This window comes from Thermodesulfobacteriota bacterium (genome assembly GCA_040754335.1).
GTDB lineage: Bacteria > Desulfobacterota_D > UBA1144 > Nemesobacterales > UBA2774 > 2-12-FULL-53-21.
In genome coordinates, this window is the sequence record JBFMCV010000004.1 from 288,357 (window position 1) to 403,699 (window position 115,343).

Consider the following 115,343-nt stretch of genomic DNA (forward strand, 5'->3'; position numbering starts at 1 on the left):
GGCGCCAGTCTCCGCTATCCTGCCGATGACTTCTGTCAGCTTCGGACTAACCTTGGAGTCTATAGTGCTGGCAGCAGACCTGTTCGTAAGGTCTCTGCCGTCTATGTCCTCCAGGGCGGATGTTTCGGGAATCAAATCGGAGATGTAAGGAGTGCAGCATAGAATTACCAGTGTAACCAGTCCTTTTCTCATTAATTTTTTCTCCGGGGGATATATTTGATTTTAATATTATAACCAATCGGCTTCCCTGTATATCGATATATTTGACGTGGACCGATTCCTTAAATTATTCCTGATATTATCGGATTACCTACACCTTATACTGTCGGCCGGACAAAAACCTTCTCTCCTGATGAATCCGGGTTTATCAGTTTCGATCGGCTGAGCCGCCGTTCCGGGCAAAATTATTTGTAGCAAACAGATATAATTGACTATATATATAAATATAGAGGCGCAGATGACATTTTCTTTGGCATATGGAGCGAAGCCTTGGTCTTCGGGAACTTGCAACTATATGATTCTCCTGAAGAGGCCGGGGTACGTAACTACGAGCCCGTCGGAGTCGACCTCGATATCTCTCACGAAATCACCGTCGAGCGACTCGAACCGGTAGAGCCTGCCGGGATCGAGGCAGGTGTATCGCTGGGCGTCCGTCGTAACGATAAGCTCCGGCAGGCGTATATAGACTGTATTAATATCCGCCGTCTGCATTGCTCCGAGTTTCAGCCGCCGTATAGGCAGCGTATTGGTAAAAGGCGTGGTAGAAATGTCTACGTCTATCGCTCCCCTCAACTCAGGCTTATCTCCGGATTTGTCATGCCAGTTGCCGTTCCCGTCGCCCGAAAGCTCAACACCTAGGTCTTCCCCAACTAGATTGACGCTTACATGTGTGACACGCCATTCGGGGTCGCAGATTATTTCATACCGCGCAGCGTACGGATTATCACCGTCTTTCGATATGATTACCGATGCTGCGTTTATATGATCGCGAGTCTCGTTAAGCACGAGGTGCTCGATCGAGTTTCCCGACCAATCGCACCAGTGCGCCGTGGTTTTTTTACTCATGCTCGTTTCGTTAATTGCCCGGGCATAGCTCCTGGCGTTTTAAGGCATCGGGTGATTATTCGATTTCGAGAGGACAATTTTTGTTAATCCTTCTTCATAGTCTCCCATAATCCGATCACGTTGCCTTCGGAGTCGATGAAGTAGGAGTAAAAACCCATATCCGGGACTTCCTGCTTCTGCATTACGGTCTTGCCGCCCGCGGCTTCGATTTTCTTTATGTATTCGTCTATAGAGGCGACATGGATAGTGATGATAGGGGCGGATACGTCCTTAGTACGCTTCGTCATTCCGCCGTTTATGGCGCCCGGCTCCTTGGGCATATACGTTTTCTCGTCAACCTGGACTGTCCTCACGCCCGTGTACGTCATGCCTTCGGCAAACTGAAAATCCTGAAGCTCCCAGCCGAATATGGAGCTGTAGAATTTCTTGGCGCGGTCCAGATCGTCAACCGGTATCTCGAAATGCACTACTTTATCCATAATATTTCACCTCTCTTTATTTAATGCAATTACATCTTTCTAATTATAATGACGTAAGAGGACTTTCAAGTTTTTCTTTGGCGGCAAATTCTTTTAAATTCTCAAAACGATCCAGTTTTCACTTCTCCCGCGCGCTTGTAACTAGCAAAAATAACGCCCTTTGGTGAAACCTTTGAATCAATGAGCGTAAACGCCGTAGGGATAGTACCGTCAGCAAAGAGGCGCTTACCTAACCCAAGCGTGATAGGAAATATTTTTAGCCATAACTCATCCACAAGATCGTTTTTTAAAAGTGTTTGAACTAAGTTACCACTGCCCCAGACTTTGATATCCTGTCTATCTTCTTTTTTTAGTCTCTTAATTTCTTCCACCACCTCTCCCTTTATAAAAACAGAATTTTTCCATTCATGCTTGTCCATTGTATTCGAAACCACATACTTGACGGCATCGTTAATGCCGGGCCATTGGTCCTCATGCTGGGGCCAGTATGATGCGAATATCTCAAATGTTCTTCTGCCAAGAAGCAAATTAAGAGGTTGTTTCATCTGCTCCCTCATGACTTTGCCAGAAAAATCATCAGAGTACGGAACTATCCAGCCGCCGTATGCAAAGCCGCCCGATGTATCTTCCGTAGGGCCTCCGGGCGCCTGTATCACGCCGTCTAGAGTTACAAACTCTGTTACGATTATTTTTCTCATAATGTAAATGTATCAAAATTTTCTTTGGCAGCAAATTCTTTCGATTATTTTTTGAAAGTATTGAACAGGTATGCGAAGAGCGCGACGGCGAGCAGGGCGACGATGTTCCAGATAATCAGGCCGGAGATGAAATAACCGATACCGAAATATTCGGACGGGATAGTGGTTTTCATATGCAGTGCGTACTGCATGAACAAATCCCTAATCGGCGGATAAATCGCCACTCCTGCGTAGCACACGGCATAGACGACGCTCACCCAGGCCGAAGTAACCTTAAGCAGGTGCTTTGTGTTGATCATGTTTAGTCCCCTCCCCATCAACTAACTCGTAATTAGTATAAAATATTTTGGATTGGCAAGATATATCGGCTGGGGGTTCGTTGATAGTCGGATTCCGCGTGTCTCAGGGAATTTGGCAGGGGCGAACATTGCTTATAGCAAAGCAAATCACTCGACGGTGTCTGTTCGAAAATTCTTTTCTTTTTTCAGGTGATCCGTTCTCGAATTCAGGTTTGGCTGTTTGTGCAAAATTTAGACCCTTAGCGAGCCGCGGAATCCCCTGGCGGCATAGTAGGATTCTGCACCGTTGTGATACACGAAGACAGCGCCGTAGCGGCGGTCACAAAAGAGGGCTCCGCCGAGTTTTCTGATATCGGAAGGTGTTTTCACCCAGCTCGACGTCTTCGCATCGAAATTTCCAAGCTGCTGCAACTCCCGATATTGTTCTTCCGTTAAAAGCTCGATGCCCATGGCAGCTGCCATATCAATAGCGTCATTTTCCGGTTTATGTTCTTTCCTCGATTCCAGTGCTTCACGGTCATAACAAAGACTTCTCCGGCCTTTAGGACTTTCCGCTGAACAATCATAAAAAATGTATTCGCCCGTCTTTTTATCATGACCGACAACATCCGGTTCACCGCCGGTCCTTTCCATTTCGTTGAGTGACCACAGTTTTGCAGTATTAGCTTCCAGCCTTGTTTGTACTTTAGCCCATTCAAGACTTTTATGGCGGTTCATGTTTTTCTCAAAACGGGATTTCAACGCTCTGAGCAGCTCTTCACGCTGTTCCGGTGACAACTCTTTTTTATCGCTGTTAATGTTGCTCATGCTTTTATATCGGCTCTGTCATTCCCAAACTGGCGGAGGGGGTGGGATTTGAACCCACGAGAGCCTTACGACTCTACTGGTTTTCGAGACCAGCGCCTTCGTCCACTCGGCCACCCCTCCGGACGATTCAACCTGATAACGTACCAAAACTGTTTAATTAAGCAATATACCGCGAGTTTTACGGTCTGTGAAAGTTCCCCGGATGATGTAGACTTTTCTCCGTGCAGAAGGAGCTCCTTTCGTCCCGCGCGAAAAACCTGATCAGGGTCAGTATCGAGGAAGCCTCGGGGAACGAGGTCTTTTTCGTAGGCTCGTTTACTGAAGGCACCATCATCGACGAGGTGCGCGTGGTGGCACGCGGGAACAACAATTCCGTCCCCGCCGTTATCGATTCAGCCATGCCGGGGGAGGTCGTCATTCACAACCACCCCTCGGGGAACCTCACGCCTTCCGAGCACGATATACGTATGGCCTCCGTATTCGGCAACGACGGCATCGGCTTCTACATCGTGGACAACACAGCTTCGCGCGTGTACGTGGTCGTGGAGCCCTTCGCCGAAAGGGAAGTCGAGCCCCTTGATATGGATAAGATGAGGGAATTCCTCCTTCCCGAAGGCGGCATCGCCCGGCTGATGGGCGACAAGTTCGAGTTGAGGGACGAGCAGCTCGCGATGCTCGGAGCCGTCGCCGGGGCGTTCAACGGGAACGTTATCTCTCTCATAGAAGCCGGCACCGGGACGGGAAAGACGCTTTCATACCTCATACCGGCGGCCGCGTGGTCGATCCAGAACGGCGAGAGGGTCGTTATATCGACCAACACGATAAACCTTCAGGAGCAGCTCATAGATAAAGACATCCCTCTCGTGCACGAGGCGTTCGGCGGTGAATTCAACTATTCTCTCGTCAAGGGCATGGGGAATTATCTCTGCCTCCTGCGGACGGAAACCGTGAACGAAGGGCTCTTCGAGATCGCGGACGAGGACGAGGTGGGCACCATATCGGATATCCTCGAATGGGCGAAGGTCACGGAGGACGGGTCTCTGTCGGATCTCAGCTTCAGCCCTCCCGACGACGTATGGGACAAAGTCTCGGCCGAGAGCGACAGCTGTTTGAGAGCGAGGTGCCCTTATTACTCCCGCTGTTTTTTTTATAAATCCCGGCGGGAGATCGCCTCTTCGCAGCTCCTCGTCGTCAACCATCACCTCCTCTTTTCGGACCTATCCATCAAAGGCGCCTCAGAGAAGAGCGACGCCGGCATACTCCCCCCTTTCAGGAGGATAATCTTCGACGAGGCACACCATATCACGGACGCCGCGACCTCTCACTTCGGGATGAGGGCCACCAAATACGGCATTATCAGGATTCTGAGGAGGATGAAGAGGAGAGGGAAGGGCGGGGAATCGAAGGGTCTCATATACTACAGCGCGTCCCTCGCGGCGAAGCTGATGAAAGCGGTGAGGAAGGGGATAGTGAACGACGTGTTGAGGAGGGTGGAGCAGAACCTCTCTCCGAGGGTGGACGCGGCCGAGGATTATGTCGCCGACGCCTTCGATGCGCTCTATAACTTCTCTATCTTGCTCATGCAGGAGAAGGAGCCCGAAAGCCAGGAGGTTAGCATCAGGATTACGGAATCGGCTTTTTCGCGGGAGGGATGGGAGGATATAGACAGGAAGTTCTCGGTCTTGAGGATAAGGCTCAAGGAGCTACACGAGGAGATAAAGTCATTCACCGATTTCTTGCTCGATTACGAGGGCGAGAACGATTTCGCGAGGCTCATAGTCGAGTTCAGGGGAGTCGCGAACAAGCTCGACTACTATTCGGACGTGATCGCGACATTCCTCAGCCGGGACGACGACGGCTACGTGAGGTGGGTGGAAGGCAGGATGGGACGGGGTACGATCGTGTCGGGACTCGGACTCTCTCCACTCGATATATCGCAGCCGCTGAAAGATAGGCTCTATTCTAGATGCGATACGGTCGTAATGACTTCAGCCACGATGGCGGTTAGAAAGGATTTCGAGTTCCTGAAGTCGGGGCTCGGCCTCATGGACGAAACGAGGGTATCGGAGCTCATTCTGCCGTCGCCTTTCAATTACGGCGAGCAGCTTCTGCTATCGATCCCGACCGATATCCCGGAGCCAGGCACGAAGGAATACTCACGGGCAATCACCCCGCTCATACTGGATGCGGTCAAGGCGTCGCGCGGGAACGCCCTTATCCTCTTCACTTCATATTCCCTTCTCGACAGCGTGTACAGACAGATACATGAAGAGCTGGAATCGTCGGGCCTCCTCACTCTCAAGCAGGGGGCGCTGCCGCGGGCAAGGCTTCTCGACAAGTTCAGGGTCGAGGACGGGTCGGTTCTGTTTGCGACCGACAGCTTCTGGGAAGGCGTGGACGTGCCGGGGAACGCGCTCAGGCTGGTCGTGATCACTAGGCTCCCGTTCAGGGTCCCGACCGAGCCTATAATCGAAGCCCGTGTCGAGCATATGGAGAGCATGGGCATTAATTCGTTCACCGACTACAGCGTCCCCGTGGCGGTGCTCAAATTCAAGCAGGGGTTCGGCAGGCTGATAAGGACTAGGAGCGACAGGGGCGTCGTGCTCGTGCTCGACAGAAGGATAATAAGCAAATTCTACGGCAGGTACTTCCTCGATTCACTTCCCGAATGCGGTCAGTTTATAGCGAGCTCGGAGGAAGTGATAGCGGGGCTCGAGAGGTTTTTTGCGGAATAACCCCTCCAAGGGTGCTCCCTCCGTGCAAACACCCCTCGATCGGTTCCGGCGTTTTGTTTAATGCGGCGGTGCTAGATTTGGGTCGAGGACTTCCCTTCGGGCACGTCGACCGAGCCTGAGCACTTCATCACACCCGGCGCGACGAACACGACAGCGAGACTAATGAATATAAGTGACATACTGAGGGTCCTGGTTATTCTCTTCGACAGCTTCATTTAAAGAATCCTCCTCCTTTTGACTGGTTACGCTCTACTTCGTATCAAATGCATTAGTTGTTGCGCTAATAGTGCCTGCCTTATTTGCTTTTGTTCCTAACTCCCCCTCACACTGGCAGCCGCAGATGAAAAGAAGAGACAGGAGGCACAGCAATTGAAGCGCCCGCTTTTGTTCACTTTTAAGCGTTTTGAAGATATTCATCGGCTCATCCCTCTTAACGTATTTAATTTGCGTCTAAGCGATACCCATTAATACGAAATCTAATCATATCACAGCGGAGAACGGAGGGCAATCGATTTGTTGAGGCATCGGATTCGGAAATGAGAAGAATTCGGGCGTTCGGAATTCAGGACTGAAGAGACTTGACTATCTTCCTCACGAGGAACCGTGGCGTGAATCTCAGGAGGAACGGTATCAGTTTCTGCTTAATCCCGGGGAGCACTATGACGTCCCCCCTCCTAAACCCCTCATATCCCGCTTTGACCACGGGCTCGACGTCCATGAGGCTCATCTTGAATAAAAGCGAGTCGTCGAGCTCCGACTTAGATCCGAATTCCGTCCTCACGGGGCCAGGCGCGAGGCAGGTGATCTTTATATTCGGGTTTTTGATTTCTTCTGAAAGCGCCTCTGTGAACGAAAGCACATAAGCCTTCGTCGCGTAGTAGACGGCGAGGTTGGGCCCGGGCTGGAAACCCGCAAGCGAGCCGACGTTGAGTATTCCGCCGCGCCCCCTTTCGATTATGCCCGGAAGGAAGAGCCTCGTCAGGTGTGTGAGCGCCGTCACGTTGACCATGATCATATCTATCTGCGCTTCCTCGCCGAGGTCGGCGAAGCTTCCGCGTGCGCCGAACCCCGCGTTATTTACGACGACGTCGATCTGCAAGCCTTCTTTCTCAAGCGTATCGAAGATCTCCCTCGGGGCGCTCTTTTCCGAAAGGTCTTTCGGCATTATAAAGACGTCGACGCCGAATTCGGATTTGAGCTCGTCCGCAAGCGCCTGGAGCCTCTCCTCCCTCCGCGCGACGAGCACGAGGTTCGAATCGTCAGCCGCGAAAAGCCTCGCGAGCTCAAGCCCGATCCCCGAAGACGCCCCCGTTATTAGCGCTGTCTCGTTTGCCATGTGTTTGTTTTCTCTCCTTTGCGTTGTAATTATTGTTTTACATCCGGTCTCCCGGAGTGTCAATCGGCACATGGAGCGTATCCGGCCCAGTAACGGTGATTCATTCGATCTTCTTCAGATACCCCGTTCCCAGGTTATTCATCTGGCCCATTATCCAGCGCTGCCGCTCAAGCACATATTTCGACGGTCTTACCGCGGACATGCGTACGGGGTTCGGGAGTATGGCGGCTATGAGGGCCGATTCCTCTATCGTGAGGCTCCCTGCGGATTTCCCGAAATAGATCTCGCCCGCTTTCCCTACGCCGTATACTCCCTTCCCCGTCTCTATGACGTTCAGGTACACCTCCAATATCCTCTTCTTCCCCCATATTTTTTCGATGAGGAACGTGAAGTATGCTTCTGCCCCTTTCCTTGTCCATGACCTCGACGGCCAGAGGAATACGTTCTTCGCCGTCTGCTGGCTTATTGTGCTCGCACCCCTTAACCTGTCTCCGCTCATCTTATCGTCTATCGCGTCTTTAATGGATTCTATATCGAACCCGTCGTGCAAGGGGAACTTCTGGTCCTCTGCTGCAATCACGGCGAGCTTCATATATTTCGATATATTCTTGTAATCGCTCCACTCCTTTTTTATTGTTTTCGCTTCCCCGAAGTACCCGATGACCATGAGAGGCGTGAGAGGGGGGTTGACATACCTGTAGAGCGCAACCAACGCTATGGTTGCGAGAATGATGAAGAGAACCGTTTTTATGATGAATTTAACTATCCAGAGGAGAAATTTTCTCATATATACGGAGTGTTCCGAGCCCCGGCGCGGCTTGCCCGGCTAAACTGTTTTTCGGGGAAACTCTATCGATTAACGTACCTTATAGACTATTCACACGGCAAATCAATTGACTCTTGCCTTCCTCTCATATAACCTTATTAGCCAATATTTATAGATATTTAGGAGGCAAGAGTTAAATGACAATGCCGTCTCAGATACTGCCCGTCAACATCGAAGACGAGATGAAGGAGTCATATCTCAGTTATTCGATGAGCGTGATAATCGGGCGCGCCCTTCCCGACGTGAGGGACGGGCTCAAGCCCGTGCACAGGCGGATACTATACGGGATGGAGGAGGCCGGGAACCAGTGGAACAGGCCCTATAAGAAGTCGGCGAGGATAGTCGGGGACGTGATGGGTAAATACCATCCCCACGGCGACGCCGCTATATACGACGCGCTCGTCAGGATGGCGCAGGACTTCTCCATGAGGTACACGCTCGTAGACGGTCAGGGCAACTTCGGCTCCATAGACGGCGATCCGCCTGCCGCTATGAGGTACACGGAGGTAAGGCTCGACAGGATAGCGGGCGAGATGCTCGCCGACCTCGAAAAAGAGACCGTCGACTTCGTGCCCAACTACGACGGCGGGGAGAAGGAGCCCCTCGTGCTGCCGGCTAAGATTCCTAACCTGCTGCTCAACGGCTCGTCCGGCATAGCCGTAGGCATGTCGACAAATATACCGCCTCACAACCTGAGCGAGCTGATAGACGCGATAGTGGCTCAGGCGGGTAACTCCGACATAACTCTCGACGAGCTCATGAAGCACCTGCCGGGACCGGATTTCCCCACGGGCGGCTTCATCACCGGGAGGGCGCCGATAAGGGAGGCGTACGAGACCGGCAGGGGAATTATAAGGATAAGAGCCAAGGCGAGGATCGAAAAGCAGAAGAAAGGGGATAAGGAAGTAATAATCGTGAGCGAGATACCTTATCAGGTCAATAAGGTAAAGCTCATAGAGCGCATAGCGGAGCTCGTGAAGGACGAGAAGATAAAAGGGATATCCGACATAAGGGACGAGTCCGACAGGGAAGGGATAAGGATAGTCATAGACATTAAGCGGGGCGATAACGCCGAAGTCGTATTGAACCAGCTCTACAAGCACACGCAGATGGACACTTCCTTCGGCATCATCATGCTCGCGCTCGTGAGGAACCAGCCGCGAGTGCTCTCGCTAAAGGAAACCATAAGCCACTTCATCGAGCACAGGAAAGAGGTCGTAACCAGACGCACGCAGTACGAGCTCGGGAAGGCCGAAGAGAGGCTCCATATACTGGAAGGCCTCAAGATAGCGCTCGACCACCTGGACGAGGTCATCGCCCTCATACGCAAGTCGGCGAGCCCCCAGGACGCGAAAGACGGCTTGATGCAGAAGCTGGGCCTCTCCGACCCTCAGGCCCAGGCCATACTCGACATGAGACTCCAGCGACTTACGGCTCTCGAGAGGGACAAGATACTCGAGGAGAGGAAGGAGCTCATAAACACCGTCAAGCGCTTGAAGGAAATACTCGAGCACGAGCACCTTATACTGGGCATAGTGACCGACGAATTAAAAGAGATAAAAGAGAAGTACGGGGACGAGAGGAGGACCGAGATACTCGAGAGCTCCGAGGAAATATCCATCGAAGACCTCATAGCCGACGAGGATATGGTCGTCACGATAACTCACGAAGGGTATGTTAAGACAACGCCTCTCAGCGTCTACAGGAGCCAGAGGAGGGGGGGCAAGGGGAGGACGGGCATAACGACGAAAGAGCTCGATTTCGTCGAGACCCTCTTCATAGCGTCCAAGCACAACTACGTCCTCTTTTTCACGAACCTCGGCAGGTGTTACTGGATAAAGGTCCACGAGATACCCGAAGCGGGCCCGACAGCGAGAGGGAAGGCCCTCGTCAACCTCCTTAGCCTCTCCGAAGGAGAGAAGGTGGCAGCCGTCCTGCCCGTGAGGGAATTCAAGGAAAACCAGTACATCATCATGGCCACGAAGAACGGGGTGGTTAAGAAAACGAAGCTCATGGCCTACTCCAATCCCCGCGCGGGCGGCATCATTGCGCTCAATATAAGAGAGGACGACGAGCTTATAGAAGCCAAGCTTACGAGCGGTCAGGACGAGATACTCCTCACCTCTTATTTCGGCCAGGCTATAAGGTTCGAGGAAGACGACGTGAGGGATATGGGCAGGACGGCCACGGGCGTGATAGGCATAAGGCTCGACGAGGGGGATCAGGTCGTAAGCCTGGAAGTGATCGAGAACAAGGAGGCCCAGGTCCTTACCGTAACCGAAATGGGTTACGGGAAGAGGACTCTCGTCGATGAATACAGGATTACGGGGCGCGGCGGGAAGGGTGTTATCACAATTAAGACCACGGGCAAGAACGGAAGGGTAGTGGGCGCCTTTCAGGTGACTAACGATACGCAGATAATGATAATCACGACACACGGCGGGAAGGTTATCAGGATGAACGCTTCCGAGATAAGCGTGTACGGGAGAGGGACTCAGGGCGTGAGGCTCATCGATCTCGAATCCGACGAAAGGGTAGCCGCAGTGGCGAAGGTAGTGGAAAGGGATTAGTCCGGGTATTTTTCTCTTAGCCGTATCCTCAGTGTTTAGATGATCCGCGAGATTGAAAACATTTTCCTCGATTTTCCCGGCTACGGGTGCTTTGCGTGCGACCCGCGTAATACGCACGGGCTCAGGCTCAGGTTCTTCGCCGACGATGAAAAGGGGGACGTCTTTACGCGCACGACGGCGGAAAAACACCTCCAGGGATTTCCCGGGATACTCCACGGCGGCATACAGTGCGCCCTCGTAGACGAAGTCGCTTTCTGGACCATGTTCGACAAGTACAAAAAGATCGCCCTTACCACAAAAATCGATATGGAGTTCCTGAGGCCCGTAGGGACTGCGTCCGAAATCGAGGTGAGGGGGAAGGTCGCTGAAGAGGACGGGCGTAAAATCGGGGTTGAGGTGATTATCTGCGAGCGGGGGAAGGTTTGCACGAGGAGCAGGGTAGATTATATTATCCCGAAGAGAGAGGTGACGCTCAGGGTTATGGGGAAGGATAGGTTCACCGAAAAATTCACGAAATACCTGGACGACTGACTATGATCAAACTATACGACCATCCGCTTTCCGGGAACTGCTATAAGGTCAGGCTTGCACTCAGCCAGCTCGGCGTCGAATACGAAAGAGAGTACCTAGACATATTTAAAGGCGAGCAGCACGGGGGCGCTTATCAGTCGTTAAACCCGAACAAGAAGATCCCTGTGCTCATAGACGACGGCTTCCACATGTGGGAGTCGAATGCGATACTTTTATATCTGGGGAGGAAGTACTCACCGAACAGGCTCTACCTGGATGACCTCCGGGGGTTCGGCGCCATGGCGCAGTGGCTCTTTTTCGGTAAGACCTCCGTCGATCCGAATCTCGCAGTAGCGAGGTATTTCACGAAGTTCACCAGTCCCGCGGACAGGGACGAGAAACGACTCAGCGAGCTCCGAGCGCAGGGGAACGCGGTGCTCAAGATCATGGACGACCATCTGGAGCGTAACGATTTTCTCGCCGGCAGGTATTCGATGGCTGATATAGCCTGTTATCCGTATATAAGTCTGGCCCACGAGGGAGGGATAGAGCTCGCGCCCTACGCGAGTGTCGTATTATGGTGCGACCGTATAAGGTCTCAGGCCGGATATATTTCAATGGAGGATTGAACGGGTGGAGCGGGAAACGGGATTCGAACCCGCGACCTTCTCCTTGGCAAGGAGACGCTCTAGCCAGCTGAGCTATTCCCGCTTTGTAGAAGAACTAAGATAGCCAGACGGAGGCAAGTTGTCAAGAATCAGGCGGACGCCGGCTCGAATGGAAAAATAATTTTTATCGGGATGAAATGAAACGGTCTGACAGAAAATACATTATCTCCGGCGTTAAAAGGGCAATTATAAAAATCGGAAGCAGCGTCCTCACCGATAAGAAAGGGAGCCTGTCCGAAAGTGTGTTCGATTTTCTAGCCGGGGAGATTGCCAGGATCAGGTCGCGGGGTATCGAGGTCATAATCGTGTCCTCGGGGGCTATCGCGTCCGGAATGAAGAAGCTCCATCTCTCGAGGAAGCCGACCGAGATATCGATGAAGCAGGCGATCGCGGCCTGCGGTCAGAGCGCACTCATATGGAACTACGAGAGGGCGTTCTCGTCCTTCGGGCTCATCGTCGCGCAGATACTCATCACGCACGACGGGCTCGCCGACAGGAGGAGGTTTCTGAACGCGAGGAAAACCCTCACGACCTTGCTGGGAATGGGTATAATCCCGATAGTCAACGAGAACGATACCGTGGCGGTGGAAGAGATAATGCTCGGCGACAACGACAACCTCGCGGCGCTCGTTACGTCGCTCGTCGAAGCCGACCTCCTGATACTGCTTACCGATATCGAGGGGCTCTATAATAAAGACCCCCGAAAGAACCACGATGCAGAGTTCATATCCCTCATCGACAGTATAGGTGAGGAGATAGAATCAGTCGCCGGAGACACCCTCGGGAGCACCACGACGGGAGGGATGATAACGAAGATACAGGCCGCCAGAACGGCTGCCGCGTTCGGGGTGCCGACCATAATCGCGAACGGGAAATCGGAGACGACCCTCGCCGACATTTTCGACGGCCGGGACGTCGGCACCATATTCCTTCCTTCCAAGAAAAGCCTCCGCGGGAGGAAGCACTGGATCGCGTTCACGCTCAAATCGGCAGGCAAGCTCGTGCTCGACGGAGGCGCCGTAAAGGCTATCACCACGCGGGGCAAGAGCCTCCTCCCCTCGGGCATCAAAGACGTGAGGGGAAAGTTCGGCGTAGGTGATTCGGTCACCTGTGTGGATGAGGACGGGGTCGAGGTCGCGAGAGGCTTGACGTCCTACGGCTCCGAGGAGATCCGCCTGATAATGGGGCTCAGCACGAAAGACGTGGAGAGCGCTCTCGGGTATAAATACAGCGACGAAGTAATCCATCGTGACGACCTGGCAGTGATTGAGAAACGCTCTCGGGTTTGAAGTTTTAAAATGGGTTCCGGAAGATTAAAAATAGTATCCATAGCGGTCCTGATATCGCTCTTCCTGGGCGCGTCCGTGCTGCTCGGTCTTTACTACTACATAAACAGTGTTCCGACTGTTTCCGAAGACAGGGTCGTGGATATACCAAAGGGTGAAGGACTGAGGAATATATCGGCGATGCTTGAGGAAGAGGGAATCATCGGGAACGGCGACTTGTTCACGCTCTACGTTATCGGGAAGGGCTGGCAGGACAGGCTCAAAGCCGGTGAGTATGAGTTCAAAAAGGGCAGCACGACTTCTCAAGTCGCCCTCAAGATTGCGGAGGGCGACGTGGTCATACACAAGGTGACGATACCGGAAGGGCTCACTGCGAGGGAGATCGCGGAGCTCCTCGGGAGGAACGGCGTGCTAGACCCGGACGGGTTCCTCGCTGCTGCCGGGGACCGGGAGATCTTGAAAATTCTCCCGGGGCGTCCTATCACCGGGATCGAAGGTTATCTGTTTCCCGACACCTATACATATACCAAAGGCGTTACGCCCGAGGAATTCGTTCGGATGATGGTGAGCCGGTTCAAAAAAGTATATAGCTCGCTCGGCGGTTTGAGGCGGAGGGTGAACCTTACCGACAACGAGGTAATTATACTCGCGTCTATGATCGAGAAGGAGACGGGCTCTCCGTCCGAGAGGCCTGTTATCTCGGCCGTCTTCCATAACCGTCTCAGACTCGGCATGAAACTGGACAGTGACCCTACCGTAATCTACGGGCTCGGGGACGACTTCGACGGGAACCTGACCAAGGCGGACCTCAATACCATGACGCAGTACAATACTTATCTGATAAAGGGGCTGCCGCCCGGACCGATATCGAATCCCGGCAAGGAATCTATTATCGCGGCCCTGAGCCCGGCCCGGGTGGACTATATATATTTCGTCTCCAGGGGCGACGGGACGCACTACTTTTCAGAGAATTACAAGGACCACCAGAGAGCCGTATCCGAATACCAGAAGTAAGAAGGACTAGGCGAATACCTTGCTGAAAGGGTCGACCTGGGACTTGTCTTCCTGCACAGGGGCAACGAGCTTCTTGTCCCTTCTCTCTATCCTGATAGTCCCGTCCTTCCTCCGCGTGGCTATGAACTGAGTCCCGCTCGTCTCTCCCGATATCTTCTGCAGTATCCGGGGATAGTTCTTGGAGCCGATGAAAATCGAGTGTATGCAGACGCCCAGTTTCTTGGCCCTCGACCTTTCGTCTAGCACGTCGCAGTCGCCCGAGGTGGGGATACCGTCCGTGATGAACAGTATGTGCTTGTTCCTGAGCCCCCGCCCCCTGAACTCCGTAAGCGCGTCCTTGAGTGCGTCCTCGTAATTGGTGTTGCCTGAGCATTCCGTCTTGGAAGCGAGGTCCAGCATCCACTGGTAATCCCTCGTGAAGAACTTGGAGTTCCTCTTGTACTTGTACGAGCGGTGGTTGAATTCCACGTATCCGACCCTCATCTTTTTCGATCTCGCGAGCTCGATGACGCCCCTTACGACGGATGAAGACCATTCGCTGTAAACGCCCATCATCGACGTGCTCACGTCCCTCAGGATGGCGATCTCCCCTCCCATCATCTCCTTCTCGCGCTTGTGCACTCTCGGGAGCGTGGGGGTGGTGTACTCCGACCAGAACATGGCCTCGTAAGGGTCGACGTCCTCGATCTCGTCGAAATAGTTCATCCTCTTCCATTTCCTCGGCAGTCCGCCGGGGTGAGGCGCGCGGAGCGCGATGCTCCTCTGGAAATTCCCTTCGAGAACCTTCATTATAACCTTAACGTTATCGGCTGATTCCAGATTCCTTTTGCCGCCTATCCAGTAATCTTCCTCGTCGCCCGGGTCCGGGGACTTGCTCGCGAATACCTTGGTTGTCTTCGGGGGCTGCCTGTCGTCCCTCCTCCTCCCGTCGTCGGAAGCCTGGCCCGTAGGGTCGGAGGGTATGTTCATCTCGTCAGGAGGAGCCATGGAGCTCTCCTTCTGGATGTTTTCCTTGAGTTCTTTCAAAGCCTGGAAGAATGTCTTGCGCGCTTCGGTGAGCTGGTCCTGGGACTCTTTTTTCCCCTGCTCGTCCGGGAATTCCTGCTTTTGCTCTTCGGGTGTATCCTTGTCAAACTCCGTGGACGGCTGTTCCTCTAGCTCGCTCCCCCTGTCCCTGTCTTTTTTTTTTTGGACGTGAGGTCTTCTAAAATCTGGTCGAGCTGCAGGAAAACCTCTTCAGGGATCCTGAAAGCGGTCATGTATTTGAGTGCGTTAAGGTCTTCGAGCGTGCACACTTCCCTTCCGTGCAGGAGCGCATGCGCCCTCATTATCTTTAGAGACTTTACGAAGAAAGTCCTGTCGGATATGAGGGAATTCGTTTCATTGCATCCGTAGTCTTCTATTAATGTCGCCACGAAATTCGCGAGCCCTTCCTGTACTTCGATGGGGATTTCGAGGTTGCCAAGCTTGCTGTAGTATTCGTCGAATACTTCCTTGCTGACCCTGGCCGGCACGCGGTACTCGAGAGGTCTTTGCGTGTAAAGCTTGATTACCTCCCTCGCCTCGTCCCATCTCTTGCCGTAAGAGAGGCCCTGGGCGTTTATCTGGAGGACGAACCTGTCGAGGTTGGCCGGATCAAGGGGCTCGTTGTAATACTCGTCCGCAGTCGGGTTGCTGGTGGCAATCGCCGTCAGGAGTGGTATGTCTTCGTCGAAAAACTTTCTTTCGTTGAGGATTCTAAGAAGCACGTTGAGCGATTCGCCCGGGGCTCTGGATATGTCGTCCAGGAGGCATACCTCTGCTGTCAGAATGCCGCCCTTAACCACCTTCTGTTTTATTACCTCGCCTGTATCCGTGGTTTCTTTGGATATGACCAGGTCGCCTATCAGCTCCGAGAGTCTCGTATCCCTGTGGAGCTGGTAAAAGAAGAACTTCAGCTGCGCGGCCCCGGATATTATCTCGGCAAGCATCGTCTTCGCCGTCCCGGGCGGTCCTTCAACATAGATATGCTCTCTGGCTATGATACCGAGCAGGAGAGATATTTTTACCTCCTCGTGTCCTATAACCAGCTTATCCATTTCTTCTTTCAGAGCTATAAATGGATTCTGTGATGTCATTATAAGGTATTGCCTCCGTAGTAGTCCTTGAGCTATGGATAATTGTACATAAGGGGCTTTTCTTTTGCAATAAACACCCCCGGCGGGTGCTCCCCGGGTTTATTTAATGAAATAAGCCGGTTTCCATTTCCCGTCATTTTCTATAATCCGATAAATATGATAAGTTTGTAAACTCAATTATCCGAACCGGGGATATTTCGATGCAGGAAACCATTACATCATTCCTTTCCGAGCTGAGCGGCATCGTGTGGGGCATTCCCCTTATTGCGCTCCTCCTGGGGACCGGTATCTACCTGACGGTCATTCTCAGGGGGCTACAGTTCCGCGCTTTGATACCTTCCCTATACCTCGCGTTTATAAAGAGACACGAAGAGGGGGAAGGGGATATATCCCATTTCCAGGCCCTCATGACGGCACTCTCCGCGACTGTGGGCGTGGGGAACATAGCGGGCGTGGCGACGGCGATAGCCGTGGGCGGTCCCGGGGCGATGTTCTGGATGTGGGTCACCGGGTTCCTGGGCATGGCCACGAAATACTCCGAGGCCGTCCTGGCCGTCAAATACAGGGAAGTCGACAAGTTCGGCACGATGAGCGGCGGTCCCATGTATTACATCTCGAAGGGTCTCGGGCTCGGATGGCTCGGAATGCTTTTTGCTGTATTCGCGGCGTTAGCCACTTTCGGGATAGGCAACATGGTGCAGTCGAACTCGGTAGCTGACGCCATGCATACTGCGTTCGGCATCTCCCCCTGGATTTCGGGTCTCGTGATGTGTGTAGCGACGGGACTCGTAATCGTAGGCGGGATCAAGAGCATCGCCAAGGCGACGAGCGCGATAGTGCCTTTCATGCTGATATTCTATGTGGTCGGCTCATCGATAATCCTTTATGCGTACAGGGAGAATATTCCCAACGCCTTTTATCTCATTTTTTCCCACGCTTTTTCCCCTTCTGCCGCCGCGGGGGGCTTCTTGGGTGCTACTATAGCTCAGACGATAAGGATAGGGGTCGCGAGGGGTATATTCTCTAACGAATCGGGTTTGGGGAGCTCTCCTATAGCAGCAGCTGCCGCGAAGACACAGAACCCTGTGGGTCAGGCGCTGGTGTCCATGACCCAGACATTTATAGATACCATCATTATTTGCTCGTTTACGGGAGTCGTTATCATTTCGAGCGGGTTCTGGACGAGCGGCGAGACCGGCGCCAGGCTCACGGCACTGGCATTTGAGAGCAGGATACCGGCACAAGCGGGGGCCGCCATACTCGGGATCAGCCTTGCCTTCTTCGCTTATTCCACGCTCCTCGGCTGGTGTTACTACGGCGAGAAGGCCATAGAATATATCTTCAAGGAGAGGGCTGTAAAGCCCTACAGGCTTGTATTTACAATAGCCGTGCTCGTGGGCGCCGTGGTGAAGCTCGAGCTCGTATGGACTTTTGCGGACGTAATGAACGGGCTCATGGCGTTCCCCAATCTCGTCGGACTTTTGGGACTGTCGAGGGTGGTCGTCGACGAGACCAAAAAATATATCGACCTCGAGATTTCCCGCGCAAGGTAAATAACTCGGCCTCGATATCCCCAGCCGGTTCCTGCACGGCGGGAATCAGGTTTTAACCGGCTTCATTTTATTACTAAAAATATTTGGCTACAATATAGCATTCGGGACCATATGAAAGCTTTCCTTTTCGGGCTTTTGATAACTGTAACGCTGGTATTATCCGCGGCATCCGGCGCGCGTGCCGTCGTATGGCGTCCCATAGGGTTCGGCACGATGGGCGATTCCAGGTTCAGGGTTTTCGTGGATACGGAGAGCATAGAGAGCTACGGGGGCAAGGTCAGGTTCTGGCAGGGCCATGTGTTCTATGAGGAACAGCCCCTTCCCTCGGGAGCCTCTTTCGTCAGGGTCTCGATATCGCGCGTAGTCGACTGCGATCAAAGGAGCGACTCGAATCTCGAGGCTATATTCTACGGCCCGTCGGGCGACGTCGTCGACAAATACGGCACGCAGGGCGCGATGCAGTTCAATACCGTGAAGCCGGATACCATAAGCGAAGCGGTTTTGAATTATGTCTGTGACTACGTAAATAAGAAAGGTTAGGAGTGTTGAATGACCAAGAGATCGGGAGTGGTTTACATAGCGCTCTTTTCGGCGCTTATCCTTTTATTTTCCTGCCGCGGCGGGGAGAGCGATAATGACAGCTGGAAATTCGTGGCTACGATAAAAGACGAAAAGGGCGCCGACGTCGATGTGTACCTTGATACCGCCAACATAGAGATTAACGGCGACACGAGGAAATTCTGGATCAAATACGTGGCTACGAAGGAAGTTGACGGGGCGCGGGAAGAATATGTACGTCAGACCGGCTATTGGGAGATCAACTGTTTCGACAGGTCGCTATACAGGCTTGCCGAGGAATATTTCAGTCCGAGCGGCAAACTCCTGGGCAGGACCGAAAAAAGGGTGTGGGAGGAATACAGCTCTTACCAGTCGCTCGGAGCCAAGATGTCAGACATGGCCTGCCGTTACGCTGGGCAGTGACGGTGGGAATATATGTACCGAATCGGCGCACCAGCTCCCACTTGCTGGTGTACATATTCGACTCGTAAAGTACCGCTCAATGCTTCACGTCGCTCGGCAACAGCACCATTTCCCATATCGAGATCATTACTTCCTCTTTTTCCGTGAGCTCGGGCTTCTTTCCCGACATCAGCTCCTTTGCGTACCTGTTGGCAAACTCGTTCAAATCGCTGATGCTGACGTCCATCTCTGCAGGGTTATCGTGGAACATGACTCGGAATCCGGTCTCTGTCTGTGTCGCTGTGAATCCGTTCAATTCTCTGTTCATTTTTTTATCTCCGAAACTTGCTTTAATCAGAATATATTCACGGGTTTATTGTTTTAAAGGGGTCGATTTGGTGGGGGCGGTAAATTCGATAAACGGCGTATTCCCTTTAGCCATGCCGCCCGGATAAGTCTCTATCTGCCCAGATTTATTCTGATTTTCCCGTTGGTTGCGAGGAGGTCGCATTTCCTCTCCTGCCTGAACTCCTTCCATTCGTAGGGTGTGCCGTCCAGGTGAAGAAGCTCGCCCCCGGCTTCGCTCACGAAGAGTATTCCCGAGGCGATGTCCCAGAGCGATATACTCGTCGTCATGTAGATTTCCGACCTCCCCATGCCGACGAAAGCGAGCTCGAGCGCGGCCGAGCCGAGCTTCCTCGTATCTTTTAGCTGAAGATAATATTTCCCCATCAGCTCGAGCGATTTCTTTTTGTTCCTGACTCCTCCCTCGCAGTAGACCCCGTAGGCCTTGCTCACACTGCTCACTCGCGAGACCCTAGCCCTCCTCACTTTTCTTCTCAAGAGGTCATAGTGGTAAGAGCCGTAACCCCTTACGGCGGCGAACCGCTCCATCATCATCGGCGCCTCTATTACCCCGAGAAGCGGCTCCCCTTTTTGCCAGAGGGATATAGAAACGGCGAACATCGGGTTCTGGTCGGCGAAATTGCTCGTGCCGTCGAGGGGGTCTATTATCCAGAGGCAGTCCGATTTCTTATCGACGAACCCCGTCTCCTCCGTGACGTACGAGTGGTCCGGGAAGCGGCTTTCCATCTCTTTCCTTATGATCCTGTCGGCTACTATGTCGTATACGAGCTTAACCTCTTTCACTGTGCCGCGCTCGACCGGGGCCTCTTTCCTGAAGCTCCTGAGGAGCCTCTTTCCCGCTTTTTCCGCAATTGTTACGGCCTCTTTGAAAAATTTCCTTTCCGTCCGGGGTATTTTTCTCTCAAGCGCATTCATCTGTTCATCTCCTCCGCATAGTTCTTTCCGTCTCGGGAATAATGTAGAATTAATAATATCAGATTGGGGAGAAGAAATGGGCGGCACTTATCTGGAAGGAGAAAAGGCGCTCGAGAGGCTGGGAGACCTCACCGAGCTTATCTGCAGGGTTGCGGAAGGCGGCGGTGTTGGTGACGAGGACGAAACGCTCCTTGATGAGCTCCTTCGGGACATGTGCACCGCACTCAGGGAAAGGGACCTCCCGAAAGCGAAGAAGCTCGTGACGAGGATGCTCTCGGAGGTGCTTGGATACGACCAGGTCCGCGCCAGGTTCGTAATGCAGAACCACCTCAATAAAAACGCAGGGTGGGATTGATAAAACGCATACCCCGCCCGCCTGATATAATCTAGTCCCGGCAAATTCCGGAGACTCTCCCTTGCGGGGGTCATATTCGCTTTGCTGCCTGTATTTAATTGGGGGAGTTTACTTGGCCGGGGTCTTGAAATACTTGTCCCTGGCTTCTTTCGGGAGGTGCTTCTTGAGATATTCCGTTACCGCCTCCCTTACGATCTGAGCGGGTCTCATCTGGAGGTGCCATTGAGACTCGTTCAGCATGTCCACGAACTCCTGGGAGGCTTTAACGTATATGGCTTTTTCGAGAGGCTCTTTCCTGGTCTTCTCTTTCTTTCTTGTAACCATATTTTAAATATATAACATAGTCGAGATATAAAATGAATAGACGATTTTCCGTCGGTTTCGAATTATCCTTTTTGCATTGGACGCTGGATAATCCAGGAGTTAAAAATATGTAATGTTCTTCGGATATTATCAGGAGCGAAAAAAAGCATGAAAACCTCTCTGAATTTTTGCGTCCGCAGCCCGGTTTTCATGCTCCCGTCATCGTTACTTTCGATACGCGGATAATTTTTATCATGACACCGACAGGATAGTGTACGGTACGGTACAATTAATCTCTGGAGCAGCGCCCGGCGTTAGGACCGGACGGGGCGTCGAATCCGGCGATATTGCGTCATGACGAATTAAGGGGTCATCAGGAGGGGACACGCGATGAAATGGTCTTGGAAGATAGGCGAGTTCGCGGGCATCGGGATTTATATGCACGCGACTTTTTTTCTCATTATAGCATGGGTCATACTGATCCACTGGAGCGAGGGACACGACCTTGCGACTATATTATCGGGGGTCGTGTTCGTACTGGCGCTTTTCCTGTGTGTGGTGCTCCACGAATTCGGTCACGCCTTGACCGCCCAGAGATACGGTATCAAGACCCGCGATATCACGCTCCTGCCTATAGGAGGGGTCGCCCGTCTCGAGCGTATGCCCGACGTGCCGATGCAGGAGTTCTGGGTGGCCCTCGCGGGACCTGCGGTAACAGCGGTTATCGCGCTGCTGTTATTCTTCTGGCTCCGAATAACGGACAGCTTTGTGCCGGTCGAGCAGATCACTGTCACACAAGGCTCTTTTATAGAGCGACTCATGCTCGTCAACGTATTTCTACTTGTTTTCAACTTGATCCCCGCCTTCCCTATGGACGGCGGCAGGGTGCTCAGGGCGCTCCTCGCGCTCCGCGGCGATTATGTGACCGCTACACAAACGGCGGCGAGCATCGGACAGGCGATCGCCCTTATCTTCGGCTTCATCGGACTCTTTACGAACCCGTTCCTCATCTTCATCGCGCTCTTCGTCTGGATAGGCGCCGCCCAGGAAGCGAGCATGGTGAAGATAAAATCGGCGCTCGGTGGAATTCCCGTTTACAAGGCCATGCTCACCGATTACAAAATAGCCGCCCCCGGGGACAGGCTCAAGTACCTGGTCGATCTTACCATGTCCGGCTCCCAGCAGGATTTTCCCGTCGTCGATAACGGCAGGCTCGTAGGCATAGTGCCTCACGCCGACCTGATCAAGGGACTTGCGGAAAAGGGCGATTCGATTTCGGTTGGAGATATAATGAGGAGCGAATTCGAGGTCGTCGATCCCGGGGAAATGCTCGAGTACGCGTTCGCGCGTCTCCAGGCGGGCGATTTCTACACTATGCCCGTCGTCAAGAACGGAGAGTTGGTCGGTCTCCTGACGATGGACAACGTGGGGGAATTCATGAGGATACAGTCCGCCATGTCGGGCTCGCGCGCGCGGTGATGCCGGACGTGAAACGTTATTGCGGCCTTGCTCTCTCGGCCGTATCATAAATTGGTTATCAAATTCATACCGGTGTCGCAATGGAACATAAGACCGAAACATCCGGAAGCGAAGCGAAGACGACCCGCCGTCTCCACGTGACGGACATAAGCTGCGCGGGCTGCGTCGAAACCGTCGAGAAGACGCTCAGGTCCGTCCCCGGCGTGTCGGACGCGCAGGTAAACTTCGCGGAGAGGACTGCGACCGTAACGGGGAATGTGTCCCCGGACGTCCTGGTTACGGCCGTCGGAAAGGCGGGTTATACGGCCTCGCTTCTCGAAGACGAGGACGCTGAAGCGGAAAAGGAGAACGCCGAGCTCAGGCACTACAGGAAGCTTCTCCGCCAGACGACCGTCTCGGGTGTGATAAGCGTATTAATATTAGCGGTAAGCATGTTTCACCTCCTTCCTTCGCTCGATTCCGCCTCCGGGCGGATCTCGTGGGGTACGGTCTCACTTCTCACGCTTTTCGTCCTCGCATACGGAGGAGGCCGTTTTTTTACCGGCGCTTTGAAATCCTTCAGGAACCATAACGCGAACATGGACACGTTGATCGCCGTCGGCACCGGGGTCGCATGGGTCTATTCGACCTTCGTGGTGCTCTTTCCTGACTCCCTGGCCGAGGTCGCGAGACATCTCTACTTCGAGACTGCGGCGCTTATAATCGCATTCATAGATCTCGGCTCAGCGCTCGAGATGAGAGCGCGCGGCATGACCTCTCAGGCGATAAAGCGTCTCATGGGTCTTCGGCCGAGGACGGCGCGTGTAGTGAGAGGAGGCGAGGAGGTCGATATCCCGATCGGGCTCGTGATACCGGGCGACGTCGTGCGCGTCAGACCCGGTGAGAAGATACCCGTCGACGGAGAGGTCGTGGAGGGCTCGTCCCACGTCGACGAATCGATGCTCACGGGCGAGCCTATCCCGGTAGAAAAGAAGAAGGGGGACACGGTCGTCGGTGGGACTATAAATAAAACAGGGAGCTTCTTGTTCAGAGCCGATCGCGTCGGCAAAGACACCGCACTCGCCCGTATTATCGATATGGTGAGGAAGGCTCAGAATGCGAAGCCCGAGATAGGGAGGCTTGCCGACAAGGTCTCCGGCATCTTCGTCCCGACTGTGCTTATCATAGCCGTCGTTACGATGCTCGTGTGGTTTAACTTCGGCCCGTCCCCGCACATCACATATATTCTCGTAACGACTATGGCCGTGCTGATTATCGCGTGCCCCTGCGCATTGGGTCTCGCGACGCCGATATCGGTGATGGTCGGCGTTGGCAAGGCGGCCGAATACGGAGTTCTCATAAGGAAAGGGGACGCGCTCCAGCAGGCGGGGCAGCTCACAACGATCGTGCTCGACAAGACGGGGACTATAACCGAAGGCAAGCCCGTTGTGACGTCGGTCGAGCCCGTCCCCGGCGCTTTGAGCGGTGACGAGTTATTGGCGCTCGCGGCGGGGGTGGAGAGCGGCTCGGAGCATCCTCTCGCTCAAGCGGTCGTCGAAGCGGCCAGAGCGAAAAACATGGAGCTGAAAACGGTCGAATCGTTCGAGGCGGTGTCGGGACACGGCGTGAGGGCCGTTTATGACGGAAACACCGTTCTCGTGGGCAATAGGAAGCTCATGGACGAAAACGGGATCGATACAGGCCCGATGATCGAAGCCTGGGAACGTTTATCGAAGAAAGGGCAGACAGTCGTGTTTACGGCTCTCAACGGGACTCCGGCAGGGTTGTTAGGAATCTCCGACCCTGTTAAACCCGATTCGAAGGAGGCCGTTGCAAGGCTCCGCGGGCAGGGGATCAAGGTGATTATGCTTACGGGAGACAACAGTCTCACCGCAAGGTCCGTGGCCGAGCAGGTAGGGGTGGACGATTTCATCGCCGAGGTGCTTCCGGAGGATAAGGCCAGGGAAATTTCGCGGCTTCGGGAAAAGGGCGAGAAGGTTGGCATGGTGGGGGACGGCATCAACGATGCGCCCGCTCTGGCAGGTGCGGATGTCGGCTTCGCTATTGGGACCGGGACCGACGTCGCGATTGAGAGCGCCGATATAACTCTCATGAGGGGGTCGCTCCACGGAGTGGCGGACGCGGTGTCCATATCGAAGGCGACTGTAAGGAACATCAAGGAGAACCTGTTCGGGGCTTTTGCATACAATACACTGGCTATCCCGGTTGCGGCCGGGATACTGTTCCCGTTTACGGGTCTCCTCCTCAACCCGGTGATAGCGGGCGCCGCAATGGCGCTCTCTTCGGTTACTGTCGTGACGAACGCGAACAGGCTAAGGTGGTATAGACCGTGAGGACTGCGAAGAAATGAATATAATCGTCAACGTACTCGGACTCATTCTGGCCGCGTTCATCGTGTGGTGGTTCTGGATTTCAAAAAGGGGGACCGAGACGCGCGCCGGAGGGGATACGATCGGTATTGTCGTCGACGGCGGAGTATACACCCCAGCGGTTATCCGCGTGGCTGCGTGGAGACCCGTTACGCTCCGTTTTCTTCGGAAGGACTCGAGCCCGTGCGCGGAAAAGGTGATTTTCAGCGGCCTCGATCTAAGCGCCGACCTGCCGGTCGGGAAACCCTACGACCTGAGCTTTGTCCCAGAGAAGGCCGGTGAATACGATTTCACTTGCCAGATGGCGATGTACCGCGGCAGGCTTATTGTCGAAGAGAACACGAAACCCTGAAAGATACGGGCTTTTTCCAAGAACCGCTCCGTCCTGAAAAATACCTGACGCTCTTCTCATGCCCGGCCTTAACGCCAATCCGCAACGCGTATGTCAGGAAGCGCTGATTCTTGTATCATTGCCAAAAAAGAGAGCTCCCCGTGATACGGCACGGGACCTACTGGGAAATCTTGTTGACCTTGCTGGCTTGAAGTCCCTTGGGGCTTTCGACTACTTCGAACTCCACTTCATCACCTTCTGCCAGGGTTCTGAAGCCAGATCCTTCGATGGCACTGTAATGAACGAATACGTCTTTACCGTTGTCCTGCTCGATGAATCCGAAACCTTTGGACTCGTTGAACCATTTGACCTTACCTTTCAAAATAAATTCCTCCAAAAATAAGATTCATGCAAGAGTACATACTTTTATTTTTTAGTCAACAGGATTCGAATTATTTTTATTCCCGGCGAGGCCCATTTGACTTTAAAAAGTAATCTATGATAGCCTAAATCCGGCCGGCTGAACAAGACGGCGAATTGAAGAAACCGAGGAGGTAAAAGTAAATGGCTAAGGAAAGACCGAACGTGGTCAAGATGAAAGGCAACCCTGTGACTCTTCTGGGCAACGAGGTAAAGGTCGGGGACAAAGCGCCCGATTTCACGGCCCTTGCGGGTCTCGGGGCGCCTGTCGGGCTCGGCGACCTCAGGGACAAGGTAAAAGTGTTCAACGTCGTCGTTTCCGTTGATACACCTGTCTGCGACGTTCAGACGAAGAGGTTCAACAAAGAAGCGGCCGGCCTCGGGGACGATGTAGAGATCGTGACGTTGAGCATGGACCTCCCTTTCGCGCTAAAGCGTTACTGCGCGGCCGAGGGTATAGACAAGGTTAAGACATTGTCCGATTATCAGAATGCGTCTTTCGGGGAAGCCTACGGTGTGCTCATAAAGGAAAACAGGCTGCTCGCGAGGTCGATCTTCGTAGTGGACAAGGACGACAAGGTAAGGCATGCTGAGATCGTCGGAGAAATAACACAGGAGCCCGACTACGAAGCTGCGCTCAAAGCCGTAAGAGAATCTATTTGAATATCTACGTCGTAACATCGTAAACGCGAGGCCCTGGCCCCGCGCGGACACGGGAAGCCCGCGTATGGTCTGGGCGGGCAGGCTTGTCTTCCCGCTCTCGCGCCTTTAAAATCCCTGCCCCAATATGTATCCTTATAGGTGTAAGGCAATATCGTTATGGAGGCTCACCGATGGGGCTCGGTAAAATGATCTCGGGTCTTTTTAAAAAAGACAACGGGGAAGAATCTCAGGCGGGTATAAACCGCCACGATGAAAGTAGATCCGAAGGCATAGCCGACACAGTCGAGAATCCTGCGCACGCTGAAACCACCGGCCTTCACGTAGAGGCCGCGCATGACCACGCACCCCGCCCTCAGGCGGATGGAGGTGCGGAAAGAACTCCTTCACCGGATACCACTGTGGAGGTCACGGAGAATAAGATCCTCGAAGTCCTGAGCAACGTCTACGACCCCGAGATACCGATCGATATAGTGAATCTCGGGCTGATATACGGCATAGATATAGAAGGCGGGAACGTGCGCATAAGCATGACTATGACGGCCCCCGGATGTCCCGCTTCGACACAGATAGCAGGCGAGTCGAAGATTCTGGTCGAGGAGATACCCGGAGTGGAAAGCGTGGAGATAGAGCTCGTCTGGGACCCGCCCTGGGACCCGAGCAAGATGAGCGAGGAAGCTCAGCAGAGCCTGGGTATTTTCTAATCGTGATATCCGCCATCTTAATACATCCTGCAAGCGTGAATTGAACATATGCCCTCCCTTCCGAATGGAGTTTTCATAACTGGCACCGATACGGGCGTAGGCAAAACCGTAATCACTGCTGCTTTGGCATGGATATTGGTCCAAGCGGGCAAGCGTGTTGCTGTAATGAAACCCGTGCAGACGGGCACCGGGCTTCCGGGGATGACCGACATCGAGTTCGTGGAGAGCGTGCTTGACGCAAAGTTCGATCCGGATGATACTTGCATATACCGGTTTCGGGAGCCGCTCTCGCCGCTTGCCGCATCGAGGATCTCCGGGATAAAAATAGATACGGGAAAGATTAAACAGGTTTTTGAAAAGCTCCGCTCGGCGCACGACATCGTTATCGTCGAAGGGGCGGGGGGCCTCCTCGTACCCATAACGGAGGATTATCTGATGGCCGACCTCGCCCGAGACTTCGGAATCCCTCTCCTCATCGTCACGCGTCCCGATCTCGGCACGCTTAACCATACTGCACTCACGGTAGAGGCGGCGAGGCGCAGAGGAATCGATATTCTGGGGGTCGTCATTAACCGTTTCCCTCCTTCTCCCGGACCGGCCGAACGCACGAACCCCGGCTTCATTACCCTCATGACCGGAGTGCCGGTGATCGGGGTGTTTCCGTCCGACCCTTCCCTCTCCGTAGAGGAAGGCAGAGCGGGCGGGATTCTCGAGCTCGCAGTGTCCGCTTTTGCACCTTCCTTGGGCGGGACATTTGACCTCGAAGATTTTATCACGCGGCTCGTTTAGACCGTACTTTTTCTCCCCGAAAAATAGGAATATTGCGGGATCGCCTGTCTGCATATCTGTCCGCAGGGATTCGCATTTTAATGCTGCATTAAGGGAACTTGACAGATTTCCTCGGTATGATATACATACTAGGCGTTTTTTGAGTACTTTGTTTTAACTTTCCAAATGGACACACTCCAGAGCTAAGGTAAATAGGATGAGAAAACGGATTACATTGCTTTCAGTGCCTGTTCTGACACTGGTTATATTCCTGGGCTTGTATTTTTTCGATAACGCTGAAAGCAGCAGTAAAGGGCCCGTTCAGCCGGTCAGGTTCAGCCATAAAATCCACGCCGGCGCCGAAAACGATCAGATACCTTGTCAGTACTGCCACAGCTTTGTTGACGTATCCCCTAATCCCGGAATACCATCGGTTCAAAAATGCATGGGCTGCCATACCCATATAGCCGGCCGCGACGTCGAGTACGACTTCGACGGCACCACGATCAATATCCAGCAGGAGATAGCAAAGGTCAGGGAGTACTGGGCGAAGAAGGAACCCATACCCTGGAACAAGGTCAACACGATGCCCAATTACGTCCACTTCAACCATAAAAGGCATATAAAGCGCGGCTTCGAATGCGCCGCCTGCCACGGGGACGTTGCGAACATGAACCAGATTTATCAGGTAACCAGGCTCAACATGGGTTTCTGTATACAGTGTCATACGCAGAACGCCAGGGACCACGAGGAGCTCACTCACCTGAAAGACTGTCTCACGTGTCATTATTAATTGGAGGAGGAAATGTCTCAAGATAAAAAGGGCGGAATCAAGAGAAGGGATTTTCTGAAGATCATCGGAGTTGCCGGGGGAACGGCTGCCGTAACTGGCGCATGTTCCAACCCGGCCGAGCAGATCATCCCTTACGTCATACCGCCCGAAGGGATAATCCCCGGAGTCCCCAACTGGTATGCAAGCACATGCCGCGAGTGTCCGGCGGGGTGCGGCATAATCGTGAAGAACCGTGAGGGGAGGGCGATAAAGGTCGAGGGGAATCCGAAGAATCCGATAAACATGGGCGGGAGCTGCGCCGAGGGACAGGCCATGCTCCAGGGTCTTTACAACCCCGACCGCACGAGGTCTCCTCTCGTCAGGAACGACCTCGGGAGACTCGAGCCTCTTGGGTGGGACGAAGCCCAGAAGACTCTTGCCGAAAAGATAGAGGAAGTCAGAAAGAAGGGCGGCAGCGGAAGGATAGTATTCCTCTCCGATCATAACGAAGGTACGCTGGGGAACCTGATCGACGACTGGATGTCGGCGGTGGGAGGAAAACACCTCACGTACGAAGTTTACTCATACGAGCCGCTCAAAGAAGCGAACCGTATCGTGTTCGGAATTGATAAAATACCAACATATAATATCGATAAAACTAAGTACCTCCTCTCGTTCGGGGCTGATTTCCTGGAGACATGGCTGTCGCCGACCCTCTACTCGAGGCAGTTCAGCGAGATGCACGCTTATAAGGATAAATCCATGGGGAAGTTCGTCCACGTGGACCCGAGAGCGGGGCTTACAGGAGTGAACGCCGACGAATGGGTCTCGATAAAACCGGGCACTGAAGCGGTACTTGCGCTCGGCATAGCGAACGTCATAGTGAGCGAAGGCATGTCCGCAAACGGCGGAGGCGGTTTCGCCGGACTGCTCGGCGCATATTCGCCCGAGAAAGTTTCTTCGGTCACGGATGTCCCGGTCGATACTATCAAGGAGTTAGCGAAGGAATTCTCGTCCATGCAGCCGAGCCTCGCTATCGGCGGGGGAATCGCCAATACATCGACAAATGCAACCGAAACTCTGGTTGCGATAAATATCCTGAATTATGTCGCCGGCAACGTCGGCCAGACGATCGATTTCGGCAATACTCTCACTCTCTCAAAAGCGAGCTCTTTCAAGGAGATATCGTCCCTCGTCGAATCGATGTCAAACGGGGAGGTCGACGTCTTATTTATATATAATGTAAACCCCGTCTTCACGCTTCCGAAGGCTCTCGGTTTCGAGGACGCCCTCGGCAAGGTGCCTTACACGGTGAGCTTCTCGAGCTTCATGGACGAGACGACCGAGAAGGCTGATCTCATACTCCCCGATAACACGACGATCGAATCCTGGGGGGACTTCATCCCCGACGGCAGGGTCCACGGGCTAATTCAGCCGGTGATGAACCCTGTCTTCAACACGAAGAGCACCGGGGACGTGATACTCGCCGTAACCGCGCAGCTCGAAGGGTTGAAAGGCAGGTATACGCAGGTTTCATATTACGATTATCTCAGGGATTCATGGAAGCAGGTCTGGACGGGCGTCACGGGAGGCGGGGATTTCGAAGCCTTCTGGAACACTGCGCTCGAGAACGGCGGCATATACAGGGAAACGACGCCCGTGCAGGTATCCGCGCCGGGGAATGTTTCCGGCATAACTTTCTCAGAGCCCGAGTTCAAGGGCGACGGCGATTTTTACTTCATTGCTTACCCCTCCTACAAGTACTACGACGGCAGGGGTGCCAACAAGCCCTGGCTCCAGGAGCTGCCTGACGCCGTCACCACCGGGGTCTGGGATTCGTGGGTCGAGATGCACCCGGATACGGCCAAAAAACTCGGGGTCAAGCTCGGAGACTTCGTCAGGATAGAATCGCCTGACGGGACGATAGAGACACAGGCTTATGTTTATGAAGGTATAAGACCGGATACGCTCGCCGTTATGATCGGGCAGGGACATACGAGCTACGGCAGATACGCGAAAGACAGGGGCGTGAATCCGATTTCTATCCTGCCTGTTTCCACGGACAAAATTACAGGAGGCTTCGCGTGGCTTACTACGAAGGTAAAGGCCTCGGGTACGGGCAGGAGCGCACAGTTCGTACAGACTCAGTACACGACAACCCAGCATGACAGGGACGTTGCGCAGATGGTAACGCTCACCGAGCTCGAGCACGGCCTCCATCACGAGGCGCACGAGGAGCCCGATTTCTATCCGCCCGTGGAATATGCGAGATACCAGTGGGGCATGTCCATAGACCTCCAGAAGTGCACTGGGTGCGGCGCCTGTATCACCGCCTGCTACGCGGAGAACAATATACCGTTCGTCGGCAAGGAGCTCGTGGCGAAAAGACGCGATATGGCATGGCTAAGGATCGACAGGTTCTTCGAAAAATCGGACAACAAATCCGGGTTCGAGATAAGGTTCCTCCCGATGCTCTGCCAGCAGTGCAATAACGCTCCGTGCGAGCCCGTATGCCCGGTATTCGCGACTTACCATAACCCCGAAGGGTTAAACGGAATGATATATAACAGGTGCGTGGGGACGAGGTACTGCTCCAACAACTGCACCTACAGTGTGAGGAAATTCAACTGGTTCACCTACAAGCTCCCCGAGCCTCTCAACTGGCAATTCAACCCTGACGTCACAGTCAGGGACAAGGGCGTCATGGAGAAATGTACTTTCTGCATCCAGAGGATCAATTACGCAAAGGACCAGGCAAAGGACAAGGGAAGGGACGTGCTCGACGGAGAGTTCCAGGTCGCTTGCCAGCAGTCATGCGCATCGGGCGCGATTGAATTCGGGAACCTGAAAGACCCGGAGTCCAGGGTGTCGAAGCTTTCACACGATGAAAGGGGGTACAGGGTGCTCGATCAGCTCAACACGAAGCCGAATATTACGTATCTAAAAAAAGTGAAATGGGATAAGGCGTAATGAGTGAACATAATTCATTAACTTATGCGAAAGTCAACGAAGATGTAATACGGATGCTCGATAAGCCGACCGTCAAATGGCTTGCGCTTTTCCTGCCGGTTCTAGGGGTTGTAGGCTTCGGGCTTTTCTGCTTCATCTATCAGGTGTATACGGGTCTTGGGGTCGCGGGATACAGACACCCCGTGTTCTGGGGCGTTTACATTACGGACTTCGTTTTCTGGGTCGGTATCGCCCACTCCGGGACATTGATCTCGGCGATACTATATCTCTTCAGGGCGAGCTTCAGGGTGTCCATATACAGGATAGCGGAGGCGATGACGGTTTTCGCAGTTCTGACCGCCGGGCTCTTTCCCATCATACATCTGGGGCGTCCGTGGTTCTTCTACTGGCTCTTCCCTTACCCGAACCAGCGGGAATTATGGGTGAATTTCAAATCCCCGCTCCTGTGGGACGTGTTCGCCGTCAGCACATACCTTACGGTAAGCTCCGTATTCTTCTTTGTCGGAATGATCCCCGACATAGCCGCGATAAGGGACAAGGTAAAAGAGGTTCCCCGCAAGATCGCATACACGATCCTCTCGCTCGGGTGGAAGGGGTCCAACTGGGAATGGCTCCATTATTCGAGAGCCTATCTCTATTTCGCCGCGTTCGCCACGCCACTGGTCCTCTCGGTGCACAGCGTCGTATCCTGGGACTTCGCCATGGCCGACCTGCCCGGGTGGCACACTACGATCTTCGCCCCCTATTTCGTGGCCGGAGCTATATTCTCGGGGCTCGGCATGGTCATAACGCTCACGATTCCGATAAGAAAGATCTTCGCGCTCGAGGATTACATAACGCTCGACAATTACGACGGCATGGCGAAGATGATAATACTGACCTCGCTGATCGTGGGGTATGCGTACGGCACGGAGTTCTTCATGGCCTGGTACAGCGGAAGCCCTGCAGAGTGGGGACAGTTCTATTACAGGGCCACGGGCGATTATGCGCTCTTTTACTGGATAATGGTCGTTTGCAACGTGCTGATACCGATCCCGCTATGGTTCAAGAGCGTGAGGAGAAATATAAAGGCTCTGTTCATTATATCGATCTTCATAAACATAGGCATGTGGTTTGAAAGGTTCAATATCATAGTGATCTCGCTCTCCCAGGGTTTCGAGCCGGGCGCGTGGGGAATATATAAAGTCTCCTGGGTCGAAATGGGTATTACGGCGGGCAGCTTCGCCTGGTTCTTCATGTTCTTCCTCCTTTTTATAAAGACGCTGCCGGCTATTTCTATCGCGGAGTTAAAGGAAATTTTGCCTGTACCGAAAAAGGAGGCAAAACACCATGGATAAGCAGGGTGTACTGGGGATATTCTCTTACGTCGATCTCACGGTCAAGGCAGTAAAAAAACTAAAAGACGAGGGGTTCAGGAACCTCCGCGTTTTTTCTCCGGTGCCAAATCATGAGATAGAAGACGCAGTCGGGGAGCCCGAAAGCATAGTGCGCTTTTTCACCCTCTTCGGCGCAATGCTGGGCACTGCTTGCGGCGTCGGTTTCACGGTCCTTACATCGTCCGACTGGCCGATCCCCGTAAGCGCGAAGCCGGTCGTATCGATACCTCCATATATAGTGATAATGTTCGAGCTCACGATTCTGATCGGCTCGCTATCGACGCTCCTCGGGCTTCTCATCAATTCCCGTCTCAGACGGAACGCCCCGAGGACCATGTACGATCCGAGATTCACGGACGATAAGTTCGGCGTGATGGTGACGTGCGGCAAGGACAAGATTAAGAAGGTCGAAGAAATACTAAATTCCCAGGGGGCCGAAGAAGTAAAGTTCGACGGCGTTTAATCAGCCGCGGCTTCTCAGGAGGTACTACGGGATTGTCAGTGAAGAATATGAAATATTATGCGGCGTTAATGATCTTATTGAGCTTCGTAGGAGCTACGGGAGCCGGCGCATTTCCGTGGAATTTCGATATGTGGCTTCAGCCCTCGATACAGCCCTATGAAGAGCCGATCGCTTACCCCGAGCTCTCGGTCTCGACTACGGGTCTCAGGCTCGAACCGCTTCCGAGAGAGCGGTACGAGAGCATGACGGTGAATCCCGTGCCCGCAACGGCGGAGTCGCTCAAGCACGGTGAGCAGCTCTTCAATACTTACTGTTTCGTCTGCCACGGCAAAGAGGGCAAGGGGGACGGGCCCGTAATAAAGCGGGGGTTCTATCCGATGAACCTCACGAACCCTGCCGTTATCGCCAGGACCAACGGTTACATATACGCCTACATCAGATACGGCGGGAAGGTCATGATGCCAAGCTACCGCGAGAGCATAACCTCGGAAGGCGCATGGGACGTCGTGAATTATGTAAGGAAGCTGCAGGGAAATCCGAATACAGAACCGGCTAAACCCCAGAACGGGAATACAGCAGAGGAGACCGCTCAGTAATATGGATCAGCATATAAGAGATGAAATACTCGCTAAAAGATCGGGCATACCGACTCTGGGCATATACATATTTCTAGTCATAGCCGTGGTCGGTTTCGGTACGTTCGTATCCCAGATTTTAGGCTCTGATCCCGGGAGCGCGTGGGAGATATTCCTGATCAATTTCCTCTTCTGGACCGGCATAGCTCAGGCGGGCGTTGTGTTTTCGTGCATACTGCGAATCACGAACGCCAGGTGGGCGAGGCCGCTTCTGCGCGTTAGCGAGGGCCTGGGTTCGTTCCTTCCCATATCGCTCATACTCCTCCTCGTCGTTTTCGCCGGCAGGGATTACATCCTCCCGTACGCCACGGAGCATTACCACCACCCGAAGGACGTATGGCTCAATATGACTTTCGTCTTCAGCCGTGACGTCATAGGTTTCATAGTGCTGCTCGTTCTAACCTTGTGCTACCTGTATTATTCCCTGAGACAGGACCTGGGCGGCGTGAGCCAGAAGCTCGACGGGCTTGCCGGCTGGATATCGTCCGGATGGAAGGGCGAGGAAGAGAGGAAAGGCGTCTGGATAAAGATAGGCAAATTCGCCCCGGCTGTGATTATCCTGTACGCGCTTGTGTTCAGCCTGTTCGCCTGGGACTTTATGATGTCGCTCGACCCTCACTGGTTCAGCACCCTTTTCGGCCCGTTCTATTTTATGGGGAGCTTCGTCGCCGCAATCGGGACTACTATAATCTTTTCGATATTACTAAGGAGAAGGCTCGGGCTCGAGGACTATCTGAACGACAAGCAATATCACGACATCGGCAAGCTGCTCCAGGGTTTTTCGCTCTTCTGGGTCTACCTGTTTTTCTCTCAGTTCCTTCCGATATGGTACGCGAACATGCCCGAGGAGACTGCTTTCGTTATCAAGAGGGTGAAGGAAGAGCCTTTCAGGTCGCTATCGTGGGCGGTGCTGACATGCTGCTTCATATTCCCTTTTGTTTCCCTCCTCCCGAGAACGAACAAGGTAGTGAAGCCTATAGTCGTGTTCATCGCGTCTGTTTCGTTGACCGGGTTCTGGCTCGAAAAGTATGTGCTCGTGATACCTTCGCTTTCCAATACAATAAATATAAGCTTAATGCAGATACTCATAACGCTCGGGTTCCTCGGGGCATTCGTTATGACGTTCCTGATCTTTATGAGGGCGTTTCCGTCAATACCGGTGGGTGACCCGTTCTTCGGCGGGAAATCCGGTTCGGGAGGACATTAATGGACGAAAGAAGACTGGATATGATTTGTCAGGTGGCCGTAGCGGCCCTTTGTCTCGGTGTTGCGGGGTTCATATCGCTCATCGCGACCGTGGCCCTCTTCGGTCCCCATATTGCACCCCTGATGAACAAGCTCCCCTGGTGAGCGGGAACGGAGCGGAATCTCCGGAGCGCAAGGGCTTTACGGACACCGGCGCACGTAATCTCATTACACCCACCCGTTTCACGAACAAATCATTTGACAGACCGCATCATCCGGTGCAAAAATCATAAGGAGCAAATCCGAATACAGTCAGGAGGGCATTATGGCTAAAAAACCGCCAGCTTCGGCAAAAAAAGAAAACGGTGCGAAACCCGCGAAAAAGAAAACCGGACTTAAATTCGAATACGTCCTCTATGAAAAGAAAGACAGGATAGCCCGCGTGACCATCAACCGCCCCGAGGTGCGTAACGCCCTTAACTCGGAAGTGCGGGAGGAGCTCGCGATCGCTATAGAGGACGCCTGGCTCGATGACGATATAGGCGTGATCGTTCTCACAGGCGCCGGAGGCAAGGCGTTTTCAGCGGGAGGGGATCTCTCATGGATTGTCGACCCCGAGAAGAAGGTCGACGCTAAATACATGCTCGTCCATTACAGGCTGGCAACCGCAATGCGCAACTGCGGGAAGCCTATCATAGCTCGGGTCGACGGTTACTGCGTCGGGGGCGGGAACGAGCTCAACATGCTCTGCGACCTGACCATAGCCTCCGACACGTCGGTATTCGCTCAGGCAGGCCCCCTCGTGGGCAGCGCGCCTATATGGTACGGGCTCCAGCAGCTCCAGCACTCGGTCGGAGACAAGAAGGCGAGGGAGATCGTATACCTCTGCAACAGGTACACGGCTCAGGAAGCGATGAACATGGGCTGGGTCAATAAAGTCGTGCCCAAGGAAAAGCTCGACGAAGAAGTGGACGCCTGGTGTCAGAGCCTCCTTGAGAAGAGCAGGCAGTCCCTCAGGATCGCGAAGCTGCAGATAAATTTCATATCCGATATGGCGCACCCCCAGATCACCCACGGGCTCGAGCTCGCGAGGTTCTTCCTCAAGGCGCCCGAGATGGTCGAAGGCGCGACCGCGTTCCTGGAGAAGAGGAAGCCCGATTTCTGGGGCGTGGATTGAATATGGATAGAGACGGGTGACGGATGTCCAGAGAGGCTGAAATAAAATTGCTGATAAAGCTCGACGACAAGGGCGTGCCGGAAGAGATGTGCTGGAGCGCGAGCGATTCCGGCATCGACGGCTTCGTGCCGTGTGATTCGCTCATGCTGTCGGTGTGGGACCGGTCCGAGAAGAATACGATGAGCGTAGATCTCTGGACTAACGCTATGCAGGTGGGTGAGATGAACGCCCACTTCTATTACACGCTCATGAAGATGGCCGATACGTACGGGAGAGCGACCGGGAGTCAGGAGCTGTCTGACATGATAAGGAATTTCGCCGGAGAATTCGCCAGGAAAGTCGGAGAATTCGCGGTGAAGTCCGGCTGATATCCGGCTAATTTCTCAGAAAGCCGAAAGGACCTCGCGCGCGAAGAATTTAAGAGTAGCGTGGTTCATGATGTCCGAGAAGAAGATCGTATATTTCGTAATTCCCTTCTTCTCGTTCTCTTCTATCTTCCTTATGCACTGCTCGGGCGTTCCGACTATGCCTAATCTTTCAACGTCCCCGAAAAACCCGTACCTCATCTGGGCCTTTGGGAGCTTTTCCGAGAGCTCGGCCTTGTCCTTCGCGAGGACGCAAACCGTCTGCTGGGATATCCTGATGTCGTCTGGGTTTCTGCCGACCGCTTTGCAGTGGCCTCTGAGCGCTTCCATTTTTCTATCATATGACAGTGAGTGGTTAGCCGGGCAGTTCCACTCGTCCGCGAGCTCGGCCACCACCCTCAGAAGGTGTTTTTCGCCGCCCCCGCCGATCATCACCGGAGGGTGCGGCTTCTGGACGGGCTTCGGGTTACAGTAAGCGTCGCTGATTCTGTAATACTCACCATCGAAGCTGGGTTTCTCTTCCGTCCACATAGCTTTTATGATTCTCACGGCTTCGGACAGCTGCTTTATTCTGGTCACGGTGTCAGGGAAATCGTATCCGTAAGCCCTGTATTCGGGCTCGAACCAGCCGGCGCCTATCGCGAACTCGAGCCTCCCGCCGCTTATCACGTCGAGTGTGGACGCCATCTTGGCGAGGAGAGACGGAGGCCTGAAGGAGTTGCAGAGCACCATCGTGCCGAACCTCACTCTCGAAGTAACGGTCGAGAGCGCCGACATGAGAGTCCACGATTCGAAGATGTCGAGGTCGAGGCCCCCCATGCCGAGTATGTGGTCGTAGAACCAGACGGAGTGGTAGCCGAGCCCGTCGCATAGCTCGGCGGTTTTGCGTATATCGTCGAATCCGATCTTCTGCTGTCGCAGCATCACTCCGAAATCTATTCTGGGCATCCTTGTCTCCTCAAGCGTTTTCTCTCGATGGAAGAATCACTTTAACAGAGCGCCGCCGGGGATTCAAATATTTCGTTTCGCCAATACCCCACGGTTTGACACGGGGTAATAAATGCTATAGTTTTAGTGGCTGAAAATAGAGGAGGATAAAGGGATATGAAAAAAAGTTTCATTAATTTATTCTCGTGCGCTGCATCCGCCCGGTTGCGTCCGGCAGCGGTCGTTTTATTCGCCGTACTACTGGTACCCGCAATGTTTCTGAGCGCGGCATGCAAGCAGGAGGGCTCGAAGCAGGCGGAAGTCGAGAATCAAAAAAGCGAAGCAAAAGGAGGCAATCCAGTGGTTATAATGTCGACATCCAAAGGGGACATCAAAATTGAGCTGTTTAAAGACAAGGCTCCCATAACGGTCGAGAATTTTCTCTCGTACGTGAACGACGGGTTTTATAACGGGACGATATTTCATCGCGTGATACCGAATTTCATGATCCAGGGCGGGGGATTCACTCCCGACTTCAGTCAGAAGCCGACCAAGCCTCCGATAAAGAACGAAGCCAAGAACGGGCTCAAGAACGAAAGGGGCACGCTCGCTATGGCGAGGACTCAGGTCATCGACAGCGCTACGTCGCAGTTCTTTATCAATCTCGTCGACAACAGCTTCCTCGACAACGGGGCCAGGGATTACGGCTACGCGGTGTTCGGCAAGGTGATAGACGGCATGGACGTCGTGGACGAGATTGCTGCGGTAAATACGGGTACTAGGGGCATGTACGGGGACGTCCCTCAGGAAGACGTCGTGATAACATCCGTCAAGGTCGTCGAGCAATAGTCGAGGCGTAATTTACAGGATTTCCCGCTTTTCGGGATCAAGCACTCCCCTGAATGTCCTTCTGTGTATAGGGCATGGGCCGTATTTCCTTATCGCTTCGAGGTGCTCCCTCGTGGGGTAGCCCTTGTGCGACCTGAAATTGTATTCGGGGAATTGCTCGTGGTATCTGTCCATAATCTCGTCCCTTCTGACCTTGGCCACTATCGAAGCAGCGGCGATCGAACAGCACCTGGAGTCTCCCTTGATAACCGTCTCCTGAGGGATGGGGAGTGATGTCTTCTGATTGCCGTCTATCAGCAGGAAGTCGGGCATCCTCTCGAGTTTATTGACCGCTATCTCCATCGCGAGGAGAGAAGCCCTGAGAATATTGATATTGTCGATTTCCTCATGGCTGACTATGCCGACGGCGAAAGCAACGGCGGAAGATACTACTTGCTCGAGTATCGTCACTCTCTGAAAGTGTGTCAGCTTTTTCGAATCGTCGAGGCCGGGGATGCTGAACGCTTCGGGTAGTATTACGGCTGCCGCGACCACAGGGCCCGCGAGAGGCCCTCTCCCCGCTTCGTCGACGCCGGCGGGTGTTTTGCCCTTTGCCCAGATCCTTTTTTCGATTACGAGGTCGGGTGGACTCATCTCCTCCGTCTCCTGACCGCAAGTCCCTTGTGTCTCAATTCGACCGGGATAGCGGACTTTCCGGCTGCTTCCGGACTTTCTCTAGCTCAATATGCCGTAATCCGTGAGCGCGGTCCTCAACTCCTGGTAATTCTTTTCCGACATCTGGCAGAGCGGGAACCTGTATTCATAAGCGATCCGGTCCATCATGCTGAGTGCGGCCTTAACCGGTATCGGGTTCGTTTCGAGAAATAGCGCTTCGTTGAGGGGAAGGAGCCTGTAGTGCATGTCCCTCGCTTTTTCGTATTCCCCTTTTGCGAAGAAGTCGTAGAGGTCGGCCACGTCTCTCGGCGCGACGTTGGCTGTTACGGTGATGAACCCTCTAGCGCCTATCGCCATGAGCGGGAAATTCAGCGCGTCCTCTCCGGAATAGAGCAGGAAGTCCTTTCCGCAGAGATAAAGTATCTTGCTCGCCTGAGCGAGCGAGCCCGAAGCCTCCTTCACGCCGACGATATTCTTACAGTCCCTCGCGAGCCTCTGTATTGTTTCGGGGTTCATATTGACGCCCGAGCGTCCTGGGATGTTGTATAGGATGATCGGGATGCTGACCTGTGACGCTATCTGCTTGAAGTGGAGATAAAGCCCCTCCTGTGTAGGCTTGTTGTAATAAGGCACTACGAGGAGGGCCGCGTCGGCCCCTATCTGCTCGGCGAACCTCGTTAGCCTGATCGCTTCCTTCGTGCTGTTAGAGCCCGTACCGGCGACTACAGGGACGCGTTTCCTGACCGCCTTGACCGTGAGCTCGATCACGTATTCGTGCTCTTCGTGCGAAAGCGTCGGGGATTCGCCCGTCGTGCCGCATGGTACTATACCGTGGGTGCCGCTTTCGATCTGGAATTCGATGAGCTTTTTGAGCGCGTCTTCGTCGATCCTGCCGTTCTTAAAGGGGGTGACGATTGCGACTAGTGAGCCGTGAATCATTAAAAGCCTCCTTCTTGTGGCTGCCTTTCATTATATTGTAGCCGCAGTGTAAATCAAGGAACCTTGTTGACGTTGTGAAAAAGCGTGAACCGTACAGCTAGGCGAGGCATCGGTTCCGCTTAAGGTTTGTGAAGCTTCGCTCCGCATTCGGAGCAAAAATGGCTGCTGCCCGGAATCCTGCCCCCGCACCGGCTGCAATATATATAATCACCGTCGGGCAAATTTTTGAATATATCCATTGCGTTCGCAACCGCCACTTTAACGGTTTCTTCGAGCTTCGCACAGTGGTGGGAGGCCTGCCTCGGGAATTCAATAATGTCTTCGTGCCCCGGAGAGGTGATCGAGATCCTGGGCTCGGTGTTATCGAGCTCATAAAATATCTGCGAGATGCCGGAGAGGGGGATGTCCCTGAACCTCTTGAACACCGACGAATTCCTGGCGATTATTATCCTGTGGCTAGTCAGGATGAACCATGAGTTGAAGAACGTGTTGCTGTCGATGAACCTGGGAGCTTTATATATGGCCCGCCAGTTTAGTAGAGTAACGAGTATGCTCTCTTCTTCCCTGATGTATTTTTCGACGCCTTGTCTTATCCCGTGCGGGAGCTCGGTGTAGTTCCTCGTCTCGAACATGCCTATTATATTTCTCACTGCGTCCATTATCGCCATCAGATATGGTCCCTGATAAGGAGCTCCGCGATCTGAATCGCGTTCAGCGCTGCTCCCTTCCTGAGCTGGTCTCCCACGACCCAGAAGCTGAGCCCCGCGGGAACGGTATAATCTTCTCTTATCCTCCCCACAAGGCATTCGTCCTTGCCTGCCGCATCTATCGGCATCGGGTATTTGAGGTTCTGGGGCTCGTCCACCACCTTGACACCGGGGAATTTACTCAGGGCCTCCCTTGCCTCCCTGGGGGTTATCCTCTTTTCCGTCTCGATGTTGACTGAGACCGAGTGCGCCCTGAACACGGGCACCCTTACCGTCGTCGCGGTTACGGCTATTGTGTCGTCTTCGAGTATCTTGCGGGTCTCGTTATGGAGCTTCATCTCCTCTTTCGTATAGCCGTTCTCGAGGAAGCTGTCGATGTGGGGGAGGAGGTTGAACGCGATCTGGTGGGGGAATGTTCTCGCTTTTATTTCTTTGGAATGCGCCCAGGCGAGCGTCTGACTGCGGAGCTCCTCGATTGCCTGTGCTCCTGCGCCCGAGACAGCCTGGTAGCTCGATGCGACTACTCTCCTGATCCTGCCCAGGTCGTGAAGCGGCTTGAGAGCCATGATAGTGACCGCGGTCGTGCAGTTAGGGTTGGCTATAATGCCCCTTTTCTTATACATGCCGACCGCGTGAGGGTTTATTTCCGGCACTACAAGCGGTATGTCTTCTTCCATCCGGAATGCGGAGCTGTTATCGACGACGACCGCCCCCGCCTCCACAGCGGCAGGCGCGAATTCTCTGCTCCTCGACGCCCCTGCGGAAAAGAGCGCTATGTCTATTCCTCCGAATGAGTTCCCGTCCAGTTTTTTTATTGTTAAGGTGCCGCCGTTATATTCGACCTCTTTCCCCTCGGACCTCTCGGACGCTAGGAGCCTGAGCTCTTTCACGGGAAAGCTCCTTTCCCTGAGTATGCTCATCATCTCTTCTCCGACCGCTCCCGTCGCTCCAACTATCGCGACGTTATAACCGTTACTCTTCATTTCTTCCTCCGGATTTTATCGCGTGCTTCCGGTACTGCTTACCGGCAATATTTTTTTTCGATCTCGCTTACCTTATCGATGTTGTTCTTCTCGTTCTCATCTGGTCCCGTGCTCAGCCAGGCGTCGAGTATTTCACCGGCCACGACCGGGGAAGTCGCCCTAAGACCCATGGCAAGCACGTTGGCGTCGTTCCATTTCCTCGCTCCCTCTGCGGTCCTTGAGTCCTGGCAGAGGGCGGCTCTTATTCCGGGCACCTTGTTTGCCGCTATACTGACCCCTGTTCCCGTCCAGCAGAAGAGTATACCCTGATCGCAGGCCCCTTCACTCACCCTTTCAGATACCTCGCGGGCGACGTCCGTCCACCCAAGATTTTCCCCCTTGAGTGGCCCGTGAAGCTCGACCTCGATTCCCCTTTTCCGAAGCTCCTCTATTACGAAGTCAGTCAGGTATGTGCGCTCGTCGCTTCCGACCGCTATCTTCATACGGTAAACCTCATGCCCCCCTTTCTCTAGTATTCTAAATGTGTTGCACCCGGTCTTCAAGCTCGGCAGGGAGATTAGCGGAATCTCATCCGTCTAAGGCTGGCCTCGTGAGAGTCAGCTCCGGAATTTGATTATCTTGACCTTTTCCATGGTAACGATGCCGTTCTCAATACTCTCCTCGAGATAAGGAAGCAGCAACTTTATTTTCTCTTCGTCGTCCACTATTTCTATTATGATCGGCAGGTCCTCGGACAGCCGGAGTATTTTCGCCGTGTGTATCTTGCTGTTGGCGCCGTATCCCATTATGCCCCTGATCACCGTCGCCCCCGCTATATGGAGCTCCCTTGCCTTGTACACAATATATTCGTAAAGAGCTTTGCCGTCATAGCTGTCGCTCTCGCCTATGAATATCCTTAACAGCAGCTCCTCTTTGAAAATGTTCATCCCGGCCTCCTACCTCACGATATTGAACAGAAATCTCGCCGCGATAAAGCCTAGAAATACCATTCCGAGACCGAGGATGTTGCTCCCGAGAAAGTTCAGCAGCGCGTATCCCAATTCCTTCTCTCTCAGCAGGTTGAAGGTCTCGAGCCCGTACGTCGAGAAGGTCGTATAAGCCCCCAAAATTCCGATGAATAAGAACGACCTCATGTGAGGAGAGAAATAAAGGTTCTCGAACATCTGCCAGAGGAACCCTATGATCAGGCAGCCTGAGAGGTTGACGACGAGGGTCCCCCAGGGGAATACGCCATTCGTGCAGCTATGAACGAAGCCGGATACCGAATACCTGAGAAGGGCTCCGGCTGCGCCTCCTATAGCGATGTATATCAGATTCGTCATTGTCGCCCCCGGATCGGATTATTTCAGGATCGGATGCAGGAAAATCATAACATATAAGGGATTATTTGTACCCTTGTGGAATTTACCCGTCAATTAAAGTAATTTTAATTCGGTGGAGGGCCTCGAAGGTCTGAAGATGTCCTGGAATCCGGAGCTTTATCACAAATTCCAATCCGAGAGATTCGCGCCGTTCGAAGACCTGATGAACCTTATCGTTGTCAGTCACGGTCTCAGGGTTATAGACCTCGGTTGCGGCACAGGCGAGCTCACGCGCATGCTGGCGGACCGGCTTCCCGGAAGCGACGTGCTCGGTATCGATTCCTCTCCCGAGATGCTCGAGCAGGCGAAGTCGAAAGAGAGAGAGGGGTTGAGGTTTGAGCTAAGGTCGATTGAAGAGGTCGGCGGGGAGTGGGAGCTCGTTTTTTCAAACGCGGCGATACAGTGGGTGGAGGACCATGCGGAGCTCGTTCCGTCGCTGTTTAACCTGGTCAGTCCGGGAGGCCAGATCGCGGTGCAGTTACCCTCTAATCACAACCACGAAACCCAGCTGCTCATTCACGAAATAGCGAAGGAGCCCCCCTTCACGGATGCGCTCAAGGGCTGGTCTAGGAAGTCCCCGGTGCTGTCAATTAATTCATACGCGGAGCTTCTTTATAAGTGCGGAGGTATGAACATAGTTGTTTTTGAGAAGGTATTCCCTCACGTAATGAGGGATACGGATGCCGTTGCGGACTGGCTTTCGGGTACAATGCTGAGGCCTTATTTCGAGCGTCTGCCCGGGGAGCTTCGCGGCAAATTCGTGGATAGTTACAGGAAGAGGTTGAGGAGGCTATATCCGTCTGACCCTGTGTTCTATCCGTTCAGACGCATATTCTTTTCGGCGATGAAAACAAATCTGCAGGGATAGTCAAATAAAGAACGGGCCGGCGGATCGAGGAGACACGGATGTCTGAAAAGAGATTCTCAAAAAGAGAGGCGATAGAGTTCGGATGGCGGACGATGAGGGAGAACCTGGGGCTATTCATCGGGTTCCTGGTCGTTTCGGCGCTGGCAAGCCTGTTCCTGAGCGGGTTCGCTGACCTCTTTCAGAAACGCCTGCCGTTCTTATCCCTGGTATTCAACCTCGGGTACATTCTTCTGACGATTGCGATAAATATCGTCGGCATCAAGATCGCGCTCAAGTTCTGCGACAACGACCAAAGGACGCTCGCGGAGGTGATATCGTTTACACCATCCCTATTCTTGAAGTTCACTGCGGGCTATATACTCTACAGTCTCCTGGTCGCAGCGGGCCTGATCTTGCTGATAGTCCCGGGCCTCATTTTTATGGTGAAGTATCAATACGTAATCTATTACATAGCGGACAGGGATGCGGATATAGGAGAGGCCTTTAAAAAAAGCTCGGATATAACCTGGGGGATCAAGTGGGAGCTTTTCGTGTTCCTGATATTATTATCGTTGATCAACATGGCCGGCGTCATATGCTTCTTCGTGGGCTTGCTGGTCACGATACCGGTCACTATGGTCGCTATGGCATACGTTTATAGAAAGTTGTCGGGCTCTTCTGCCGGCGGAACACTGAATCCGTTTCAGGCGCCGCGCCAGGCAGTCTGAGGTAAATTTACAAAGGGTCGGCTCCGAAATTGAGCGTGGTCTACAGGCATACACAGATCGGGTATCTGATGTTTTTAGTTATAGGGACCGGGCTCTACTTGCTGCTGAACTTCTTCTATCTTCACGGGTTCAGTATATTCTTTGTAGTTGTTTTTGTAGCGCTTGCCGTCTGCCTTGTTTTATTTGCCGCATTGACGGTGAAAGTCGACAGCCGGGATGTACATCTCCGTTTCGGTATCGGATTTATACGAAAAAAGTTCCCGGTAAGCGGGATCGAATCAGCCGGTATAGTCAGGAACCCCTGGTATTACGGATGGGGCATAAGGAAGACGCCCGACGGCTGGCTCTATAACGTATCCGGCATGATAGCTGTAGAGCTCCGGATGAAAAGCGGGGAGAGATACAGGATTGGGACAAACGACCCTTCGGGGTTACTTAACGCGATTGAGGCGGTCATTCCGGCTAAAGGAGACTGACTACGGTCTGATTATGAATGACCAGTTCAAACTTAGGATAGAAACTGATATCGAGCTCGAGCTCCTCGCGGACGGCCACGCCGAGGAGCTATTCGCCTTGACGGACAGGAACAGGGAGTATCTCCGCAGATGGCTCCCCTGGCTCGACAGCAACAAATACCTTCAGAACACCGTTGATTTCATAAAGTTCAGCAAAAAGCAGTATGAGGAAAACAGCAGTCTGCAGCTATGTATCATGTACAAGGGCGAACTTGCCGGTGTGATAGGCTTTAACAAGGTCGACTGGCTCAATCACTCTACCGGTATCGGGTACTGGTTATCCGAGGACTGTCAGGGGAAGGGGATAATGACCGCATCGTGCGGGTGTCTTCTCGAATACGCGTTCGGCAACCTGGGGATGAACCGCGCAGAGATAAGGTGCGCGGTCGAGAACAGGCGGAGCAGGGCTATTCCCGAGAGGCTCGGGTTCACTGAGGAGGGGACCATACGGCAAGCGGAGTGGCTCTATGACCATTACGTGGACCACGTCGTTTACGGCCTCCTGAGGGAGGAATGGAAGGGCGGGGTTTGATATATTATTATGCAGCAAGCTGCCTTTGATCACGGGATAAAAAAACCCTCCTAAATCCAGTGAGGAAGTAGGAGGGTTTAAGAGAAGCAAAAGGCAAGATGTAGTTAAGCTATGAAAAAAGCACTATAATCAAACCCGCGAAAATTGTTGAATATAATGCTAAATCTGCGAACCCGTAAGTTTTGTTCATCGCCGCATCCTCTTTAAAAATCATAGTCTATTAACATATAGTCCATCAAGGTTTAATTTGTTATAAATTAAAAGTTTTATTGCTCAGGTTGCCTTAAAACTATTGTATTAATACTTAAGTTAGAACTCGGTCTGAATCTTGCCGGAGTACTGATTTCTATATATTCAGCGTAATGTATGGTTAGGCATCTGTTTTAGGTCCGGGTGTCGGGCCGGTCAGGGCTTTTTCGAAATGATGAGGTGGTTGGCCGCCCTTCCCTCGTCGATCAGCCTGAGGTATGTATCGAAATACTCGATGTGGTAGTCGGTATTCTCCCTGCCCTGTTCCTTTACGATCTCGTCGTAGTGTTTCTTGTACGCGTCGCCCCATTTCTTGTTCTGAACCCTGAAGTCGGATACGTACTCCGTGATCTCCTCGATCTGAAATCCGGCTTCCCGGAGTTTGGCCCGGTAATTAGAGAGGGAGTCGTAGTACTGGGGGATGAGGTAACCGCGCGCCATTTTTCTCGCTACTTCGGGGTCGTCGGGCATGTCGAACGTCCCGCTTAGAAACGCCCATATTCCTCCTTTCTTCAAAACTCTGAGCACTTCCCTGAATAGCCCTGCTTTGTCCTCGAATACGTTCATGACGTTCAAGCTTATTGCTGTGTCGAAGGTGCTGTCGGCAAAGGGGGTTTTCATCGCATCCCCGAGATGGAATTCGGTTTTTCCCTCCAGGCCTGACTGTTTTGCGATCTTCCCGGCCATATTCACCCCGACGTCGGAGATATCCACCCCCGCTATCCTGCACCCCGTTCTGCTCGCTATGTATATGGCGGGGCCGCCGACGCCGCTCCCTACGTCGAGCACGTAGGTATCACTGCCGATGCGGAGTCTCCGTATGAGGTCGTCGAGGTATGAGGGAGTTATGAAGGACTGCTGTCCTATGTCGTTTTCCTTGCCCCATATGGAATCCCTAATGAGCCTGTTGGCCGGGCTGTCTATCTGGTGGAGTATCGAATAGTCGACCCCGATATTTTTCTCGCTCATACACTTATCTCCGTGGATTGCTTCGGCGTTCGCCGTTATGGTGGAAAGCTCTCTTTGTAAATAATATCCGCATCCGGATACGTCTCTAAAGTTATTATTTTAGTAACAGATCATTTCGCGCTCATGCCCCCGTCGACAGAGAGCATCGCGCCCGTAATGAACCTGATCCTGTCGTCGCAGAGATAGAGCACCGCGTGTGCGATCTCCTCCGGCTGTGCGAGGCGGCCTATCGGGTGAACCGAGATATACCGCTTTTCGCCGAGCACCCTGTCCCCCCATTCTTCGAACAGCTTGTCCATCATTGGGGTGTATATCGTCCCGGGGCAGACTGCGTTGACCCTGATGCCCTTATCCGCGTATTCGAGAGCCATGCTTCTCGTGAGCTGGTTCACGGCGCCTTTTGAAGCGCTGTACGCAGCGAACCCCGCAGCCGATGCCTTGAGTCCGAGTATAGACGAGTTATTCACGATCGAACCTCCCCCTTGTCTTATCATGTGGGGGAGCGTGTGCTTGGACATGAGATAAACGCCTTTGACGTTCACGTCGAACGTCTCGTCCCATACGCAGGTATCCGTCTCGTGTGTGTTCGATCTGTAGCAGACCCCTGCGTTATTGAAAAGAATGTCTATGCGGCCGTATTCGCCGATTGTACTTTCTACTGTTTGAATGCACTCGGATTCGTTCGAGACGTCGCTCACCCGGTAGCTTATGCCGGCTCCTGATTTACCTATCTCTTCGGCCGTTTCTATCAGCCTCTCTTCCGTTCTTCCGGTAATGACGACGTTAGCCCCTTCTTTCGCGAACAGGCTGGCCGTCGCCTTCCCGATCCCCGTGCCTCCCCCCGTGATTATGGCCGTCTTGCCTCTCAATTTCTCCATAGAATGTTCTTCTGAATAATGTGGAATGTGATAAGTATGTACGAGTCGGGTGTTTTATCAATATATCGACCATTCCCGCGGATCTCTGTGAATATACAGGGCTCCTCTTTTCCGCTCTCCCGCTATTTAGTTTTTTTTCCGTTGTTTTATAATCTCTTATCTTGATTTAACCGGAAGGGATTTATAATTGGTAGTGTCCCGAATTTAACTAAAAAGAGAGGATGATAAAATGGACAATTCTGGCAATAAGAAGCCCGGTTTCAGAGACCCGAAAAATATAGCGATTGCCCTCCTGGTCTTGATAGTCCTCATAATGGGGCTCATCCTTGCCAAAAACTATTTCCCCGAAACGGGCGCGAAAAAGGTTTTGACCGGAATAGGCGGCGTATCGGTCGTCGAGGTCAAGTTCGATACCCAGGACAACACTTTCGTCGACATCGTATTCAACAAACCCATCGGCAAGAGCGAGGAGGGCGAGATACTGGGACGCGACCCCGCCGTCATAAACCCTCCCGTTAACGGCTCGTGGACATGGAAGACGCCCAACGTGCTGAGCTTTCAGGCGTCCTACAGATTCAACATGGCCACCGATTATACGATCACGCTCAAGCCCGATAATTTTCTAAAGCCCGGGGAGTCGCTCGGCGGGAAGACCGTGTTCGAGATACGTACGGACAAATTCAAGGTCGAGCAGGCTACGGTCGAAGAGGAGCCTGTAGAGGACGAAAAGAACACGGTGACTCTCGTCGGGACGATCGATTTCAATTACACGGTCGATCCGACTGTGGTCGCCCGGAAGATCAGCTTGATGGAACTCCCGGCAGAGAAGGGCGGTGAGGAAAAACCGATACCCGTAAAGCTCATCACCGATTACTGGAATACTACTATCAAGTGGCGTAGCGACCCAGTCGAGAAGATGGCCCGGGAAAGGGAGCTCAGGCTCGTCATCGTGGGTGACCTCACGCCCGCAGAAGGCAACGTCGCGCTAGGCGAGGATTACGTCGAGAAGATAATGCTTGGGTCGAAGGACAAGCTCGCCGTGAGGAGCGTCGAGCCCAAGTCCGAATACCCCAGGTCTTCTTTGGAACTTGGGTTTTCTTCTTCAGTCAGCCCGGAGATAGCGTCCGATTACATATCGGTCGAGCCCAGGGTGAGTTACAGCGTCAAGAGGATTGGGAACGATATAATACTGACAGGCGATTTCGTGCCCGGGAGCAAATACCAGCTCGCGATCGCAAAGGGCCTCCCCGCACTAGACGACGCGGTGCTGAGGGAGGATTACAAAAAAGAGATACAGTTCTCGGACCTCGCCCCCAAGCTCGAGTTCGAGAGCCCGGGGATGTTCCTCGACTCGAAGGGTACGCAGGCAGTGGTCCTGAAATCGATAAACATAGACAGCGTCGAGCTGACCGTCGACCGCGTGTACCTCAACAACATCTTCTTCCTCTTCCAGTCCTACGGATATTCGGTCTGGAGGGACGAATTTTACCAGGGCACCGTAGGGGATTTCATGGGCGGCCGCGTGGCCGAAGAGCTCGAATATAAAATAGCGAACAAGAAGAACCAGGAGGTCTCTACAGTCCTCGATCTCCAAAAATACATACCTCAAGATGAGCCGGGTCTCTATCAGGTGGGCGTGCTGCCGTCTGGGGAATACCAGGGAGTGCAGAAATGGGTGCTGATTACGGACATAGGAATCGTCGCAAAGAAGGGTAAAGACGATTTTCTCGTCTGGACCTCGTCGTTCTCGAACCTCGCGCCTGTAGCGGGCGCCGACGTCAGGGTCATAAGCAGCCAGAACCAGCTCATAGCGCGCGGCGCGACCGACGCGAAGGGCATTTTCAGGGCGTCGGGGCTGACCCGGAAATTCGCCGATAACAAGCCCTATATGGTTACCGTGCAGAAAGGCGGGGACTTCAGCTTCCTCATTCTCGACAACATGCAGATAGACGCCTCGGGGCTCGACGTAGGGGGGGCAGTGCCGTCCGCATTGGGCTATACGGCCTACGTATACGGCGAGAGGGACATATACCGCCCAGGCGAGACCGTAGAGGGTGTCGCGATAGTGAGGGACTCGAACCTCAATACGCCTTCCCCGATGCCTATAGTGCTCAAGCAGAAAGACGCGAGGGGACGCGACGTCAAAACGATAAAGGAAACTTTAAGCGCGGAGGGCCAGGTATCTTTTTCGATACCGATACCTGAGTTCGCCCCGACAGGGAACAATACGATAGAGGTGCTTGCAGGTGACGAGCTCATAGGGCAGTACCTCTTTCAGGTCGAAGAATTCATCCCTGACCGCATAAAGGTCAAGATTGAGACCGGCGAGGACAACGTCCCTCTCGGAAAGGAGCTTGCGTACGACGTAAGGAGCTCATATCTCTTCGGCCCCCCTGCTTCGGGGCTCTCGGTGCAGACGCTCGTAGACCTGGTGGAGAACCCGTTCCTCCCAGAGGGCTACGAAGGATATGTCTTCACCAACCCGGACAGGAAATACGATTCGAAGGAGATTTTCCGGGCGGAAGGATATCTCGACTCAGAGGGCGTCAAGAAATTCACGGTCAAGATTCCCGAAGGGCTCAGGCCCGCATCATCCCTCCAGGCGCAGATATCTGCACGCGTCCAGGAAACCGGCGGCCGCGGGGTGAACTCGCTCAGGCGTGTAAACGTCGACCCCTATCCCTATTATCTCGGGCTTAAGCGGAAGACGCCCGATGAATACGCCGAGCCCGGCAAAGAGGTGGAATTCGAATACTTAGCGCTCGCTCCGAAGGGAGAGGGGACCGAAGAGGTAAAAACAGGAGAGCTCAAGGCCGAGTTTTATAAGGACGTCTGGAATACGGTGTTGAGGAGAACGTCAACCGGCAATTACAACTATGAATCCAAGCGCGATTCCGTGCTGCTTAATTCGATGACCATCGACAGCGGGGCACCCAGAGGGAGCTTCGTTTTCACAGCGCCTGAATTCGGGAGCTACAGGGTCGTTCTGACTGATCCTAAAGGGGGCGCCTCCACCCAAGTGCAGTTCTACGCGAGCGGTTGGGGGTTCTCGCCCTGGGCTGTCGAGAATCCCGCGCGTATAGAGCTCGGTCTCGAGAAGGCCGAATACATGCCCGGCGAGAAGGCCAGGCTTCAGGTGCGCGCGCCGTTCTCGGGAAAACTGCTCGTTACTGTGGAGCGGGAGGGTGTGTACTACGCGGAAACACACACGCTCGACGGCAACACTGCCACGATCGAGGTCCCCGTCAGCGAGAAGTACAGGCCCAACGCATACGTCACAGCCACGCTGGTCAGAGGTGTGAAGGAGCTCGAGCCGGGCTCTGCGGGGAGGGCGTTCGGGGCGATTCCTATAAATGTCGACCGCACCGCGAACAAGATAGACGTCGAAATAACGGCCCCTGAAGAAATCAGGCCGCTCACTCCCCTCGAGATAGGGGTTAAGACACAGCCGGGCGCGGCGGTCACGATCGCCGCGGTGGACGAAGGAATATTACAGCTCATAGACCAGAAGACCGCCGACCCCTTCACGTTCTTTTACAGGAAGCTCGCGCTCGAAGTGAGTTCCTACGACACGTTCTCGCTCCTACTGCCTGACGTGTCTCTGGGGTTGTCGCCCCCGGGCGGCGGTTTCGGCGCGAGGAAGGAGATGCAGTTCCTGAGCACGCAGGGCATAAGGAGGGTCGAGCCCGTCGCCTACTGGTCGGGCGTGCTGACTGCGGACGCGGAAGGTAAGGCGACTTTCAAGTTCGACATGCCCCAGTTCCAGGGAGCTGTCCGTATCATGGCCGTAGCGGTCAGGGGCGGGGAATTCGGATCGTCCGAAAAATTCACTCGCGTGAAATCCCCGATAGTACTCCTCCCGACTCCACCCAGGTTCTTTTCTCTAAACGAAAGCGTCGTCATACCCGTGTCTGTGAGGAACGATACGAAGAAGGACGGCGTATTCAGCATAACTACGACTATGAGCGGACCGGGCTCCGTTGCCCTGATGAAGAGCGGCTCAGATGCCGAGAAACCGGCGAAAAATGCGAAGGAAGCGAAAATAGAGGCCGATATTCCGAACGGAGGAGAGAAGACGGTTTACTTCGTCGTGGATACGGCTGACGAGACGGGCGCGATCGCTCTCAATATAGCCGCGGCCGGCAACGGTGAATCCACGAGCTCGTACATGGATGTCCCTGTGCTCCCCGACCTTCCTCTGAGCAGGGTCGAGAAAATCGGCAGCATAATGAACGCGGACACGGAGCTCGCAATCGACAACGTGGAATCTTACCGTACCGGGACTATCGGAAGGGAGCTGTACATAAGCAAGCTCCCGCTCATACAGTTTTCAGGGAAGCTCGAATACCTGCTCCAGTACCCGTACGGATGCCTCGAGCAGGTCACTTCCCGCGTATTCCCCCTCATATACCTTTCCGACATAGCGAAGGAAATAGACCCCGATCTGTTCAAGAATGCCGACCCGGCGGCGATGGTGCAGGAGGGGATAAGACAGATAGGCACGATGCAGGTGGCGGGAGGGGGCTTCTCATTATGGCCTGGCGGTGTGCAGGCTGAGCCCTGGGTCAGCATATACGCCGCCCATTTCCTTGTCGAGGCGCGTAAGGCGGGATATTTCATCGACGACTCCCTTTATTCAGGCGCGATCGAATATTTGAAGAACGTGGCGAAGGCCAAGCCTGATTACAGCACCGGAGAGCTCGAGAGAGCCGTTTACGCGCTCTATGTGCTGAGCCGCGACGGAAAGCCCGATCTCAGCACGATGGATTTCATAAGGGACCGCCACGTTGGCGAGCTTACGGTAGAATCGAAGGCGCTTTTAGGCGGGGCGTACGCCGCCGCGGGGAATGCAGCCGCGCTCGAGGAGCTCCTCAAGGGCCTTAACGACGTGGAAGAGATCACGAGAGAGACGGGCGGAAATTTCAATTCCACGATCAGGAACAGGGCGATACTGCTTCTCGCGATACTCGACGTAAACCCGGACGACCCGAGGGTACCCGCTCTCGTCGAACGTCTGTCGAGAGACGCTGAGTTAAACGCCTGGTGGACAACCCAGGAGAGCTCTTTCGCCCTCCTCGCTATCGGCCAGTTCGTCAAGAGGCAGATCGAGACCCCGCCTTACACGGGAAAGGTGTACGCCGGCGACGAAGAGATAGCGACTTTCAGCAGCGAAGCGACGTTGAGCCTCACCGCCATTACGGGCGACAAGCCCGTCAGTATAAAGATGGACGACGGGTTCAAGGAAGGGAGCGCGTTCTTTACATTGATTACGAGCGGTATCCCGACGAGAAAAGGGTTTAAGCCTGTCGAGGACGGTCTCCTCGTAGCGAGAGAATTTCTTACAAGAGACGGCGCTCCGCTCGACCCGAATAATATCGTCCAGGGCGACCTGGTTGTAGTCAGGACGAAGATTCAGAGCGCTTCGGGAAAGATAGAGAACCTCGTAATAGAAAACCTCCTGCCCTCCGGGTTCGAGGTGGAAAACCCGAGGCTCAAGACGACAGAGACCCTGTCATGGGCGACCGGGGACAGCGTTGAGCCAGCATACCTCGACATCAGGGACGACCGCATACTGATATTCACCGATCTCCCGGACGCGAAATGGTACAACTACTACGCGCTTCTCCGCGTCGTGAACCCGGGCACTTTCACCGTGCCGCCGGTTCAGGCTGAGGCGATGTATTCGCCCAATATCAGGTACACGGGAAAGCTCGAGAACCCGTTCGTCGTTAAGCTGAGACAGTAATCGTTGCCGGGTTATTTTATGCGGATACCGAGAGGAATGACGATGCTCGCCGGACGATTTAAAAAACTCGCTGTAATATTTTTTTTCGCGTCGTCCGCATTCGTTTTCTCCGCGCTCCTGCTTTTTTTTGCGCTCGATCTCTTGTTCCCGTTCCCTGCGGAATCGCTGAGGCGAGAGCCGACGGCCGTTATCACGGACAAAGACGGAAGACCACTCAGATTCTTTCTTTCACGGGACAAGCGCTGGCGCTTCCCCGTAAAGCTCGCGGACGTTTCCCCCAAGCTCGCCGAGGCCGTGATAGCGTCCGAGGACAGGTGGTTCCGCAGCCATCCCGGCGTGAACCCGTTTGCTCTCTTGAGGGCCTTTTATACGAATCTAAAAGAGGGGAGGGTCGTCTCGGGCGCGTCTACCATTCCTATGCAGATAGCCCGCATGGCCGACCCGAAATCGAGGACTATTTTTTCCAAACTGGAAGAGGCGTTCCGCGCTCTCCAGTTAAAGCGGATGTACAGCGATGACGAGCTGCTCGAGATTTATCTCAACCTGGCTCCCTACGGCGGCAATATAGAGGGAATAGGAGCGGCGTCCTATTTTTACTTCGGGAAAACCCCGCGCGCGCTCACGCCGGGCGAGATAGCACTGCTCACTGCGCTCCCGCGCTCCCCAGCCGCCTACGACCCGGTCAGGAACCCGAAAGATTCGGAGAAGGAAAGGAACAAGGTACTGGGACAGCTTGCGGCGAGAGGGGTCCTCACGTCCGGGGAAGCTTCCGAGGGAGCGAAAGAAGCAGTCCCCAGGGCGAAGAAGCCCCAGCCCTTCGCCGCGCCCCACTTCTCGGAATTCGCCTACAGGGACATTGCGAAAGGCGGGAGCCTCGAGACCACTCTCGACCCGTCGATCCAGAAGGTCGCGGAAGAGGTCGCTAAGCGTCATATAGGGATCCTCAGGAACGGCGGCATAGACAACCTTGCGATAGTCGTGATAGAGAACGATACGAGGAAGCTCAGGGCAATGGTCGGCTCGGCCGATTACTTCGACAAGGACCATTCGGGTCAGGTCAACTTCACGCTGGCGAGACGCTCACCGGGCTCCGCTCTGAAACCGTTTCTTTATGCCATGGCTCTCGATGAGGGAATAGCGGTACCCGATACCTATGTTCTCGACATACCTACCGACTTCTCGGGTTACGTCGCGGAGAATTACGACAGCAAGTACAGGGGGAGGATAACCCTCGAGAACGCTCTGATACTTTCGCTAAACGCCCCTGCGGTCAGGATGCTGTCGCAGATCGGCCTCAAGGATTTTCACGAGCTCCTTTTAAAGGCCGGCCTTTCCACGCTCGACAGGCCGTCCAATAAATACGGGCTCCCGCTAATTCTCGGAGCGGGAGAAGTGAGGCTCATCGACCTCACTAATCTGTACGCGACGCTCGCGGCGGGAGGCGGTCACGAGCCTGTGATCATCACCGAAGACGCAAACCACGAATCTGCTCCGGCAGGACTCTTTTCGCCTGAAGCGTCTTATCTTATTACGGAGATACTGACGGGCCTCAAGCGCCCCGATATGCCTTCCAACTCATGGGCGCTCACCGAGGACGTCCCCGAGGTCGCGTGGAAGACGGGCACCTCCTACGGGCACAGGGACGCGTGGTCGCTCGGGTACTCGGACAAGTACACGATCGGGGTCTGGGTGGGCAATCCGGACGGAAGGGGGCAAAAAGGCATCTCCGGATCGGAGCATGCGGCGCCGATACTGTTCGATGTATTCAGGGGCGTGGAAGGTGACGGCTCGAGGATAAGCAGGCCCGAAGGGCTCAGGCTCGGCACTGTCGAGGTGTGCAGGGAGAGCCACCTTCTCCCGACCCCCTACTGCGGGGAGAGGGACAAGGTCACGTACATAAAAGGCGTGTCACGAATACCCAGGGACAATTACTCAAAAAAGATATTCGTCGATAAGGAGTCCGGGGACCTGCTCCTTGGAGACTGCATAGGTGAGCGACCGCACGAATCGCGTGTTATCACGACCTATCCCCCCGAGCTCGTCGCATGGTGGATGGCAGAAGGCGTGAAGAGGGACGCTTTCCCTCCCCTCAGCCCTTACTGTAACGACGTCTCATCCGAGCGGCCGCCTCAGATTCTGTCGCCCGATAAATCGACCCCTTACCGCGTGCTCGACGGCATGCCCTCCGAGTATCAGAGGGTCGAGCTCATCGCCGGTGTGAGCGAAGAGGTGAGCGCCCTCTACTGGTATCAGGACGGGAAGCTCGTGGCCTCGACTCGCCCTTACAAGAAAACGTTCATACCGCTGACTGCGGGCAGGCACCGCCTCGTCGTGGTGGATTCATCCGGGCGCTCGGACAACATCACGTATAAGGTCGAGAGCCGTGACAGCGTCGAAGTCGTCGAGAGATGAGAATTTCTAATGGCGCAGGAATCGCCGGATTAGAATGTTGAAACGGATTAATGAGATAAGATCTACCGCCTCTCAACAACCATTCTCATCCCGTACTTGGGGCGGATCGTGATAAGCGGGTCCGGCACTACCCTGTGCCCCGGAGCAAGACCCATCTTCCACTTTGACGCTATCGCGGCGATGAGCAGCACTCCTTCCATCCACGCGAAGGGCTCCCCTATGCAGCGCCTCGGCCCGCCTCCGAACGGGAAATAGGCGAATTTGGGAAGGCTTGAATCCTCCTCGGAGCGCCATCTTTCGGGCTCGTACTTAAGCGGATCGGGATAAAATCGCGGGTCGCGGTGGACTACGAACTGGCTCATGTATATGTCCGCCCCTGCGGGCACTGTATATCCTCCCACTTCATAATCGTTTATCGCGCGCCTCGCGACGACCCATGCGGCCGGGTAGAGCCTGAGTGCTTCCTTGAAGACCCCGTGAGTGTAGGGGAGCCTCCCGAGGTCGTCAAAGGACGGCGGCCGTCCGCCGAGAACGGTATCGATCTCTTCGTGGAGCTTCTTCTCGGCTCCGGGGTTTTGAGAGAGGAGATACCAAGTCCAGGTCAGGGAATTGGCCATCGTTTCCTGCCCGGCGAGGAAGAGGGTTATAGCCTCGTCCCTCACCTGCGTGTCGCTCATCCCCTTTTTGTCCCCTTCCTCGTCCCTTGCTTCGAGGAGCATCGAGAGGAGGTCGTCTTTCTGTCCGGCATCTCTCCGCCTTTCTTCTATGAGCCTGTATATCACGCTGTCGAGCCGGCTGACTGCCTGAAGCCCGCGTTTATTCCCCGGGAGCGGCAGGCAGTCGAGGATCTCGGAGAACGGGAAAACGAACCTGGGGAAGAGAGTCACTATGTCTGTGAGCGATCCGACGATCTCGTCCGATTCCGATTCGACGTCAGCGTCGAAGAGCGTCTTGCTCACGACTGCGAGCGTGAGCTTCGTCATCTCCACGTGTATATCGACTATGTCCCCGCTCTTCCAGGAAGCGCCCGCGCGCGAGCCGTAGTCCGCCATGACGTCGCCGTAGGACCTTATCCTCTTGTAGTGGAATACGGGCTGAATGATCCTCCTCTGTCTCAGGTGGACATCACCCTCGCTCGTGAGAAGACCTTCGCCTAAGACGAGCTTCGCGCGGTCGAGCGCCCGGCTTTTCGTGAAATTGCGGTTGTGCGTGACGAGCACGTCCTTTATGTGCTCGGGATTGTTGAGGAGATATAATCTACGCGACCCGAGAGTGAAATAAACGATGTCCCCGTACCGCCTCGATATCTTCGTCAGGAACCCGAGCGGGTCGCTGAAATAACCGGCGAGCGAGCCTATGAAAGGGAGACCTCTCGGCCCCGGAGGGAGCATTGGTCTATTGAGCCGATATTCTTTATTGGCAGTTTCCATTCTTCACTCAAGAATATGGAATCGCGTCCGGGGTGTCAATGAAGCTGCATTTCATCGTCCGGCATGAAAGGAAATCATTCGGAGCCGATTTTCTCAAGTAATCGATTTGCCCTTTCCCTCAGACCGGGATCATCTGTCAATTCCAGGACTTTCTTCATGTCGGCGGCCGCCTCGGCGCGAGCGCCCGACAAATCGTACGCGACCCCGCGATTGTAATAAGCGTCCGTATGTGCCGGGTTCAGGTCGATGGCCTTTGTGAAATCCCTGATTGCGGAATTGAGGCCGCCTTCTCTTGCGTAGCCTATTCCGCGGTTGACATAAGCATCGACGAACTTCGGGTCGATCTCGATAGTTTTAGTATAATCCCTGATTGCGGATCGTATGTCGTTTTTCATCATATAGGTGTTTCCGCGTTGAAAATACAGAGCGGCTGCCCGAGGATTAAATTCAATAGCCTTCGTATAATCGCTTATCGCGAGGTCGTAGAGATTTTTTTTCGAGTAGACCTTCCCGCGGCTGATATACGCATCGGAATCTTTGGGATTCAGCTCGATCGTGCTCGTAAAATCCCGGACAGCGGAATCCAGGTCGCCCTGTAAAGCATACGAGGTGCCCCGGTTGTGATACGCCAGGTAATTCCGGGGGTTGAGTCCGATAGCCGTTGTAAAATCGTTTATCGCCGATACCAAGTCGCCTTTGATAAGGTAGGCGTTCCCGCGATTATAGTAGAAGTGCGATTCTTTGCTATTCAGCTCTATGGCCTTTGTATAATCGTGGATAGCAGCGTCGAGCTTGCCTTTATCGGCATAGCAAATACCCCTGTTTGCATAAGCGGTCGGATTGGACGGGTTTAAGACAATGGATCTCGAATAGTCCTCGATTGCCCGGTCGGGGTCGTTATTCAGGTAGTATGCACTGGCACGATAAAAGTAAAGCGCCGCGGGCTCGACAATGTTTACAGGAACGCTCAGCCCGCTTACAGCATCCGTGAACAGGCTGATAGCGCCTGCATAATCCCCGGCTTCATACCTCGCAAGACCGATGGTAAACAGCACGAGATAAGTCATTTCATTCGAGAGCTGCTCCTGTATCGTGAAATTTCTGAGCTCTGTAACCCCCACCTTGAGGTTCTCCACTTCCTGTTTTAGCTCCAGCATCACCGGTCTTTCCAAAACTTCAAAGTGAGCTATGATCTGTACGTTCTCTTCGTTTACTGTGTACTCGCCCCAGAGCACTATGCTGGCTTTCCTCTTTTTACCGATTTTACGGGCGTAGTCGCTTTCATTCTGATACGTGATTGTTTCGTTTAAGAGTTGAACCTCTACGTCGGAGTATTTTTTCGTGGCCTTTTCCAGCTGGTCTTTGATGTTCCCTGTCACCCGGTATTTTTTCTTGTCGGGTCCGTCGAAGTCGGCGAGCAGGATAATGATTTTGTCAGGCGGCATACTCTGATAGTACCGCCATCCGAAATAACCGGTAAATGCAAGGACCGGCATTGCTATAATGAGGGCGAGGGCCAGATTGCCCACCCACTTGTGATACTTGGCTCTCCTGATGTAGAAAAAGAATGAGCTGAGCCATATTCCGGAGGCGCAAACGATTAACACTATCAGTGTTATAAGCCCTATGTCGCCCCGGATTATTCGGATTGCGCCGTAAAGGAGTCCTCCTATGGCGATGATGTCTGCTATATAGCTTAAAATCTCTCGCTTTGATAGTTTCCCGAGGTTTCCGGGCTCCATAGATCCCTTACTTACTCCGCAGCCGAGGTGCTTAAACCTGTTCTATTTTAATAGTAAGATTATTCATCGGCATACAAACATATATACGAGCGAATATGTGAGAAATTGCCGATCTAGGGTAGATTATATAATAATTTCTTCATATTCTTAAGAGTTCTTAGGCGGTTGCAGAAAGGGAAAATAATTATGGAAGACATAAAGACACTCCGCAGGATTCTTCAGGAAAACAAGACGATCGCAGTCGTGGGGCTCTCCGACAAGTGGCACCGTCCGAGCTACTTCGCCGCGAAGTACCTCCAGGAGCACGGCTACAGGATAATCCCCGTGAACCCCGGTCACAAGGAGATACTCGGAGAGAAATGCTACGCGAGACTCCTCGACATTCCGGAAAAGGTGGACGTCGTCGATATATTCAGGAAATCGGAGGACGTCCCTCCTATCGTCGAGGACGCAATAAAGATAGGGGCGAAGGTCGTATGGATGCAGCTCGGGATAATAAACGAAGGTGCGGCAGCGCACGCACGGGAAGCGGGGCTCGACGTCGTCATGAACAGGTGCATGAAGATAGAGCACGGCAGGCTGTTCGGCGGGATTAATTTTATCGGGGTAAACCGCGGAATAATCTCGTCCAGAAGATCGAAGTCGCTTCCTTAGGCAGGTTTACATTTTAGGACGGGACACGGAAAGTAATCCGGTCTATTTCTTTCCGTCAGGATGATTTTTCGGCGGTGAACATCGGGAGGGGTAAATATGGCTGACAGAAAATTCGGGTTTGAAACACTATGCATACACGCCGGGCAGCTCCCGGACCCTGCAACGGGATCGCGCGCGGTGCCGATATACCAGACTACCGCCTACGTGTTCGACAGCGCCGACCACGCCGCGAGCCTCTTCAATCTCCAGACGTTCGGGAATATATATACACGCATAATGAACCCGACGAACGCTGTGTTCGAGGAGAGGATGGCCGCGCTCGAAGGGGGGAGGGCCGCGGTCGCCGCCGCGTCAGGCATGGCGGCCCAGGCGGTCGCGCTGCTCACGATTCTGAAATCGGGGGACGAGATAGTATCGTCGAGCACGCTCTACGGGGGCACGTACACGCAGTTCGACGTTAATTTCAGGGACCTCGGAATCAACGTGAAATTCGTCAACCCTGATGAGCCCGGGAACTTCAGGAAGGCCATTACGAAGAAAACGAAGGCCCTCTTCGCCGAGACCATAGGCAACCCGTTCGGGAACGTTCTCGATATCGAAGCCGTCTCGAAAATCGCCCGCGATGCCGGGGTGCCGCTCGTCATAGACAACACGTTCGCGACACCTTATCTGTGCAGGCCTATCGAATTCGGGGCCGATATCGTCGTGCATTCGGCGACGAAGTTCATATGCGGCCACGGCACTTCGATGGGCGGCGTGCTGATCGAGTCCGGAAAGTTCCCCTGGGACAACGGGAAGTTTCCCGGAATGACCGAGCCCTCGAAGGCTTATCACGGGGTCAGGTTCTATGAAACATTCGGTGATTTCGGATACACCATGAAGGCGAGGTGCGAGATACTGAGGGCGTACGGCCCGGCGCTCAGCCCCTTTAACGCCTTCTTACTGCTTCAGGGCCTGGAGACTCTGAACCTCAGGATGGAGAGGCACTGCTCGAACGCCCTAGCCGTGGCGGAATTCCTTAAAAACCACCCCGCAGTCACGTGGGTCAATTATCCGGGACTGCCGGACAGCCCGTATTACGGGCTCACCCGGAAATACCTCCCGAAAGGTGCGGGCTCGATATTCACTTTCGGAATAAAGGGCGGGAAGGAGGCTGGGATAAAATTCATTGAGAGTGTTGAGTTCCTGAGCCATCTCGCGAACGTGGGGGACGCGAAGACGCTAGTCATCCATCCGGCTTCGACCACGCACCGGCAGCTTACGGAAGAAGAGCAGACGGAGGCCGGCGTGAACCCGGAAATGGTCAGGATTTCGGTCGGTCTCGAGACGCTCGACGACATCCTGTGGGACATAGACCAGGCGCTCGGGAGCTCGCAGAAAGCGAAGGCCTGATGCGTGGGTCTGTCACAGGGCGGGAGTGTTTCCGAGGCGTTCGCATATGATGAAATTCTCACGGAAAAAGCCATGAAAATCGGGATCGCGCTCGGAGGAGGAGGGGCGAAGGGTTTCGCCCACATAGGGGTCCTGAAGGCGCTCGGCGAGGCAGGGATCGAGTTCGATATAGTTGCTGGTACGAGCATAGGGGCGCTCGTTGGCGCGGTATACGCTTCAGGGAAGCTCCCCGAGCTCGAGCGTGTCTCGAAGCGGTATGGAGTAAAAGACCTGCCCTTTCTCCTCGGCCCCACCTGGCCCCGCAAGGGTATTTTCAGCGGGAATTACATAGAGCGCCTGCTCGGCGACATTGTCCGTGTGGAAAGTATAGAGGATTTAGGGAAGCCCTTCGCCGCCATTGCCGTCGATCTCAATAAAGCCGAGGTCGTTACATTCACGAGCGGGAATCTCTACAGGGCCGTGCACGCCAGTATGTGCATTCCTGGCCTGTTCAAACCCGTGATAGACGGGGAGAGGATACTCGTAGACGGCGGGGTGCTCGAGCCCGTGCCCGTGAGCGCTGTCAGGCGTCTCGGCGCAGGCGTCGTCGTTGCGGTCGATCTGCTTAGCAACCTGTCACCGATAAGCAGGGGTGCCGGGAAAAGGCTTGTATTCTCTGACTATGTCCGCTATCTTGCAGAAAAGTTTTATATGGAGGACCTGATTGAAGTTAAGGGCAGGGAAAGGGAGGCAGCCGTTTCCCTTGTCGATATCATACAGAGGAGTTCCATTGTCGCCCAGAGGAAGCTCACTGAATATAATTTCAGGGACAACCCGCCCGGCATCGTCATAGACCCTCCGCTCTCGGATATCAAGGTCCTCGATTTCCATCGGGGCGAAACAATAATGGAGAGGGGGAGACTGGCGGCGGAAAAGGTCATTCCCGAGCTGAGGAGCCTCCTCACAAAAACCGCTTCCCGATAAGCTCCCTTTCTCCCCTCCTCCATTCCCTGAACAGCAGTATCCAGACGGGTATGAACTCGAGCCAGACGATTACGTCCGTGAATACGTCCAGCTCTCCCCTCGGCTCGAGGTAGTACCTCAGATAATAGAGCGGTAGCAAAAACGTGAGCGCGAGTAGCGAGAGTCTCGGCTGAACGGCTAAAAACGGCAGGAGCCACGTGTAGTACCACGGGAACTCGGTCGGGCTCACCAGGAAAATGAACGCGATTATAAAGAGGCTTTTCTTGAAAAAGCCGCTTCCCGAGGGCTTCCTGTACGACATATAAGCTATCCAAAGGATCGTGATTGAGGCCGCGATCCACCTGGCGAGTGCGTACTTTTGATAGGTCTCGAATCCGAGAGCTCCGAGGGAGACGTCCGAGACGAAAATCAGGATGCGGAATATCGAATCGTTATTCTCCCAGCTCCCCCCGTAGGCGATCAGGCCTGATGACCCGTCGGGCGCGGAAAGGTATAGAGGCAGGAAGAGCACGCACATGATAAGTATCAGCAGGATCAAAGCGCGCAATAATCTTCCGGGGCCCGAGAGAACGGGGCGGAGGACGAGAGGTATCAGGAAGACGGGCCATATCTTTACGCCTATGCCGGCAGCGAGGCTCGCGATAGAACCGAAGTATCTGGTTTTCAGCGCGAGCAGCACTCCTCCGAAGGCAAAAGGTAAAACTAGCGCGTCCAGGTGGCCCGAGTTGTATATCTCCTTCACGAGGAGAGGGTTCCACCAGTAGATCATGGAATAGACAATGGGCAGCCGCAGGACGTTCAATGAATAAAGGACGAGAGCGAGCGTCACGATGTCGAAAACCAGGAGTATCGCTCTCCACGGAAGGAGGCTCCAGGGCTTTATCAAGTACGATAGCGCGAAGAGCGCCTGTGTGACCGGGGGGTAAATGCTTCGTATGTGGGGGTGATTTATGCGCTTGATTATATCGCCCGAGTCTCCGGAAAGTCTCAGCAGTTCTTCGGGGACGTCTTTATTCCGAATAACGTCCTCCGGCGAATATTTATACGGGTTTATCCCGTTCGCCGTCACGGCCCCGTCCCAAAGGTATCTGAAATAATCGTCTTCGAGCATCGGGGTGGAGAAAAACATGACCAGCCTGAAGACGAGGCCCATAAATAACACGAAGCCCAGCATCGCTCCGGCGTTAACCGAATTTATCGTTTTCCCGACGGTGAAGACATATAGACAGCCCGAGAGGATGAGTATCAGGACAAGCAGGAAGACGGGCCTCTCCGGAAGGGGAGTCTCCGGGGAGAAATAATCCGAAATGAACGACAAAATTAGGAAGAGACCGGCAAGTATGAATCCGCACGACGCGATGAGCCTCTCCGTAGTGAAAATACGCTCGCGCTTACTCTCCTGATCCCATCCTAAGAGCGGGTTCATGGTGACGCTCCTGTGTATTAGGCTCCTGCTATCAATATACGCTCTTGCCGCAGTACCCGGTAGGAGTAGTCTGATATTGGAATGCAGGGATCAGCCGGAAGTCATCGAATACGGGCTCAAGCGTGCTCGGCGTGCTCTTCGAGGAACCTCTCCGCGTCGATCGCCGCCATGCACCCGGACCCAGCCGCCGTTATAGCCTGCCTGTATTTGCTGTCCTTTACGTCGCCGGCTGCGAATACCCCCGGGATGCTCGTCTCCGTGCTTCCGTTTTTAGTTATAAGGTACCCGAGCGCGTCCATTTCGAGCACGCCTTTGAATAGCTTCGTGTTCGGGTTGTGACCGATTGCTATGAATACGCCCTGGACGGACCTCTCCGTGACCTCGCCCGTCTTCGTGTCCCTGAGCCTGACCCCTCTTACCCCGCCGTCCTTGTCTCCCAGTATCTCCTCGACTTCAGCGTTCCAGATGAAATCCACCTTTGGGTTCTTTTGCGCCCTGTCCTGAAGTATCTTTGACGCGCGGAGCTGGTCCCTCCTGTGGACTACGCTCACCCTGGAAGCGAATTTCGTAAGGAATGTTGCTTCTTCGAGCGCGCTGTCGCCGCCCCCGACAACGATCAGCTCCTTGTCCTTGAAGAAAAACCCGTCGCAAGTGGCGCAGGTCGAAACGCCGTGTCCCAGGAGCAGTTTTTCCGATTCTATGCCGAGCATCTTGGCCGACGCTCCCGAAGCGATGATGAATGCGTCAGCTTCTATGACGGTATTTCCTGCCGTGATCTTGAATGGCCTCTTCGATAAGTCAACCGAAGTTATGCTGCTCAGCACGCACTTCGCCCCGAACCTCTCGGCCTGTTTCCTCATCGAGTCCATGAGCTCGGGCCCGAGTATACCCTGGGGGAATCCGGGGAAATTTTCCACTTCCGTAGTCAGAGTCAGCTGGCCGCCTGCCTCCATGCCCTCGAACACCACGGGCTCAAGATTTGCCCTGGCCGTGTATAGAGCCGCGGTCAGTCCCGCCGGCCCCGAACCCATGATCACGACCTTGTGTCTCCGTTTCAAATCCTTAATATCGGTCATCTCCGCTCCTGAATTTTATGCTTCTTCCCCGAACCCCGCTTTATACTACATACGGGGAGCGGTTTTTCAAGTTGCTCACGCCCCGCGGAATACCGGTCTATTTTAGATAACCGGGGAGATACAAAAGATTCATCCAGCGTTTGCGCGGGGCCTCCTGCGCTTCTGGTAGAATAATGATGTCGTGCGTTCACTCCGGACTATATAAGGGACCGTATGAGTATCAAGAGACTGCCTTTGCATGATGTGCACGAGTCGCTGGGCGCTTCATTCCGGGAGTCGGGGGAATGGCTCGTCCCCGAGAGCTACGGCGACATGCAGGGCGAGTACGAAGCGGCGGGGAGCCGTGTCGCCATAGCGGATCTGTCCGACCGCGGTAAGCTCCGTCTTTCCGGGAAGGAGCATCTTAAGTTTCTCCAGGGCATGCTCACTAACGACGTGATGGAGCTCGAAGAAAGCAAGGGGATGTACGCTGCGGTTCTGACGGTAAAGGGCAGGATGATTTCCGATATGCGAGTCTATCGTGATAAGGATTCGGTATTGTTGGACCTTGAGCCGGGCCTGAATACAAAAGTCGGAGACCTCCTCAAGAAATACAGGCTCTCCTACAAGGCTGCGATAGACGATCTGACTGAAAGCATGGGGCTTATTTCAGTTTGCGGTCCAAAAGCGCCAGGTCTTCTCGGGCAAATTATCGGAAAGGATAATCTGCCGACGAGCGAATACGATCACGTGAGAGCGTTTGTGGACGGTCACGAGGTGCATGTTGTTAAAACCCGTAGAACCGGCGATGAGGGCTACGATATCTATGCACTCACCGAAGGGCTCGCAGATGTTTGGGGACTCTTGACAGAGGAGGGAAGAGAGCACGGGATAAAGCCCGCAGGGAGGGCCGCGCTCGATGTGCTCAGGATAGAAGCCGGCATCCCTGTTTACGGTATCGACATGGACGAAGAGACGATTCCGATCGAGGCAGGCATCTGGAGCGCGCTCAATTTCGAGAAGGGTTGTTACGTCGGCCAGGAGGTTATTGCGAGGATCAGGTGGAGGGGTCATGTCAACAGGCACCTCGCTGGCTTCATCTCTGCCGGCGCGGCCCTGGAGAGAGGAGCCGATGTGTATTCGGGAGAGAAAAAGATAGGGCTCGTCACGAGCAGCGCCTTCTCGCCTTCTCTCCGGAAGCCCGTGGCTCTAGGGTATATAAGAAGGGAATTTAAAGAGCCCGGCACGAAAGTCGGAATTAAGCTCTCTGACGGGTCTGTCGGGCAGGCCGAGGTTGCCGCCCTTCCGTTCACCGGCGCCGGGGACCCTCAAAAGCCTGAATAATCGCCTTCGCTGAAAATTAACGCCTGTAATCCTTGATTTTATTTCCCTCTCTATTATAGTATCAGTCGGGTGTCTTTTTTCGGGTAAAAGGTAGTTAATAAACAGGGTTGGGTATCTTTTATAAATCACCAATAACATTTTATTAATTTCTGTTCTATAATTTGGGTAGGAGGGTCTCGGAAATGATATTCGATACGGTTCTGGGCTGGTTCTCGAACGACCTCGCAGTCGATTTGGGGACTGCCAACACGCTCGTGTATGTGAGGGGAAAGGGTATTGTCGCGAACGAACCTTCGGTCGTCGCGGTGCAGGAAGATTCGAGAGGCATAAAAAAAATACTCGCAGTCGGCAAAGAAGCCAAAGACATGGTCGGAAGGACGCCGGGCTCTATCAAGGCTATCAGGCCCCTCAAGGATGGCGTAATCGCAGACTTCGACGTAGCTCAGAAAATGCTTGAATATTTCATCAGGAAAACCCATAACAACAGGAAAAGTTTCGTGAGACCCAGGATCATCGTTTCCGTTCCCATCGGCATTACCGAGGTCGAGAAAAGGGCAGTAAGGGAATCGGCTGAGGCCGCCGGGGCAAGAGAGGTCTATCTTATAGAAGAAACGATGTCGGCCGCGATCGGCGCGGGGATGCCCGTGACCGAGCCTACCGGGAACATGGTCGTGGATATCGGCGGGGGGACGACAGGGGTTGCGGTAATTTCACTCGCGGGCATAGTCGTCAGCAAATCGATCAAGGTCGGAGGAGACAAGCTCGACGAGGCAATACTCCAGTACGTGAAACGGAACTACAACATGCTCATCGGCGAAAGGACCGCAGAGGACGTGAAGAAGAAGCTCGGAAAGGTGCTCGGGAACGGCGACATAGGCTCCATGAACGTAAAGGGCAGGGACCTGCGCGCCGGAATACCGCGCACTATAGAGATAACGTCTGAAGAAGTAAAGGAAGCCCTCACCGAGCCCGTCAGCCTTATCATCGAGGCGATAAAACAGACCCTCGAGAGGACCCCTCCCGAGCTTGCCGCCGATATAGTCGACAGCGGAATTATGCTCACCGGCGGAGGCGCTCTCCTCGGGAACCTGGACCAGCTCATCAAGGAAGAAACCGGGCTCCCCGTTACGCGGGCGGAGGACCCGCTCACGTGCGTCGTTTACGGCTCTGGGAAGGCGCTCGAGGAGCTCGACCTGTTGAGAGAGGTCAGCATAGGTTACTCATGAAAATCAGACGCGGTTTCTGTGTACTATAGTTCTTTTGCTGATATGATATAGACATGGGCTTCTTCAAGCGCCGCACCATACTCATCATTGTGGTACTGTTCTTCGTGGCAATACAGCTCTTTTCGCTCGATCTCAGGGAAAGGAACAGCAAGAACCCTGTATCCAAATTTGTCCTTACGCTCACGTATTATCCCCAAAAGCTGGTTTCCGCAGTTACCGATGGAGTCGTAGGCACTTGGCGGGATTATATCCACCTCGTGAACGTTAACGAGGAGAACAAGAGGCTCCGGGAGGAGCTCAACGCCCTCAGGCAGGAAAAGTTCGAGCTGGCCGAGATCAAGGCGCAGAACACGAGGCTCAAAAAACTCCTCGAATTCAAGGACGTGTCGCTCTACCCGGTCGTATCGGCGAACGTGATAGGCGCAAGTCCTTCCATGCTCCGCTCCCAGGTGGTCATAGTCGACAAGGGCGGTGCTGACGGTATAACCGAGGGCATGCCTGTCGCCTCCTACGACGGGATAGTGGGGAGGATACTGCTCGCGGGCGACAAGAGCTCGGAAGTGCTCCTGATCACCGATCCCGTGAGCGCCGTAGACGCTTATATCCACAGGACGAGGGCGAGGGGCATCGTAAAGGGGACGGGGAGCGGATGCGTCATGGAATATATCGAAAACAAGTCCGATGTGAGCGTAGGGGACAAGGTCATTTCATCGGGGAAGGACGGGTTTTTCCCAAAAGGCGTCATAATAGGGACCGTCACCGATATCAGTCCTAACGGGAGCTTCATAAGCGCGGGAATTTCTCCGCACGTCGATCTCAACTCGCTCGAGGAGGTCGTCATAATCCAAAAATCCGTGAACAACGTGGTTTTGAATGAATAAGACCATTACGTTCGTTTCACTTATACTCGTCTCCATCCTCCTCATAACGGTGCAGTCCACCCTCCTGTCGCCGAGGAAGGCCGGTTACTTATTTCCTGACCTCAATCTTATCTTCATAGTCTTTTTGGCCGTTTATTCCGAAATGAGGGGGAGCTTCCTCCTGGCCGCGGGGAACGGGTACATGATGGACGTCCTCTCGGGGAACCTGCCCGGGACATTCACCATCTCCCGCCTGAGCGCCTACATGCTCGTGCGCACGAGCTCAAACCACGTATATCTCAAGAAAGTGATAGTCCAGGGGCTGGTTATATTTTTAACGACCATTTTTACGTGGACTTTTATTCTGACTATAATTAGAATAAAGAGTGACGCGGGCTTTCAGCTTTCTTTCAGCGAGATAATTCTTCAAGGGCTGGTAAATTCGGCAGTTGGCGTGCCGCTTTTCTGGGCGGCTGGCAGGATGCATGCAAGATTTCAGAAATAGACTCGTAATTGCGACCGTCATACTCGGCATCGCGTTTCTGGGTCTCGTCTCGAGGCTCTGGTTCCTACAGGTACTGAAGGCGGATGAGTTCGAGGCTTTTTCCCGGGACAACAGGATAAGAATAGAAAGGGTGCCGGCTTCGAGGGGGAGGATTCTCGACAGGTACGGCCGCGAGCTCGTCGTAAACAGGCCGTCATTCGATGTGTACGTCCTTCCCGAGGACGTCGACGATATGCCTGCGCTAAGTGTCAATTTATCGAGAGTGCTCAACGAAGACCCCGCAAAGATCGTGCAGAAAATAAAACAGGCGTCACGGAGGAATCGTTTCAAACCCGCCCTCGTGGCCCAGGATATCAACCGCGATCAGCTCGCTTACATAGAAGCGCGCAGGAGCTCCCTTCCCGGCCTCACTATAGAGGTGAACAATTTAAGACAGTACCCGCACGGCGTAATGGGCGCATCGTTTCTGGGCTATATAGGGAAGGTGAGCGAGGCCGAGCTGCTGGCGAACCCGGAGCTCAGCAGCAACGGCCTGGTCGGGAAGACTGGAGTCGAGAAGACATGGGAGCAATCGCTCCGCGGCAAGGACGGATTTACACAGAAGGTTACCGACGCGCTCGGAAGAGAGGTCAAATCGAACCTCTTCCAGAAGGACCTTGTGAACAGGCAGAGCGTCCCGGGCAACGACGTCGTTATGTCGGTGGACATAGACCTCCAGAAGGCGGCCGAAGACGCTCTGGGCGAGGAGTTCGGCGCGATCATCGCGGTCAACGTCAGGAACGGAGAGGTGCTCGCCCTTGCGAGCAAGCCATCGTTCGATCCGGCGGATTTCGTGAAGGGTATCGACTCGAAGACGTGGTCGAAGCTGATGAACGATAAGGATTTCCCTCTCGTGAGCCGCGCGACGCAGGGACTATACGCCCCGGGGTCCGTCTTCAAGATGGTTCCGGCCGCGGCTGCGATGAAAGAAGGAGCCATACATCCCGACACGCTCGTGCACTGCCCGGGATACTACAGGCTGGGCTCGCACGTCTACAGGTGCTGGAAGAGGGGAGGGCACGGCTGGATGAACATGCGGGAGGCCATAGTCCAGTCCTGTGACGTTTACTTTTACAAGCTCGCGGACAAGCTCGGGATAGACAGGATTTCAAGATATATGAATTTCTTCGGTTTCGGGTCGCCCACGGGCATCGGGATCGAAGAGCGGGCGGGGGTCGCCCCGAGCAGGGAATGGAAGCTCGAGAAATTCAAGAAGCCCTGGTATAAGGGCGAAACGATAGTATCAGCGATCGGACAGGGCTACGTAAGCGTTACCCCCCTCCAGATTGTTATGATGACTGCAGCCATAGCGAACGGCGGGACTCTGCTGACCCCGAATCTGGTCATAAAAGAAGTGGCTTTCAGCGGAGAAACCAGGCTGAATAACGTACCCCCGAAGGGTGAGCTGCCCGTCGATAAGGTTACGCTCGCTCTTATCCGGGACGCGATGACAGGTGTCGTTAACGGTCCCGGCGGCACAGGCCACGGGGCCAGGCTCGAAAACGTAACCGTCGCCGGGAAAACGGGTACGGCACAGGTAGTATCGCTCGATTCCCAGAGCAGCGACAAAGCGCATAAAGACCATGCCTGGTTCACCTCCTTCGCCCCCGCCGAGACACCCGAGATAGCGGTCACAGTGCTGATCGAGCACGGAGGAAAGGGCGGGGCTGTGGCCGCCCCTATAGCGAAAAAAATAATAGAAACTTATTTCCAACTGAAGAAAGAGAGAAAAGCAAATGATAATGTTTGACAGGAGGCTCCTTCAGAGCTTCGGATGGTCTCTATTCCTGATGACCCTGGCATTCGCGGCGCTTTCCCTGATGAACCTCTACAGCGCGTCCTATCAGACGGGTCTCGGCTATTTCAAAAAGCAGGCGATGTGGGTATGCATCGGTATCTTCGCCATGATAGTCGTCTCATTCCTCAACAATAAGCTGATAAAGCAGTACGCACTTTACATTTACGGCTTTTCACTCCTCCTCCTCCTTTTCGTCCTGGTATTCGGCAAGGAGGTTTCGGGGTCGAGGAGCTGGATTACGATCGGCTCATTCGCCACTATCCAGCCTTCGGAGCTCGCGAAGATACCTATAATCCTCGCCATAGCCAGATTCTATGACAACGATTACGAAGGGGTCCCTTACGGCCTGCTCGACCTCATTAAGCCCGTGCTGCTGACCGCGCTGCCGCTTACTCTCGTAATGCTCCAGCCCGACCTGGGTACCGCGCTTACGATGGTCCTCATTTCGGGAAGCATGATCCTGTTCATGGGTGTCGAAAAAAAACTGATTTTTCTGGTCCTGGCCGTGGTCATCGGATTTTCTTATCCCGCATGGCGTTTTTTTCTGAAACCCTATCAGAAGGACAGGATTAAAACGTTCCTCGAGCCCTCGAAGGACCCCCTCGATTCCGGCTACAACGCTATTCAGTCCCAGATCGCGGTCGGATCGGGCGGGTTCATGGGAAAGGGGTTCATGTCGGGCTCTCAGACGCAGCTCAGGTTCATACCGGCCCAGCAGACGGACTTCGCCTTCTCGGTGCTCGCCGAGGAATGGGGTTTCCTGGGCGGGTTCATGGCGCTCCTTTTATATTTTATGATTATCCTCTGGATTCTCGATACCGCGAGCCGTGCGAAGGACAAGTTTTCGGTGCTCACCTGCTTCGGCATCGCCGCCATGTATTTCTGGCACGTGGTCGTCAATGTAGGCATGGTAATCGGCCTGCTTCCGATAGCGGGCGTTCCGCTCATGCTTTTGAGCTACGGGGGGTCGTCTTCCCTCACCGCGCTCATAGGTATCGGCGTCGTGCTCGGCATAAGGATGAGGAAGTTCCCGATCCAGGGCCCTGCCGTCGAGCTCAGGTAATCTCCTCTCCCTTCAGGTCGCTCATGCTGGGTATACCTCCCAGGCCCTTCGAATGGTGGATAGCGCGGAGTATGGCGCTGCCCGTAAGCTCCGCGGCTATGACTCCGGTCAGGTTCGCGTCCCCTTCCATACTGCCGCACGAGACCGCGATAACGACGTCCCCGTCGGCGATCGTATGCACAGGCGATATGACCCTCGCAAGCCCTGTCTGGGCTATGTTGGCTATCCTTCCGAGCTCGGATTTCGTGAAACGTGCGTTTGTCGCCACGACCGCGAGCGTGGTGTTCTGAGACTTGTCTTCCCTGAACGTGACCCCCTTCTTGAAGAGGTTCACCGTGCCTGCGAATTTGCTTCCGCGCGGTGTCGTCCTCACGCCAGCGATGATTTCCCCGTTCTCGGGCGACACTATGTCTCCGAAAGCGTTGACCACGACTAGGACGGCGACTGTTATCCCGTTTTTGATTTTGTAGCCGGAGGTCCCAATCCCGCCCTTTGTCGCGTGATCGAGCCCGAGCAGCTTCCCGACCGTCGCCCCCGTCCCCGCCCCGATGCTCCCCTCCTCGACCCTTGAGGAATCTGCGTTGAGGCAGGCTTCGTATCCCATGCGGGCGTCTGGCCTTACTTTTCCGTTTCCAATCCCGAGGTCGAATATCACCGCCGTCGGCACGGACGGCACGACCATGCCGTACCCGACACTGAGCCCTTTATTCTTTTCCTCGAGGTATCTCATGACGCCGCTCGATGCGTCGAGCCCGTAAGCGCTACCGCCTGTAAGCAGTATTGCGTGTATCTTGCCGAAGGTATTGTGGGAGAGCAGCGAGTCTATCTGCCTCGTGCTCGTGCCGCCCCCTCTTAAATCTATCGCCCCTGTGGCGGGGTTGTCGAAGAGGATTACCGTGCAGCCGGTCACGGCGCCGTAATCGGAGGCGTGGCCTACCCTTATGCCTTCAATATCAGTAATCGAGATCATGACGATTATTCTAAAATCATTATTTTTTATTTCAAAGTTTGCCTATTTACAGGCCCGCTGCCATTTACTTGACAGGAAATCATAATAGGATAGAATCTTCCACGTTTTAAGGTTATTAGGGTCCGGGAGTATGAAGACCCTTAACCTGTTTTTATTTCGATAAAATATCCTGTGTCCACCCCAAATTATGATAAAATGCACGGTCGATAGAATAAACCGTGTTGTGTGACGGGATATTTATTCGGGCGCGACAGGGAGCAGGGTTGAAAATATGTATAACTCGAAAGCGCTGGTAAAACTATCGGTTCTTTTGTTACTGTTTTCAACAAATCACGTTTTTGCCATAACCGATTCGAGGGATGTAAAGGATATCGGCATCGACGAAAAGACGGGAGCATTGGTTCCCGGTGATATACGGTTCGCCGACGAGAACAACGAGACGGTTGAGTTAAGGGACTTCTTCAATCAGGCGAAGCCGGTTGTGCTTAACCTGGTTTATTTCGGCTGTCCTAGGTTGTGTAATTTTGCGACGGAAGGGCTTCTTCAGGTAATGAACGAGCAGGGTTCGCTCGAGATCGGAAAGGATTATAAAGTCCTGACAGTCAGCTTCGACCCCGAGGACACGTCTGATCTGTCGGGTACTAAGGCCTCGAAATATCGCGGGATGGTGAAGCACGGGGATCCGGGAAAGGAGAATTGGGTGTTTTTGACTTCCGATACGGACAACATACGCAGGCTGACTGAAGCCGTAGGCTTCAGGTATAAGGTAGACGGCGATGAATTCGCCCACGCTTCCGCATTAATAATTCTCACCCCTGAGGGAAAGATTTCAAGGTACCTCCCCGGCATTCAATACGAGTCCAACGATTTCAGGCTGTCCCTCCTCGAAGCTTCAAAGGGAAGGATAGGCTCTTCCGAAATGTTAAACAAGCTTCTTCTCTTCTGCTATGAATTCGATCCGGTGGGCAAGAAATATGCGCTTAAGGCTTTAAATGTCGTCAAAGCCGCCGGGGTCGTAACACTGTTGTCGATTTGCGGGGTGCTCACGTACTTCTGGAGAAAAGAGAGGAAGGAACCCGAATAGGAGAATGGAGGTTTAAAAGAGACACATGACTTGGATTCCCGAGGTAGCATCGAATCTGGCAAGCAAAGTTGACGGGGTGTTGCTCCTGATTACTCTCCTGTCGCTTGTATTCTTCATACTCATCACCATAGTGCTCGTCTATTTCGCTATAAAGTACAGAAGGAAGAGGGAAGACGAGGAAACCCCCTATATCACGGGAAGCGAGCCGCTCGAGATAATCTGGACCGTGATACCCTCCATACTCCTCATCGTGCTGTTCATCTACGGTTTTGTGGTTTTTAAGGACATGAGGACGCCGCCCGAGGACTCGGTCGAAGTGACCGTTCAGGGAAAACAGTGGCTCTGGACGTTTGACTACTACAACGGAAAAAAGACCATCAACGAGCTCTACGTGCAGCAGAACAGGCCCGTCAGGCTCGTTATGGAGGCCCAGGACGTGCTCCACAGCTTCTTCGTCCCGGGGTTCCGCGTAAAGCAGGACCTGGTGCCGGGCAGGTATACCCAGCTCTGGTTTACTCCGACCAAAATAGGGACCTTCGACATTTTCTGCGCCGAGTACTGCGGCACGGGGCATTCGGCTATGCTTGGAAAGGTCGTTGTGCTCAGTCCCGAGGCGTATGAGATATGGGAAAAGGGCGTGAAAGCCGAAGAAGGCGCAGGCGTGGCGTCTCTACCGCCGGCCGAGCTGGGTGAAAAAATTTACAAGGAAAAAGGTTGTAACGCCTGTCACAGCGTTGACGGCTCCACGCTCGTCGGTCCTTCATTCAAGGGCATTTTCGGCCACTCGGTAGAGCTTCAGGACGGCTCGACGGTCGATGTGGACGAGAACTATGTGAAGCAGTCTATATTTGAGCCGCAGGCGCAGGTGGTTAAGGGATTCGCGCCGGTCATGCCTTCGTTTAAAGGCATACTCAGTGACGAGGACGTAACGGCGCTCGTAGCGTATATAAAGACGTTAAAATAGATGTCCGTATTTTAAGGAGGCTAGTTTTATGGCAAACCATACAATTGCCCACGACGTATATGTTCCATTTCTCGAGAAGAAGGGAATATTGTCATGGATTCTTTCCACCGACCATAAACGCATAGGAATAATGTATCTGATATCGATCTCGTTCTTCTTCCTCGTTGCGGGCGTTTTCGCGCTCCTCCTGAGGTACGAGCTCCTGACCCCGACCTCTGATTTCGTACAGCCGCATACCTACAACGTGTTCTTCACGCTCCACGGCTCGATAATGGTTTTCTTCTTCATAGTACCCGGCCTCGCGGCGAGCTTCGGCAATTTCCTGATACCCCTTATGATAGGGGCGCCCGACGTCGCATTCCCCAAGCTGAATCTGGGAAGCTACTGGATCTACCTGCTGGGCACCGTGATCGTGCTCATAGCCCTCGCGAAACCCGCCGACACCGGATGGACGTTCTACACCCCCTACAGTGCGACTACCAACACAGACGTCGTGATGATCACGTTAGGCGTCTTCGTTTTGGGTTTCTCGTCGATCCTGACGGGGCTCAACTTCATAGTCACGATACACAAGATGAGGGCGCCGGGCATGACCTGGCACAGGCTCCCTCTTTTCATATGGGCTTCATACGCCACCGCGGTTCTCCAGCTTCTGGCGACGCCCGTCGTGGGGATCACGCTTCTCCTCCTGATAATGGAGAGGACTCTCGGCGTCGGCTTCTTCGACCCGGCGAAAGGCGGAGACCCTATACTGTTCCAGAACTTTTTCTGGTTCTATTCCCACCCCGCGGTCTATATCATGATCATCCCGGCCATGGGGGTCATATCCGAGATCATTCCGGTCTTCGCGAGGAAACCTATATTCGGCTACAAGGCGATAGCGTATTCGAGCCTCGGCATCGCGTTCATCAGCTTCCTCGTCTGGGCCCACCACATGTTCACGAGCGGGATATCGGACACAGCAGCGACGATTTTCTCGTTCCTTACGTTTTTGGTCGCCATACCGACTGCCATCAAGGTGTTCAACTGGACGGCCACGCTCTATAAGGGGTCGATACATCTCCACTCCGCGATGCTGTACGCCCTCGCGTTCGTATTCCTGTTCACGATCGGGGGTCTCACTGGCCTCTTCCTGGGTGCCCTCGCGTCGGATATACACCTACACGATACATACTTCGTCGTAGCTCATATGCACTATGTAATGATAGGCGGAACGGTGATGGGGTTCTTCGGGGCTCTCCACTTCTGGTTCCCGAAGTGGTTCGGCAAGATGTTTAACGAAACCGTTGCGAAGATCGCGTGGCTCTTCATTTTCATAGGCTTCAACGTCACGTTCTTCCCGCAGTTCTTTTTGGGGGTTCAGGGAATGCCCAGGAGATATGCCACGTATCCGGCGGAGTTTGAGTCGCTTATGTCGCTATCGACTTACGGCTCCTGGATACTGGGGTTCGGCATATTCATCATGACAATCAACCTCATAGCAGGTCTGATTAACGGAGAAAAAGCCCCTCAAAACCCCTACGGTTCGCTTTCGCTCGAATGGCAGGTGCCTTCGCCCCCGCCGCTCGAGAATTTTGAGGAAATACCGCATGTCACCGACTGGACGTACGGTTACGGAAAAAAGAAATAATCGGAGGCCCAAATGGGAGAAGCTAGCGTAGAACACACACACGGCCATCACATGGATCCTGTTGTCGAGTACAAGTCCTCGAAGCTCGGCATGTGGCTGTTCCTCGGGACGGAGATCCTGCTTTTCGGAGGGCTTTTCGCGGCTTACGCGATTTTCCGCGCAAAGTACCCCGAGATGTTTTTCGAGCAGCACGTGGAGCTCAATAAGAAGCTTGGTGCCGTAAACACGTGCATACTGATATTCAGCAGCTTGACCATGGCCATGGGGGTCTCTGCTATTCAGCGCGGGAAGCAGAAGGCAACCGCCATACTGATCCTGATTACAATACTCTGCGGTCTCGCATTCGGCGTCGTGAAGTATTTCGAGTACAGCGCCAAGTTCCATCATCACATCTACCCTGACACGAGCATATTCTTCTCACTGTATTTTATGATGACCGGGCTCCACATGCTTCACGTCTTTATCGGACTCGCTATTCTTGCAGTTATAATGGTCCTGACGCTCAAGGGAAAGTTCACGGCCAAGTACAACACCCCTGTCGAAGTTGGAGGGCTTTACTGGCACCTGGTGGACCTGATCTGGATATATCTTTTCCCGTTACTTTATCTCATAGGCTGAACGGAGGAAATAAGTATGGCTACTCATTCACATACTGAAGAACACCACATAACGAGCAACAAGACATACATAATAGTATGGGTCGCGCTCATGGTTATGACGGCTATCACGGTATATGTGTCGTATATCAATTTCGGTATGCTCAACATTGTCATTGCGCTCGTGGTCGCCTCGATAAAAGCGTCCATAGTGGCACTTTATTTCATGCACCTGAAGTTCGAGGATTCGATCACGTGGGTATTTGCGCTCTTCCCGCTCAGCCTCCTGGCGTTACTCATCGGGATGACGATTACTGACACGTTTACGAGGACTATAGTCCCTTAGATTCAATTATTCATGATTGCTAAAATTACCCTTTTTCTTCTCTTTCTTCTCTTAATCTGGGGTAATCTGGTTGCCGGTCTTAAAGCGGGACTCGCGTGTCCGGATTGGCCGTTATGTCACGGGACGGTGCTCCCCCCTTTCAGGTGGGATATATATATGGAGTTCATGCACCGTATAATAGGTGGCGTGACCTCTCTTTTTCTCGTCATCCTTTCCTATCAGAGGTTCCGCGCTTACCGGGGCTCCGTAAAGCTGGTCCCCGTGACGATCGTGCTCCTTCTCCTGGCGCAGATCGTCCTCGGCGGCATTGTAGTGCTGCTCGAGCTGCCCGTAGACCTCACGACCTACCATTTTGCGAATGCGATCGTGATATTCTCACTGACTCTTTATATCGCGTTTTACGACGGCAAGAAGAAGATGCCGCATTTCAATATCGGGGGCTATAAGGGGATATTCTTTTTTCTGGGGCTTCTTGTATTCGTTCAGGCGGTGCTTGGCGCGTATGTAAGACATTCAAACTCGGGTCTTGCCTGTCCGGATTTCCCTACATGTCTCGGCTACTGGATACCGCCCAACTTATCGGGGATCATACTTAACCACTTCGTACACAGAGTGGCGGCATACGTTATCACACTTACTGTACTTATACTCCTCGTCTCCTCGTACATGACCAAGGGGCTTCTGATGTACCGCAAGGCATTAGTGGCTCTCGTATGCCTCATCGCGCTACAGATCGCTCTCGGAGCGGGAGTAGTTCAAACGAAACTCAACTTCGCAATCACGGCGCTCCATCTCTCTTTCGCCCTGTTAATACTTTCTCTCGTACTTTATACTTGGTTCAGGGGGATGGAGGAAACTTGCCAATAAACGGACTGTGGGGAATGACAGGGATACATGAATACGATCGGACACATTGACAGGGCGCCTGCGAAGATAGTCGTCTCGACCATACTGCTTTCGAAGCCGGGGATAATTCTGAGCGTCGCGTTCACCGGTTTCGCCGGCATGGTCCTGGCAAACCGCGGGATACCACCCCTCGTATTGACGCTGTTGGCCGTGCTTTCCCTGCTCCTGAGCGCCGCAGGCTCCGCGATACTCAACAACGTACTCGACAAGCAGATAGATACGCTCATGAGCAGGCTCAGCAAGCGTGTGGACGCGCTCGAAGTCGTAGGCGAAAAGACGGCCACGCTCATATCCCTCGTATTCATAGCCGTTTCGCTGTTTGTTTCTTTTTATTATCTGAACGCGGTGAACGGTGCGCTCATAATTGCGGCCATCCTGAGCTACACGCTCCTCTATACCCTTTATCTCAAGCGGAGCTCCCCTTACGGCACCATACTCGGCGGGCTCCCGGGAGCGCTGCCCGTGCTGGTCGGATACACGGCGGTGAACCCCCACATCGGCGTTGACGGAATAATACTGTTCACGTTCATGATGCTCTGGCAGCCCCCTCACTTCTGGGCGCTCGCCCAGAAATACAAGCTCGATTACAAGAAAGCGGGCGTGCCCGTCATGCCCGTGGCGCTCGGCTCGAAGTTTACGAACGTAATGATACTCCTCTACTCAATAGCGCTCCTGCCGCTCTCGCTTTCGCTCTGGATACTGCATTACTGCTCCGACTATTACGCCGTCTTCGCGATCGTTTCGGGGCTCTATTTCGAATACGTGATTATACGGAGCGCGGTGAAGAATACCGATTACGGCAAAGCGTTCGGCGCTTCCATTATATACATGCTGATTATAATGCTTTCCCTTATACTCGATCTTTCGTTCGGCTCCGCGAACGCCGCCGTCTGGAGTTTTTAGGGAGCTTGTCCGGAAGGTTATAAACACGGGATCCCCCGTGAGGGAGTGTCCGTACCTTTAAACCTTCATATTCTTTAGGAGCTTCTTGAGCTGCATGAGCGGTTCACTCAGCGAGTTTATGGACTCCACCCAGAAATCCGGTGATTCGAGGTCCCTGCCGATGCTCCTCTTCGCCACGTTCACGGCCGTGTCCGAGCCCGAAAGCCTCAGGAACTCCTCGTACTTCGGAAGGAACCCCTTCCCCTCTCTCCTGAACATCGAGAAGAGGCCCCGGCTCAACAGGTATCCGAACGTATACGGGAAGTTGTAGAACGTGATGCCCGTTATATAGAAATGGAGCTTCGACGCCCAGAAATAAGGGTCTTCGCCGCCCTCTTCGAGCACGTCGCCGAATATCCTCCGCTGTGTGACGGCCATAAGCTCCTTGAGCCTGCTGACGCTCACCTCGCCCTCCTGCCGTTCTTCATAGAAAGCCTTCTCGAATTCGTACCGGACCGGGATGTCCATGAGGTAAATGGCCCCGTGGTTTACCTCCATGTCGAGCGTAAGCGCTTTCTCCACGTCGTCGATCGAAGGGTCTTCGAGCACTCCTTCCGTGAGTATCATCTCGCCGAAAGTGGACGCCGATTCGGCGAGCGTCATGGGATAGAAATGAGAATAGGGGCGAATGTCGCTCATTACGTAGCTGTGAAACGCGTGTCCCGCCTCGTGGGCGAGCGTCAGCACGTCCCCGAGTGTCTCGTTGTATGTCATGAAGATCCTCGACTCTTTCGTGAGTAGCGACCCGGTACAGAACCCGCCGGGACGTTTGCCCTCGCGCGGCTCCCAGTCGATCCACTCGTTCTTATACACGCCGTCTATGAACTTGCCGAGCCTGGGATAGGACGCGGCGAACGAGTTCTTGACCATCTTCTTCGCCATGCTCCATGTGAGCTTCTGCCCGGACTCGAGATCTAACGGCGCCCCGAGGTCATACCAGGCTATGTTGTCCCGCTTCATAGTTTCGGCTTTAAACCTGAGTATGCTCCTCGGGAGCTCGAGCTCCGAGTATATTGCTTCGAACATAGCGTCGAGCGTTTTTCTGCTGATCGAGGACTGGAAAAGGGCGACATCAAGGAAATGGTCTATGCCCCTGTATTTATTGAGCGTGAGCCGTGTGCCCGCGATAGCGTTTAACGCCGCGGCCGCAGTATCCTCTATGTTCTGCCACGCCCTGTTCCCTCCCTCGAATGCGGCTTTTCTGATCTCCCTCTCGGGTTTTTCCATGAGGGACCTTCTCTGCGAGATAGGCAGCGTCCTGACGGTGCCGTCGGGATACGTCATCTCGAATTCGAGCTTGCCCGATACGGTGTCGTATAGCCTTCCCCAGGCGCTGATTCCGTCGACTCCGAGGTCGGCCGCCAGCACTTCCCGCTCCGTGTTCATTTTCTTCTGTGAGTCTTCCCACAGCCTTGAGAGATAGTATTTGCAGCTCGCGAGCGGCGCGCTCTCTTTTAACGATGCGAAGTCTTCTTCGGATGCGTCCTTTATTCCCCTCATGAGCTCTACCTTGAGCTTCGAGAATTCCGCTCCGAGCGCCGACATCTCTGCCTCTTCCCTGAGATAGTCTTCGTTAAGCCCGTCGGCCGCTGATAAACATCCGATATAGGAATCGATGTGCGTGTAGCGCGCGACGAGGTCTTCGTTCCTGAGAAAGACGTCCTCCCATTCGTTTCGGTTAGTGTCGTCGAGGGGTGCTAAAGCCGAGGCCTTTTCCTTCACCAGCTGTATATCCCTCTTGAGGTTCTCCTTGAATTCTTTCATCTCAGGTCCGTTGAACCCGGGGAAGTAGCTCGAGAGGTCCCAGTTCATTTTTGCGGTCGAATCGTTTATGGTCATTTTTCCTCCGATCGGGTCGGGTCTTTATGCAATGAGATGTAAAAATCCCCAAGAAATATATCATACGAATGGACGGGTGTGTTTAATATCGACATTCGGGCCGGTCGCGCCTGTTTAAGAAATATTGAGCATCTAGGAGAAAGCCTCGTCGAGGAGTTTTAAATGCGCCTCGGATAGCCGCCAGCCCGAGGCTCCGCAGTTTTCTATCGTCCTCTGGACACTGTCCGATTTCGGGATCGCGACTACGTTCTCACGGGACGTGCACCAGTTGAGCGCGACCTGCGCCGTCGTTTTTCCAGTCCCGCGGGCTATCTCTTCTAACACCCTGATTCTCTTTGACGGCATGAATCGAGGCCTCGACGCGAGGTTGCCGTCGTCAAGCGGCGTGTATGCGAGTATTGTAATCCGGTTCTCAAAACAGTAGGGGAGCAAGTCTTCTTCGATCCCCCTCTCGTTCAGGTTGTAGAGGACCTGGTTCGATACTATCGGCGTGTGCCTCAAGGCCGCCTCGGCCTCTCTCAGGTCGTCGAGGTCGAAATTGCTCACGCCTATAAATCTCACGTAGCCTCTCTCGACGAGTGTCTCCATAGCATGCATGGTTTCCTTCATTGGATAAGATGAGTTAGGCCAGTGGACCTGGTAGAGGTCGATATAGTCTGTTCCGAGCTCGGTGAGGCTCTCTTCCGCAGCGCGGAGCACGTCGTCGTAGCCGAGATGCCTGCCCGATACCTTGGTCGCAATAAATACACGGTCCCTCATCCCCTCGACCGCTTTGCCGACTATGCGCTCAGTCCCGTATCCCTCGGCCGTGTCGATGAGCGTAGCCCCGAGCTCTATGCCTTTCCGCAGGGGCTCCACGCCGCCCCTATACCGCCACGTCCCGAGCCCAATCTCCGGGATCATTACCCCCGTATTCCCAAGCTCTTTCAGTTCCATGGAACGTAACTCCCGGATATCCCCGGTATTCTATCTTCTTAGGTAAAATGATAACAGATTTTCCGGGCTCGAATCGTATCTCACCCGATTACACAGTTGCTGGAACGCGGCTTCTGCGTACGAAGCCCCCGACACCGATTATTTTGCCGGGAGGATCTACTTATCGCTCGTTTACGTTACAGGGGAGTTTCAAAATCTGTCTATCGGTTATGTGGAAGCGCTGTATAATTGATACTAGGACGGCAAACGAAGTCGACGAGCCGGAAAGGAGATATGCTATGGCATACTACGAAGAGATAAAGCAGTATGACGTTGCTTATTACGCGGGGGGCAAGAACACGACCGGATATCCGTATCGAGCGATAATCGGGCTCAGGCGTGACGACTCCAGCCTGATCGGAGGCGCTTACTTTCACCGGGACCCGGCAACCATGCCCAACACGGACGATCAGACACCGTCGGGTTACGTGTGGTGTCATTATTCGTGGGAAGACTTTCCCGCGGTTCTGGATCTTCTGCGGAACGAAAAACCCGTTTTTGTCCGTTACGTGGCCGGGACATGGAGCGTCGCTTCAATAACAACATCGATTGAACCGATTGGTGAGGGTGAACAACCCTGACGTGTTCCATGTTTTCACGTTTTCCCCGATGCTTTATACCGCAACAAGCGATAGTCCGTTTATCATGCTAAGGATTCTGTCCGCTCTGTTTCTAAGCGGTCTCAGGAGTCCCGATTCGTGCTTTGGATTTTTCAATTGGATAATTTCTCTCGTTATTTTCGATTTTTTTATCCAGAGTTTCAATTACGTTGATTTTTAGATCGTGACTCATTAGTAAAACCCAATATAAAACATCGGCCAGCACTTCGCCGATTTCTTCTTTATGTTCATTAACGTACTGCTCAATTTCTTCCGTTGATTTCCATTGAAAATGCTCCATCAATTCGCTGGCTTCAAGCACCATTGACAGGGCAATATCCTTAGGATTGTGAAATTGCTTCCGATAGCGGGCATCCCGAAATTCTATGATTTTCCTTATGATGTCTTTTAGTTCAGTGTTCATGGTATGGTTCACCTTCCGTCAAGCTGAGTTTAATATGAAGAATGAAATAGTATACACACTGTTTTTATATTATCCGATTCTGCCGGGCACTGCGTCTTTTCAATGCACGGTCATGCGGAAGAGTCTGCGCGGCCCCACAGCCGTACCCACCGAGCATAGAGTAGTTCCGGGTGCGACGCCCTTGAACCCGAGCCCGTCCGGTGAATTGACCGACGTGACAATATTCGCGTCGTCGCAAAGGGACAGAATTACCGGGCATACGACAACGCCGGATTTACAGACTTTAAAGATTTCCCCGACCCGCAGCTCGACCTCATAAGGTTGGCCGGGCTCTTCTGTGTCCCCTGACTTCACATCACTGACGAACAAAATGAGGGCCAGAAATCCCGTAACCATTATTATTGCTGACTTCATGCTGAGCTCCATTTTAAAAACCCGCTCCTGCGCACCTGGTTTCAATAATATATCATCTGTAGGAAATTGGGGAAAATGCCTTGTTTCGAAGTACTTGCAGGGGTCTCGATCTGAGCAATTTTTCTTCTCAATCAGCCTTGCAACAATTTCAAAATATTGTAAATTTATACCTCCGGCCGGGGTGTAGCTCAGATTGGCTAGAGCGTTGCGTTCGGGACGCAGAGGCCGCCGGTTCAAGTCCGGCCACCCCGACCATTAATTTCCGGGACTTTCAGCGATTTCTCAAATTACTCCCAAGCCCTAGCCAGTTGATTTGTCACTAAGTATTGATGAAATGCTAAGTTCTTGAAGAGCGACAATATCTACGGTTCTCCCGGGATATGGCCCGAGTCGGCTTCTGTTCAAGCCTCACAAGTTCTGCGAGAACATGCAAGGCTTCCCTGCTATTCAAATTATCTCCTGTGCATGAGCTGTATACAGGGTTTCATGTTAAAAAACTAGATTATATTATTGACTGGAGCATGGTCATTCCAGGAAGTTCACTATCTCCTTTTAGGAATGATTATTGTGGGTAACATTATCACAGCGTAAGTGGCGAGGTATTTTTAGGGAGGTGAAGTTGTGACAGACAAAGAGGGCGGAAATCACCGCCTCATCTTGCAAAGGATTGCGCGCCGGGCGATGATTGAAAGAGGACTTCATCCGGATTTCCCGCCTCAGGCGCTTTCCGAGCTCGACGGAATCCATGGGCCTGCAGCACGTGTTGAGGAATCAACGCGTGATCTCAGAAACCTCATCTGGTGCTCTATAGACAACGATGATTCACGCGATTTGGACCAGCTTACCTTTGCCGAATCCATGCCGGACGGGGCCGTAAAGATACTCGTCGCAATTGCCGACGTAGACGCTGTCGTAAAGAACAAGTCGGCGATTGATGATCACGCCTGGCAGAACACCACCTCGGTTTACACCCCTGCCGAGATATTTACGATGCTTCCCGAAAAACTCTCGACCGATCTTACCTCTCTCAACTATGAATCAGACCGCCTTGCCATCGTCATTGAAATGGTCATCGCCCGGGACGGTTTACTTCTGGATTCGAACCTCTATGGAGCGATGGTCCGCAATCATGCGAAGCTTGCCTACGACAGTGTCGGCGACTGGCTCGAGGGCGACGGACCAATGCCGCAAGGGATCGAAACAGTCAAGCGCCTCGACGAGAACCTCAGGCTCCAGGATAGCGTGGCCCAAAAGCTAAGGGCTCTCCGGTACATGCAGGGTGCGCTTAATCTCGAAACAATAAAAACACGTGCGGTGTTTGAAGGAGATATGCTCAAGGGCTTTGAAGCCGAAAGAAGGAACAGGGCTAAAGACCTTATCGAAGATTTCATGATCGCTGCGAACGGTGTTACCGCACGTTATCTCGAGTCCAAGATGTTTCCGTCGCTGCGGCGCGTATTACGCACGCCCGAACGCTGGGACCGGATCGTCGAGATCGCCTCGGAGCGAGGCTTCGAGCTGCCCCGGAAACCCGACTCCAAGTCCCTCGAGCAATTCCTGGTATTTGCGAAAGCCGCTGATCCTCTCAGCTTTCCGGATCTTTCCCTTAGCGTAATCAAGATGATGGGCTCCGGTGAATACGTCGCCCAGCTTCCGGGAAACACGGCGCCCGGTCACTTCGGTCTTGCCGTCAGTGATTATAGTCATTCAACGGCCCCGAATCGCCGATATCCCGATCTGATCACGCAGCGGCTGCTGAAAGCCGCGATGGAGGGCGGTTCACTGCCCTATGAGAACGATGAATTGGAGGAACTCGCAAAGCATTGCACCGAAATGGAAGACATAGCAAAGAAACTCGAACGGCAGGTCGGAAAATCCGCAGCAGCGATACTGCTTGAATCAAGGATCGGAGACAGGTTCGATGCCATAGTTACCGGCGTATCCGAAAAGGGCACCTGGGTCCGTCTTCTTCAACCGCCCGTGGAAGGCAAGCTGGTGAGCGGTTTTAAAGGGCTTGACGTCGGCAACAGGTTACGTGTGAAGCTGGTCGGTACGGACATTGAGCGCGGATTTATCGACTTTAGGAGGGCCAGGTAATGAGAGCGGCGTTCAGTGTCCGAACCTGAATACTTGATCGATGCCCGCAGCCTTGCGTCCAAACGCCATAGCGTGGATGCAGCGTTGCCGTGCCTTCGATCGTCAATGACATCGAATCGCGTTCGGGACAGAGAGGCCGCCGGTTCAAGTCCGGCCGTCCCGACCACTATTGTTAAATAATTATAGTGGATTATTTAACATTATTCGTGGTCCTATTTCCCTTGATAAGCTTCTGTTTCAACTTTGTTACAACAATAATGCAAAGCCCCACTTTGCGGTTATCTCTCCAATCTTGCGCCGGGGTTCGCGTTCCACGACGTGAAGGAAGCGGAGGGGAGGGTGAACAAAACGTCACCCACCTGTTCAGAATATGAACACCCCTGTTCAGATAATGAACAACCGGATGTTTAAAATATGAACACTAAGGAATACACAGTTGAAGGAAACACAGGGAAGGAACACACAGTAAAAACAGAAGCGCGCATAAAACAAAAACGCGCGCATGAAGAAGCTCGCGCTTCTTCGTCTTCTCCCGCTCCAGACGATTATGAGGACGATAACAAGGTAACGATGCTCGAAGCGGCCGAGCACTTTCATTCGCTCACGCCTCTTAGCGTGAGAACACGCCCATCAGGATTTCCACCAGGATCAAAATAATGATGACCAGCTCCAGGGTCTGGCTCTGGACCGTCCGCACACGGTCGGTCAGCAGCTGATACAGGCTTGCGATAATGTCGAGTTTGCGTGATATGGAGCTCTCCCAATCTTGCAGATATAGTCTTCTGGCGGCGAGGGCATGAACCCTGGCCAGATAGAGATCCCCTATCAGCTTGAGGGCGTTATCGACCCTTTCGGCCAGCACCAGCGATTCGAGCCGCAGTTCCGCCAGCTCCTGGATCGCTTTCCGGTTTGGTGTGAGAAACGGCACTAACGAAGCTCTTTGCTTGAGCGAAACTCTTTGATAATCGCTGATACGCCGATCCAGCTGCTCGTCGGTATATCTCGCTTCCAGCAGCTCCACGTTGAGCAGCTCAAGGACGTTGACGGTATCGCGGAAATCTCGGTCATAGACGAGCGCCGCGTTCCAATCAACGATCACCAGATCGTGCTCGTAGTATGAGAGCCTTTGATTGAGCGCTTCGCCTTGCTGCTCCGGACTGAGCGGCTGAGTTTCAAACCGCAGCATCTGTGCAATGATCGGTCCGTGCCGCGACAGCAATTCGGAGGCCGACAAGGGTTGTTCAAATTCTTCAACGACGAACAAATAATAATCTTCAACCAGGGGCGACAATTCCGGCCTGACTATAGCAGAGCGGTTTTCTTCCAGAAATTCTTGAATCTGTTTCTTCGCCCGGGCTTCAAGATTAAGGTCATAGAGCGTTCGGCTTAACGGCTGCAAATCCGAAAATGACAGCGCGTCCGGGCCTTCGGGAAACGACCATTGATAAGATATACTGGCGGCGCCGAAATCAAAGACTGTGACCTGAGCCCGGCCGGGTTCGGAAATAATGGGTCTTGCTTCGCCCAAATTCACGACCAGAGGCGGCTTGGAGTACTGCAGGAATGTAGGAGTCTGTTTCTTTGGCGATAGAGGCTGCACCGGTGCGGATGAAGGCAGCTTGCTGAGCTGATCGAGCGCCACCTCAAAGCCGATGTCAAAGGCAAAGAGAGCAATTACCCTGCCTTTCAAGAGCCTCGTCATGCGATTTATTCTACAGTCATAAAAGGTGTTTTTCTATGGAAGCGGTTTCGGGTTGCTTTCTGTCATGATTGCGGATGAAGTTGTAGTCGGTAAGATCAGAAAGTCAGTCGCTCGAGTTCGACTTGCCGCTTTTTACAGATGACTCTTCCGTAGCCTCGGGAGCGGGAGTGGGCTCTGCTTGCCGTTCGCTCGAGTTCGATTTGCTGCCTTTGACTGTAGTCCCCTCTGCGGGCTCGGGGGCAGGGGTAGTTTGTATCTGGCGCTCGCTGGTGTTCGATTTACTGCCTTTAACCGTTGTCCCTTCGACGGGCTCGGGTGTAGGTGTAGGTTGTGCTTGGAGATCTTGGGAGTTCGACTTGCTGCTTTTGACCGTTGCCGGATCGGCGTATGCCGTATATAAGATAAAATGAATTGCAAAAATACCTGAAAATAGAAATATGATTGACAGACGTAATACATGTTTCATTTTAATATCTCCTTCCCCTGACCTCCCCGCTCTGCAAATAAATTTGAAAATGGCACACTGCCAAAAAAAAGGGGAGCTGCTGCTCCCCTTTCACGATGATTAAGAATTTTATTCCCTATTGTGCGGCTTCGTCCGTCTTCTCATCGCCCGGCATCTGACCTTTTGTGGCTTCGTCAGCGGCGTCAGTAGCAGCTCCCGAACCGTCGGTCGCTTCGTCCGTCATCTCGCCGCCCGGCATCTCGCCCGGGGTGGCTTTGTCAGCGGTGCCGGTGTCGGCTCCCGAACCGTCGGTCGCTTCGTCCGTCATCTCGCCGCCCGGCATCTCGCCGGCCGGCTCGTCCTGCGCTATCGAGGACGCGCTGCCGAAAAAGGTGTTTCCGCCGAAGGAAAGACCCGTTACTAACAACACAGCAAACAAAAGAGCAATTACTCTCATGTCTTCAAACCCTCCTGATTTTTTTTTACCGGCCGGACTTACCCGGTCGGCTTTCTAATTATAGTGCAATAACCGTACCAATAAAAGAACAATATGAAAAATCTAATTATCGTGGCAGGTTAAAAATTTTTGCTTATTTCCGGCGGTCCCATACACCGTTCCGTATGCGTTAAAAACCACAATAAATTGTGCAAAATGACACATTTTGTCCTTGAACCCTCGACACGGTGCGACCGTAATCATGTACGGAAATTCTTGAGCGCTTCCTTCATTCTTGAAACTGAAAGCTTCCGCAGCGCCTTCTTCTCGATCTGCCTTATCCGCTCTCTCGTGAGTTTGAATTTCCTGCCTATATCGTCGAGCGTCACGACGTCGCTCCGGTCGATTCCGAACCGCATTCGCAGCACCTCCTCTTCCTTCACGCTTAGGAGCGATAGAGAGCTTCGTATGCTCTCTTTTAATTCGTAGTCCACGACGAGATGGTCGGGCGAGACCGTTTCCTCGTCCTCTATGAAGTCATAGAGAGTCCTCTTTTCACCGTCCACCGGAGAGTCGAGGCTCACGGACTCGTTTGTGATTTTCAATATGCGGCTAACGTATTTGAGCGGCACCCCCGAGCGCTCCGAGATCTCTTCGGCCGTCGGATTCTTGCCCGATTCTTTCATGAGTATGGATTTCGTGCGGTAGACACGGCTCGTTACCTCGAGCAGGTATACAGGGACACGCACTGCTCCCCTGTGAACGAGGATCGCTCTCGTTATGGCCTGGTATATCCACCAGGACGCATATGTAGAGAACCTGAACCCTTTCGAATGGTCGTACCGTTCGATTGCCTTCATGAGGCCGATGTTCCCCTCTTGGATGAGGTCGAGGAAGGGAAGGCCGTGGTTCACATACCGCTTCGCGATGCTTATGACGAGTCTCAGGTTTGCGCTCGCGAACCTTTTCTTCAATTTCTCCGCCTGGTGGGAGTAAGCTTTAAGGGAAGCATTGAGTCTGTTCCTGTTTCTTTTGTGGTTGTTTTGACCGTTGGATTTTCTCCCGTTTCCGATGTCCTCGTACGAGCTTTCGAGATACGACGTAATCTGTTTTATCTTGTGCTCGCATTTCTTTATCTTGGCCGGTATCTCCACCTCTTCCTTGATTGTGAGGAGGGGTTCTTTTGAAATATCCCTGAAATAGTCGTTCAATATCCTGAACTGGTCGTCCTGCCTGTCATACATCTCAACCCTATCCGGGAGCTCCGCCGGCGCTCCGTTGTAGTCGCCGGCCGTTTCTTCGGCGCCGAAAACATCTTCTTCCGTGAAGTCGTCTTCAGCTGTTTCTTCGAAATGTTCTGGGTAGCTCTCTGTCTCTATATCCTGTACGTTCAATTCGTCGTATTTCATAGTCGCCTCCCACTCTTGATTTTCCTACAGCTTCGGATCTGCTATCGGTAGAGAATGAATGAAAGCCTCGTAAGGAGCAGCGGCTTCCAGGTATTCTGCCTTCTCTCTATTCCGGGTCTGAGAGCAATATCTGTGCCATATTACTCATCTTTATTTTTTATTTGTGATATAGACGGCTTATAGGAATCAAATTTTTTATTCAGCTTCGTTATCCGTTTGAGTGTGTAAAAATACACTGTTTGTGGTGTACGAAATTCAACCAATGAATATGCCCGAGCGGGCTCTCAAGGCAGTGCGGGACGCGGGGCACCTCGCACTCAATCGGGAGTGTGCGCGCACGTTGTTTACTCTCTTCTTATCTGCATGTTTCGTCCGCTGGCTGCAATAATTACATCGCACTAGGCCGTTACTACCTCGCCGTAGTCCCGCTTATCTCCGGCGAACTTGAATTCTCTCTATAAGTACCTGTAAAATCTTATTAATGTCGAACGAGCTCAGTGACATACTCGACGCGCTCGAAAAACCGCTCAGGTTCGCGTCGAGAAACAAATTCTCGAACCTGGATAAGGTAAAAGCGCTTGACCAGCTAGTCGACGACCTTACGCTAAAGGCGCTGTCACTGCCGCTCACAACCGTGCAGGCAAGGGAGTTCGAATCGTTGAGGGATTTCTTCTCCTCATACGACTGTCTCGGAGAAGCGGAGAGAAAAGACGTTATCCGGAGGTCGCTCGTTATAATAAGCGGGCTGAAAAATCGCCAGGACTCTAAGAGCTCCGCCAAACCGGCTGGGGAAAGGGCTCCATCGTCGTATCCGAAAAGCGGAGCGGAAGGAGCTGCTCCAGTCCGGGATGCCTCCGGGAGCTTCTCTCCGGACACGAGGGATCCTGATCAGGTCCCGATTCAATACATCAAAGGGGTCGGTCCCAGGATCGCAGAGATTTTAAAGAAAAAAGATATCGGGACCGTTGCGGACGCCCTCTACTATTTCCCGAGGACGTACGAAGACAGGAGGACCGTAAAGAGCATATCGCAAATCAGGCCCGGCAAACGGGAAACCATAATGGGGAAGATAATGCTCGCGGGAAAGGTGCGGACAAGGCACAGGAGCCTCTATCAGATATCTCTGTCCGACGGCACGGGGATTGTGACGCTGGTGTGGTTTCAGTTCAACGAAAAATATCTCAGGAACGCGTATAAAAAAGGAGCCTCCGTGATCCTGACCGGCGACGTGAGCGTCGGGTACAGGGATGCGCTCCAGATAGTCCACCCGAAGCCCGAGGACATAGAGGTCATGGAAGAAGGGGAGGACCTCGACGAGGACCATGTGCACTTTAACCGCATCGTGCCTATATACTCTCTTACAGAAGGGCTCAAGCAGAGACGCATAAGGAGGATAATGAAGTCGGTCGTTGACGGGTATACGGCTTCCCTGCCGTCGGTGATGCCGGCCGATCTAATGAGAAAGAGAGGTGTCATCGATTTAAACGCGGCCGTATCGAGGGTCCACTTTCCGATGAATGACGAACAAATCGTCGAGCTCTCGGACAGGGCGTCCGTTTATGCGTCGCCACCCCACAAGACACTCTCTTACTATGAGTTCTTTCTTATGGAGCTCGGACTCGCGTTAAAGAAGCGTGATGTAGCCGGGCTCGACGGAATATCTTTCTCCCCAACGGGAGAACTGACAGGGAAGCTGATCTCGGCGCTTCCGTTCAGGCTTACTCCGGCTCAGGAGCGCGTGCTCGCCGAGATCGAGCGGGACATGCGCTCGGAAAGGCCGATGAACAGGCTGCTCCAGGGGGACGTGGGGAGCGGCAAGACCGTAATTTCGCTCCTTTCCATGCTGAAAGCGGTCGAGAGCGGATACCAGGCCGTAATCATGGCCCCGACGGAGATACTCGCAGAGCAGCACCTTTCGTCGGTCCTCGGCTATGTAAAGGGCATGGGTCTCCGTCTGGTATTTCTCAAGAGCGGGCTCGGGAGGGGCGAAAAGAACGCGTATTACAAGGCTATTTCGTCGGGAGAGGCGCAGATCGCGGTCGGCACGCACGCACTCCTTCAGGAAAAGGTGGAGTTCAGGAACCTTGGTTTCGTCGTCATCGACGAGCAGCACAGGTTCGGCGTGATGCAGAGGGCGAGTCTCATGGGCAAGGGCAGGAACCCGGACGTGCTCGTTATGACCGCCACCCCTATACCCAGGACGCTCGCGCTTACGGTCTACGGCGACCTCGACGTGTCGCTTCTCGATGAGCTCCCGCCCGGGAGGAAGGAAATCAGGACGAAGGTGTATTACGACCAGAAGGGCTCGCGTGAAAGGGCCTATGAGACGGTCAGGAAGGAGCTCGAGAAAGGCAGGCAGGCGTATGTCGTGTATCCCATGATAGAGGAATCGGAGAACCCCGACTTCAAGGACATCAAGTACGCGACCCGTATGGCCGAGGAGCTCAGGAACGATATTTTCCCGGAATTCAGGGTCGGGCTCCTCCACGGGAGAATGAAAACCGAGGAGAAAGAGGCCGTGATGAAGAGATTCATATCCGGCCATATAGATATTCTCGTCTCGACCACCGTGATCGAAGTGGGCGTCGATGTGCCGAATGCGACGGTTATGGTCGTGGAAAACGCAGAGCGGTTCGGGCTCACGCAGCTCCATCAGCTGAGGGGAAGGATAGGCAGGGGAGGGCATGATTCGTTCTGCATTCTGATATCGAGCTTCAGGAGGTCGGAGGACGCGGAGAAGAGGCTCTCGATAATGGAGGAGACCACGGACGGCTTCAGGATAGCCGAAGCCGATCTTGCGATCAGAGGGCCGGGCGACTTCCTCGGGACCAAGCAGTCGGGACTCCCGCAATTCAGGTTCGCCGACCTTATCAGAGATGCGAGGATTCTGACCGAGGCCAGGGAAGACGCTTTCCATATTGTAAAGGAAGACCCAGGGCTTGAGCGCTTTCCGGGGCTGATGAGCGAGGTTATGAAAAGGTATGGACGGGTGTTCGAGCTTGGAGGGATATCCTGACAGTAATTGCTGCGCTGTCTTTACCCTGACGCTTAACCTTCAAGGAGGAGGGATTCCGGGTCCTCGATAAGCTCTTTGACCCTGACCAGGAAGAGCACGGCTTCGCGTCCGTCCACGATCCTGTGGTCGTAGCTGAGCGCGACGTACATCATCGGCCTTATGGCTACGGAGCCGTTTGCCACGACGGCTCTGTCTTCGATCTTGTGAAGCCCGAGGATACCCGACTGCGGCGGGTTAAGTATCGGGGTGCTCATGAGCGAGCCGAACACGCCGCCGTTCGTGATCGTAAAGGTGCCGCCCATTATCTCTTCGAGAGAGAGCGTATTGTCCTCAGCTCTCTGTGCGAAGTCCTTGATCGCCTTCTCGATCGCGGCGAACGACATGCTGTCGGCATTCCTCAGCACCGGGACTACGAGCCCTTCTGTCGCTCCTATCGCCACGCCTATATCGTAATAATGCTTGATTATCATGTCGTCGCCGTCTATCTCTGCATTTATCTGCGGGAATTCCTTGAGCGCCCCTATTGCGGCTTTGACGAAGAACGAATTCAATCCGAGCCCGACCCCGAATTTCTCCTTGAAGGATTCTTTCCTCCGCCTGCGGAGCTCCATGACGGCGCCCATGTCGATCTCGTTGAACGTGGTGAGCATGGCTGTAGACTGTGTGGCTTCCAGCATCCGCCGGGCGATGGTCCGTCTCCTCCTGGACATCTTGATGCGCTCCTCGCGCGAGTCCCTGGAGATGCGGAGAACCGTAGCCTCCTTCGCCTCGAGGAGCGCCGGGGCTTTGCCCCTCACCGGCTCGACCTCGGGTATCTCTGCCCGTGCTGCTTCTTCAGCCTCTTTTCCGACGTAAGCTTCGACGTCTTCCTTGGTTATGCGGCCGCTCGGCCCCGTGCCCTCAACCTTGCCGAGATCTATCTGCTTTTCTTCAGCGATCCTTTTCGCAACCGGGGTCGCTCTTTCGGCTTCGGCGGCCTCTGGTGTCTTCCTGATTTCTTCTTTAGCTTCAGCGGCGGGCTTGGGGGCTTCCTTCGGCCCCGGCGCCGCCCCGGCTTTCCCTTCCTCGATGATACCGAGCACCTCACCGACCTCGACGTCTTCCCCGTTCTTCTTGACTATGCTCCTCAGTATGCCTTCCTTCTCCGCCGCGACCTCGAAGTTAGCTTTCTCGGTTTCGAGCTCGACGAGCGCCTCCCCTATCTTCACGGGGTCCCCTTCTGACTTGAACCATCTAACGACGGTCGCTTCTACAACGGATTCTCCCAGTTCGGGTACGGTGATGTTTATGGACATATTATTTCTCCGGTATTTAGACGTTTTTTACCCAAGTAATTCCCAGTTCGTCGATGTTGGGAAGCTGCTTCCCGATCATGAACGCCTGCCTTATCAGCGCTTCCTGGTTCACTTTATGCATCGAAGCCGTCCCTTCGGCCGGACTCGAGTTCCTGCGCCTCCCTATGAAATGCAGCGGGACGCTCCCCTTTATGAATTTTCTCAGGAACGGATATATGAACATCCATGCCCCCATGTTCTCGGGCTCTTCCTGGAGCCATACGACATCAGTGAGCTTTGGATACCTGCTCAGCACTTTCTGTAGAAGTGTCGTCGGGACCGGGTACAGCTGCTCGAGCCTGGCGATCGCGACGTCTTTCGCGTGCTGCTTTCTCAGCTCGCTCGCGATGACATCTATGTAGACCTTGCCGCTGCAGAGTATGAGCCTCTTCACGGACTTCGCCTCTTTGTCGCTCATCCCGTCGTCTATGACAGGCTGCCATGTGCCTTCGGACAGCTCCCGGAGCGATGAGAAGATGAGCGGGTTCCGCAAGAGGCTCTTGGGCGTCATCACTATCAGGGGCAGGGGGTCGATCTCGAGCACCCCGGCCTGTCTCCTCAAGAGGTGGAAATACTGTCCCGAAGATGTGCAGTTCGCGATGCGCATGTTGACCTCCGCCGCCGAATCGAGGAACCTCCCCATGCGGCCGCTCGAATGGTCGGGCCCCTGGCCCTCATATGCGTGAGGGAGAAGAAGGACGAGCGAAGGGGTCTGCCCCCACTTGGCCCTTGCCGAGACTACGTACTCGTCTATTATGGTCTGTGCGCCGTTTATGAAATCCCCGTACTGAGCTTCCCATATGACCAGCCTGTCGGGCGCCTGTATGTTGTATCCGTATTCGAACCCGATGCATGCGTTTTCGGTAAGAGGACTGTTCAGTATCTCGAAAGCCGCCTTCGACTGCGGTATGTGCTGGAGCGGCGCGTAGGTTTCCCCGGTATTGAAATCGTGCAGCACCGCGTGCCTGTGGCTGAACGTCCCGCGCTCTGCGTCCTGTCCGGTGAAGCGAATCGATGTTCCGTCGGCGAGTATAGACGCGAATGCGAGCTCTTCGGCCATGGCCCAGTCGATAGTTTTTTCGTCTATGTTGGCGAGAGCGGTTTCCCTGCGCTCTCTCCCGCGTTTGAGCTTCGGATTGATCGTGAACCCTTCAGGGAGCTTCAGAAGTGAAGCGTTCAGCTCCTTGAGCGCTTCCGCTGGTACCGATGTGATAGTCTTCTGGGCGGCCCCTGCGGGAGGTCTCTCTGACAGGGCCTCTTCGGGAATGTCCTGCGGCGTCAGGGATTCGAAGTCGCTGTGGAGTATTTCGTTGTACTTGTTTACGAGCTCGTCGGCTTCGTCTTTTCCTATTAGATTCCTCTCCGCGAGCGTTTCAGCCCAGATTTCCCTCACCGTAGGGTGGTCGTCTATGATCTTGTACATTTCGGGCTGGGTGAATGCCGGCTCGTCGGCTTCGTTGTGTCCGTGCCGCCTGTATCCTACTAAATCTATGAGGAAGTCCTTCCCGAACTTGTTCTGGTACGCGAACGCAAGGCGCGCGCATTCGATGCACGCGTCGGGGTCGTCGGCGTTCACGTGCACTATCGGTATCTCGAAGCCCTTGGCAAGGTCGCTCGCGTAGATGGTGCTGCGGCTCTCGTTCGGGAGCGCCGTATAGCCGAGCTGGTTGTTCGTGATTACGTGGATCGTCCCGCCTGTGGTGTAACCGGGGAGCCTGCACATATTTAGCGTTTCGGACACGATTCCCTGGCCCGGGAACGCGGCGTCCCCGTGCACGATTATAGGGAGCGATACTTCGGGGTCGAATTTCGGCTTTCCGCCGGCGTTGACGGACGTTCCGGCCGCCCTCGCCATTCCCTCCACGACCGGGTTCACCGATTCCAGGTGACTCGGGTTCGGTGAGAGCGTGATCTGCATTTCTATTTCTCTTCCGTTCTTTATTGCGTGGCGCGCGCCCTCGTGGTATTTCACGTCGCCCGTCCAGCCCATGTAGTCCCTGAAGTCCCGCTCCAGTATCGGGTCTTTGAACTTGATCAGCGACCCTCTGTAGCTCTTGGTCATGACGTGGTGCATGACGTTCAGGCGGCCCCTGTGAGCCATGCCCATGAATATGTGGCGTATACCCGTCTCGGCCGCTATCCCGACGATCTCGTTCAGGATTGGGACCAGCATGTCCACGCCTTCTATCGAGAAACGGAACTTCCCGGGGAATATCCTGTGGAGGAACTTTTCAAGAACCTCAACTTTTGTAAGGTTTTCGAGCAGCAGTTTTTCGTTGATCGGATCTATGGGCGGTCTGAACCTGCCTGTTTCCGCCGCTTCCCTCAGCCATCTTCTCTCTTCGAGCGAGTTAATGTGATAATAATCGTATCCGATCTTGGAGGAATATATTTTTCGCAGCTCCCCGATCGCGTCGTATGCATTGTCCGTCTTGTCCGAGATAGGTTTGCCGATCAGGCTCGAGGGGAGCTGGACGAGGTCCTCCGGGGTCAGTCCGTGTGTGGAGAGCTCGAGTGAAGGGTCACCGGGAGGAGTGGTGCCCAGAGGGTCTATGTCGGCGGCCAGATGGCCAAACGCCCTGATTGCCTGAGCGAGGTTCGCCGTCGCAACGATCTTCTCTATATCATGCTGGGTTATCTCGGAGGGTTTCTCTTCATATATCTCGGGACGCATCTTGTCGAATATCGCTCTCGTGGATGAGTCGACAGAGCCCGGGTCCCTGAGATAACGCTCATAAAGCTCAAGCACATAACCTGAGTTAGGTCCGTGAAAAATATGTGAAATATCCATTTATTCTTGCCCTTTTGAACAGATTCTTCAGTTTTTCCGGTCGGATTGGTATTAAAGTATCAATTAACGGATAGTATATTAGCACAGCTATATTTTTGTGCAATCTTAGGGCGCCTAATTATTTGTCATTACAGGGTATTTCTTTTCTATACGGGATCGGATAAGTATGAGGTGAGAAAGATGCGCGTGCCTTGCGCACCGGACGCAATTCCGGTCTCTCCGGCGGCGCCCAAGTTCTTCTGCAAAGCCTTGGTATTATCCCATGTAGGAATTAATGAATTTGTCGTACTGCTCCCTGTGTCCCTCGTGTCCGACTTTTTGTTGCGCAGGCGGGAGCTCTGCCTTATTCAGGGTCAGTGATTCGAGCGAAGGGTGCACCCCTTTGAAAATGCGTCCTATAGGTATGCGTCCCTCGTCTCTCAGCTTGAGGCACCTCTGGAACGCCATGGAGCGGTCAGCAGGGTCGTAGCCTTCCTCTTCGTCTACGTTGTAAACCCTGGCGCGCCATTCCCTGTGAGTGTCATAATAAGTCACGCACGGCGAAAGGACCTCCAGGAATGCGAACCCTTTCCTCGATTCGGTATGATCGAGCGCGGCCTCCATCAGTCTTTCGAGCTGCTCGGGATTGCCGCTGAATCCTCTGGCGATGAACGTAGCCGAAGGGAAGCTTAAGCCCAGGAGTATCGAATCCATGCCGGATTCCGGGTTGTCGTGGTACCCGATCGGGCTCGTGGGCGACGCCTGGCCTTTTGTGAGGCCGTAATTACAGTTGTTCATGACCACATACATAATGCTCGGGTTGCTCTTGAATGTATGTACGAGATGGCCCGCTCCTATGGCGTATCCGTCGCCGTCCCCCCCAGCGGCTATGACCGTGAGATCGGGGTTGGCCAGCTTCGCTCCTATGGCCGCGGGCAATACCCTCCCGTGAAGCGCATGGTACCCGTAACAGGGGAGGTTGTTTTGAATGGTTCCCGAGCACCCAATTCCGGCAAGCAGCATGAGTTTGTGGGGAGGTATGCCCATCTTGTGAAGAGATTTCTCGAGGACTCCCTGGACCGCGAAGTCGCCGCAGCCTGCGCACCATATAGGTCTCGCAGGCGTAAACGTCTTAATATGGGTTTGCATTGTCATTGAAGCTTTGCCTCCTTTTTGCCCTTCTTTATCATGCGGCCTTCTTCTCCGAGAACCCTCTTCGCGAGCTCGGCCGGCCTGAAAGGAATCCCGTCGTATTTCAATATGTTGATTATTTTCCCCGGGTCCGCGCCCTGGTGGACGAGTATATGCGCCAGCTGCGCCTGAGCGTTGAGCTCGACGACGTAGACCCTACTGCACTTGTCGATAAACGCGAGCACGTCTTCGAGCACGGGCCATACGGTCCTCGGCTGGAGGTACCTGGTCTTGACGCCTTCCCTCTCTAAATCTTCCATCGCTTCCAGTATTACGCCGAATAAAGAGCCTATCCCTATGAACCCGATCTTGGCGTCCTTGTCGCCGAAGTGACGCGCCGTCGGCAGTTCGCTCTTCGCGGCCTTGATTTTGTCCATCCGCTTGTTCATCATTTTCACGCGGTTAACAGGGTCTGTGGAGACGAGTCCCCATTCGTTGTGCTCGTTCCCGGTGACGAGGGACATGCCCCCCGGCGTGCCCGGCGCGGCGAACGCCGAAATATTGTCCTCCGTGAATTCGTATCTTTTATATACACCCGCCTTTTCGATATCCTCCGCCTCGACGCGCTTTCCCGGAACCGCGCTCACTCCGTCGAGGTTGAACGGTTCTACGGTCGCAATATTCTGCGACAGCGCCTGGTCCATAGCCAGGAAAACCGGGCACTGGTATTTATCCGCAAGGTTCGTGGCGTCGACGGTCAGGTAAAAGCAGTCGTCCGGGTGTCCCGGCGCAAGCACTATGCGTGGGAAATCCCCGTGGCCTCCGAATACCATAAGATTGAGGTCGCTCTGCTCGGGCTTTGTGGGCATGCCCGTGCTCGGCCCCGAGCGCTGGCAGTCAACGATAACGAGCGGGATCTCCCCCGACCCGCAGTGTCCCACGCCTTCCTGCATGAGCGAGAATCCGGGACCTGAAGTCGCGACCATCGCCCTCGTTCCGGTGAGAGCCGCACCTATAGCCATGTTTATGCCCGCGAGTTCGTCCTCGGTCTGTCTCGCGACCCCTCCGCAGCGGGGGAGCCACTTCTGAAGGGTCTCCAGTATCTCCGATGAAGGCGTAATGGGATAGCCGCAGAAAAACCTTCCGCCCGCAACCATAAATCCGAAGGCGACCGATTCGTTCCCCGTGATTAACATTCGCTTTTCCGGCGCAGTTTTTTTAATTCGGTATAACCCTTCTCCTTCGTGTATGCCCTTCTCGTCCGCGAGGTGAAACCCGAGACCCAACGCTTCGAGGTTGTATTCGAGTATGACCTGCCCCATCCTCTGGAAGTGCTTTATGAAAGTCTCGCGGAGCGTTTCGTCCTCGAGGCCGAGGAGTCTCCCTACGACCCCGAAAGCGATACTGTTCTTGTATAGCTCCCTCCTCATCGTGCGCATGGCGATCCTGTTAAAGGGCGCGGAATATACGATCGCCCCCTGAGGGAGAACGGAAGGAACGGGTCCGCCCGAATCGTCGTACACAACAACGCTCCTGGAATCGAGCTGCCGCGCGTTCTTTTCAACCGCTTCCTCGTCGAGCGCCACCAGCAGGTTGATGCTGCTCCCTATACAGTATCTGTCCCCGGCGAACGCCCTCATCGTCGCTGCCGCATGTCCCCCCCTAATCCTCGATAATACGTCCCTTTCCGTGTAAACGTTGAGACCGTTCGTCCGGAGCAGCTCGGCCAGCATCGTGATAACGGTGAGTGAGCCGTCTCCTCCCTGCCCGGCGACAATAACATTCACATCCTCAAGAATTGGCCGACCGTTGTTGGAGCTCATTTAGGCGCTTTTCCTCCGTTCGTGGGGTTGTAGTCCTTGTAGAGTGTCTTCGGATTGGTGTTTCCCATCTCTATCCGCTCCTGCAGCGTGGGCATGAGCGCCGGGAGCGGCTTGTTCCTCTTGATGTCGCAGAGCTTTATCAGGAGCTCCTTTGCGCGCGGCTCGGTCTCTACAGGCACTATCTCGAAAAGCCCGTCGTCGACCGCCGCCTGAAACGCGTTGTGTCCTGCCTCGGTCCTCACGGCAACGAACGTCCAACCGTCGAGGCCTATTCCCCCGACCCCGATATCTGCGTGCTCGGCCGAGTAATCGAGGCAGTAGAGGCACGCGGGCCTCGCGAACTGGTGAAAGTCCTTAAGCTTCATTATGATTTCGCGGCCGTCCCTGAGGTTGATTATCACCTTTCCCTTTACGTTCACGTTCACAATGTCCTTAGGCTCGACGCCCAGGGTTTCTGCTATGAATTTTATGTGTTCGTGAGTGAAGCTTTCCGAGCAGAAGAGACCGATAACAAGTGTCACGTTCTTCTGATACCATTTCGCCACTTCGAGACGTATGCTGCTGTACTGCTGCTGCCTGATTCCGTCGACCTGGCATGGAACGCCCACTACTGCGATCGGGCGTATATCCTTTCTCATTGCCTCCGTAAGTGCGACCGTATTTGGCGAATAGGTATAACGCGAGCCGCTGCAGGCGGCGATCTCTTCCGGCGTGGTCGCGAGCTTTTGTACGCCGACCTGAGGGTTCTCGGGCAGTACGTCCCCGAGCACTACTCCTTTAATGGTCCCTTTATTGAGCGCGTGTACGAGGAGAGCGCTCGTCACGCCTCCGTCCTGTCCGCGCTTCAGGAACTCCTGGTCTTTCGCCCTCGCTATAACTGCGTAATTGTAAGGCCCGAAGCCTTCATCGATTATCGGTTTCTTAAATCCCAGGAGCGCATTGAGGTCTTTGTCGAGTGGACGGAGCACGGGACAGACGTCCGCGCAAAGCTCGCAGAATACACAGGCGTCGTTTCTCGTATCAACCGGGTGCTCGTCTTTGTAGTCGAAGACGTCAGTCGGACAGATGGTCACGCATGCCGCACACCCGACGCATTTGCCGGTGTCCACTATCTCGCGCATTAAGAAATCGACCGCTTTGAAGCCTCCGCGGTTGATTTCCGATCTCCAGGCGTATGCCCATTCATAGGGGTCAACACCCTCTTCCAGCATATGGTGGTATCTCTCCTGAACGGCGCGTACAAGCTTCTCGTCCCGGGTTAATTCTTCATTGCTCATAATCGATACTCCCTTTTAGATTATTTAGCAGAAGTATGCTTTCAGGCTTCTTATAATTTTACACACGACCGAGGGGTCCTATCACCTTTTTCCGTGCTCATAAGCTGTTGCAAGGCAGCTTTAATATACAAAAAGTGACGGATATTGTTAAATGATTCCTGTCACTTTACCCTAGCTTAATATATTATATCAGTTTATTAGCATAGTTAGTATATTTAGTCAACGTGGAAAATTCTATCGCATTGAAGCGAACCGGGATTCCTGTTTTTCGCGGCTTCTCGGCGAATTGTTTGGAATAGAATTGCATGGCGGTTATTCTATTCCCTGAAATCGGCCCCGGCGGTTTAATACCCTGTGACCCCGGGACTCTGCTTATATGGTATATGTACACAACATCACGAAGCGTTACGGCAACCTCGTCGCGGTAGAAAATTTGTCTTTCAGGCTCGATAGAGGGGACGTCCTCGGTTTTCTCGGCCCGAACGGGGCGGGAAAAACGACAACGATGCGCATTATCACGGGTTATATGCCCCCGACGAAGGGCACGGTACACGTTGAAGGCGTGGATATATTCGATGACCCGCTCCAGGCTAAAAAACTGATCGGCTATCTTCCTGAGAACCCTCCTCTCTACGTCGATATGACTGTAGCCGAATACCTCGATTTCGTGGCCGACATCAAGCAGGTGAAAAGGCGAGAGAAAAAGAGCCGGATATTCTATGTGCTGGAGAAGTGCGGTCTCTCCGACGTGAGGAAGCGCATCATAGGCCACCTTTCCAAAGGGTACAGGCAGCGCGTGGGGATAGCGCAGGCGCTCGTGAACAACCCTTCTGTCCTTATCCTGGACGAGCCGACGATCGGACTCGACCCGCTTCAGATTATAGAGATTAGGGACCTTATAAAGAGCCTCTCGGGCGAGCGGACTGTGATATTGAGCACCCACATACTGCCCGAGGTTACGATGATCTGCAGCAAGGTCGTGATTATCAATGAAGGGAAGATGGTGCTCGAGGAATCCCTTAACAACCTCTCCGAGAGTCTGAGGCACTCGAGGGACCTCTTGCTGAGAGTAAGACAGAACGGGGACTGGGTCAAAGAAAAGATTATGTCTATAAACGGCGTGTCGGGAGTGAGGTCGGGGTCCTCGGGCGAATTCGTCGTCACGCCTTCCGACGGCATGGAGATAAGAGAGGATCTCGTAAGGCTTGTCGTGGACAACGATCTCGGACTCCTCGAATTGAGGCCGGTGGTCAACACGCTGGAAGAGATATTCATGAAGGTAATTTCCTCTGAAGGCAACTAGATGAAGTCGCTTTATACGATCGTAAAAAGGGAATTGAGGTCTTACTTCGCCTCTCCGCTCGCATACATAATCCTGGTCGTCTTTCAGGTGATCTCGGCGAGGTTCTTTTTCCTGTACCTCCAGGGGTTCCTCCAGTTCCAGTTCGATCCCAGCTACCAGCTTCAGACAGGCGACCTCAACCTCAACAACCTGGTCGTGCTCCCTTATTTCGGGACAATAAGCATCGTCCTCCTCCTGATCGTGCCGCTCATAACCATGAGGCTCATCGCGGACGAGAAAAAGAACTACACGGCGGAGCTGCTTTTCACGTCTCCCCTTAATATACGCACCATAGTGTTCGGCAAATTCGCAGCCTCCCTCATTCTTCTTATCATCATGCTCCTCCTGTCATCAATCAATATCTTCGTGCTTATGGTGCACGGGAACCCCGATTTCGGAGCCGTAATTTCCGGGTACGTCGGCTTGCTCCTGCTGGGCGCCTCGTTCCTGTCGGTCGGGATATTCGCTTCGTCTCTCACCGAGAACCAGCTTATAGCGGCCGTAATAAGCTTCGGCGTCCTGCTCGTCCTCTGGCTCGTGGGCGCCCTTTCCGACGCCGAGAGCTCCGTGCTCGGCTACATTTCCGTGATCAACCATTACGAAGATTTCAGCAAGGGCTTGATAGAGCTCAAAGACGTCGTCTATTACCTTTCGCTCATTTTCCTGGGGCTCTTTCTTACCTACACTTCGCTCGATTCGGAGAGGTGGAGATGAAGCGGAGGAGGCTTATTTACGGCACGAACGCTTTGATCTCCGTATTGAGCGTCTGCGGGATACTCATCATCCTCAACTACATCGTTTTCAGGTCCGATATCAGGATTGACATGACCGAAGGGAAGCTCTTCACCGTTTCCGACCATACTGTCGGAGTGATCGGGAACATTGACGGCAACGTGGAGATGCTTGCGTTCTTCAAGGACGTGGGGATGGACAGGAGCGAGTTCCAGGACCTCATCAAGGAATATACGCGGAGGTCGGGAAAGATAAAAGTCAGATTTATCAATCCGGACAAGGAGCCGGGCATCGCGAAAAAGTACGATATCAAGGAGTACGGTACGATCGTCCTCATCGACGGGGAACAGACGATCAAGCTGAGGCTCGCTGACCATATCTCGGGCGGTATCCTGAAGAATGCGGAAGAGGAGATAACGAACGCCCTATTCAAGCTTAACCGCGTTGTGCACAAGACCGTCTATTTCCTCACGGGGCACGGGGAGCGCGATATAAACGACGAGCTCGAGCCTGAAGGGCTCGGCGTGCTGAAGGCCGCTCTCAGAGACGAAGGCTATGACGTCGAGGAATTTCTCTTGCTGCGAGGCGACCCTCTGCCCGGGAAAGACAGCGTCCTTATCGTGTCCGCTCCTAAGCAGGCGCTCTCCTTAAAGGAAATAACCGATATAAAGACCTATCTCGACAAGGGCGGGAAGGCGGTATTCCTGATAGAGCCGAGGTCCGGTAGCGAGCTAGTTTCAATTTTAAAGAGCTATGGTCTTGTCATAGCCGATGATATCATAATCGATCCAAGCTCCAAGCTGGAAGGGGGAGGAGACATAGCGCCCATAGTGGCCGAATACGCGCACCACGATATTACAGAGGGCTTCAGGTTCGCGACGATATTCCCCTATTCGAGGAGTGTAGGCGTGGTCGAGCAGGACGGCATAGATTCGGCGGTGATCGCGAATACGGGAGAGTACAGCTGGTCGGAATCCAATTTCGAGCTCTTCGACCAGGGTGTCGCGCAGCAGGAGGAGGGGGATAAAAAAGGCCCGCTCGGCGTCGCTGCGGTTATCGAAAACGGGGATAAATCGAGAATAGCGGTCTTCGGGAGCGTGGATTTCGTTTCGAATATTTTTATCGATTTCTCAGGCAACAGGGATCTGTTCCTGAATACCGTCAACTGGGTGGCGGGGGACGAAAACCTCATTTCCATACGGCCGAGAGCCGCTAAAGAGGGGAAGTTAACGATAACGAAGAAGCAGACTAATATAATATTCTTCTTTACGGTGGTATTGATACCCGCTCTTATATTCTTCTCCGGCATAGGCATCTGGTGGAAAAGAAGAAGGTTGTGACATACGTCGGCAGGGAGCGTCTCGGCTCTCGATTTGCAAGTCCGCGGTAAACGTTCGGTCGAGCCTGTAAATTGAACAGTTATTTAAAAAGATTCTCCGGTACACTAATCGCATTCGTCATTTTCGCGGTCCTTCTTGCGTCCGTACTCCTGTTCGACAAGGAAAAGAAATCGGAGGAAAATCTGGAAAAGGTCTTCCCCGGCTTAAAAACGGAGGAAATAACGTCGATCGCCTTCAAGTCGGCGGGCTCCGAATTCACACTCGAGAGATCGGGCGCGGACTGGATCGTAGCGAGCGGGTCGAACGAGTACAAAGCCGATAATGGCGCTATAGAAGATCTCATCCAGGACCTGAGTGAAATGGAGGTCGTGAAGCTGGTCTCGAAGGAAACTGACAAACTCGAGGAGTACGGGATAGTCGAATCCGAGACTGAGTTTTCGTTTCATGCGAAGGGTGCCGAGTTCCCCGTCATTATCGGGGATAAAAGTCCCGTCGGCTCGGGGATATATATTTACGACCTGGGAGAGGGGAGGGTGCTCATCGTGAACGACCAGTACCTTTGGGGGTTCCTCAACAAGACGCCGGGCGACTTCAGGGAAAGGAAGCTGCTCGGCATTAATAAAGAAGGTATAACGCGGATTTCCGTCAAGGTCGGTGATTTTTCAGCCGAGCTGGCCCAAAAAGACGGGAAGTGGTTCGTGACGGTCAAAGGGGACGATCGCATAGCGGATCAGAAAAAAGTCGGGGATATCCTCGACTCATTCTCCGGGCTCAAGGCCGAGGGGTTCGAGGACGACGAGCCGGAAGATCCCGAGAAATACGGTCTGGTGCAGCCGACTGCCGAGATCGTGTTTTACGGAGAAGGGCCGGAAGAGGGTGTCGTATTCGGGAAAAGAAAAGACGAAGCGAGCTACTTCGTCAGAGTCAGCGGCGCCGCCCCGGTTTATTCGGTTTCAAAAAATTACTTCAAGATACTCCCCAAGAACGGCGAAGACCTCATCAGCAGGTGAGCTGTTTCATTCGGCCCGACGGTACGTGCCGGATTCGGACCGCTTCTTGAAACAATCTTACAAATATCATTTGTCCTTTTCCTTGACGTTCAGCCTTAGACCGAGCTCCAGGAGCTGTCCCGGCTCGACTGGGGACGGGGCCTCCGTAAGGGGGCAGACCCCTTTCTGTGTTTTTGGGAATGCGATGACGTCCCTTATTGAGCCTGCTCCGGCGATGAGCATGACTATCCTGTCTAATCCCAGGGCGATCCCGCCGTGGGGCGGGGCGCCGAATTCGAGCGCGTCGAGCAGGAACCCGAATTTCTCCCTCGCCTGCTCCGTGGTGAGGCCGATCGTGCGGAACAGCTTTTCCTGTATGTCCTTCTGGAAGATCCTGATGCTGCCGCCGCCTATCTCGACGCCGTTCAGCACGACGTCGTACGCCCTCGACCTTACCTCCCCTTTCTCCGAATCGAGCAGGTGAAGGTCTTCCTCCTTCGGAGACGTGAACGGATGGTGCATGGCGACGTAGCGCTTCTCCGTGTGGTCGTAATCGAGGAGCGGGAAGTCCTCGACCCAGAGGAAATCGAACCTCCCGTGGTCTATCATTCCCAGCCTCTCGCCCAGCTCCAGCCTCAGGTGGGACAACACCATGTTCACTATGTACGGCGTGTCGGCCGCGAAAAATACGATATCTCCGTCCCGGAGAGCGAGCTTCTTCCGTAAATCATCCTTTTCCTTGTCGCTCATGAATTTGATGATCGGGGACTGCCATTCCTCTCCCGAAACGCGTATCCATGCGAGACCCTTGGCGCCGAGCGATTTCGCAGTCTCACCTAAGTCGTCTATCTCCTTCCTCGAAAGCTCGCCGGCTTTTCCCGGCAGGTTAAGGGCCTTGACTATACCGCCCTTTTTTATGGCCCCGCTGAACACCTGGAACCCGGATTCCCTGAATATATCGGTCAGGTCTTCGAGTTCGAGACCGAATCTCGTATCCGGCTTGTCGGAGCCGTACCTCCGCATCGCTTCCTCGTGCTTCATCCTTTTAAAAGGCACCGGTATGTCTATCCCTTTTGCTTCTCTGAATATCGCGCTGAGTATGCCCTCGACGACCGCCATGATGTCGTTCTCGTCTGCGTACGACATTTCGAGGTCTATCTGTGTGAACTCCGGCTGACGGTCGGCTCTCAGGTCTTCGTCCCTGAAACAGCGCACTATCTGGTAATACCTGTCGAGCCCTGAGATCATGAGGGTCTGCTTGAGGAGCTGCGGGGACTGCGGAAGGGCATAGAATTCCCCGGGGTTGAGCCTGCTCGGTACGAGGAAGTCCCTCGCTCCCTCGGGCGTCGATCTCGTCAAATAAGGCGTCTCCACCTCTATGAACCCCTGCCCGTTCAGGTAATTCCTCGTAGCCGAGACCGCTTTGTGCCGCGTGACTATATTATCCTTCATATGCGGGCGTCTCAGGTCGAGATACCTGTGCTTCAACCTCAGCAGCTCGTCCACCCTGATGTCGTTTTCAATGAGGAAAGGGAGCGGCTTAGACGTATTGAGTATCCTGAGCCCGTCCGCTAATACCTCTATCTCGCCTGTGGGCAGGTTCGGGTTTACGGTCTCCTTCGAGCGGTTCTTCACCTTTCCCGTGACTGCGATCACCCATTCGTCCCGGAGAGCCGAGGCCTTTTCGTGGATTTCCCTGTTCGTCTGCGGGTTGAATACGATCTGTACTATTCCTTCCCTGTCCCTGAGATCGACGAATATGACACCCCCGTGGTCCCTGTTCGACTGCACCCAGCCCATGAGCACGACGCTCCGACCTACGTCTTGCGACCTCAATGTCCCGCAGTAATCCGTCCTCTTCCAGTCTCCCATATGTTCGAGCATGAGAACTACTCCTTTTGAGACTAATCTTACTTAAAACCCACAAATCTTAACCTTTGCCAGAGATTTGGCAAGACGGTCGGCACGCACCTGACACTCCGGACGCGGAAGCCGTATATTATTTCGCTGGCATAGAATTGCATTAGTGTATACAATTGTCGGATACAATTTATTGCGTTCTTCAACATGAACATTTTCCCGGGAGGGCGCAGGTCCGGGCTTTAAGCGGCGCGATTCCGGGTCCCTTAAAATGAATTCTCGCGTGCACGAGATGTCTGCGTCGGTTTTTCTCAGAAACAACTACTTAATATTATTGATATTTTTTCTCGGCCTTGGCCTCAGGCTTTATGATCTGGGGGGGGAGAGCATATGGTTCGACGAGGCGGTTTCGGTCGCGGCATCGAAGCTCGGGTTCCTCGACCAGATCAGCTGGAACCTGACCTCGAGTGACAACAATCCGCCCCTGTACTACGCGTTTCTCCGCGTCTGGGTTCTACTGTTCGGCGACTCCGAATTTGCAGTCAGGATCCCCTCGGCTATTTTCGGGTCGCTCAGCATACTGCTTATCTATGCTGTCAGCTCCCGGCTGTTTAACGGAAAGGCCGCCTTGCTCGCGGCGCTGATTCTGGCTCTCTCGGTATTTCACATCAAGTTCTCCCAGGAAGCGCGGGCGTACAGCCTCTCCGCGCTTCTCGCGCTGCTTTCGTATTATTTTTTCCTGCAATGCTCGGACCGCGGAAAGCGCTCGGATACAACTGGATATGTCGTGTCGAGCGTGCTTTTGATGTACACACACTACTACGGCATCTTCATCATACTTTCTCAAAACATATACTGTGGGTTGCGGTATATAACGCGAAGCAAATCAGGAGCGCCCGAGTTTGGGAAATGGATCATGCTCCAGGCGATCCTTGGAATCCTGTATCTTCCGGGACTATATATTCTTTATCGCCATTCGACCGGCATGGAGAAGGGGTTTTGGCTCTCCGCTCCGACTCTGAAAGTTTTGTACGACTGTTTCGTGCTGTATTCGGGATCGGCGTATCTCCTGATATTGCTGACCTCGCTATCCCTCCTGGCCGTGGTGAACTTGAGGGGCGGCGCTATCTCCCGGAGTTATGTCGGAGGGGCCCTTAACCCCTCCGCCGGGAGCCGGGCCGAATGGAACGCGCCTTACGCCGGGAGCGTCGTTCTCCTCGCTCTCTGGCTATCCATTCCGGTAGGCGTGCCGTTCCTGTTATCTCTCGTTACGACGCCCATTTTTTTCTACAGATACACGATCGCGGGGTCTCTCGCATTCTACATGCTCGCTGCGGTAGGGACGGCAGGAACGGGCAGCCGGATATTCGTCCTTCTGGTTGCGGGGCTGATCCTGATTTTTTCTTCCGTAAGTATTTTCGGATATTATGAAGGTGTGGACAAGCCCGACTGGAGGTCGGGCATCGGCTACATCGAAACCGGGGCACGGGCGGGTGACGTAATAGTTTTATTTCCCGTGTACGAGACGGAAGCGGCCGGCTATTACGCAGGGCGGGACGATCTGACGATCATGCCCCTCACGGATGAATTTTACTCTGCAGCCTATGCGGGGGATAAAGACTTCTGGCTCGTGCTGTGCGACCGCTGGAAGGACGACGTGGGCAACAATAAGGGGACTATAGAAAAAAGTATCGCCAAGGGATACCGCGTGCTGGATACGGAAGAATTCCCGTACCTTTACATATACCGTCTCGAGCCGAAAAAGAAGGAATAGGCGGGCGAATACTTTTAATTCGGAGGGGCTATCGGTAAATGGCGAACGAAATCAAGTTCAGGTCGGGCTTCATAACGGTGATCGGGAGGCCCAACGTCGGCAAGTCGACCCTGATCAACGCGGTCACGGGCATGAAGATAGCGGCCGTGTCGGACAAGCCCAACACGACCAGAAACAGGATAGTGGGCATTAAGACTCTCCCCGAAGCGCAGCTCATTTTTATAGATACCCCCGGAATACATAAAGCGAGGGGAAAGCTCGGCAAGGCAATGGTACATACGGCGATGTCGGCGATCGAAGAGGCCGACGTGATTCTGATGATGATCGAGGTAAAAGACCCGTTCGGAAAGGGCGACAGCTTCATCATAGAGAATCTCCCGAAGCCCGCCATTTTGATAATAAACAAGATAGATACTGTAAAAAAGGGCGACATACTCCGGGTCATTGACGAATCGAGGAGATTTGAAGGCAGGTTCCTGGAGGTCATACCCCTCTCGGCTAAAAACGCGGACGGTATCGGCGACCTCGTGGACACGATCGTCAAATACCTGCCGGAAGGGCCTAAATATTTCCCGGAAGATATGTTTACGGACCAGCCCGAAAGGTTTCTTGCAGCCGAGCTCATAAGGGAGAAGATATTCCATTTGACGAGAGAGGAGATACCCTATAAGACAGCCGTCGTGATCGAGGAATTCAAGGACGTCCCAGAGAAGGGGCTTGTGATGATCTCTGCCGTGATATACGTCGAGAGGATGAACCACAAGGGGATCATCATAGGCAAGAAGGGGGAGATGCTGAAGACTATAGGGAGCCTTGCGCGCGAGGATATAGAAAGAGTGCTCGGGGCGAAGGTGTTCCTCGAGCTCTGGGTGAAGGTGAGCGAGAGGTGGACGGAAAGGGAGAACCTCATAAAGGATTACGGGTACGGCATCTGATTCATGACGAAAGGATCTATTCCCGCGTTTCTAAGAGACAATTACCTGTTAATACTGATCTTCATCCTGGGCGCATTGCTGAGGTTTTACGGCCTCGACAGGGAGGGCATCTGGTATGACGAGGCCGTCTCGGTCGCCGTCTCCAAGCTATCATTCAAGGATATTATTAGATGGGTATTCGATAATAAGGCCGAGACTAACCCGCCTTTCTATTACATGGTCCTGAGCGTATGGGTGCCCGTATTCGGCGACTCCGAAGCCGTCTTGAGGGTTCCCTCCGTTATTTTCGGCTCATTATCCGTAATCGCGATATATGCGGTCGGCAGGCAACTCTTCGATAAGAAGACCGCGCTCATTGCGGCCCTGATACTCGCCCTCTCCGCCTTCCACCTGAGGTACGCCCAGGAGGCGAGGGGCTATACCCTCATGGTGTGCCTCATTCTGGTCTCTTATTATTCGTTCCTCCGGCTCACGATCGGGAAGAGCAAGCTGTACGCCGCAGTTTACGTAGTCTCGACGGCTCTGCTCGTCTACACGCATTATTACGGGACGATGATAATCCTGGCCCAGAACATCTTTTGTTTCACGCTTCTTCTGAGGAAAAGGAAAATCGGCGAGATCGGACTCGGCGGATGGATCAAGCTGCAGGCTATGACCGGTCTGGTTCTGCTGCCTGGCCTGGTGTTTCTCGCGGTAATCGCGCTCAAGATACAAAAGGGGTTCTGGGTTCCCGAGCCCTCCTCGGAGGCCATCTGGCAATTTTTGATAATATACGCCGGTTCGGTCTATCTTCTGGTTTTATTTCTGGCGTTTTCTGTTTACGCGGCTGCCGGTCTCAGGAAAGGCAACCCCGCGCAAGTTAAGAAACCGGGAAAGACATCGGCGGAACCCGCTCGGGCCGCCGGGTTATCGGAAGGAGAAAAGCTCTACATGCTCCTTGTGTGGATGGCGGTACCGGTACTCGTTCCGTACCTTATCTCGCTCGTCTCATCACCGATTCTGATATTCCGCTATACGATCGGCGCCTCGCTCGCCCTTTATCTGCTCGCGTCGAATGGGATCGGAAAAATGCAGAACAGGTGGCTTATAACGGCTGCCGCGGGACTGATATTGATTTTTTCATTCGCCAACGTAAATACATATTTTAGTACCGTAAGAAAGCATCAGTGGAGAGAGCTGATGACCTTTGTGGAATCGAACGCGGGGCCCGCTGATATTATCGTGGTATCGCCCGTCTATGAGATGGTCACGGCCGAGTACTACCATAACAGGAAAGATTTAACGATAGTCCCTCTCGGAAATAAGTTCCCCGTCTTCGAAAACCTCGGCCGGAAGAATATCTGGTTTGTATTTCATGAACATCCGGAGAGCCGGGCAAATTCCAGGGCCGGGCTCGGCGCAGAATATGATATAACCGAATTCCAATACAACAGGCTCGACCTGTTTAAGCTGAGCAAGAAAAAAAATGATTAGATCGAAACGGCGGCGGAGCTGTCTACGGCTCTCTCATACTCCTCTAAAGACGGGCTTCCTCCTCTCGGCGAAAGACCTCTGCCCTTCCTTGTAGTCCTCGCTCTCCTGCACGGCAAGGGTCATTTTTTTTAACAGCTCTTCGTCGGCGCCGTTTATGACCTGGCTCCTCTGCCATATGTTCGTCATTTCCTTGAGTGCTTTGAGGGAAAGAGGGGCGTTTTCGGTTATCTCCCCGGCTATGTCATACGTGAATTTTTCGAGCTCGGAGGCGGGCACGGTGAAATTGACGAGCCCTATTCTCTCGGCTCTTTCGGAATCGATAGGCCTTCCTGTAAGGAAGAGCTCTTTGGTGTATCCGGGGCCTATCAGGTTCAGGAACCTGCGCACGCCCCTGTATGAATATATGACTCCCAGCTTTGCGGGCGGCATTCCGAAAAGGCAGTCCTTGACCGCGATCCTTATGTCGCATGTGGCGGCTATCTCGAGCCCGGCCCCGAATGCGTGCCCGTTCATCATCGCGATTACCGGGTAGGGGAAATTCTCGATTGATTTAACCGCCTTAGGCAGGGGATTATCCCCCGAATGGTTCTTTACCATGTCGTCTTTGCCGATCGAGCTGATGTCGTAGCCCGAAGAAAATGCCTTGTCTCCGGCCCCTCTCAGGACGACGCACCTCGTTCTGTCTTCGTCCTTGAGCCTCCCGAGCGCGGACTCGAGGCCGAGGAGCATCCCGGGTGTAAGGAGATTCCTCTTTTCGGGCCTGTTGAAAATTATGCTGCAGACAGCACCCTTTTCCTCAACAATCAGCTCATTCTTATCGGGCATGAGGGCCTCCTGACCCGGCATCCGTGATCAACATTCTAGTATCGACACTGGGGATGCTTTGTCAAATTGCGGGGTCGCGCGCCGGAGGCGGGCTTCCGCAATTTGAAAAATTTGGTTATCATTAGTAACTTATTAATACCGGGGAGTGTAAAAATGCCATTATTCGAGTATGAGTGTGACAAGTGTATAGACAGGTACAACAGGGATATAGACAGTCTTGTCGCAAAGCTCAATAAAACGAACGCCGCAAGGATTAAAAAGGAAAATCCCGGCTTTCTCTATATCGAGGTTGCGGACGACGGGAAGGACGAACATCTCTTCTCGCTCGGCCAGAGGAGCGGCCTCAGGAGCGTAAGGAGGTTCCGCTACAAGCTGAATAATAACAAAATACTCGAGCTCGAGCTCAAGAATTTCAGGTTCAGCTCGCTCGTATACGAAAAAGAAGAGGAAAAGGACCTCACCTGCCCGCTCTGCGGAGAGAAAGGCGTCAGGAGGGTGTTCTCGACCTTCAAGGCCATATTCGACGACAAGAGCAAGAGGGCTCCCGGCCCCGGCGACGAGCTCAGGTGGCATCTCGAGTACAAGCAGCAGAAAGACGAGGAGATAAGGAACGACTGGGTCGGCTACGACCACTTGAACCAGTATTTCAACAGATAACAAAAACCCAGGGAGAGAGAATTAATGCCGCTTTACGAATATGAATGCGTTGTGTGCAGAAAGAACGTGGAAGACTCTCTAAACGCCCTCAGAAAGGGTGTCACTAAAAAGACAGTATCCGATCTGGTGAAGAAGCACGACAATATCAACCATATCGGCGTACTGGACCTCGAGAATGAAGAGGTTCTGGCCGAGTATGGTAAGCGCGACAGGGAAGCCGCTGATTTGAATTTTTATCTCAACGACGGGACTACGCTCGTGCTCATGAACCTGAAAAAGAATTACCGCTTCTCCGAGCTCGTTTACGAGCCGGAGGATGAGAAAAAAATCAAATGCCCCCTTTGCGGGAACAGGAAGGTCGAGAAAGTGGTGTCGAGCTTCGCTTTTACGAGCGATCTTTCGACGGACATGCCCAAACCCGACCTCGGCAACCTCCCTCCCTCTGTCAGAAACAGGACATTCCTCGGCGAGTATATAGAGGAAAAAGACAGGCCCAAGAAAAACCGCTGACGGGCGAAGAACCCCGTGTCACATATCCTGACACGGCGCAGCCTTCCGGGCACTCTGGGGGGCCGTGAATCTTAATATGCCGTTAACATTCTTTAATACATTGATTTTTTCTCTCAGACCGTATATATAAAATATCGGTTCATATATAAATGTTTCCGTGAGTGTGCCTGAGAACGGCTGATTTTGATGAATTACGATTGTATATTGAATCACGGTTATAATTATTGTATTAATAGTTTGTAGCGGTAAACCCAAGATATAATTTTCGAGGATCGGAGGCTTCCATGAATTTTCTGAAAGTACAAGTTCTGTATGACGCTTTGTCCCGTAAACACCGCAGTCTCTTGTATTCGTTATTGCTCGTATCCTGTTTTGCGGTCGCCGGGTGCGACGATAAAGGCAACGTATTTTCGGACGACCTGATCGACGACGACCCGCCCGGGGCCGTGTCGAGCCCGACCGTGACTTTTTCCGAGAACGCTCCTCTGGCGGCTGTGCTCAGGCTTACGACCGACGAGCCGACCGAGGTATCGGTCGAGGTCACGAGCAACGCCGTCGAGGCTAATTCAGCGACGTCCGGCACGCGCGATTTTACCGTCCCCGGCAGCGGTCTCGCGACCGAGCACGCGATAACACTTCTTGGATTCCGGCCTGACGAGTCCTATACCGTACGCGTGATGCTGGAGGACGAGGCGGGCAACGAGGCCGTGCTCAACGACATCGGCGTTACCACGGCGCCGTTGCCAGCGGGGTTCCCGCCTATACACATTGAAACGAGCATACCTGAGCTCATGGAGCCGGGGGTCACACTTTTCCCGGTAAGGGCGTCCGGCGCAAACCTGGCGTTCGGCGGCGTTTTCGTCGCGGTTGACGAAACAGGCGAAGTAGTCTGGTACAGGAGGTTTCAGAATATAGGCTACGGCGACATCAGGCGCATTTCCAACGGCAATTTCCTCTTCATCAGGGACGATAGCGTAATTACCGAAATGAACGTGCTGGGGGACATAGTGCGAGAGTGGCATACCACGCTCAACACGAACCCTAGTCCGGGCAGCATACCGGTCAATATTCCGGTATTTCACCACGAGGTCTTCGAGATGGATAACGGCAACTTCCTCGTGCTGAACGTCGAATTGAGGGCGTTCGAAAATTATCCGACGAGCGATTCTGACCCTGAGGCGCCGCTCGCGACCGCAGTCGTTGCGGGTGACGAGGTAGTCGAGTTCTCGCCGACTGACGGTACTATAGTTAACCGGTGGTCCCTGCTCGACCTCCTAGACCCCTTCAGGATCGGATACGATTCATTGGGGGGCTTCTGGAACGGCACCTTCCCCGAGATAGAGGGAGGCACCAGGGACTGGGCTCATGCGAACGCCGTCATTCACGACCCGGCGGACGATTCCGTAATTGTCTCTCTCCGCCATCAGGACGCGATAGTAAAGTTCAGCAGGCAGACGGGGCAGATTATCTGGATACTCGGGACGCACGACAATTGGGACCCGGTTGAGTTCGGGAGCTTCCTGCTCGACCCTGTTGGCGATCCGTTCCTCTTCGAGTACCATCCGCACGCCCCCGAGGTTACGGAAGACGGCACTATAGTGCTTTACGACAACGGCAACTACAAAGCGACGCCTTTTGCCCCGAAATTACTGGCTCCCGATAATTTCAGCCGCGCTGTCGAGTACTCGATAGACGAAGATACTATGCAGGTCACACAGGTTTGGGAATTCGGGGAGTTTGACGATCCGGTGCGATTCGCTCCGTTCATAGGTGATGCCGATATGCAGCCCCTCACGGGTAACGTTATCATAACGCACGGCGGGGTTACGACGGATGCCGAAGGAATACCGTCGGACAGCATTCCGACGTCAAAGACTTCTGTTTATATCATAGAAGTAACGCATACGACACCCGGACAAAAGGTATTCGAGCTTTCTATAGTCGATCCGACCCCCGAAACAGCAAACGGCTGGACTACTTACAGATCGGAAAGACTGCCGAGCCTCTATCCCTGATAGCGGGCTGACCGGTTAACTCTCCTTTCGGTATGACTCCTTGGGCTTCCCGAACCTCCTGCCGAGTTCGCGGTAAATATCCTCCGGGGTTATACCGAAATAAGAGAGCGCGATCAGCGAGTGGAACCACAGGTCGGCCGTTTCATAGATAATCTCATCCCTGTCTCCATTTTTGGCCCCGATTATCGTCTCTCCCGCCTCCTCGCCCACCTTTTTCAGTATCTTATCGAGCCCCTTTTCGAAAAGTCCGCTTACGTAAGAGCCCTCGCGCGGATTTCTCTTTCTATCCTCGATCACCCCGAACACGTCGTCGAGCGTCTTGTCCCTGTTCTCTACTCCGAACGAGGGCGGGCTCTTCTCGCTCCCGTCGGCCGAGTTGAAGAAGCAGCTCCTGCTGCCCGTGTGGCAGGCGACCCCTGTCTGCCCGACGAGC

General features: G+C 53.7%; 107 protein-coding genes and 3 tRNA genes (2 of these 110 cut by a window edge). 62 read left to right on the forward strand and 48 right to left on the reverse strand.

Annotated elements, in window-relative coordinates; all coding sequences use genetic code 11:
- The 7 genes from AB1598_10245 to AB1598_10275 all read right to left on the reverse strand — a co-directional run.
- Positions 1-192, reverse strand: partial view of a S8 family serine peptidase gene (locus AB1598_10245; GenBank protein MEW6145386.1) — the 5' end (the start) only. It extends 1,776 nt beyond the left edge of the window; only the first 192 of its 1,968 coding nucleotides appear in the window; its start codon is at positions 190-192; its stop codon lies off the left edge, out of view.
- A gap of 318 nt (positions 193-510) precedes the next feature.
- Positions 511-1,065, reverse strand: a complete 555-nt coding sequence (locus tag AB1598_10250; GenBank protein MEW6145387.1) for a putative glycolipid-binding domain-containing protein — start codon at positions 1,063-1,065, stop codon at positions 511-513.
- An 83-nt stretch (positions 1,066-1,148) separates the two neighbouring features.
- Positions 1,149-1,544 (reverse strand): VOC family protein, encoded by a 396-nt coding sequence (locus AB1598_10255; GenBank protein ID MEW6145388.1) that lies wholly within the window; start codon positions 1,542-1,544, stop codon positions 1,149-1,151.
- 101 nt (positions 1,545-1,645) lie between these two features.
- Positions 1,646-2,242, reverse strand: coding sequence for a dihydrofolate reductase family protein (locus AB1598_10260; protein MEW6145389.1), 597 nt, complete (start codon positions 2,240-2,242; stop codon positions 1,646-1,648).
- Between the two features lie 44 nt (positions 2,243-2,286).
- Positions 2,287-2,541: a DUF5676 family membrane protein gene (locus tag AB1598_10265; protein MEW6145390.1), complete on the reverse strand. Its 255-nt coding sequence runs from the start codon at positions 2,539-2,541 to the stop codon at positions 2,287-2,289.
- Positions 2,542-2,772: 231 nt separating this feature from the next.
- The gene (locus tag AB1598_10270; GenBank protein MEW6145391.1) at positions 2,773-3,348 is read right to left on the reverse strand and encodes a DUF4256 domain-containing protein; all 576 of its coding nucleotides are present in this window, start codon (positions 3,346-3,348) and stop codon (positions 2,773-2,775) included.
- Between the two features lie 30 nt (positions 3,349-3,378).
- Positions 3,379-3,468: transfer RNA gene (locus tag AB1598_10275), tRNA-Ser, on the reverse strand.
- A 101-nt stretch (positions 3,469-3,569) separates the two neighbouring features.
- Here AB1598_10275 and AB1598_10280 point away from each other — a divergent pair.
- Positions 3,570-6,083 carry a helicase C-terminal domain-containing protein gene (locus tag AB1598_10280; protein ID MEW6145392.1) on the forward strand — a complete coding sequence of 838 codons (2,514 nt, stop codon included), beginning with the start codon at positions 3,570-3,572 and terminating at the stop codon, positions 6,081-6,083.
- Between the two features lie 71 nt (positions 6,084-6,154).
- On the opposite strand, the gene AB1598_10285 is transcribed toward AB1598_10280, so the two are convergent.
- From AB1598_10285 to mtgA, 3 genes are all read right to left on the reverse strand, one after another.
- Entirely contained in the window at positions 6,155-6,298 is a 144-nt protein-coding gene (locus AB1598_10285) for a hypothetical protein (GenBank protein ID MEW6145393.1), read from the reverse strand.
- A gap of 347 nt (positions 6,299-6,645) precedes the next feature.
- Positions 6,646-7,419: an SDR family oxidoreductase gene (locus AB1598_10290; protein MEW6145394.1), complete on the reverse strand. Its 774-nt coding sequence runs from the start codon at positions 7,417-7,419 to the stop codon at positions 6,646-6,648.
- Positions 7,420-7,519: 100 nt separating this feature from the next.
- Positions 7,520-8,206 carry a monofunctional biosynthetic peptidoglycan transglycosylase gene (gene mtgA, locus AB1598_10295; protein ID MEW6145395.1) on the reverse strand — a complete coding sequence of 229 codons (687 nt, stop codon included), beginning with the start codon at positions 8,204-8,206 and terminating at the stop codon, positions 7,520-7,522.
- Positions 8,207-8,388: 182 nt separating this feature from the next.
- Here mtgA and gyrA point away from each other — a divergent pair, with 182 nt between their 5' ends.
- Genes gyrA through AB1598_10310 form a run of 3 tightly spaced genes read left to right on the forward strand, consistent with a single transcriptional unit; the run spans position 8,389 to position 11,954 of the window.
- On the forward strand, positions 8,389-10,815 hold the full coding sequence (gyrA, locus tag AB1598_10300) for a DNA gyrase subunit A (protein MEW6145396.1): 2,427 nt from the start codon (positions 8,389-8,391) through the stop codon (positions 10,813-10,815).
- Between the two features lie 39 nt (positions 10,816-10,854).
- Positions 10,855-11,346: a PaaI family thioesterase gene (locus tag AB1598_10305; protein MEW6145397.1), complete on the forward strand. Its 492-nt coding sequence runs from the start codon at positions 10,855-10,857 to the stop codon at positions 11,344-11,346.
- 2 nt (positions 11,347-11,348) lie between these two features.
- Complete coding sequence (locus AB1598_10310; GenBank protein MEW6145398.1) at positions 11,349-11,954, forward strand: glutathione S-transferase family protein; 606 nt, start codon at positions 11,349-11,351, stop codon at positions 11,952-11,954.
- A gap of 5 nt (positions 11,955-11,959) precedes the next feature.
- Here the strand turns inward: AB1598_10310 and AB1598_10315 are convergent.
- Positions 11,960-12,036 (reverse strand) — tRNA-Gly (locus AB1598_10315).
- A 94-nt stretch (positions 12,037-12,130) separates the two neighbouring features.
- Here AB1598_10315 and proB point away from each other — a divergent pair.
- Positions 12,131-13,282 carry a glutamate 5-kinase gene (gene proB, locus AB1598_10320; protein MEW6145399.1) on the forward strand — a complete coding sequence of 384 codons (1,152 nt, stop codon included), beginning with the start codon at positions 12,131-12,133 and terminating at the stop codon, positions 13,280-13,282.
- 9 nt (positions 13,283-13,291) lie between these two features.
- Positions 13,292-14,293, forward strand: a complete 1,002-nt coding sequence (mltG, locus tag AB1598_10325; GenBank protein ID MEW6145400.1) for an endolytic transglycosylase MltG — start codon at positions 13,292-13,294, stop codon at positions 14,291-14,293.
- 6 nt (positions 14,294-14,299) lie between these two features.
- Here mltG and AB1598_10330 read toward each other — a convergent pair whose 3' ends face one another.
- Both AB1598_10330 and AB1598_10335 read right to left on the reverse strand, forming a co-directional pair.
- On the reverse strand, positions 14,300-15,280 hold the full coding sequence (locus tag AB1598_10330) for a vWA domain-containing protein (GenBank protein ID MEW6145401.1): 981 nt from the start codon (positions 15,278-15,280) through the stop codon (positions 14,300-14,302).
- A gap of 167 nt (positions 15,281-15,447) precedes the next feature.
- Entirely contained in the window at positions 15,448-16,410 is a 963-nt protein-coding gene (locus AB1598_10335; protein ID MEW6145402.1) for a MoxR family ATPase, read from the reverse strand.
- 200 nt (positions 16,411-16,610) lie between these two features.
- On the opposite strand from AB1598_10335, the gene AB1598_10340 reads away from it, so the two are divergent.
- From AB1598_10340 to AB1598_10350, 3 genes are all read left to right on the forward strand, one after another.
- Positions 16,611-17,963, forward strand: coding sequence for a sodium:alanine symporter family protein (locus AB1598_10340; protein ID MEW6145403.1), 1,353 nt, complete (start codon positions 16,611-16,613; stop codon positions 17,961-17,963).
- Positions 17,964-18,074: 111 nt separating this feature from the next.
- Positions 18,075-18,503, forward strand: coding sequence for a surface-adhesin E family protein (locus AB1598_10345; GenBank protein ID MEW6145404.1), 429 nt, complete (start codon positions 18,075-18,077; stop codon positions 18,501-18,503).
- Between the two features lie 9 nt (positions 18,504-18,512).
- Positions 18,513-18,944, forward strand: a complete 432-nt coding sequence (locus AB1598_10350; protein MEW6145405.1) for a surface-adhesin E family protein — start codon at positions 18,513-18,515, stop codon at positions 18,942-18,944.
- Between the two features lie 76 nt (positions 18,945-19,020).
- On the opposite strand, the gene AB1598_10355 is transcribed toward AB1598_10350, so the two are convergent.
- Complete coding sequence (locus AB1598_10355) at positions 19,021-19,251, reverse strand: hypothetical protein (protein MEW6145406.1); 231 nt, start codon at positions 19,249-19,251, stop codon at positions 19,021-19,023.
- Positions 19,252-19,382: 131 nt separating this feature from the next.
- On the reverse strand, positions 19,383-20,204 hold the full coding sequence (locus AB1598_10360) for an inositol monophosphatase (GenBank protein MEW6145407.1): 822 nt from the start codon (positions 20,202-20,204) through the stop codon (positions 19,383-19,385).
- A 76-nt stretch (positions 20,205-20,280) separates the two neighbouring features.
- Between AB1598_10360 and AB1598_10365 the strand changes: the two genes are divergently transcribed.
- A complete protein-coding gene (locus tag AB1598_10365) occupies positions 20,281-20,559 on the forward strand; it encodes a hypothetical protein (GenBank protein ID MEW6145408.1) in 279 nt (92 codons plus the stop codon).
- Between the two features lie 108 nt (positions 20,560-20,667).
- Here AB1598_10365 and AB1598_10370 read toward each other — a convergent pair whose 3' ends face one another.
- A complete protein-coding gene (locus AB1598_10370; protein ID MEW6145409.1) occupies positions 20,668-20,883 on the reverse strand; it encodes a hypothetical protein in 216 nt (71 codons plus the stop codon).
- Between the two features lie 369 nt (positions 20,884-21,252).
- On the opposite strand from AB1598_10370, the gene AB1598_10375 reads away from it, so the two are divergent.
- The 3 genes from AB1598_10375 to AB1598_10385 all read left to right on the forward strand — a co-directional run bounded on the left by AB1598_10375 (position 21,253) and on the right by AB1598_10385 (position 25,062).
- Positions 21,253-22,341 (forward strand): site-2 protease family protein, encoded by a 1,089-nt coding sequence (locus tag AB1598_10375; GenBank protein ID MEW6145410.1) that lies wholly within the window; start codon positions 21,253-21,255, stop codon positions 22,339-22,341.
- Between the two features lie 80 nt (positions 22,342-22,421).
- Positions 22,422-24,674 (forward strand): heavy metal translocating P-type ATPase, encoded by a 2,253-nt coding sequence (locus AB1598_10380; GenBank protein MEW6145411.1) that lies wholly within the window; start codon positions 22,422-22,424, stop codon positions 24,672-24,674.
- Between the two features lie 13 nt (positions 24,675-24,687).
- Complete coding sequence (locus tag AB1598_10385) at positions 24,688-25,062, forward strand: cupredoxin domain-containing protein (protein MEW6145412.1); 375 nt, start codon at positions 24,688-24,690, stop codon at positions 25,060-25,062.
- A gap of 157 nt (positions 25,063-25,219) precedes the next feature.
- On the opposite strand, the gene AB1598_10390 is transcribed toward AB1598_10385, so the two are convergent.
- Positions 25,220-25,426 carry a cold-shock protein gene (locus AB1598_10390; protein ID MEW6145413.1) on the reverse strand — a complete coding sequence of 69 codons (207 nt, stop codon included), beginning with the start codon at positions 25,424-25,426 and terminating at the stop codon, positions 25,220-25,222.
- 179 nt (positions 25,427-25,605) lie between these two features.
- On the opposite strand from AB1598_10390, the gene tpx reads away from it, so the two are divergent.
- The 12 genes from tpx (at position 25,606) to gldC (ending at position 36,539) form a co-directional block, all read left to right on the forward strand.
- Positions 25,606-26,124: a thiol peroxidase gene (tpx, locus tag AB1598_10395; protein MEW6145414.1), complete on the forward strand. Its 519-nt coding sequence runs from the start codon at positions 25,606-25,608 to the stop codon at positions 26,122-26,124.
- 170 nt (positions 26,125-26,294) lie between these two features.
- Positions 26,295-26,825 (forward strand): metal-sulfur cluster assembly factor, encoded by a 531-nt coding sequence (locus tag AB1598_10400; protein ID MEW6145415.1) that lies wholly within the window; start codon positions 26,295-26,297, stop codon positions 26,823-26,825.
- A 48-nt stretch (positions 26,826-26,873) separates the two neighbouring features.
- Positions 26,874-27,614 (forward strand): dethiobiotin synthase, encoded by a 741-nt coding sequence (gene bioD, locus AB1598_10405; GenBank protein ID MEW6145416.1) that lies wholly within the window; start codon positions 26,874-26,876, stop codon positions 27,612-27,614.
- Positions 27,615-27,810: 196 nt separating this feature from the next.
- Positions 27,811-28,386, forward strand: coding sequence for a cytochrome c3 family protein (locus AB1598_10410; protein ID MEW6145417.1), 576 nt, complete (start codon positions 27,811-27,813; stop codon positions 28,384-28,386).
- A 12-nt stretch (positions 28,387-28,398) separates the two neighbouring features.
- Positions 28,399-31,335: a molybdopterin-dependent oxidoreductase gene (locus AB1598_10415; GenBank protein ID MEW6145418.1), complete on the forward strand. Its 2,937-nt coding sequence runs from the start codon at positions 28,399-28,401 to the stop codon at positions 31,333-31,335.
- Positions 31,335-32,672 carry an NrfD/PsrC family molybdoenzyme membrane anchor subunit gene (gene nrfD / locus AB1598_10420; GenBank protein MEW6145419.1) on the forward strand — a complete coding sequence of 446 codons (1,338 nt, stop codon included), beginning with the start codon at positions 31,335-31,337 and terminating at the stop codon, positions 32,670-32,672. Before AB1598_10415 ends, nrfD begins: the two co-directional genes overlap by 1 nt.
- Positions 32,665-33,174: a DUF3341 domain-containing protein gene (locus AB1598_10425; protein MEW6145420.1), complete on the forward strand. Its 510-nt coding sequence runs from the start codon at positions 32,665-32,667 to the stop codon at positions 33,172-33,174. The genes nrfD and AB1598_10425 overlap by 8 nt, the downstream gene beginning before the upstream one ends.
- A 38-nt stretch (positions 33,175-33,212) precedes the next feature.
- Entirely contained in the window at positions 33,213-33,770 is a 558-nt protein-coding gene (locus AB1598_10430) for a cytochrome c (GenBank protein MEW6145421.1), read from the forward strand.
- Position 33,771: 1 nt separating this feature from the next.
- Positions 33,772-35,016 (forward strand): hypothetical protein, encoded by a 1,245-nt coding sequence (locus AB1598_10435; protein MEW6145422.1) that lies wholly within the window; start codon positions 33,772-33,774, stop codon positions 35,014-35,016.
- Entirely contained in the window at positions 35,016-35,159 is a 144-nt protein-coding gene (locus AB1598_10440; protein MEW6145423.1) for a hypothetical protein, read from the forward strand. The genes AB1598_10435 and AB1598_10440 overlap by 1 nt, the downstream gene beginning before the upstream one ends.
- A gap of 160 nt (positions 35,160-35,319) precedes the next feature.
- Entirely contained in the window at positions 35,320-36,171 is an 852-nt protein-coding gene (locus tag AB1598_10445) for an enoyl-CoA hydratase-related protein (GenBank protein MEW6145424.1), read from the forward strand.
- 23 nt (positions 36,172-36,194) lie between these two features.
- Positions 36,195-36,539 carry a gliding motility protein GldC gene (gldC, locus tag AB1598_10450; protein ID MEW6145425.1) on the forward strand — a complete coding sequence of 115 codons (345 nt, stop codon included), beginning with the start codon at positions 36,195-36,197 and terminating at the stop codon, positions 36,537-36,539.
- A gap of 15 nt (positions 36,540-36,554) precedes the next feature.
- On the opposite strand, the gene AB1598_10455 is transcribed toward gldC, so the two are convergent.
- The gene (locus AB1598_10455; protein ID MEW6145426.1) at positions 36,555-37,484 is read right to left on the reverse strand and encodes an LLM class F420-dependent oxidoreductase; all 930 of its coding nucleotides are present in this window, start codon (positions 37,482-37,484) and stop codon (positions 36,555-36,557) included.
- 156 nt (positions 37,485-37,640) lie between these two features.
- Between AB1598_10455 and AB1598_10460 the strand changes: the two genes are divergently transcribed.
- Positions 37,641-38,312 (forward strand): peptidylprolyl isomerase, encoded by a 672-nt coding sequence (locus AB1598_10460; GenBank protein ID MEW6145427.1) that lies wholly within the window; start codon positions 37,641-37,643, stop codon positions 38,310-38,312.
- A 12-nt stretch (positions 38,313-38,324) separates the two neighbouring features.
- Here AB1598_10460 and AB1598_10465 read toward each other — a convergent pair whose 3' ends face one another.
- The 7 genes from AB1598_10465 to crcB form a co-directional block, all read right to left on the reverse strand.
- Positions 38,325-38,945 carry a ribonuclease HII gene (locus AB1598_10465; GenBank protein MEW6145428.1) on the reverse strand — a complete coding sequence of 207 codons (621 nt, stop codon included), beginning with the start codon at positions 38,943-38,945 and terminating at the stop codon, positions 38,325-38,327.
- A gap of 81 nt (positions 38,946-39,026) precedes the next feature.
- Positions 39,027-39,905 carry a 4-hydroxy-tetrahydrodipicolinate synthase gene (gene dapA / locus AB1598_10470; protein ID MEW6145429.1) on the reverse strand — a complete coding sequence of 293 codons (879 nt, stop codon included), beginning with the start codon at positions 39,903-39,905 and terminating at the stop codon, positions 39,027-39,029.
- A gap of 119 nt (positions 39,906-40,024) precedes the next feature.
- Positions 40,025-40,564 carry a hypothetical protein gene (locus AB1598_10475; GenBank protein MEW6145430.1) on the reverse strand — a complete coding sequence of 180 codons (540 nt, stop codon included), beginning with the start codon at positions 40,562-40,564 and terminating at the stop codon, positions 40,025-40,027.
- 8 nt (positions 40,565-40,572) lie between these two features.
- Complete coding sequence (locus AB1598_10480) at positions 40,573-41,595, reverse strand: aspartate-semialdehyde dehydrogenase (protein MEW6145431.1); 1,023 nt, start codon at positions 41,593-41,595, stop codon at positions 40,573-40,575.
- Between the two features lie 38 nt (positions 41,596-41,633).
- Positions 41,634-42,077: an RpiB/LacA/LacB family sugar-phosphate isomerase gene (locus AB1598_10485; GenBank protein MEW6145432.1), complete on the reverse strand. Its 444-nt coding sequence runs from the start codon at positions 42,075-42,077 to the stop codon at positions 41,634-41,636.
- 114 nt (positions 42,078-42,191) lie between these two features.
- Entirely contained in the window at positions 42,192-42,521 is a 330-nt protein-coding gene (locus AB1598_10490; GenBank protein ID MEW6145433.1) for a DUF190 domain-containing protein, read from the reverse strand.
- Between the two features lie 9 nt (positions 42,522-42,530).
- Positions 42,531-42,917 carry a fluoride efflux transporter CrcB gene (gene crcB / locus AB1598_10495; protein ID MEW6145434.1) on the reverse strand — a complete coding sequence of 129 codons (387 nt, stop codon included), beginning with the start codon at positions 42,915-42,917 and terminating at the stop codon, positions 42,531-42,533.
- 136 nt (positions 42,918-43,053) lie between these two features.
- Between crcB and AB1598_10500 the strand changes: the two genes are divergently transcribed.
- The 4 genes from AB1598_10500 to AB1598_10515 all read left to right on the forward strand — a co-directional run bounded on the left by AB1598_10500 (position 43,054) and on the right by AB1598_10515 (position 45,578).
- Complete coding sequence (locus tag AB1598_10500) at positions 43,054-43,824, forward strand: methyltransferase domain-containing protein (protein ID MEW6145435.1); 771 nt, start codon at positions 43,054-43,056, stop codon at positions 43,822-43,824.
- Between the two features lie 38 nt (positions 43,825-43,862).
- Positions 43,863-44,531, forward strand: a complete 669-nt coding sequence (locus AB1598_10505; protein MEW6145436.1) for a hypothetical protein — start codon at positions 43,863-43,865, stop codon at positions 44,529-44,531.
- A gap of 68 nt (positions 44,532-44,599) precedes the next feature.
- Positions 44,600-45,007, forward strand: coding sequence for a hypothetical protein (locus AB1598_10510; GenBank protein ID MEW6145437.1), 408 nt, complete (start codon positions 44,600-44,602; stop codon positions 45,005-45,007).
- Positions 45,008-45,020: 13 nt separating this feature from the next.
- Positions 45,021-45,578: a GNAT family protein gene (locus tag AB1598_10515; protein MEW6145438.1), complete on the forward strand. Its 558-nt coding sequence runs from the start codon at positions 45,021-45,023 to the stop codon at positions 45,576-45,578.
- A gap of 405 nt (positions 45,579-45,983) precedes the next feature.
- On the opposite strand, the gene AB1598_10520 is transcribed toward AB1598_10515, so the two are convergent.
- Both AB1598_10520 and AB1598_10525 read right to left on the reverse strand, forming a co-directional pair.
- Positions 45,984-46,796, reverse strand: a complete 813-nt coding sequence (locus tag AB1598_10520; protein MEW6145439.1) for a methyltransferase domain-containing protein — start codon at positions 46,794-46,796, stop codon at positions 45,984-45,986.
- 110 nt (positions 46,797-46,906) lie between these two features.
- Positions 46,907-47,674 (reverse strand): SDR family oxidoreductase, encoded by a 768-nt coding sequence (locus AB1598_10525; GenBank protein ID MEW6145440.1) that lies wholly within the window; start codon positions 47,672-47,674, stop codon positions 46,907-46,909.
- Positions 47,675-47,903: 229 nt separating this feature from the next.
- Here AB1598_10525 and AB1598_10530 point away from each other — a divergent pair, with 229 nt between their 5' ends.
- Positions 47,904-53,420 (forward strand): MG2 domain-containing protein, encoded by a 5,517-nt coding sequence (locus AB1598_10530; protein ID MEW6145441.1) that lies wholly within the window; start codon positions 47,904-47,906, stop codon positions 53,418-53,420.
- 18 nt (positions 53,421-53,438) lie between these two features.
- Positions 53,439-55,832 carry a penicillin-binding protein 1C gene (gene pbpC / locus AB1598_10535; protein MEW6145442.1) on the forward strand — a complete coding sequence of 798 codons (2,394 nt, stop codon included), beginning with the start codon at positions 53,439-53,441 and terminating at the stop codon, positions 55,830-55,832.
- Between the two features lie 62 nt (positions 55,833-55,894).
- Here the strand turns inward: pbpC and AB1598_10540 are convergent, their stop codons facing one another.
- Both AB1598_10540 and AB1598_10545 read right to left on the reverse strand, forming a co-directional pair.
- Positions 55,895-57,223, reverse strand: a complete 1,329-nt coding sequence (locus AB1598_10540) for a cytochrome P450 (protein MEW6145443.1) — start codon at positions 57,221-57,223, stop codon at positions 55,895-55,897.
- 113 nt (positions 57,224-57,336) lie between these two features.
- A complete protein-coding gene (locus AB1598_10545) occupies positions 57,337-59,004 on the reverse strand; it encodes a tetratricopeptide repeat protein (GenBank protein ID MEW6145444.1) in 1,668 nt (555 codons plus the stop codon).
- A gap of 186 nt (positions 59,005-59,190) precedes the next feature.
- Between AB1598_10545 and AB1598_10550 the strand changes: the two genes are divergently transcribed.
- The 3 genes from AB1598_10550 to AB1598_10560 all read left to right on the forward strand — a co-directional run bounded on the left by AB1598_10550 (position 59,191) and on the right by AB1598_10560 (position 62,013).
- Positions 59,191-59,658 (forward strand): CoA-binding protein, encoded by a 468-nt coding sequence (locus AB1598_10550; GenBank protein ID MEW6145445.1) that lies wholly within the window; start codon positions 59,191-59,193, stop codon positions 59,656-59,658.
- A gap of 96 nt (positions 59,659-59,754) precedes the next feature.
- The gene (locus tag AB1598_10555; GenBank protein MEW6145446.1) at positions 59,755-61,050 is read left to right on the forward strand and encodes an O-acetylhomoserine aminocarboxypropyltransferase/cysteine synthase family protein; all 1,296 of its coding nucleotides are present in this window, start codon (positions 59,755-59,757) and stop codon (positions 61,048-61,050) included.
- A 3-nt stretch (positions 61,051-61,053) separates the two neighbouring features.
- Positions 61,054-62,013, forward strand: a complete 960-nt coding sequence (locus AB1598_10560) for a patatin-like phospholipase family protein (protein ID MEW6145447.1) — start codon at positions 61,054-61,056, stop codon at positions 62,011-62,013.
- On the opposite strand, the gene AB1598_10565 is transcribed toward AB1598_10560, so the two are convergent.
- Together AB1598_10565 and trxB are read right to left on the reverse strand one after the other, a co-directional pair.
- The gene (locus tag AB1598_10565; protein MEW6145448.1) at positions 61,991-63,439 is read right to left on the reverse strand and encodes a hypothetical protein; all 1,449 of its coding nucleotides are present in this window, start codon (positions 63,437-63,439) and stop codon (positions 61,991-61,993) included. The two genes, AB1598_10560 and AB1598_10565, sit on opposite strands and share 23 nt — an antisense overlap.
- A 116-nt stretch (positions 63,440-63,555) precedes the next feature.
- The gene (gene trxB, locus AB1598_10570) at positions 63,556-64,515 is read right to left on the reverse strand and encodes a thioredoxin-disulfide reductase (GenBank protein MEW6145449.1); all 960 of its coding nucleotides are present in this window, start codon (positions 64,513-64,515) and stop codon (positions 63,556-63,558) included.
- Between the two features lie 213 nt (positions 64,516-64,728).
- Between trxB and AB1598_10575 the strand changes: the two genes are divergently transcribed.
- The 6 genes from AB1598_10575 (at position 64,729) to rodA (ending at position 71,329) form a co-directional block, all read left to right on the forward strand.
- Complete coding sequence (locus AB1598_10575; GenBank protein MEW6145450.1) at positions 64,729-65,838, forward strand: aminomethyltransferase family protein; 1,110 nt, start codon at positions 64,729-64,731, stop codon at positions 65,836-65,838.
- Between the two features lie 182 nt (positions 65,839-66,020).
- Positions 66,021-67,064 (forward strand): rod shape-determining protein, encoded by a 1,044-nt coding sequence (locus AB1598_10580; protein ID MEW6145451.1) that lies wholly within the window; start codon positions 66,021-66,023, stop codon positions 67,062-67,064.
- A 53-nt stretch (positions 67,065-67,117) separates the two neighbouring features.
- Positions 67,118-67,945: a rod shape-determining protein MreC gene (mreC, locus tag AB1598_10585; GenBank protein MEW6145452.1), complete on the forward strand. Its 828-nt coding sequence runs from the start codon at positions 67,118-67,120 to the stop codon at positions 67,943-67,945.
- Positions 67,938-68,429 (forward strand): rod shape-determining protein MreD, encoded by a 492-nt coding sequence (gene mreD, locus AB1598_10590; protein ID MEW6145453.1) that lies wholly within the window; start codon positions 67,938-67,940, stop codon positions 68,427-68,429. Before mreC ends, mreD begins: the two co-directional genes overlap by 8 nt.
- Positions 68,410-70,218, forward strand: a complete 1,809-nt coding sequence (gene mrdA / locus AB1598_10595; GenBank protein MEW6145454.1) for a penicillin-binding protein 2 — start codon at positions 68,410-68,412, stop codon at positions 70,216-70,218. The genes mreD and mrdA overlap by 20 nt, the downstream gene beginning before the upstream one ends.
- A complete protein-coding gene (gene rodA / locus AB1598_10600) occupies positions 70,205-71,329 on the forward strand; it encodes a rod shape-determining protein RodA (protein MEW6145455.1) in 1,125 nt (374 codons plus the stop codon). The genes mrdA and rodA overlap by 14 nt, the downstream gene beginning before the upstream one ends.
- On the opposite strand, the gene AB1598_10605 is transcribed toward rodA, so the two are convergent.
- The gene (locus AB1598_10605; GenBank protein MEW6145456.1) at positions 71,322-72,299 is read right to left on the reverse strand and encodes a P1 family peptidase; all 978 of its coding nucleotides are present in this window, start codon (positions 72,297-72,299) and stop codon (positions 71,322-71,324) included. The genes rodA and AB1598_10605 overlap by 8 nt on opposite strands.
- A gap of 271 nt (positions 72,300-72,570) precedes the next feature.
- Between AB1598_10605 and AB1598_10610 the strand changes: the two genes are divergently transcribed.
- From AB1598_10610 to cyoE, 7 genes are read left to right on the forward strand one after another with little or no spacing between them, the layout of a single operon-like run.
- Positions 72,571-73,383, forward strand: coding sequence for an SCO family protein (locus AB1598_10610; protein MEW6145457.1), 813 nt, complete (start codon positions 72,571-72,573; stop codon positions 73,381-73,383).
- 25 nt (positions 73,384-73,408) lie between these two features.
- Positions 73,409-74,347 carry a cytochrome c oxidase subunit II gene (gene coxB, locus AB1598_10615; GenBank protein MEW6145458.1) on the forward strand — a complete coding sequence of 313 codons (939 nt, stop codon included), beginning with the start codon at positions 73,409-73,411 and terminating at the stop codon, positions 74,345-74,347.
- 28 nt (positions 74,348-74,375) lie between these two features.
- Positions 74,376-75,977: a cytochrome c oxidase subunit I gene (gene ctaD, locus AB1598_10620; protein ID MEW6145459.1), complete on the forward strand. Its 1,602-nt coding sequence runs from the start codon at positions 74,376-74,378 to the stop codon at positions 75,975-75,977.
- Between the two features lie 12 nt (positions 75,978-75,989).
- Positions 75,990-76,595 (forward strand): cytochrome c oxidase subunit 3 family protein, encoded by a 606-nt coding sequence (locus AB1598_10625; GenBank protein MEW6145460.1) that lies wholly within the window; start codon positions 75,990-75,992, stop codon positions 76,593-76,595.
- Between the two features lie 15 nt (positions 76,596-76,610).
- Positions 76,611-76,919, forward strand: coding sequence for a cytochrome C oxidase subunit IV family protein (locus AB1598_10630; protein MEW6145461.1), 309 nt, complete (start codon positions 76,611-76,613; stop codon positions 76,917-76,919).
- Between the two features lie 12 nt (positions 76,920-76,931).
- Positions 76,932-77,786, forward strand: a complete 855-nt coding sequence (locus AB1598_10635; GenBank protein MEW6145462.1) for a COX15/CtaA family protein — start codon at positions 76,932-76,934, stop codon at positions 77,784-77,786.
- A 27-nt stretch (positions 77,787-77,813) separates the two neighbouring features.
- Positions 77,814-78,728: a heme o synthase gene (gene cyoE / locus AB1598_10640; GenBank protein ID MEW6145463.1), complete on the forward strand. Its 915-nt coding sequence runs from the start codon at positions 77,814-77,816 to the stop codon at positions 78,726-78,728.
- A gap of 57 nt (positions 78,729-78,785) precedes the next feature.
- Here cyoE and AB1598_10645 read toward each other — a convergent pair whose 3' ends face one another.
- Entirely contained in the window at positions 78,786-80,606 is a 1,821-nt protein-coding gene (locus AB1598_10645) for a M3 family oligoendopeptidase (protein ID MEW6145464.1), read from the reverse strand.
- 132 nt (positions 80,607-80,738) lie between these two features.
- Positions 80,739-81,542 (reverse strand): aldo/keto reductase, encoded by an 804-nt coding sequence (locus AB1598_10650; protein ID MEW6145465.1) that lies wholly within the window; start codon positions 81,540-81,542, stop codon positions 80,739-80,741.
- Between the two features lie 278 nt (positions 81,543-81,820).
- Between AB1598_10650 and AB1598_10655 the strand changes: the two genes are divergently transcribed.
- Positions 81,821-82,162 carry a hypothetical protein gene (locus tag AB1598_10655; GenBank protein MEW6145466.1) on the forward strand — a complete coding sequence of 114 codons (342 nt, stop codon included), beginning with the start codon at positions 81,821-81,823 and terminating at the stop codon, positions 82,160-82,162.
- 91 nt (positions 82,163-82,253) lie between these two features.
- On the opposite strand, the gene AB1598_10660 is transcribed toward AB1598_10655, so the two are convergent.
- Entirely contained in the window at positions 82,254-82,604 is a 351-nt protein-coding gene (locus tag AB1598_10660) for a nucleotide pyrophosphohydrolase (GenBank protein ID MEW6145467.1), read from the reverse strand.
- Positions 82,605-82,703: 99 nt separating this feature from the next.
- Positions 82,704-83,018 (reverse strand): hypothetical protein, encoded by a 315-nt coding sequence (locus tag AB1598_10665; protein ID MEW6145468.1) that lies wholly within the window; start codon positions 83,016-83,018, stop codon positions 82,704-82,706.
- Between the two features lie 177 nt (positions 83,019-83,195).
- Here AB1598_10665 and AB1598_10670 point away from each other — a divergent pair.
- Together AB1598_10670 and AB1598_10675 are read left to right on the forward strand one after the other, a co-directional pair.
- Positions 83,196-83,273, forward strand: a tRNA-Pro gene (locus tag AB1598_10670).
- Between the two features lie 426 nt (positions 83,274-83,699).
- Complete coding sequence (locus AB1598_10675) at positions 83,700-85,115, forward strand: RNB domain-containing ribonuclease (GenBank protein MEW6145469.1); 1,416 nt, start codon at positions 83,700-83,702, stop codon at positions 85,113-85,115.
- A gap of 610 nt (positions 85,116-85,725) precedes the next feature.
- On the opposite strand, the gene AB1598_10680 is transcribed toward AB1598_10675, so the two are convergent.
- The 4 genes from AB1598_10680 to AB1598_10695 form a co-directional block, all read right to left on the reverse strand.
- The gene (locus AB1598_10680; protein ID MEW6145470.1) at positions 85,726-86,817 is read right to left on the reverse strand and encodes a hypothetical protein; all 1,092 of its coding nucleotides are present in this window, start codon (positions 86,815-86,817) and stop codon (positions 85,726-85,728) included.
- A gap of 103 nt (positions 86,818-86,920) precedes the next feature.
- A complete protein-coding gene (locus AB1598_10685) occupies positions 86,921-87,283 on the reverse strand; it encodes a hypothetical protein (GenBank protein ID MEW6145471.1) in 363 nt (120 codons plus the stop codon).
- 115 nt (positions 87,284-87,398) lie between these two features.
- Positions 87,399-87,719, reverse strand: coding sequence for a hypothetical protein (locus AB1598_10690; GenBank protein MEW6145472.1), 321 nt, complete (start codon positions 87,717-87,719; stop codon positions 87,399-87,401).
- Between the two features lie 239 nt (positions 87,720-87,958).
- A complete protein-coding gene (locus AB1598_10695; protein ID MEW6145473.1) occupies positions 87,959-89,107 on the reverse strand; it encodes a sigma-70 family RNA polymerase sigma factor in 1,149 nt (382 codons plus the stop codon).
- 481 nt (positions 89,108-89,588) lie between these two features.
- Between AB1598_10695 and recG the strand changes: the two genes are divergently transcribed.
- Positions 89,589-92,123, forward strand: coding sequence for an ATP-dependent DNA helicase RecG (recG, locus tag AB1598_10700; protein ID MEW6145474.1), 2,535 nt, complete (start codon positions 89,589-89,591; stop codon positions 92,121-92,123).
- Positions 92,124-92,155: 32 nt separating this feature from the next.
- Here the strand turns inward: recG and odhB are convergent, their stop codons facing one another.
- The 5 genes from odhB to AB1598_10725 form a co-directional block, all read right to left on the reverse strand.
- Positions 92,156-93,418, reverse strand: coding sequence for a 2-oxoglutarate dehydrogenase complex dihydrolipoyllysine-residue succinyltransferase (odhB, locus tag AB1598_10705; protein ID MEW6145475.1), 1,263 nt, complete (start codon positions 93,416-93,418; stop codon positions 92,156-92,158).
- 16 nt (positions 93,419-93,434) lie between these two features.
- Entirely contained in the window at positions 93,435-96,248 is a 2,814-nt protein-coding gene (locus AB1598_10710) for a 2-oxoglutarate dehydrogenase E1 component (GenBank protein MEW6145476.1), read from the reverse strand.
- A 255-nt stretch (positions 96,249-96,503) separates the two neighbouring features.
- The gene (locus AB1598_10715; protein ID MEW6145477.1) at positions 96,504-97,382 is read right to left on the reverse strand and encodes a thiamine pyrophosphate-dependent enzyme; all 879 of its coding nucleotides are present in this window, start codon (positions 97,380-97,382) and stop codon (positions 96,504-96,506) included.
- Positions 97,379-99,181, reverse strand: a complete 1,803-nt coding sequence (locus AB1598_10720) for a 2-oxoacid:acceptor oxidoreductase subunit alpha (GenBank protein MEW6145478.1) — start codon at positions 99,179-99,181, stop codon at positions 97,379-97,381. The genes AB1598_10715 and AB1598_10720 overlap by 4 nt, the downstream gene beginning before the upstream one ends.
- The gene (locus AB1598_10725; protein ID MEW6145479.1) at positions 99,178-100,458 is read right to left on the reverse strand and encodes a Coenzyme F420 hydrogenase/dehydrogenase, beta subunit C-terminal domain; all 1,281 of its coding nucleotides are present in this window, start codon (positions 100,456-100,458) and stop codon (positions 99,178-99,180) included. The genes AB1598_10720 and AB1598_10725 overlap by 4 nt, the downstream gene beginning before the upstream one ends.
- 376 nt (positions 100,459-100,834) lie before the next feature.
- Between AB1598_10725 and AB1598_10730 the strand changes: the two genes are divergently transcribed.
- The 4 genes from AB1598_10730 to AB1598_10745 all read left to right on the forward strand — a co-directional run bounded on the left by AB1598_10730 (position 100,835) and on the right by AB1598_10745 (position 104,882).
- Positions 100,835-101,761, forward strand: a complete 927-nt coding sequence (locus AB1598_10730) for an ATP-binding cassette domain-containing protein (protein ID MEW6145480.1) — start codon at positions 100,835-100,837, stop codon at positions 101,759-101,761.
- Positions 101,762-102,514: an ABC transporter permease gene (locus AB1598_10735; protein ID MEW6145481.1), complete on the forward strand. Its 753-nt coding sequence runs from the start codon at positions 101,762-101,764 to the stop codon at positions 102,512-102,514.
- Entirely contained in the window at positions 102,511-103,872 is a 1,362-nt protein-coding gene (locus tag AB1598_10740; protein ID MEW6145482.1) for a GldG family protein, read from the forward strand. The genes AB1598_10735 and AB1598_10740 overlap by 4 nt, the downstream gene beginning before the upstream one ends.
- A gap of 71 nt (positions 103,873-103,943) precedes the next feature.
- Positions 103,944-104,882 carry a DUF4340 domain-containing protein gene (locus AB1598_10745; GenBank protein MEW6145483.1) on the forward strand — a complete coding sequence of 313 codons (939 nt, stop codon included), beginning with the start codon at positions 103,944-103,946 and terminating at the stop codon, positions 104,880-104,882.
- A gap of 66 nt (positions 104,883-104,948) precedes the next feature.
- On the opposite strand, the gene aspS is transcribed toward AB1598_10745, so the two are convergent.
- Positions 104,949-106,745, reverse strand: a complete 1,797-nt coding sequence (aspS, locus tag AB1598_10750) for an aspartate--tRNA ligase (protein ID MEW6145484.1) — start codon at positions 106,743-106,745, stop codon at positions 104,949-104,951.
- Between the two features lie 247 nt (positions 106,746-106,992).
- On the opposite strand from aspS, the gene AB1598_10755 reads away from it, so the two are divergent.
- The 3 genes from AB1598_10755 to AB1598_10765 are packed head-to-tail and all read left to right on the forward strand — an operon-like array spanning position 106,993 to position 110,903.
- A complete protein-coding gene (locus AB1598_10755; GenBank protein ID MEW6145485.1) occupies positions 106,993-108,495 on the forward strand; it encodes a glycosyltransferase family 39 protein in 1,503 nt (500 codons plus the stop codon).
- A gap of 38 nt (positions 108,496-108,533) precedes the next feature.
- Entirely contained in the window at positions 108,534-109,430 is an 897-nt protein-coding gene (gene era / locus AB1598_10760; protein MEW6145486.1) for a GTPase Era, read from the forward strand.
- Positions 109,431-109,433: 3 nt separating this feature from the next.
- Positions 109,434-110,903: a glycosyltransferase family 39 protein gene (locus tag AB1598_10765; GenBank protein ID MEW6145487.1), complete on the forward strand. Its 1,470-nt coding sequence runs from the start codon at positions 109,434-109,436 to the stop codon at positions 110,901-110,903.
- A gap of 33 nt (positions 110,904-110,936) precedes the next feature.
- On the opposite strand, the gene AB1598_10770 is transcribed toward AB1598_10765, so the two are convergent.
- Positions 110,937-111,728 carry an enoyl-CoA hydratase-related protein gene (locus AB1598_10770; GenBank protein MEW6145488.1) on the reverse strand — a complete coding sequence of 264 codons (792 nt, stop codon included), beginning with the start codon at positions 111,726-111,728 and terminating at the stop codon, positions 110,937-110,939.
- 153 nt (positions 111,729-111,881) lie between these two features.
- Here AB1598_10770 and AB1598_10775 point away from each other — a divergent pair, with 153 nt between their 5' ends.
- The 3 genes from AB1598_10775 to AB1598_10785 all read left to right on the forward strand — a co-directional run bounded on the left by AB1598_10775 (position 111,882) and on the right by AB1598_10785 (position 114,910).
- Positions 111,882-112,385 (forward strand): hypothetical protein, encoded by a 504-nt coding sequence (locus tag AB1598_10775; protein MEW6145489.1) that lies wholly within the window; start codon positions 111,882-111,884, stop codon positions 112,383-112,385.
- A gap of 24 nt (positions 112,386-112,409) precedes the next feature.
- Positions 112,410-112,895, forward strand: a complete 486-nt coding sequence (locus tag AB1598_10780) for a hypothetical protein (protein ID MEW6145490.1) — start codon at positions 112,410-112,412, stop codon at positions 112,893-112,895.
- Positions 112,896-113,179: 284 nt separating this feature from the next.
- Positions 113,180-114,910, forward strand: coding sequence for an aryl-sulfate sulfotransferase (locus tag AB1598_10785; protein ID MEW6145491.1), 1,731 nt, complete (start codon positions 113,180-113,182; stop codon positions 114,908-114,910).
- Between the two features lie 15 nt (positions 114,911-114,925).
- On the opposite strand, the gene hisIE is transcribed toward AB1598_10785, so the two are convergent.
- Positions 114,926-115,343, reverse strand: the 3' portion of a protein-coding gene (gene hisIE / locus AB1598_10790; protein ID MEW6145492.1) for a bifunctional phosphoribosyl-AMP cyclohydrolase/phosphoribosyl-ATP diphosphatase HisIE. 248 nt of this gene lie beyond the right edge of the window; 418 of the gene's 666 nt are visible here — the last part of the coding sequence; its start codon lies beyond the right edge, outside the window — the gene reads right to left on this strand; the stop codon is at positions 114,926-114,928.

Bases quoted from the DNA above. Each gene is read 5' to 3' on its own strand.
- AB1598_10665 (MEW6145468.1), bottom strand. From the start codon at position 83,018: ATGAAGTCAGCAATAATAATGGTTACGGGATTTCTGGCCCTCATTTTG.
- AB1598_10305 (MEW6145397.1), top strand. From the start codon at position 10,855: ATGATCCGCGAGATTGAAAACATTTTCCTCGATTTTCCCGGCTACGGG.
- gyrA (MEW6145396.1), top strand. From the start codon at position 8,389: ATGCCGTCTCAGATACTGCCCGTCAACATCGAAGACGAGATGAAGGAG.
- AB1598_10580 (MEW6145451.1), top strand. From the start codon at position 66,021: ATGATATTCGATACGGTTCTGGGCTGGTTCTCGAACGACCTCGCAGTC.
- AB1598_10340 (MEW6145403.1), top strand. From the start codon at position 16,611: ATGCAGGAAACCATTACATCATTCCTTTCCGAGCTGAGCGGCATCGTG.
- proB (MEW6145399.1), top strand. From the start codon at position 12,131: ATGAAACGGTCTGACAGAAAATACATTATCTCCGGCGTTAAAAGGGCA.
- AB1598_10370 (MEW6145409.1), bottom strand. From the start codon at position 20,883: ATGGTTACAAGAAAGAAAGAGAAGACCAGGAAAGAGCCTCTCGAAAAA.
- AB1598_10505 (MEW6145436.1), top strand. From the start codon at position 43,863: ATGTCTGAAAAGAGATTCTCAAAAAGAGAGGCGATAGAGTTCGGATGG.
- AB1598_10465 (MEW6145428.1), bottom strand. From the start codon at position 38,945: ATGAGTCCACCCGACCTCGTAATCGAAAAAAGGATCTGGGCAAAGGGC.
- AB1598_10385 (MEW6145412.1), top strand. From the start codon at position 24,688: ATGAATATAATCGTCAACGTACTCGGACTCATTCTGGCCGCGTTCATC.
- AB1598_10350 (MEW6145405.1), top strand. From the start codon at position 18,513: ATGACCAAGAGATCGGGAGTGGTTTACATAGCGCTCTTTTCGGCGCTT.
- AB1598_10785 (MEW6145491.1), top strand. From the start codon at position 113,180: ATGAATTTTCTGAAAGTACAAGTTCTGTATGACGCTTTGTCCCGTAAA.
- AB1598_10550 (MEW6145445.1), top strand. From the start codon at position 59,191: ATGGAAGACATAAAGACACTCCGCAGGATTCTTCAGGAAAACAAGACG.
- AB1598_10650 (MEW6145465.1), bottom strand. From the start codon at position 81,542: ATGGAACTGAAAGAGCTTGGGAATACGGGGGTAATGATCCCGGAGATT.
- AB1598_10780 (MEW6145490.1), top strand. From the start codon at position 112,410: ATGCCGCTTTACGAATATGAATGCGTTGTGTGCAGAAAGAACGTGGAA.
- mreC (MEW6145452.1), top strand. From the start codon at position 67,118: ATGGGCTTCTTCAAGCGCCGCACCATACTCATCATTGTGGTACTGTTC.
- AB1598_10435 (MEW6145422.1), top strand. From the start codon at position 33,772: ATGGATCAGCATATAAGAGATGAAATACTCGCTAAAAGATCGGGCATA.
- AB1598_10530 (MEW6145441.1), top strand. From the start codon at position 47,904: ATGGACAATTCTGGCAATAAGAAGCCCGGTTTCAGAGACCCGAAAAAT.
- AB1598_10765 (MEW6145487.1), top strand. From the start codon at position 109,434: ATGACGAAAGGATCTATTCCCGCGTTTCTAAGAGACAATTACCTGTTA.
- AB1598_10735 (MEW6145481.1), top strand. From the start codon at position 101,762: ATGAAGTCGCTTTATACGATCGTAAAAAGGGAATTGAGGTCTTACTTC.
- AB1598_10510 (MEW6145437.1), top strand. From the start codon at position 44,600: ATGTTTTTAGTTATAGGGACCGGGCTCTACTTGCTGCTGAACTTCTTC.
- AB1598_10680 (MEW6145470.1), bottom strand. From the start codon at position 86,817: ATGACGAGGCTCTTGAAAGGCAGGGTAATTGCTCTCTTTGCCTTTGAC.
- AB1598_10475 (MEW6145430.1), bottom strand. From the start codon at position 40,564: ATGGACGCAGTGAGAAATATAATAGGCATGTTCGAGACGAGGAACTAC.
- AB1598_10575 (MEW6145450.1), top strand. From the start codon at position 64,729: ATGAGTATCAAGAGACTGCCTTTGCATGATGTGCACGAGTCGCTGGGC.
- AB1598_10695 (MEW6145473.1), bottom strand. From the start codon at position 89,107: ATGAAATACGACGAATTGAACGTACAGGATATAGAGACAGAGAGCTAC.
- AB1598_10460 (MEW6145427.1), top strand. From the start codon at position 37,641: ATGAAAAAAAGTTTCATTAATTTATTCTCGTGCGCTGCATCCGCCCGG.
- AB1598_10330 (MEW6145401.1), bottom strand. From the start codon at position 15,280: ATGGCTCCTCCTGACGAGATGAACATACCCTCCGACCCTACGGGCCAG.
- AB1598_10425 (MEW6145420.1), top strand. From the start codon at position 32,665: ATGGATAAGCAGGGTGTACTGGGGATATTCTCTTACGTCGATCTCACG.
- coxB (MEW6145458.1), top strand. From the start codon at position 73,409: ATGACTTGGATTCCCGAGGTAGCATCGAATCTGGCAAGCAAAGTTGAC.
- ctaD (MEW6145459.1), top strand. From the start codon at position 74,376: ATGGCAAACCATACAATTGCCCACGACGTATATGTTCCATTTCTCGAG.
- mrdA (MEW6145454.1), top strand. From the start codon at position 68,410: ATGCAAGATTTCAGAAATAGACTCGTAATTGCGACCGTCATACTCGGC.
- AB1598_10740 (MEW6145482.1), top strand. From the start codon at position 102,511: ATGAAGCGGAGGAGGCTTATTTACGGCACGAACGCTTTGATCTCCGTA.
- AB1598_10520 (MEW6145439.1), bottom strand. From the start codon at position 46,796: ATGAGCGAGAAAAATATCGGGGTCGACTATTCGATACTCCACCAGATA.
- AB1598_10610 (MEW6145457.1), top strand. From the start codon at position 72,571: ATGTATAACTCGAAAGCGCTGGTAAAACTATCGGTTCTTTTGTTACTG.
- AB1598_10555 (MEW6145446.1), top strand. From the start codon at position 59,755: ATGGCTGACAGAAAATTCGGGTTTGAAACACTATGCATACACGCCGGG.
- AB1598_10755 (MEW6145485.1), top strand. From the start codon at position 106,993: ATGAATTCTCGCGTGCACGAGATGTCTGCGTCGGTTTTTCTCAGAAAC.
- AB1598_10500 (MEW6145435.1), top strand. From the start codon at position 43,054: ATGTCCTGGAATCCGGAGCTTTATCACAAATTCCAATCCGAGAGATTC.
- AB1598_10675 (MEW6145469.1), top strand. From the start codon at position 83,700: ATGATTGAAAGAGGACTTCATCCGGATTTCCCGCCTCAGGCGCTTTCC.
- mltG (MEW6145400.1), top strand. From the start codon at position 13,292: ATGGGTTCCGGAAGATTAAAAATAGTATCCATAGCGGTCCTGATATCG.
- tpx (MEW6145414.1), top strand. From the start codon at position 25,606: ATGGCTAAGGAAAGACCGAACGTGGTCAAGATGAAAGGCAACCCTGTG.
- AB1598_10720 (MEW6145478.1), bottom strand. From the start codon at position 99,181: ATGAGCTCCAACAACGGTCGGCCAATTCTTGAGGATGTGAATGTTATT.
- AB1598_10515 (MEW6145438.1), top strand. From the start codon at position 45,021: ATGAATGACCAGTTCAAACTTAGGATAGAAACTGATATCGAGCTCGAG.
- AB1598_10540 (MEW6145443.1), bottom strand. From the start codon at position 57,223: ATGCTCCCTCCGGGGCCGAGAGGTCTCCCTTTCATAGGCTCGCTCGCC.
- AB1598_10775 (MEW6145489.1), top strand. From the start codon at position 111,882: ATGCCATTATTCGAGTATGAGTGTGACAAGTGTATAGACAGGTACAAC.
- AB1598_10715 (MEW6145477.1), bottom strand. From the start codon at position 97,382: ATGACAATGCAAACCCATATTAAGACGTTTACGCCTGCGAGACCTATA.
- crcB (MEW6145434.1), bottom strand. From the start codon at position 42,917: ATGACGAATCTGATATACATCGCTATAGGAGGCGCAGCCGGAGCCCTT.
- AB1598_10635 (MEW6145462.1), top strand. From the start codon at position 76,932: ATGATTGCTAAAATTACCCTTTTTCTTCTCTTTCTTCTCTTAATCTGG.
- AB1598_10290 (MEW6145394.1), bottom strand. From the start codon at position 7,419: ATGGCAAACGAGACAGCGCTAATAACGGGGGCGTCTTCGGGGATCGGG.
- bioD (MEW6145416.1), top strand. From the start codon at position 26,874: ATGCCCTCCCTTCCGAATGGAGTTTTCATAACTGGCACCGATACGGGC.
- mreD (MEW6145453.1), top strand. From the start codon at position 67,938: ATGAATAAGACCATTACGTTCGTTTCACTTATACTCGTCTCCATCCTC.
- AB1598_10480 (MEW6145431.1), bottom strand. From the start codon at position 41,595: ATGAAGAGTAACGGTTATAACGTCGCGATAGTTGGAGCGACGGGAGCG.
- mtgA (MEW6145395.1), bottom strand. From the start codon at position 8,206: ATGAGAAAATTTCTCCTCTGGATAGTTAAATTCATCATAAAAACGGTT.
- AB1598_10360 (MEW6145407.1), bottom strand. From the start codon at position 20,204: ATGAATGCGCTTGAGAGAAAAATACCCCGGACGGAAAGGAAATTTTTC.
- cyoE (MEW6145463.1), top strand. From the start codon at position 77,814: ATGAATACGATCGGACACATTGACAGGGCGCCTGCGAAGATAGTCGTC.
- AB1598_10770 (MEW6145488.1), bottom strand. From the start codon at position 111,728: ATGCCCGATAAGAATGAGCTGATTGTTGAGGAAAAGGGTGCTGTCTGC.
- AB1598_10310 (MEW6145398.1), top strand. From the start codon at position 11,349: ATGATCAAACTATACGACCATCCGCTTTCCGGGAACTGCTATAAGGTC.
- AB1598_10440 (MEW6145423.1), top strand. From the start codon at position 35,016: ATGGACGAAAGAAGACTGGATATGATTTGTCAGGTGGCCGTAGCGGCC.
- AB1598_10455 (MEW6145426.1), bottom strand. From the start codon at position 37,484: ATGCCCAGAATAGATTTCGGAGTGATGCTGCGACAGCAGAAGATCGGA.
- AB1598_10285 (MEW6145393.1), bottom strand. From the start codon at position 6,298: ATGAAGCTGTCGAAGAGAATAACCAGGACCCTCAGTATGTCACTTATA.
- AB1598_10630 (MEW6145461.1), top strand. From the start codon at position 76,611: ATGGCTACTCATTCACATACTGAAGAACACCACATAACGAGCAACAAG.
- gldC (MEW6145425.1), top strand. From the start codon at position 36,195: ATGTCCAGAGAGGCTGAAATAAAATTGCTGATAAAGCTCGACGACAAG.
- nrfD (MEW6145419.1), top strand. From the start codon at position 31,335: ATGAGTGAACATAATTCATTAACTTATGCGAAAGTCAACGAAGATGTA.
- AB1598_10375 (MEW6145410.1), top strand. From the start codon at position 21,253: ATGAAATGGTCTTGGAAGATAGGCGAGTTCGCGGGCATCGGGATTTAT.
- AB1598_10730 (MEW6145480.1), top strand. From the start codon at position 100,835: ATGGTATATGTACACAACATCACGAAGCGTTACGGCAACCTCGTCGCG.
- AB1598_10365 (MEW6145408.1), top strand. From the start codon at position 20,281: ATGGGCGGCACTTATCTGGAAGGAGAAAAGGCGCTCGAGAGGCTGGGA.
- aspS (MEW6145484.1), bottom strand. From the start codon at position 106,745: ATGCTCGAACATATGGGAGACTGGAAGAGGACGGATTACTGCGGGACA.
- AB1598_10260 (MEW6145389.1), bottom strand. From the start codon at position 2,242: ATGAGAAAAATAATCGTAACAGAGTTTGTAACTCTAGACGGCGTGATA.
- AB1598_10485 (MEW6145432.1), bottom strand. From the start codon at position 42,077: ATGAAGATAGCGGTCGGAAGCGACGAGCGCACATACCTGACTGACTTC.
- AB1598_10655 (MEW6145466.1), top strand. From the start codon at position 81,821: ATGGCATACTACGAAGAGATAAAGCAGTATGACGTTGCTTATTACGCG.
- AB1598_10345 (MEW6145404.1), top strand. From the start codon at position 18,075: ATGAAAGCTTTCCTTTTCGGGCTTTTGATAACTGTAACGCTGGTATTA.
- pbpC (MEW6145442.1), top strand. From the start codon at position 53,439: ATGCGGATACCGAGAGGAATGACGATGCTCGCCGGACGATTTAAAAAA.
- AB1598_10355 (MEW6145406.1), bottom strand. From the start codon at position 19,251: ATGAACAGAGAATTGAACGGATTCACAGCGACACAGACAGAGACCGGA.
- AB1598_10660 (MEW6145467.1), bottom strand. From the start codon at position 82,604: ATGAACACTGAACTAAAAGACATCATAAGGAAAATCATAGAATTTCGG.
- rodA (MEW6145455.1), top strand. From the start codon at position 70,205: ATGATAATGTTTGACAGGAGGCTCCTTCAGAGCTTCGGATGGTCTCTA.
- dapA (MEW6145429.1), bottom strand. From the start codon at position 39,905: ATGATTCACGGCTCACTAGTCGCAATCGTCACCCCCTTTAAGAACGGC.
- era (MEW6145486.1), top strand. From the start codon at position 108,534: ATGGCGAACGAAATCAAGTTCAGGTCGGGCTTCATAACGGTGATCGGG.
- AB1598_10380 (MEW6145411.1), top strand. From the start codon at position 22,422: ATGGAACATAAGACCGAAACATCCGGAAGCGAAGCGAAGACGACCCGC.
- AB1598_10525 (MEW6145440.1), bottom strand. From the start codon at position 47,674: ATGGAGAAATTGAGAGGCAAGACGGCCATAATCACGGGGGGAGGCACG.
- AB1598_10270 (MEW6145391.1), bottom strand. From the start codon at position 3,348: ATGAGCAACATTAACAGCGATAAAAAAGAGTTGTCACCGGAACAGCGT.
- trxB (MEW6145449.1), bottom strand. From the start codon at position 64,515: ATGACCGATATTAAGGATTTGAAACGGAGACACAAGGTCGTGATCATG.
- AB1598_10545 (MEW6145444.1), bottom strand. From the start codon at position 59,004: ATGGAGCCCGGAAACCTCGGGAAACTATCAAAGCGAGAGATTTTAAGC.
- AB1598_10415 (MEW6145418.1), top strand. From the start codon at position 28,399: ATGTCTCAAGATAAAAAGGGCGGAATCAAGAGAAGGGATTTTCTGAAG.
- AB1598_10710 (MEW6145476.1), bottom strand. From the start codon at position 96,248: ATGGATATTTCACATATTTTTCACGGACCTAACTCAGGTTATGTGCTT.
- AB1598_10445 (MEW6145424.1), top strand. From the start codon at position 35,320: ATGGCTAAAAAACCGCCAGCTTCGGCAAAAAAAGAAAACGGTGCGAAA.
- AB1598_10605 (MEW6145456.1), bottom strand. From the start codon at position 72,299: ATGATCTCGATTACTGATATTGAAGGCATAAGGGTAGGCCACGCCTCC.
- AB1598_10490 (MEW6145433.1), bottom strand. From the start codon at position 42,521: ATGAACATTTTCAAAGAGGAGCTGCTGTTAAGGATATTCATAGGCGAG.
- AB1598_10335 (MEW6145402.1), bottom strand. From the start codon at position 16,410: ATGACATCACAGAATCCATTTATAGCTCTGAAAGAAGAAATGGATAAG.
- AB1598_10645 (MEW6145464.1), bottom strand. From the start codon at position 80,606: ATGACCATAAACGATTCGACCGCAAAAATGAACTGGGACCTCTCGAGC.
- odhB (MEW6145475.1), bottom strand. From the start codon at position 93,418: ATGTCCATAAACATCACCGTACCCGAACTGGGAGAATCCGTTGTAGAA.
- AB1598_10685 (MEW6145471.1), bottom strand. From the start codon at position 87,283: ATGAAACATGTATTACGTCTGTCAATCATATTTCTATTTTCAGGTATT.
- AB1598_10255 (MEW6145388.1), bottom strand. From the start codon at position 1,544: ATGGATAAAGTAGTGCATTTCGAGATACCGGTTGACGATCTGGACCGC.
- recG (MEW6145474.1), top strand. From the start codon at position 89,589: ATGTCGAACGAGCTCAGTGACATACTCGACGCGCTCGAAAAACCGCTC.
- AB1598_10725 (MEW6145479.1), bottom strand. From the start codon at position 100,458: ATGAGCAATGAAGAATTAACCCGGGACGAGAAGCTTGTACGCGCCGTT.
- AB1598_10400 (MEW6145415.1), top strand. From the start codon at position 26,295: ATGGGGCTCGGTAAAATGATCTCGGGTCTTTTTAAAAAAGACAACGGG.
- AB1598_10265 (MEW6145390.1), bottom strand. From the start codon at position 2,541: ATGATCAACACAAAGCACCTGCTTAAGGTTACTTCGGCCTGGGTGAGC.
- AB1598_10625 (MEW6145460.1), top strand. From the start codon at position 75,990: ATGGGAGAAGCTAGCGTAGAACACACACACGGCCATCACATGGATCCT.
- AB1598_10250 (MEW6145387.1), bottom strand. From the start codon at position 1,065: ATGAGTAAAAAAACCACGGCGCACTGGTGCGATTGGTCGGGAAACTCG.
- AB1598_10690 (MEW6145472.1), bottom strand. From the start codon at position 87,719: ATGAGAGTAATTGCTCTTTTGTTTGCTGTGTTGTTAGTAACGGGTCTT.
- AB1598_10565 (MEW6145448.1), bottom strand. From the start codon at position 63,439: ATGAACCCGCTCTTAGGATGGGATCAGGAGAGTAAGCGCGAGCGTATT.
- AB1598_10410 (MEW6145417.1), top strand. From the start codon at position 27,811: ATGAGAAAACGGATTACATTGCTTTCAGTGCCTGTTCTGACACTGGTT.